This window comes from Comamonas aquatilis, from assembly GCF_965139575.1.
Classification (GTDB): Bacteria; Pseudomonadota; Gammaproteobacteria; order Burkholderiales; family Burkholderiaceae_C; genus Comamonas; species Comamonas aquatilis.
Genome location: NZ_CBCSIW010000012.1, coordinates 1 through 112,341 on the forward strand (window position 1 = coordinate 1; position 112,341 = coordinate 112,341).

The following is a 112,341-nucleotide window of genomic DNA, read 5'->3' on the forward strand; positions in this document are numbered from 1 at the left end:
GGGTGGGCTGGGGCCAGGCCAGCTCTTCCATGCCGCCGCCGATCACGCCGTCAACCAGCGGAATGCTTTCCGTCACCAGACGCATGCTGATGGAGGCCGTGTGCCAGCCGCTGGCGGCCAATCCCTGGAAGAAGGTGTTCTTGGCCGCTTCGGGGTCGAGGTGAAACACCTGGGGGTCGAACTGTTTGGCATAGGCAATGATTTGCGCTTCATCGAGCGCATAGCCGCCGCTGACAAATTTTTGCCCCACGTACAGATCATCCAGATACAGCTTCTCGCTCATGCCCGCCTCCTTGCATTGAATGCGCAGCAGTATGCATGCTGGTGGCGAAAACGGCTGTAGCGTATGCGGCATGCGGGCCGCACGGCTATGCTGGCGGCCATGATGTTCGAGTTTGAAGATTCAGAAGTGGCGCAGATTCAGCGCCAGGGCGAGGCCTTGGAGATCCGCTTTTCTGCGGCCCGTCTGGTGGAGGGCGGTAAAAGCGGGGCTGGCGAAGGCCTGTGGCAGCCCATGCTATTGATTTGCGAGCGAATAGCGATTGATGGTTCTGGGCTTGAGGCTGTTTTGGCCTCAATCGGGCGTTTGCGCTACGGCCAGCTGGAGATTCAGGGTCAACGCCTGCGCAGTCTGCCGTCTGCCTTTGAGAGCGAGGCGGCTTATGCGCTGGAGCTGGATTTTGCCAATGGCAGCGGCTGCCTGCTGCAGGGCCGGGGTCTGCGGCTGCAGCCCACCGGTCAGCAGTGCTCGGTGCAGTCATTTCAATGCGGCTAGAAGCCGCCTGGCCACGCGGCGCTGTCAGAACTCCAGATTGTCGATCAGCCGTGTGCCGCCGGCCTGGCCGTTGACGGCATGGGCGCCTATGCGGGCGGCGCCCAGCGCCACCAGCTCGCCGCTGCGGGCGTCTGCCGGGCTCAGCAAGTTGCTGCGCTGGCGCACGGTCAGGTAGTCGGGCTCCCAGCCCTTGGTACGCAGATCGGCCATGGCCTGGGCTTCCAGCTCGGCCAGATTGCCGCCTTGCCGCGCTGCGTCGGCCAGGGTCTTGAGCGCCTGGGACAGTGCCATGGCCTGCACACGCTGCTCATTGCTGAGATAGCCGTTGCGCGAGCTGAGCGCCAGGCCGCTGCCGGCGCGGGCCGTGTCGGCGCCCAGGATCTCTATGGGCAGGGCAAATTGCTGCACCATGCGGCGAATCACCATGATTTGCTGGTAATCCTTTTTGCCGAACACGGCCACGCCGCCGCCGGTGGTGGCGAACACGGCCTGGAACAGCTTCATCACCACGGTGCACACGCCGGTGAAGAAGCCGGGGCGGAAATGCCCTTCCAGAATATCGGCCAGCAGCGGGTCGGGCTGGACCTTGAAGGTTTGCGCCTCGGGGTAGAGGTCTTTCTCCTTGGGGGCAAAGACAATATCGCAGCCTTCGGCCTCCAGCTTGGCGCAGTCGGCGTCAAATGTGCGCGGGTAGCTATCAAAATCTTCGTGCGGCAGAAACTGCAAGCGGTTCACGAAGATGCTGGCCACGATCACGTCGCCATGCTGGCGCGCCAGCCGAATCAGCGATAGATGGCCTTCGTGCAGATTGCCCATGGTGGGCACAAAGGCGGGGCGACCCCGATTCGCCAGTGCGCTGCGCAGCTCGGCGATGGTTTGAACGATTTGCATGGTCTGACTCTTCAACTTTCCCAACTGATATCCGTGATGCGGCCGGTCGCATCGCATTTGACGGCAAGTATCTGGTCGCTGCCTTCGGGATCGATACGGTAGTCCAGCACCAGGGGCGCGCCCTCGCTGCTGCACCACAGGCCCATGCTGTGCAGCGTGAGAAGGCCTACAAAATCGATGGCGTCCACACTGGTCTGGCCGGCGGCCTGGGCATGGGCGATCAGGATCTGCGTGGCTTCCAGGCCCTGGGCATTTTCTTCCTGTGCCAGGTCCACATGAAAGGCGATGAAGTCGCTGTCTTCCTGCAGGTACCTGAGCAGGGCGGTGCGGGCCCGTGCATCCAGGGTGGGCAAACTGTTGAGCGTGGTGGCAAAAGCCCCCAGCAGCATGTTGTTGAGTTCCTGCTGGGGCGCGGCCCAGAGCCAGGCTTCTACCTCACGGCCGGCCAGGGGCAGATGGGCCTCCCAGACCACATCGGTGTCCTGCAGCTTGTCGGTGTTGAGCGGGCCAAAGTAGGTGTGATTGATCCGGGCCATGCGGCTCTCCTTGGCGCTTACCAGGCGTGAAGTGCGTTGTTGGGGAAGCTGCCATCCTTGACGGCTTTCACATAGGCCTCCATGGCGCCTTTGACGCTGCCTGCATCGGCCATGAAGTTGTGCACAAACTTGGCCATCTTGCCCAGGTTCACGCCCAGCATGTCGTGCAGCACCAGCACTTGACCGGCCGTGCCGTTGCCCGCGCCAATGCCTATGGTGTGGCAATGGGGCAGCTCATCTGTCAGCTGTGCGGACAGGGCGGCAGGCACCATCTCCAGCACCAGCATGGAGGCTCCGGCCTCTTGCAGCTCGCGGGCCTGGCGGCGCAGCGTCTGTGCCGAGACATCGTCCTTGCCTTGCACGCGATAGCCGCCCAGAGCGTGCACGGTTTGCGGCGTCAGCCCCAGGTGGGCGCAGACGGGAATGCCGCGCTCGACCAGAAATTCCACGGTAGGGGCAGTCCAGCCGCCGCCTTCCAGCTTGACCATATGGGCACCGGCCTGCATCAGCTCGCAGCTGCTGCGCAGGGCCTGCTCACGGCTTTCGGCGTAGCTGCCATAAGGCAGGTCGGCAATCACCCAGGCCGTGCCCTGGGCCCGATGCAGGCCGCGCGCCACGCTGGCCGTGTGATAGACCATGTCCTGCAGCGAGACGCCCACGGTGCTGTGCAGGCCCTGGCAGACCATGCCCAGAGAGTCGCCCACCAGAATGCATTCCACGCCGGCCGCATCGGCCACGGCCGCAAACGTGGCGTCATAGGCGGTGAGCATGGTGATTTTTTCACCCGCTGCGCGCATTTGTGCCAGGCGCGGCAGGCTGACGGGACGGCGCTGGGGCNAGGGGGAGGCGGGTGGAATCGTGCCGTAAGGCGTGCCGGTGGTGGCGGTCATGCGGATCTCCTAGCTTGGTTCTCGGTATTGCCCTTGGGCTTTGAATGGGGCAAATTTGCCCGCGAGTCTATGCCAAGCAATGGCCCTACGCCAAACCCAAACAGACCATGCCCCGCCGGATCGCCGGTACTATGCTTTGCAGACGATCCGGCGCAGCGGCGCCAGATGACCTATTCGCACGAGGTGTGTTCATGTTGATTGAAGCGCAGGAGCCCACATCAGAGCTGGTGGCTCATTCATCCTCAAAAGCTCCCGTGGCCTGGCAGGGCTTGCGCAATGTGAACCTGCTGGAGTCGCTATCCGATGAAAAACTGGCCGAACTGGCCACCCAATGCCACTGGCACCGGCTCGAGGCCGGTCAGGTGCTGCATGGGCCTTATCTGGATCAGCGGCTGTACATGCTGATTCACGGCGGTTTGAACGTGGGCAGCTATACGCCCGGCGGACGGGGACTGATTCTGGGTCAACTGCAGCCCGGCGTTTTTTTTGGCGGCCTGGCACCTCAAGACCCCTTGCTCTGCGTGCCGGTGACGGTGGAGGCCACGCAGCCCAGTCTGGTGGCTTCGCTGTCCAAGGCCGACCTGGAGGCGCTGATCATGAGCGAGGTGCAGGTTATGCGGGCCGTGATCGAGAGGCTCAGCGAGCTGGCTGCCACCTTGGCGCGACGGGTGGTCAACCTGGGCACGCTGTCGGTACGCGGGCGGCTGCATGCGCAGCTGCTGGAGCAGGCGGAGCGGGCGGGCATAGAGGGTGACGAGGCGCTGCTGTCGCCGGCGCCGCTGCAGCACGATCTGGCTTTGATGCTGGGCACCAGCCGCGAGGAAGTGGCGCGCGAGATGTCGCGGCTCACGCGCCTGGGCTTGCTGCAAAGAGAGGGACGTGACCTGCGCATCTGCCATGTGGACGGGCTCAGAGTGCTGCTGGAGGAGTCGCGTTGATTTTCGTATGGTGAAATGCATTTCGGAGTGAGAAAACGCACAGACCCGAAAAGCGGCGACGCGCATAGTCGAGCCATGCCACACACAGTGGCCTGAACTTGAAAGGATCACACTATGCGCACTCTCTCCGCAATCATCGCCGCTTCCCTGTTGGCTGTTTCTGGCCTGGCCATGGCGCAAGATCTGCCACAGACCGCAGCCACTTCCGGCAAGAGCCGAGCCGAAGTGCTGGCCGATCTGGAAATGTTCCAGCGCGCCGGTCTGGGCCTGCTGCCTTCGCCCGTTGGCTATGTGGAATCCGAACACACCAATGAATACCGCAAGGCCTATTCCGAGTATCAGCGCCTGCTGGCCAGCCCTGCTTACACCGCAGCCGTGGCCAAGTACGAATCGCGTTCGGCCTCGCGTCTGGCTTCCAAATAAGCTGAGGCTTTCTCTCTAGCCGTTCGAAGAGACGGCCATCTTGGTGGATGCGCGCTGCCGGAGTTTCTCCAGCGGCGCGTTTTTTTATGGCCAAAGCGCGGACAAGCCTAAGCAGTTATGCTGCCCGCATTCACCCGATTGCTCCCTCCCTGTTTTGATAGCTGCTTGCGTATATCCAATCAGGGCTTGAGGCCTGTTTGACTTGAAATCCTGCATAGACTTCTCCAATCCGCACGACCCGGCTGCACCACGGCTGCGCCAACAATTTGGCCGGCCTTTGCGCGTGCTGGCTGCCTATGCCTGCGACGAAGTGCCTGCGGTTTTGCAGGCCGTGGAGCAGGCCGCGCAGCAAGGCCTGTATTGCCTGGGCTGGCTGGCCTATGAAGCGGCCGCAGCTTTTGACCCCGCTTATGCCGGTGCCGTGCATGCGGCGCTGCCCGGACAGCCGTTGGCCTGGTTTGGCGTGCATGAGCAGGTGCAGGACTGGGAGGTTTCAGAGCCGGATCAGCGCAGCCTGCCCCCGCTGCAGTGGCTGCACAGCCCCGATCGTGCCCGCTTTGATGCCGATATCGCCCGCATTCACGCGGCAATTGCCCAAGGCGAGTGCTATCAAATCAATTACACAGCCCCTCTGATTGGCAGGCTGTGCGGGCCAGCAGGCCTGGACCGCTCGGCTGCGGCGCAAGCCTTGTTTGCGGCACTGCAGCGCGCCCAGCCCGGCGGCTATGCGGCGCTGGTCGATAGCGGCGACATGCAGGTGCTCTCTGTTTCGCCCGAACTGTTTTTTGACTGGGATGGCGAACGCATTCTGACTCGGCCCATGAAGGGTACGGCCGCCCGGGGCGATACGCCCGAGGCCGATGCTCTGCAGGCCCGCACCATGCGCGAATCGCCCAAGGAAAGGGCGGAGAACGTGATGATTGTGGATTTGCTGCGCAACGATCTGTCGCGCATTGCCGTGCCCCATAGCGTGAAAGTGCCGCGCCTGTTCCATACCGAAGCCCTGCCCAGCGTGTGGCAGATGACCAGCGACGTGGTGGCGCAGACGCGCCCCGGCACCACGCTGGCCCAGGTGTTTGGCGCCTTGTTTCCTTGCGGCTCCATTACCGGCGCACCCAAGCGCCAGGCCATGCGGCTGATTCAGGCGCTGGAGCCGCAGGCGCGCGGCGTGTACTGCGGCGCTCTGGGGCTGGTGCGCCCAGGTGCTGCGCCGGGCCGGATTCACGCCACCTTCAATGTGCCGATCCGCACGCCGGTGTTGCACGGCGATGAAATTCGCTGCGGCATAGGCAGCGGCATCACGGCCAGTGCCACGGCAGCGGCAGAATGGCAGGAGTGGCAGCACAAGCAGCGGTTTCTGGACCTGCTGGGCTGATCGTCAACATGCTCTCAAAAAGGAGCGGTGCCGCTGAAAACAGCCGGGCCGCAGCAAGCCGTGGATTTTGAAATTCTGGAAACCCTGGCCCTCAAGGACGGCCGCTGGCAAAACTGGCCTCTGCACTGGGCCCGCCTACAGATTGCGGCCCAGCATTTTCGCTATCCGTTGATGCAGATGCAGCTGGAGCACGATCTGCAGCAGCTGCAGCAAAGTCAGCCCATGGGCCACTGGCGCGTGCGTCTGGCGCTCAATGCGAGCGGCCAGATCGAGATCACCTCGCATGGGCTGCACGACAGTCTCCAGCCCGTGCAGCTGCAACTGGCCGGCAGCCCGCTTCCCAATGCGTTGGCCCACAGCGAGTGGGTGCGTTTCAAGACCTCGCGTCGTGGGCATTACGAGGCTTACCAGCCGCATGACGCTTCGGTGTTCGACACCGTGCTCTATAACGAAAACCGCGAGATCACCGAGTGCACGCGCGGCAATATCGCCATGCAGTTGGACGGTCGCTGGGTCACGCCGCCGCTGTCATGCGGTCTGCTGCCCGGCGTGGGTCGGGCGCTGGCGCTGTCCCAGGGCCGGGTGGTAGAGCAGGTGGTGAGGCTGGACGACGTGCCGCGCGTGACGGCCTGGGCCTTTGTCAACAGCTTGCGCGGCTGGCTGGAAGCAAGGCTGACGCCCTGACACGCACAAATGGTTTGCATGGTGCGATGACTCTGCCAGAATCTTCTCAACTTCCCCCACAGGAGACCACGCCATGGAAGATGACGATTTTGATGGGCTGTATCTGGACCTGATGCAGGAGTTCCTCTCGGAAGCCACGCCCGTGCAATGGCTGGCAGTGGCCTGCACCATGAACTACGACGGCAATGGCAATGGTGCGCTGGTGGACTGGATGATCAAGCAGCGCCAGCTGGAGCCGGCCGTGGCCAAGGCCTTGTACTGGTATTTGCAGCCCAGCTACTACCAGCACTATGCCGTGCAGGAGAAGGTGCCCAGCATCAACCGCAAAGGATGGGCGCGCGTGCAGGCTCTGACCGAGCGCTTTGAATCCGGCAAGCTGCCCGAACCCACCATAGGTTGGGACCCGGCCAACGATCTGGCATCGCCCACCTGCAAGTCCGAGCACCCCGGCTATGACTGGACGGCCGAGGAGGTCAAGGGCAAGGATGCGGCCTGGAGCATTCCCGCCATCATGCGCACTGCGGTACCCGGCCCGCAGCCAGATATCTATGCCTATTGCGACGAGCACGACTGGGAAGAGGGCATGCCGCCACATGTGCAGGAGGCGCTGAACGCCGCCATGAATGAAGAGCCGGATACCGACGACGAAGACTGACGGGATGGCTTTGCACGCAGGCAATGCTGGAAATCGTTGTTGAAATCCTGGGCGAGTTTTTGCTTCAAGCCATTGGTGAGGCCTTGGTCGAGCTGGGCTTGCACTCGCTGGCCGAACCTTTTCGCCGCCCGCCCAATCCCTGGCTGGCTTCTCTGGGATATGCCTTGTTTGGCGCCATCCTGGGTGGGTTGAGTCTGCTGGTTTTTTCGCAGCATTTTCCGCAGGACGGACCTGGCCGCTGGCTCAATTTGCTGCTGACGCCCGTGGCCGTGGGTGGCGTGATGGTGCTCATGGGCGTCTGGCGCAGCCGCCGTGGCGAGCAGCGCCTGCGCATCAACCGCTTTTTCTACGGTTATCTGTTGGCTCTGGCCTTTGCCCTGGTGCGTTTTGCGGCTGCGGCCTAAGAACGTGTTTACGATCTCTACGATGCCGCGTTGAGGCGCAATCGGGATGAGTTCGAAGCGATGTGGAGCAGCTTGCACCGGATGCAAGCAAGCCGCAGCGCGAAGAAATCGCCCGATTTCGCCTCAACCCTTAGGGCCAGTGCCTTTGCGGGTGGTCTGCGGTGTTGCGGTCGCTTGCAAGGCAACAGCCTTGCTGCGCACCCGCGCCTAGCATCCCATCCCGCAAAGGTACTGGCGCGGCGCCGAGGAGATCGTAAATACGTTCTGATAACGCGTCTGCAAGGAATACTCTATTGGTATCGTTTAAAGATACCGGGTAAATATAGATATCGAAATCGGACTGCAAACTTCTACTATCGCTTCACCACCACTTCTGGAGCAAGTCCGTGAACACACAGCAAACACACAGCAAGCCTTCATCCGCCTTTGTCGCTGCCTCCTGGGCCGCGCTGCTGCTGGGGATTGCTGCTTTCATTGCCGGGCTGTGGAACGCAAACATGCAGCTCAACGAAAAAGGTTTTTACTTTGCCGTGCTGGTACTGGGTCTGTATTCCGCCATTTCCTTGCAAAAATCCGTGCGTGACCGGCTGGAAGGCATACCTGTCACCGGCATTTACTTTGGCATCAGCTGGGTGGCGCTGATCATCGCCGTGCTGCTGCTGGCCACAGGTCTGTTCAATGCCACCTTGCAACTCAGCGAAAAAGGCTTTTACGGTATGGCGTTTGCACTGGGCCTGTTCGGCGCGATTGCGGTGCAGAAAAACACCCGCGATAACCTGGGCGGAGAGACTGGCGAAGAGCGCAGCGAGAAAAAGCGCGAGAGAGCAGCGGCTGCCGCCGCCCCGGATGCGGCGAAGCCGACCGAAGGCACGGGCTCAGGTTCAGGCTTCACCCGCTGAGCGAGGCCAAACCCTGAGGCCCAAGGCCTGTGATCCCCTCCAAAGACCTGCAGGCATGGCCCGCAGGTCTTTTTCATGGACGGGCGCGTTCGTCAGCCTGTGCGCGCTGCTGGGCGATGAAGCGGAAAAAGATGGCGGCCAGGCGCTCGGTCTCGGGGGCCTGTGCTGTCCAGCCTTCCAGCTGTGCCAGGGCCTGGACCGTGGCTTCAAAGCTGGAGAGCTGCCCCGGCAAATGGGCTTTGCGAATGACATAGCCCGATGCCGGTACGTCTAGCAATGCCAGGCGCGGCAACGCTTGCAGGGCAGGGTTGAGATATAGCATCTTGCGGCTTTTGCGCCAGGTACCGTCAATCACCACCAGCCGCAGCTGCCGGGGCGGGCAGGGCCAGTGCGCGGGCAAGGGGGTAGCGGGCAGCAGCTGCAGGGCCGCATCCTGCTCTGTGGTCTCTGGATACAGTAGCAGGGCCTGGCGTGGCTCTGTATCGATATCCACGCTACCAGCCCAGGGCTGGTGCAAAGCCGCTTGCAGCTCGGCGGCATCAAACTGCTCGCCCACCAGCAGACGGCTGTGGGGTAGGCTCAGCTGCAGCAAACGTCCCGTGCCCTTGGCTTCGTGGACTTCCATGGGGTGCTGCAGTATCAATACCTGTACCCCGTGCTCCACGGGCTGTGCCAGGGCGCAAATGCAGGTGCGCTGCGCGCGCTGGCATTGCGGACAGCGCGTGCGCGGCGTGGGGGTGCAGGACGGTTGACTCATGAATTGATAGCTATAAGCACTTGATGATCAATGGCTGGATGAGTTTTTGGCTTGTATTCCTCTACGGAGGACCATATCAAGCGCTATGTGATCGAGCCCATAAAAAATGCCCGCAGCCAGTGCGGGCATGTGCTCGAGGGCGGCGCTGGTTTACAGACGGCCCTTGAAGTAGGTGGCTTTGTCCATGTCGGCCACATCCACGCTCAGCTGCACCAGCATATCGCCGGGCTGGGGCACGAGGCGGCGCAGCACGGCGGCCAGGCCGTCGGACATTTCCTTTTTGGCCTGCTCGCTGCGGCCGGACATCAGTTGCAGCTGCACGTGCACGAAACCGCGGTTCTCGGGCGAGCTGCCAATGTAGAAGCTGGTCAGGCGCGCAATGCGGGATTTGACGTCGGCTTCATCGGTCACCGTGGGGTGAGCGCAGACCACGGCATTGAGTTCGCGCATCAACTCGCGCTCGTTCAGGCCGGTGAGGTTGTCGGTGTATTCAATATGCAGATGAGGCATGGTCTTGTCTTGCTCTGTGCTTTCGCGATGGAAAGCCGTTTATAGCAGCTGCGTAGGCACCTTGTGGCGCAGTTCCACCTGTTTGTTCTCATCGTTGACGAAGACCAGCTGGGGCTGGTGGCTTGCCACGTCGTTCTCGTGTACCTGGGCAAAGCTGGCAATGATGAGCAGATCGCCCACGCAGGCGCGGCGCGCTGCTGAACCGTTGACCGAAATCATGCCGCTGCCGCGCTGGCCCTTGATGGCGTAGGTCACAAAGCGCTCGCCGTTGTCGATGTTCCAGATATGAACCTGTTCGTTCTCGGCAATATTGGCAGCGTCCAGCAGGTCTTCATCAATGGCGCAAGAGCCTTCGTAATGCAGCTCGCATTGCGTGGTTTTGACGCGGTGGATCTTGGACTTGAGCAGGGTGCGGAACATGGGGTGTCTCTCTGGGGCGCTGTGCGCGTTGCTTGAATGGAGCAGGCCTGTGCTTGCGAAAAAATCACGCAAGTCTAAATGCGATCGGCAAAACCCATGTAGTTCATTAAGGGCATTGACAGCGAAATGCAGCGCAACGGCATTCCCGTTGCCGATAGCTGTAGCAGCGGTAGCCGAAGGCTTGAATGGCGGATTGCAATGTAATTGTTGCTTTTTTGTCAATTCAAGGGTTGTAACTAATGTTTCATTTGCGATTTGTTTAATGGCGTCAGTCCCAGGCGGGGCCGAGTCTTAGGGCAGGCCATCCCGTTCTGCATGGGCTTTCTCATTTCTATAAACCCAGTGAACAGCATGAAACGTACTTTTCTCGCCCTTGCCGCTCTGAGCGCCGCAGCCGGAGCCATGGCCCAATCCAGCGTTACCGTTTTTGGAGTGGCCGACGTGTCGGTGGCCCATATCTCCACCTCGACCAAGAGCGTTTCCGGTCTGGCCACCGGCGGCAATGCCAGCAGCCGTCTGGGCTTTCGCGGTGTGGAAGATCTGGGCGGCGGCCTGAAGGCCGACTTCTGGCTGGAAGGCAGCCTGAGCATGGACGATGGCACGGCCGCCGGCTTCAGCTTCGATCGCCGCTCCACCGTCAGCCTGCTGGGCAATTTTGGTGAAGTGCGCCTGGGCCGCGACAAGACGCCTGCCTACCAGAACCTGGAAAACTTCCACGCTTTTGGCGACACCGGCATGGGCGCCATCAACGGCCACAACCTGATCAGCAGCTCTGCTGCCGGTACCTCCGAAGGCTCCAACCCCAAGCGCAATTCCAACACCATCAGCTATCTGCTGCCCAAGCTGGGCGGTGTGTACGGTCAACTGACCCACAGCTTCGGCGAGAAGGCCGATGACCACAGCCTGGCCAGCTCCACCGGCTTGCGTCTGGGTTATGCCAACGGTCCGCTGAATGTGGCTGCGGCCTATGGCGTTGCACGCGGCGGTACGGCTGCCGTTGGTGTGGACTACAAGACCATGAACCTGGGTGCGTCCTACAACTTTGGTGTGGTGACACCCATGCTGCTGATTGCCTCGGATCGCGGTAATGACAAGCGAGTTGACATGTACAGCCTGGGCATGAGAATGCCTCTGGGCGTTGGCGAACTGCGCGCTGCCTACACCTGGTACAAGGACAAGAAGCAAAGCGATGCGGACTCCCAACGCCTGGCTCTGGGCTATGGCTACAAGCTGTCCAAGCGCACCGAAATCTACGCCGCCGTGGCACGCATGAGCAACGACGGCAAGGCCAGTCGCAAGCTGGGTTCCTCGCTGAGCCCCACACCCGTGGTGGGCAAGAGCCTGACCGGCTACGAAATCGGTCTGCGCCACAGCTTCTAAGCCGCCAGGCCTGAGGGGCTGCGGCAAGAGCCGCGCGCTCTCGGGTCTGATGAACTTGCCGAGTTAGGCCTCCGGGTGGGGAAGCCTTCCGACTCTTCGCAAGCTTGCCCCGCATCTGCGGGGCTTTTTTATCTGCGCAATGCTCTCAGAGCAGATCGAGCACGCAGCCGTCGCCAATGCTGTCGCGCCACACGCGCACGCGGCTGGGGGCGGGCTGCATATCGGCCAGGGCGTTGGCGATGAAGAGGCTCAGGTTTTCCAGCGTGGGCTTGCCCAGCCCGGGAATCTCATCCAGAAAATGGTGGTCCAGCTGGTCCCGCAGCAGCTCCAGGCGGGCGCGCAGATAGCCCAGGTCGATGACCATGCCGTTGTCCGGATTGCGGGGGCCGGTCACGCTGACTTCGGCGTAATAAGTATGGCCGTGAATGCGGCGGCTGCCCTCGGTTTCAATCGCGCGCTCCAGCGTATGGGCCGCATCAAAGAAAAAGCGCTGGTGAACGGTAAATTGCATATCAGTGATCTGTGGCGCTGAGCACTATCTTTGGCCTATGAAATGGACGCAGACCAAGTGAGGGATGGCCAGCACGGGCCGCCCCGCAGCGTGGGCTGCCCCAGCAAAGGCCATCGTCCCCCTTCAAGGGGGAAGGCGCGAAGCGACTCAGGGGGTGTTTCATCTGATCCCCGTGAGCTTGTGGGTTTGCAGACTGAGGCGCCAGGTCGGACGCTGCAGGCATTGTTCAATGCAGGCCTCGATATTGGCCGCCTGATTGGCATTGTCCATGGGCTGCAGAAAATAGTGGGCAAACTGGGTGCCGGCCTCAATGGCTTGCAGATCGAAGCCGGGCTGGGGCCAGACCAGCTTGATTTCCTGGCCGCTGCGCTGAATCCAGTCGGCACCGGCCTTGGGGCTGATGCACAGCCAGTCAATGCCTGGCGGGGCGGCTATCGTGCCATTGCTTTCCACGGCAATGCGAAAACCGCGCTCGTGCAGGGCGGCAATCAGCGCCTCATCCACCTGCAGCAGGGGTTCGCCGCCGGTCAGCACCACCAGGCGGTGCTGGCTGTCCGTGGCCGGCCACTGGGCCAGAATGCGTTCGGCCAGCGCCTCGGCGGTGCTGAACTTGCCGCCCAGCGTGCCGTCGGTACCCACAAAGTCGGTGTCGCAGAACTGGCAGATGGCGCTGGGGCGGTCCTGCTCGCGGCCGGTCCACAGATTGCAGCCGGCAAAGCGGCAGAACACGGCTGGCATGCCCGCCTGGCCGCCTTCTCCTTGCAAGGTGTAAAAAATTTCTTTGACGCTGTATGTCATGCCTGTGCTTTCACTGCGGGTGTGTATTTTTCATCCGCAGGTGGGCGAATGTAAGTCCTGACTGCCAGAGTCTGCTGTGCAAAGGCAAAAAGTCAGGATGAAGGGCTGGGGTATCTGTCCTAGGCGTTCTGGCTCAGACGGGCGTATAGGCCAGGCGCACGTAAATCGGTGCAAAAGCTTCGGCCTGGGTGATCTCGATCAGCGTTTCCTTGGCCAGCTCCAGCATGGCGATAAAGGTCACGACCAGCACGGTAGAGCCTTTTTCGGGGTTGAAGATGCGCTCGAACTCCACAAAGCGCTGGCCTTGCAACTGCTTCAAGATCTGGCTCATGTACTCGCGCACGGACAGCTCTTCGCGGGTGATCTTGTGGGTCTGCACCAGCTTGGCGCGTTTGAGGATGTCGCGCCAGGCCGCTTGCAGTTCGCCGATTTCCACGTCCGGAAAGCGCGGCTGCAGGCTTTGCTCAATATGCACCGTGGCCTTGAGAAAGTCGCGGCCGTACTGGGGAATTTCCTTGAGCTGCATGGCCGCCAGCTTCATCTGCTCGTACTCGAGCAGACGCCGCACCAGCTCGGCACGCGGGTCTTCGGCCTCTTCGCCACCTTCGGGCTTTTTGGGCGGCAGCAGCATGCGCGACTTGATCTCGATCAGCATGGCCGCCATCAGCAGGTATTCGGCGGCCAGCTCCAGATTGGTGCTGCGAATTTCGTCGACGTAAGCCATGTACTGGCGCGTCACATCCTGCATGGGAATGTCGAGGATGTTGAAGTTCTGCTTGCGGATCAGGTAGAGCAGCAAGTCCAGCGGGCCTTCAAAGGCTTCGAGAAAGACTTCCAGCGCATCGGGCGGGATGTACAAATCCTGCGGCAGGGCGAACAAAGGCTCGCCGTACAGACGTGCCAAAGCCACCTGATCCAGAACATCCGGATAGGTGGCGGCAAGAGCGTCTGTGCCATCGCCCAGAGGCGACGCGGGATCGGGCAAGACCTGGCTTGCGTCAGCCTGGCTCATGGCTTGCTATGCAAGCAGGAGCTTTCCGCGCTTGCTAGATAAGCGTGAGAGGCTGATTTCATCAAGATTGCTAAGCCAGGGCGCCGGGCTCAGGAGTGGTTGGTCTGGTAGACGTAGGGCTTTTGCTCCACGCGGCCGGCGCGCAGGTCTTCCCAGACTTCATGGTTCACGTCCTTGTCCCACAGCAGGGAGCGGCCTTCCACTTGCTGTTCGGCCAGCGCGGGGTTCTTGCTCTTGAGTTCGTTGAGGAAGTTGGTGGTGTCGGAACGGTAGTCGGGGCGGCGGAAGAAGGACATGTGCTTAAAACCTCTTTGGATGCGGGATTTTAGCCGTTTGGCCGCCCAAGACGGAATGGCGGCTATTCAGAACGTGTTTGCGATCTCTACGCAGCCGCGTTGAGGCGCAATCGGGATGAGTTCGAAGCGATGTGGAGCAGCTTGCACTGGGGTGCAAGCCAGCCGCAGCGCGAAGAAATCGCCCGATTTCGCCTCAACCCTTAGGGCCAGTGCCTTTGCTGGCGCCCGGCCAGGGGTGGTCTGGGGTGTTGCGGTCGCTTGCAAGGCAACAGCCTTGCTGCGCACCCGCCCCTAGCATCCCATCCCGCAAAGACGCTGGCGCGGCGCCGAGGAGATCACAGACACGTTCTTAGGTCATTCAGGCAGATCTGGGCAAAGGCCTTGCAGTCAGCGGAGGCACCGCTGTGCTGCAGCACCTGCTCCAGCACGGCGCTCAGTTGCGCAGGGCCTACGGGGTTGGGATCGCGCGCCAGCATGTCGGCGTCCACGCGGGTGGTACGGTCCAGCCAGCCAATGACCTGGGTGCTGGGTTGGCGCAGCAGCGATGCGGCCAGCGCCGGGGTGTAGCTGGCCATGGGGTGCTCTTCAATCAGGCTGCCGAACGGGCCGGGGCCGCCGTAGTCAAGCTCGGGCCAGGCCTCGACCAGGGCCAGAATGCGGGGCAGCAGCGCCTCCAGGGGCTGGGCCTGCAAGAGCTCCATATGTTCATACACGGGGTCGATGATCAGCCATTTGTCTTGCTGCAGCTGGGCAGCTTGGGCGGCATGGTGGAACTGGGCGAACAGGGAATCCAGGGAGTGGCTCATGGCAGGTGGGGAGAAAGACGGGGATGGGCAGGCCGGCTTGCATATTCGCACGAACAGCTGCCGGCAAACTGTCAGAATCCCCAGTCTGTCCGCCACTCATCTGATGCATGTCCATGAATCTTCTGACCCGTCTGGCCGCTGCGGTGGCCACCGTCGCCCTGGGGGCCTTGGCCCTGGTGGGCTGCGATGAGCAAAAAATCAAGGAGCTGGAGGAAGGCCTGTCCACCGAGGCCGATGTGCGCGCCAAGTTTGGCGAGCCCGAGCGGGTCTGGCCCGAGCAGGACGGCTCGCGCACCTTTGAGTACAACCGTCAGCCCGCCGGTGCGCGCAACTACATGATCACCATAGACGCCGATGGCAAGATGAGCGCGCTGCGCCAGGTGCTGGCCCCGCACAATTTCGCCAAGATCGTGCCAGGCATGGAGGAAAACGAGGTGCGCCGCATGTTGGGCAAGCCCGCCAAGATGATGACTTACCAGCTCAAGCAGGAAACCGAATGGGACTGGAACTACATCGATCCTCCCACGCGCGAGATGCAGTTCACCGTCACCTTCGGCTCCGACGGCCGGGTGTTGCGTACCTTGAACCGGGAGCGCCTGCCGGACGAAGCCCGCTGAGCCTGCGGTAAATGCTGCAATGCACAAAAATAATGGGCTTATAGGCGTGAGAGCAACATCGCCGAGAGGCTGATGTTCGTAAAATTCGGGTTAACACCAGTGCTACCCGCCCTGGTGTGCCCGGCCTCCATCCAGGTGTCGGGCATGCAACTTGCTGTCCTACCCCGACATGTCCACGCCGCTATCGAATTCCTCCAGCCCGCTGACTTCAGCGTCTGTTTCTCCTCAGCCCGCCTTGCGCCACGGCCGCTTTGAGGATGCGCAAGCCCTGTTCACGGGTTCGCTGTTTGTATCCATCACCATGCTGCTGTTCGCCCAGGCCGGCTTGCTGACCGGCAGCACGGCGGGTCTGGCCTTTCTGTTGCACTACGCCACGGGCTGGCCGTTCGGGGCCATCTTCTTTGCCATCAATCTGCCGTTTTACTGGTTCGCCTGGAAGCGCATGGGGGCGGAGTTCACCATTAAGACCTTTATCTCGGTGGCCATGCTGGCGCTGATGGCCGATGTGGGGCCGCGCTTCATCCACGTGGATTATCTGAACCCGCTGTTCGCCGCCGTGCTGGGCGGCCTGCTCATGGGCACGGGTTGCCTGTTTCTGGCGCGCCATCACTCCAGCCTGGGCGGTGCCACCATTGTTTCTCTGTATCTGCAAGAGCGTTACGGCATTCGCGCAGGCAAGGTGCAGATGATGATTGACTGCACGGTGGTGCTGCTGGCGCTGTGGATTGTGCCGTTCGAGCGCGTGGCCTATTCCATTCTCGGCGCGGTGGTGATGAGCCTGTTCTTGTGGATCAGCCACCGGCCCGGGCGCTATACCGGCAATTGAAGAGAAGAACTCTGTTTTTGATAGCTGCTGGTGCTTGATGAATAAGCGCTGCGAGCATATTTGATATGAAAAGCCCGCCCGGCAGATGCCGGAGCGGGCTTTTTTGAGCCTGTTCAGTTCGTTTCTAAGGCGGCTGCAGCGGGCTCTGTCAGTTCGGTCAGGTCGGCCAGCTCGCTCAGCGCGGCCAGCAACTGGGCCACGTCCTCTTGTGTGTGCGCGGCCGACAAGGCAATACGCAGCCGCGCGGTGCCCTTGGGGACGGTGGGCGGGCGAATGGCCGGTACCCACAGGCCGCGCTGGCGCAGGCCTTCCATCAAGGCCAGGGCCGCATCGTTGCTGCCTATGACCAGGGCCTGTATGGCGGTGTGCGATGGCAAAAGTCGCCAGCTGGTGCGTGCCAGCAGCGGCTCAAGACCGGCGCGCAGCTGGGCGATGCGTGCCTGCAGCCGCTCGCGCAAGACAGGTTCGTGTTCCATCAGCCGTACGCTGGCCTGCAGCGCGCGGGCCAGCAGGGCGGGTGCGGCGGTGGCAAAAATATAACTGCGGGTTTTTTGCAGCAGCCACTCGATCAGCAGATCGTGGCCGGCGACAAAAGCGCCGCTTGCACCGGCCGCCTTGCTGAGTGTGGCCATGTAGAGCACGCGCGGCGAAGCATTGGCACCTGTCAGCCCGGCGGCCGCCAGGCAGCCGCGCCCCTCGGGGCCGAGCACGCCAAAGCCGTGGGCGTCGTCCAGCAGCAGCAGGGCGTCGTAGCGCTCGCAAAGGGCCAGCAGGCCGGGAATATCGGCCACGTTGCCGTCCATGCTGAAGACAGCGTCGCTGACCACCAGCTTGCGTTGCGCGCTGCTGGCGGCCAGCAGGGCCTCGAGGGCGGCCAGATCGCCATGGGCAAAACGGTGAATCTGCGCACGCGAGAGGCGGCAGCCGTCGATCAGGCTGGCATGGTTGAGTGCATCGGAGAACAATGCATCGCCTTCGCCCACCAGCGCCGGAATGATGCTGGCATTGGTGGCAAAGCCGGCATAGAAGTACAACGCGCGGGGCAGTTGCACAAAGCGGGCCAGGTCTTGCTCCAGTTCCTCATTGGCCGTGCTGTGGCCGCTGACCATGGGCGAGCCGCCCGAGCCTACGCCAAAGTCCTGCGCACCGGTGCAGGCGGCAGCCACCAGCTCCGGGTGGGTGGCCAGGCCCAGATAGTCATTGCTGCAAAACTGCAGCATGGTCTGGCCGTCCACGCTGATGTGGGCGCCGTGCAGCGGTGCCACGGTGCGGCGTTTGCGGCGCAGCAGGCCCGCGTCGAGCGCTGCCAGCTGCTTGGGAATGTCCTGCAGCCAGAAATTAGGCGCGGTATCGGCCGCAGTCTCGGGGGCGGTGTGGGGCATGGTGGTGCTCATTGCCATTCCTTGGGCAGTGTGAATTGCGCATTGCGTGGATCGGGTTCTGCTTGCCAGGGCAGATCGGCCAGCAGCGGCGCGCCCAGCTTGCGGCGCAGCCAGTCCATGTTTTCTTCGGGCACTAGCATGTCAGGGTCGACGCGGCTGGCAATCCAGCCGGCCAGTGGCAGGCCGCTGGCACGGATGGCATTAGCCGTCAGCATGGCGTGGTTCAGGCAGCCCAGCTTGAGACCGACGACCAGCACCACCGGCAGTTGCAGGGCCACGGCCAGGTCGGCAATGCTCAGCGTCTCCGACAACGGTACCAGCCAGCCGCCCGCGCCCTCGACCACCACGGCATCGGCCTGGGCAGCCAGCTGGCGGTAAGCGTCCAGAATCGGCGCCAGCGTCACTTCAACGCCGGCCCGCTGGGCGGCGATATGGGGCGACATGGGGTCGGGCAGCAGCACCGGGTTGTCCAGCGCTGGCGGCACGGCCAGGGTGGAGGCGGCGCGCAGGGCCAGCGTGTCCTCATTGGCCCAGTGGCCCTGGCTGTCGGGCTCGGCCCCGGCGGCCACGGCCTTCATGCCGACCACGCGGCCATGGTGCTGGGCCAGGGCCTGCAGCAGGGCGCAAGAGGCCAGGGTCTTGCCCGCACCGGTGTCGGTTCCTGTGACAAAACAGCCGATCATGCAGTCACCTCTTGTGTCAGGGGCTCTGATTCTTGTAGCAACGTGGCTTCAAGTGCCTCCAGCGCCATGCGGCCCAGATGGGCGACGGCCTCGTCGTCCAGCACATAGGGCGGCATGCAGTACAGCGTGTGACCTATGGGACGCAGCAGCAGGCCGCGCTCCATGGCGGCGGCGTGGTAGCGGCGCGAAAAGTCGGGCAGGGAGCTGTCAATGTCCCAGGCCCAGATCATTCCCTGCTGGCGGGCGTGGCGCACGCGGGGGTGGGCGCTCAAGGGGGCAAAGGCGGTGCTGACGCGCTGCGCCAGCTGCCGGTTGGCGGTCAGGGCGTCCAGCTGCTCGAACAGCTCCAGCGTGGCCACGGCGGCGCGGCAGGCCAGAGGGTTGCCGGTGTAGGAGTGCGAGTGCAAAAAGCCGCGCGCCACATCGTCGTCATAGAAGGCGGCGTAGACGGTATCGGTGGTCAGCACGGCCGACAGCGGCAGCGTGCCGCCGGTCAACCCTTTGGACAGGCAGATGAAATCGGGTTGTATGCCGGCTTGCTGGTGGGCAAACAGGCTGCCGGTGCGGCCAAAGCCCACGGCAATTTCATCGACCACCAGATGCACCTCGTAGTGGTCGCACAGCAAGCGGGCCAGGCGCAGGTATTCGGCATCGTGCATGGCCATGCCGGCCGCGCACTGAACCAGCGGTTCCACGATCAGCGCGGCGGTCTGGTTGTGATGGGCTTGCAGCCATTGCTCCAGACCCTTGGCCGCGCGGCGTGCCACATCGGCTGCGGTTTCGCCGGGCAAGGCCTGGCGGGCGTCGGGGCTGGGCACGGTATCGGACAGGCGCACCAGCGGCGCATAGGCTTCGCGGAACAGCGCAATATCGGTAACGGCCAGCGCGCCCACGGTTTCGCCGTGGTAGCCGCCGGCCAGACCGACAAAACGGTTTTTGCCGCTGCGGCCCTGGTTGCGCCAGTAATGGGCGCTCATCTTCAGTGCGATTTCGGTGGCCGAAGCGCCGTCGCTGCCGTAGAAGGCATGGCCCAGGCCGGTGAGGGCGGACAGGCGCTCCGACAGCTCCACCACCGGGGCGTGGGTAAAGCCGGCCAGCATCACATGATCGAGTCGCTCCATCTGATCGGCCAGTGCCGCGCGGATATGAGGGTGGGAGTGGCCGAACAGATTGACCCACCAGGAGCTGATGCCGTCCAGATAGCGCCGGCCGTCCGTGCCGTAGAGCCAGGGGCCGCTGGCGCGCTCAATGGCAATGGGCGGCGCGCTTTCGTGGCGCTTCATCTGGGTGCAGGGGTGCCATACGGCGGCCAGGCTGCGGGCTTCTAGGGTCTGGGTCATACAGGGCTCCAAAGGCCGGCCCCGGGCATCAAGCGCAGGAGGACGGTCAGAACGGCACAAGACGGTTGAAATGCATCTATGCCTTTGCGTGGCAATCAGCGTGATCAGCTTGGAATGGCGCGCAATGCAATGGAAAAAACGCAGCAGCAGCTGTGGCCGCTGCGTGTCAGAGGGCGAAGCGGTGGCGATCACCGCTTTGCCTGGCGGGCTCAGGCGGCCGGGGCGTAGGCCTTGAGGCCCAGCTTGCGCATCAGCGTGGTGTCGGCTTCCACATCGGGGTTGCCGGTGACCAGCAGCTTGTCGCCGTAGAAAATGGAGTTGGCACCGGCCATGAAGCACAGGGTCTGCACGGCTTCGCCCAGTTGCTGGCGACCGGCCGACAGGCGCACGCGGGCCTTGGGCATGGTGATGCGGGCCACGGCAATCACGCGCACGAATTCCAGCGGGTCCACCGGGTCGCTGTCGGCCAGCGGCGTGCCGGGCACGGGCACCAGGCTGTTGATGGGCACGGACTCGGGATAGGGCTCCATATTGGCCAGCTGGGCAATCAAGCCGGCGCGGTGCACCACCTCTTCGCCCATGCCGATGATGCCGCCGCAGCACACGCTGATGCCTGCGCCGCGCACGGCCTGCAAGGTGTCCAGACGGTCCTGGTACTGGCGGGTGCTGACCACGTCCTTGTAGTACTCGGGAGCGGTGTCCAGGTTGTGGTTGTAGTAATCGAGGCCCGCTTCGCGCAGGGATTGCGCCTGATGCGGCTGCAACATGCCCAGCGTGGCGCAGGTCTGCATGCCCAGGCCTTTGACGGCACCGATCAGCTCGTTCATCTTCTCGATGTCGCGGTCCTTGGGCGCGCGCCAGGCAGCGCCCATGCAAAAGCGTGTGGCGCCAGCATCCTTGGCCGCCTGGGCGGCGCTGGTGACTTCTTCCACGCTCATCAGCTTTTCAGCCTTCACGCCGGTATCGAACTCGGCCGACTGCGGGCAGTAGCCGCAGTTTTCGGGGCAGCCGCCGGTTTTGACGGACAGCAGCGTGGCCAGCTCGATCTCGCCTGCAGGCCAGTGTTCGCGGTGAGCCGTCTGGGCGCGGTGCAGCAAGTCCATGAACGGCATGTCCAGCAGCTCCTGGATGGCATCAACCGACCAGCGGGCAGCCGGTGTGCTCTCGGCGCGGGTCACGGGCTGGTGCCAATGCATGGCCTGCGCTGCAGGCTGGGTGTTGCTGGATGTGGGTGCGCACTCTGTTTCGGCGTTGTTCATGGCAATGATTTCCCTGAGCGGTGTATGCATTGCATTGTCGGCACAAAAAAATTCTGCGAAAGCCCTCAGCCTGCAAATAAGGGGATGTCTTGGTGTTGCCTGGAGATGCTTTAACTTTGAGCGAAGTTGCGTGTAATTTGGCTATGACTTGCTGCAAGTTTGAGTAGATGGTCGTCTTCTTCGGCGACTCCGGGCTTTAGTTCGCGCTACTGCTTGGATTTGCGAGTGTTTAATATGCGTAATTGACCGAGGAAGAGCGATATTCGCGGTATGAAAGGCGATGAATTTGGATTTTGGCCAGCGGAGCTGCGGGTTTGTACTGTGCGCGGTGGTCAAAAATATTTTCTGAACCCCAGAAAACCGCAGATTAATTCCGAGCGTGAAGCTGGGATATGCCTTCTGGCCTTCGGCCAGCCATAAAAAACCCCGCATCCGGCCATGGCCGAAGCGGGGTGGGCAGGTGACAGGCGCGTGCCTTAGACCAAGGTGATGCTCTTTTGCGCGCTCACGGTCTGGCCGTTTTCATCTTTCCAGAGCATTTGCAGCTCGCCGCTTTCGCGTGCCTTGAAAGTGAATTCGATATAGGGGTTCTGGGAGATGGAGATGCCGGGCTCCCAGCTGAAGATCAGCCGCTTGCCCAGTCTGGCTTCAAAGTGGTTGACGATGTTGCGTGGGCGAACTTTGCCCGTGGCCGGGTCGGTGCGCAGACCGCTTTCCATCACATGTTCCATCTGGGCGCGAACCCGCAGCACCTCGTCCTTCTTGGGGCTGACGTTGCTGACCCAGACGCGGGGAGGTTTGGTGGTGCTCATATCGCTATCTCCGGTTTACATGCCGCAGCCGCTGGCGGCGACCGTCACGGCTTGTTTGGCCACCAGCACCTTGCCGCTTTTCATGCGGGCCATGGCGTGAATGGTCTGAGTCTGGCTCAGGCGTACGCGCACGGCGGCCTCTGCCGTGCCCGTGTCGGCCGTGAACCGCAGGCGGCAGGTCAGCGGCGAGGGGTTGAGTTCGGCCAGCACGATGATTTCCTCGCACCATTCCTCATCGGTGATGGGCAGGGTGACCTTGGCTTTGACCGGCACGGCGCTGGGGTTGTCGGCCAGCACGGCCACGTCCAGTTGCAGCCCTTCCGAGAGCGGCTTGGCACTGCCCAGAAATTGCTGCACCGTCTTTTTGAACTCCACAGGGTTGGGAGCCAGCGGGCCCACGATGGCGGTCTTGGTCGCGGTCTGTGCCAGGGCGGTGGCCGGCAGGGCCAGCACCGCGCCGGTGGCGGCAGCGCCGGCCATCAGATGGCGGCGGGTCAATGAATGGGGAAGGTGAGGGTTCAAGGCTTTGCTCATGGGTTTAGATGGCCAGGAAGTCGCTGAACTTGGATTGAATCCAGCCAAAGTCTTCCTTGACCAGATCCGAGGTGCGCACGTCCATGTCGATCTGGGTCTGTATGACCTTGCCTGTGGCATCGACTTCGTATTCGAACTTGACCGAGATTTCCTCCTGCGGGTCGCCGTTGACCATCATGTAGCAGAGGTTGTCCGGCAGCAGCGGCGTCACTTCCTTGCCGGAGACGCGCTGGGCAATGTTCTTGGCGACGATCTGGCCTATGTAGTTGGCCACGTGGCCGCTCTTGGGGTAGTGGCCGAACTGATCGGAGATGGTGCCCATCAAGTCGCCCACAAAGTACACGCGGTCGTCGCTGTTGGCGGTGAACAGGCGGGGATTCATATCGGCCCAGCCCGTGGGCTTGCCATCGGCGGTCTTGCCGATCAGGCCGGCATGCCAGACCATATCGGCGGCCTGGTGGGGCGGCATGAGGATGGCATCGTCGAATTTGAATTCGCCCGCCGCCGTCTTGATGCGCTTGTTGAAGGGGTCCACCTCCTGCACGCGTGCATTGGGCACGTGGGTGATGATGTCCGGATACAGCTCTTCAAACGCCTGCTTGTAGCCCACGCCAATCGGCGCAATCTTGGGCTTGGGGTCCAGAATCAGAATCTTGCCGGGAATCTTGCTTTTCTTGATGTGCCAGGCAATCAGGCAGGCGCGCTCATAAGGCGAAGGCGGGCAGCGGTGGGGCGGCGGCGGCAGCGTCATCACCAGCGTGCCGCCCTTGAAGTCCTTGACCTTTTGCTTGAGTGCAAACATCTCCTGATTCGGGATGTAGGCGTTGGGGAAATGCTTGCGCGTGTAGTCAATCGCGCGCTGGTCGTTGCCAAACCAGGCTTCGTAATCGTTGCGAATGCCGCCCGAGAGAATCAGGAAGTCGTACTCGATCAGGCCGTGGGCGGTGCGCACCAGCTTTTGCTCGCGCTCGAAACCCGTGACTTCGGTCTGCAGCAGCTGGTAGCCGTATTTGTTGGCCGGGCGCAGCATGTCGTGATTGACGAAATCGGTGCTCACGATGTCGATCAGCCATTTGTTGCTCATGGGGCCGGACCAGAACGTGGGGTTGCGCTCCAGCAGCACCACGTCGGAGTTGGGAATCAGCTCGCGCAGATAGCGGGCAGCCGTCATGCCGCCCCAGCCGCCACCGCAGATCACGATGCGCGGGCCTTTGCCCTGGCGCGGCAGAATGCGCGACTGCGGCGTGAGTATGGTGGGCGCCGCCTGTGCCGGCAGGCTGGCGGCGGCCGCAGCCCCCAGGGCCATGGCCGGAGGGGTGAGCAGAAAGCGGCGGCGCTGTGCGTTGGCGCTGGAAGTCTTGGTGTCTGACATGGAATCTCCTGGCGCGGCGCAGGCCGCGTCCGGTGCGTTCAATGAATAGGGCAAGCTGATCGCTGAACGCGCGGTCTGGGGCAGTTCCGGCAGGTTGCGGAAAGATCCCAAGTGGCCGTCACGCGGCACGAGCAGAGCGGTGGTGGCAACGATTCTAGAGGCCGTTACAAACAGTGTGCCTATTGCCCCAGTGCCATGCTGCGATGTAGGTTGTGACTGACAGAAACTGTGCTCAGGCGCGCGGGCTGAACTGGATGGCGGCCCAGCTACCCAGCAAGATGCCTGCCATGGCCGGCAGGCTGGCATAAGCCAGCGTGCTCAAACCGCTCAGACCCTGGCCTATGGAGCAGCCTGCAGCCAGAGCCCCGCCAAAGCCCATCAGCAGACCGCCCAGAGCACAGGCGGCCAGGCGCGACGGCTGCTCAAATCCTTCCCAGCGCGCGCTGCGCGTCAGCTGTGCGGCTGCGGCCGCACCGATGAGCACGCCCAGCGTCACAGCCGGGCCCAGGCTGAAATCACGGCCCACGGCCAGCTGCAGATACAGCAGGCTTTCCGCCAGCGGACCCACAAAGCTCAGCGAGCTGAGCTTGGCCGGATCGAAAGGATCAGGCTGCACATGGGCCGTGATCCACCAGCCCAGTGCCACCAGTCCACCGATTGCCAGTGCCGACAGCCATTGCACCGGGCTTTGCCGCAGGGCGGGGCGACGCAGTGCATAGACCAGCAAAACCAGGGCCGGCAGCAAGGCAGCCAGTGCAAACGCGGTGGCCGCAGCAACGCCCGAGGCTTGCAGTGATTGCTGCAGCGTGGCCTGAGGCAGGCTCAGCAACAGCCAAGTCTGAAGCCATTGGCGGACTGGCGCCAGAACGCCGGTCATGCTGGCTTGCGCGCCCAGCGCCAGAAAGACGATGGTCACCAGGCTGCGTAAATTGCCGCCTGCCAGCAGCACCAAGGCGCGGGCGCCGCAGCTATTGGCCAGCACCATGCCCATGCCGAACAAGGCGCCGCCTATCAGCACGCCAGGGATGGAGAGCTGGCTGCGCGCGACCTGGGCCTGGCCCAGATCCACCCAGCCCGCCAGTTGCAGCCCTTGCGAGGCCAGCAGAGCTACCGCCAGCGCCAGGGCAAAAGCCTGCAGAGCCGGTGCGCTGCCGCGCGGCTCGCCCCGGTCCAGCCCGGCAGCCTGGCGCAGGCCGCGCAACAGACAGAAACGCCCCAGGCGGGCTGCCACACCAAAGCCGCAACCCAGCAGCAATCCGGCCCAGAGCAGCGTCATGGCAAGTCCTTGGGCATCAACGGTCCCAGATGTCGGCGCTGATGGCCTGGTACCAGGCCGAGCCATAGTCGGCTTCTGCCTTGCGGAAGGCCGCATTGCCGTCGATGGGGCTGACGCCGCCGGAGTTGGCCACTTCGATCAGCTTGCCTTCCTGTGCCCTGTAGACGCCGGCCACGGAGATGCCGTAGTCATTGCCGATCAGGCTGTAGCAGGTGTTGGCATAGGCGGCCGTGGGCAGGGCCTGGCCCGTCAGTTCGGCAGCAATGGCTGCGGCTGCCACCTTGCCCTGGGTATTGGCCGCAAAGCCGGACTTGGGCATGGGGGCTGCAATGGTGGCATCGCCCAGCACATAGATGTTGGGCACCTGTCTGGATTCAAAGCTCTCGGCCTTGACGGGAACCCAGCCGCTGGCATCGGTGACGCCGGCGCGGTCGGCAATGAAACCGGCTTTCTGCGGCGGAATCACGTTCAGCACGTCGGCCTGGTGCCGGGTGCCGAACGTGGTTTCCACTTCCCGCTGTTTGGCATCCACGCGGCCCACCTTGCCGTCGTCCGACTGCTTGACCCACTCGATCATGTCGCCATACAGGGCCTTGTAGCCTTGAAGAAACAGGGCTTGTTTGGAGAACGCATCCTTGTCGTCCAGCAGCAGGATCTTGCTCTTGGGTTTGTGCTGCTTGAAATAGTGGGCCACCATGGCGGCGCGCTCGTAGGGGCCGGGCGGGCAGCGGAAGGGGTTGGCGGGAATCACCATTACAAACTTGCCGCCATCGGGCATGGCCTCCAGTTGCTTCTTGAGCAACTGGGTCTGCGCGCCGGCCTTCCAGGCATGGGGAGCCAGCTGGGCTGCGGCCTCGTCATAGCCTTCCAGCGCATTCCAGCGCATATCAATACCGGGCGACAGCACCAGCTTGTCGTAGCTCAGCGTCTGACCGTTGGAGAGCTTGACCTTGCGCGCTGCGCCGTCCACGGCCTCGGCGCTGGCTTGCACCACGTTCACGCCAGCTTTGCGCAGGCCGTCGTAGCTGTGGCCTATGCTGTCCCAGCTGCGCAAACCGGCCAGATAGAGGTTGGAGAAGGGGCAGGTATAAAAGCGCTCGGCAGGCTCGACCAGGGTCACCTTGATCTGCGGCGCAAACTGGCGCAGATAGCGTGCGGCCGTGGCGCCGCCAAAGCCGCCGCCCACCACCACCACATGGGCCGAGGCGGCCTGGGCGCGCACGATGGAGGGCAGGGTCAGAGCCGCTGCACCGGCGGCGGCGCCGCCCAGAATGTGTCGACGATTGATCTGCATCATTGAGCTTCCTTGCTGAACCACTGGGCCAGCGCCTTGATTTGTTCGTCGTCGTAGCCCTTGGCCAGACGTGTCATCACGGTTGCGTCCTTGGCCGTGCCGGCCTTGAAGGCCTGCAGGCGTTGCAGCAGATGGGCTTCGCCCACGCCGCGCAGGCTGGGAATGCCGCCGGTGGAGCGGCCGTCCGGTCCGTGGCAGTTGGCGCAGCTGGCGGCCAGCACGGCAACATCTTGGGCGCGCAGCGCAGCCGGAGCGGCAGCGACGCTGGTTGTCGCAACACAGGCCGTGATGGCAGCGCCCAAGCAGAGCGCGCGGCTTGCCGGGGCAAGAAGGTGGTTCAAGGGGTTCAAGAGCATGGAGCCTCCCGTTAAATCCACGGCTTAACGCGCAACGCGCTGCCGTGCTCATCCATCGCAGGGTGATGAAAAGCTATATCGCTTGCGCTGGCGGTCCTTGTTATGTGTGCTTTGATGGACCGCGACCCGACACAAGCCAAGCTGGTGGTGAAAGGGATTCTAGGAAGCCGTGCGCTGTCTCACCCGCCAATACCCGGGTGATGTAACAGGAAGTTCCTGGTTATTTAGTTATGCGCGCCCGCTGTGCTTGGCTTTGCCAAAAACAGCGGAAAGCTGCCCTGATTAAAGTGTCAAATGCTCTTTATTTTATAGCTTTTGATGCTTTTGAAATAAGGGATTGAAGGCGTTTTGTGTGCAGATGAGGCGCGGACGTCAGAGAAGCTCGTCAGGCAGGTATTCGATCAGCGGCTTGCCGGTGCGCGGGTTGGTGTGTACCAGGGCGCGCACGCCGTAGACCTGGGCGATGGTGTCGGCGGTCAGCACTTCGGCGGGCGTGCCCTGGGCCGCCAGCCGTCCGTTTTTCAGCAGATACAGCCGGTCGCAATAGTGGGCGGCCAGCGGCAGTTCGTGCAGGGCGGCCAGGGTGGTCAGGCCCAGACCGCGGATCAGGTTCATCAGCTCGAACTGGTGGCGCACATCCAGGTGGTTGGTAGGTTCGTCCAGCACCAAAAACGGCGCTTGCTGGGCCAGGGCGCGGGCCATGAGCACGCGCTGCTTCTCGCCGCCGGACAGGGTGCTGAACATGCGCTCGGACAGCGTATGGGCCTGCATGCGCTCCAGCGCCTGGGCCACGATGCGGAAGTCTTCGTCGCTATCGCGTGCAAACGGCGACTGGTGCGGCGTGCGCCCCATCAACACCATGTCGCGCACGCTGAGGTCGAACTCGCTGCTGCTTTCCTGGGCCAGAACGGCCATGACTCTGGCGTTGTCGCGCGCGCTGCCGCGCCAGACGTTGTGCTCGTCCAGCAGCACGCAGCCGCTGTGGGGCCGCAGCGTGCGGTAGATCATGCGCAGCAGCGTGGATTTTCCGCTGCCGTTGGGGCCTAGCAGACCCACCAGCTCTCCCTGCGCCACATGCAGGCTGATGTCCTGCACGATATGGGCGGCAGCAACCTGCCAGTGAAGGTTTTGCGCGTGCAGTGTGCTCATGGCAGCAGCCTTTGCATGCTGCTTTTGCGGCACAGCATCCAGATGAAGAAGGGGCCGCCGACCAGGGAGGTGATGACGCCCACGGGCACTTCCGCCGGTGCAAAGCTGATGCGCGACAGCACATCTACCCAGACCAGAAAAATCGCGCCCACCAGGGCCGAGACCGGCAGCACGCGCCGGTGCTCCGCACCTACCAGCATGCGCGTGATGTGCGGCACCATCAGGCCGACAAAACCTATGGGCCCGGTGAGCGCCACCAGCACGCCGGTGATCAACGAGACCAGTACGAACAGCCAGCGCCGTATGCGCGTGGTGTCCACGCCCAGCGTGGCCGAGGTTTCCTCGCCGGCGAGCAAGGCATTGAGCGCACGGGCTTGCACCAGCAGCAAAGCCATGCCCAGCAGCAGCAGGGCGGCAGGCAGGCCCAGCTCGTCCCAGCGGGTGCCGGCCAGGCTGCCCAGCGTCCAGGCCAGCACCGAGTTGGCCAGCTCGCGCTGATCGGAGGTCAGCACCATGAGGCTGGTCACGCCGCCCAGGCAGTAGGCAATGGCCACACCGCCCAGAATCAGGCGTGACGCCAGCAAACGCCCTCCGGCATGGGCCAGCACATATACCGCCACGCAGGCGGCCAGGGCGCCGCTGAAGGCGCCCATGGGCAGGGCCAGCTCGCCCGCAAAAGCCAGCGCGCCGGAGGCCAGCACCGTGACCGCGCCTACCGTGGCACCGGAGGACACGCCCAGCAGATAGGGGTCGGCCAAGGGGTTGCGCACCATGGCCTGCATGGCCACGCCCACCAGCGCCAGGCCGGCCCCGGCCAGGGCCGCCAGCAGCACGCGCGGCATGCGGATGCGCCAGACGATCTGGTGCTGGGAATGGCTCCAGGTGCCGGGCGCCATGTCCAGCCCCAGCTGCAGGCCGATTTCGTGAGCCGTGATCTGCCAGGCATGCAGCGGCGCGATGCGCACCGGGCCCAGCGTGATGGCCAGCGTCAGGCTCAGGGCCAGCAGCAGCAGCAAGGCGGCCAGCCACCAGGCCAGGTGGCGGCGCTGTAGCTGAAATGCCAGATGGTGGGAGGAATAGTGGCTCATCTCAGGCTTGTATCGGGCTCGGGAGCCGCCACTCGTTCGGGGTGCAGACTGTGGGCCAGCGTGCGCACGCCGGCCACATTGCGGGGGCCGGGGGTGGCTGCGGCAAAGTCCAGCAGCACGAAGTTGCGTTCGCGTATGGCGGTGAGGTGGGCCAGCTCGGGCTTGTTCAGCAGAAACTGCTTTTTGCCATCGGGTGTGGGTCTGTCGTTGTTCACGATGACAATCCAGTCCGGATTGCGCTCGATCACGTCCTCCCAGTTGCCCCGCGTCCAACTGCTGGGCAGGTCCGCAAAGATGTTGCGGCCGCCGGCCGCTTCGATCATGGCGTGGGGCATGGCATAGCGGCCTGCGGTGACCGGGATGTCGGTGCCGCTGTCGTAGAGGAAAACCGAGGGCTGTCTGGCCATGCCCTGCAAGGCCTGGGCGATCTGCTCCAGCTCGGCGCGCTGGCCGTTCACCAGGGCTTGTGCCTGTGCGTCGATGCGGAAAATGCGGCCCAGATGGAGCAGGTCGTCGAAAGTGTCTTGCAGCGATACGCGCTCACGCGCGACCTTGCGTATGCAGGACTCGGTCAGCACATAGCTGGCAATGCCCAGCTCCTGCAATTGCTGCGGAGTGATCTGGCCATCGCGAAAACCATAGGACCAGCCGCTGAAGACAAAGTCCGGCTGGGCATTCAGCAGGGTTTCCAGATTCATGTTCTGGTTAGACAGATCGGGCACCCGGGCCAGCTGCGCCTGCATGGCTGGCGGCAGGCGCTGGATGTCGCGCAGGCCGCCATAGCCCACCAGACGGTCGGCCAGTCCCAGTGCCAGAAACATCTCGGTAATGTTGATGCCGTGGGTGACAGCGCGCTGCGGCACGCGGTCATAGCTCACGGGCTGGCCGCAGACCGGCACCGTGACCGGGGCCACGCTGACGGCCGCCTGGTCCGGCGGCGTCTCTTGCCGCTGCGAGCAGGCCGCAAGCAAAGCGCAGGCCAGGGCCAAGCCCGTGGCGAGGGTCAGGCGAGAGGGGAATACCTTCTTCAAAAATGGAAGCTGACAGCGCATGTGTATTCTCGTTTTCAATGGGTTTTATGCATGAAGTTGAGGAATTTCATGCGCTGCTAGCTATGGCTTTTGCTACTGCGTTCAGAACGTGAATTCGGCCGTCAGATCAAGACGACGTCCCTCGCCCGGATAGGCCTGAGAAGCCCTGGCGTTCGACACCGCCGAGTAGGTATAGAGCTTGTCGCCGAGATTGCGCACCGTCAGGCGGTAGGTGCTGCCGGGCTGGGGGCGCCAGCTCAAAGCCGCATCCCAGACGGTGTAGCCGCCGCTGACGGCCGTATTGGCGTTGTCGGCAAAGCGGCTGCCCACGGCGCGCGCGCCCAGCGATGCCTGCCAGCGGCCGATGCTGCTGTGGGTGGTGTAGTGGGTCCACAGATTGGCGGTGTTGCGCGCCACGTTGCTGGGGCGATTGCCGGAGCGGTCAGCGCCGCCGGCTTCGATCAACTGGTCGTATTTGGCATCGACAAAGGCGTAATTGCCTTCCAGGCGCCAGCTGGGCGACAGGCGCAGCACCGTGCTCAGCTCCAGGCCTTGCGAATGCTGCTTGCCGCCTTGCACCGACAGCAGGCTGTTGTTCGGATCGCGGGTGATGATGTCTTTCTTCTCGATGCGGTAGGCCGCCGCCGTCCACTCGCCCAGACCTTGGCCGAACTGCTGCTTCATGCCGACTTCGATCTGGCGCGCCGTGGTCAGCTTGTAATCGCGATTGGCCAGGTTCAGCGTCAGCACATTGGTGACAGGGTCATGGCCTTGGGAGACCTGGCCGTACAAGCTGGTCTGCGCATTGAGCTTGTGCGTCAGGCCCAGGCGCCAGGCGGTGCCGCCCAAGTTCTTGCCAAACGAGCCGGTTCCGATCAGGTCGTTCCTGTTGAAGTCCGTCAGGTCGCGGCGTATGCCGGCCAGCAGCAGCCAGCGCTCGCTGAGCGTCCAGGCGTCTTCGGCGTAGAAGTCATGCGTGGTGGCTGCCGTGGTAAAGCGCGGGATCATGGCGCTGGTGTTGTCCCAGCCGTGATAGGTGGCATTCACGGGCATCGTGGTGGAGTAGTCAAAGCCGGACGAGGCATAGCCGAATTTGGCTCGGCTCACTTCCCAGCCCACAACCAGCTGGTGGGCGCCGGCCTTGAGCTTGGATTCCAGGCGGTTGCCGGCCTGCTCCAGATCGTGTGTCAGCTCGATATAGTCGCTGCGGGTGATGGTCTGGGCCGCCGGGTTGTAGCGGTAGGCCTCGATATTGCGCCAGTAGCGGTCGGCCTTGAAGTGATAGAGCTCGTTGCTCACGCTCAGCTCATCGTTGATCTGGTACTGCGCCCGGGCGCGCACGCGCTTGTCCTTGATGCGGATGGTGCTGTCGTCGGTGTTGAAGTTGCGGCCCAGCAGCTCGGGCACGATGGCGCCGTTCAAGGTGGGCGTGCCGAAGTAGCGGGCGGGCTTTTCGTCGCTGACATCGGCCAGCAGCTCCACGCGCAGCGCGGCCGTGGGTTGCCAGCGCAGCGTGCTCATCAGCTTGCCGCCGCTGGCGCGGCTCATATCGTGCTCGCCGTTGGTGTAGTGACCATAGGCGTCCACCCGGTAGCTCAGGGTCTCGCTGAGTGCGCCACCCATGCCCAGGCCCAGCTTGGCCGAACCATGCGAGCCGGCACCGAGCAGTACCTCGCGCACCGTCTCGCGCGTGGGCTGCTTGCGCACCACATTGGCCGTGGCTCCCACGGTACCCGAGCCATAGACGATGGAAGCTGGTCCCCGCAGCACTTCCACCCGCTCATAGCCCCAGCTGTTGGCGGGGTAGGGTGTGGTCGACGAGGCCACGCCCAGGCGCACGCCGTCCTCGGCAATGCCCACGGAGTTGGTGCCGGTGAAGCCGCGCGTGCTGAAGGACAGGCTGTTGTAGCTGGTGGCCGACAGCGGCGTCATGCCCACGGTGCGGCCGATGATGTCGGCCATGCGCGAGTCGCCGCGCTCCTGCCAGGTATCGCTGTTCACATGGTCCAGGCTGGCAGGAAGGTCGAGTGTGGCAATGCCGGTCCGGCTGCCGGAGGTGGAAGGCAGGGACAGACCCAGTGCGCCTTCGGGCGATGCCGTGACATGGACGGCGGGCAAGGTGATGGCGGCTTCGGACGCGGGCGTGTCGGCATCGCTGGCCAGGGCCGGTGTGGCGGACAGCGCGCTCAGGCAGGTCAGGAATGCCGCAGCAGCGATGGGATGGAGAGAAGGGGCTCTGGCTGCAAAGTCAGGGTGGTTCATGGAGGTCAACAAAGTGCTGACCATCTGCCTGCAGGTGACATGCCCAGGCCTTGCTGCAGCGCTTTTTGACCGCCGGGCAGGGAAGCAGCCACTTCTGCTCCCCGCAGACGGTCGTTGCAAATACCGCACGCCGGGGGCTTCCCCAGGGGCACGGTGCTCAACAGGCCGGTATCCGGGCTCGCAGATGGCGTGATGCCTGCCATTTCACCTTCCCAATGTCGCCGCGCACCTCGCTGGGAGGCCACGTAGGACATCAGTGGTTTGCCCCTGGGGGCGTGGAAATGGTTTATCTGCTGACCGTTGCGGGGGCAGCCAGGGATTTTCACCCTGTTCCCGTTGAACCCGTGGCCTAAGCCTGGGCACCTGTTGTCGCAATGAAGGGCTGGCAGCGGCCATGCATGGCCAGCCGGTCAACCCGCTTCAAAACGGGCGCAGTATAACGTGTTGGCCTTGTGGCTATACGCAGCTGCGCTCGCCGTCATTCAATCGGCAGGTTCGTCGTCCAGCGCGGCGTCTGCAGCCTTGCCCACGCCTTTGCCCACGATTTTGACCGTGCCAATCGCCGCATCGGCGGCCAGGCCCACAGCCCCTGCTGTGATGCTTACGGCCGTGCCCGCCACGGCCACCACGGCGCAGCCAGACAGGGATAGCAGGCATAAAAAAGCCCCTGCAAGCCATGGCCTGCAGGAGCTCGACAAAGCACGCCCCAGCGAGGAGACACCGAGCCAGAGCCTAAGGCGGCCCCGCCGCCTCGCGGCGAAGGTGTCGTCCCCCTTGGGGGAAGGCGCAAAGCGCCTCAGGGGGGATGGCATCAGTGAATCCGCATGCCGGGAGCGGCACCAGGGAAAGGTTCCAGCACATAGATGCCGGGGTTTGCCTTTTCGTCGGCATGGCTGGCGGCCAGTACCATGCCTTCGGACAGGCCGAACTTCATCTTGCGCGGGGCCAGATTGGCCACCATCACGGTCAGCTTGCCTTGCAGCTGCTCGGGGTTGTACATGCTGCTGATGCCGCTGAACACATTGCGGGTTTTGGGCTGGCCGTTCTCGTCCTTTTCGCCCACATCCAGCGTCAGTTGCAGCAGCTTGGTCGAGCCTTCCACGCTCTTGCATTCGAGAATCTTGGCAATGCGCAGATCGACTTTGGCAAAGTCGTCGATGCTGATGGTTTCGGCCAGCGGCTCGCCGCCCGGGGCGTTGGGGTCGATCACGGGTTCGGCCTTCTTGGCCGCCTTTTTCTCGGCCTTTGCCGGAGCGGCAGCAGGAGCGGCCTGACCTGCGGGAGCTTCAAACAGCGCTTCCAGCTGCTTGGGGTCGACGCGCTGCATCAAATGCTTGTACTCGCCGATCTGGTGGCCTTCTCCCAGAGGCTTGGCCACATCGCCAAAGCTTTCGGGCGGCACGATCAGGAAGTTGGACACTTCGGCGGCCACGCTGGGCAAAATGGGCTGCAGATAAATGGTCAGGATGCGGAAGGCTTCGATGCAGGTCGTGCACACATCGTGCAGGCGCGCTTCCATGCCTTCCTTCTTGGCCAGCTCCCAGGGCTTGTTGGCGTCCACATAGCTGTTGACGCGATCGCACAGCAGCATGATCTCGCGCGCGGCGCGGGCCGTGTCGCGGGCCTCGTAGGCGGCGACGATGGCTGTCTGCTGTTCGCGCAGCGCCGCCAGCAGGGTCTGGCCGTCTTCGCTGATCTGGGTCAGCTTGCCGCCAAAACGCTTGGTGAGGAAACCGGCGGCGCGCGAAGCGATGTTCACGTACTTGCCGATCAGATCGGAGTTGACGCGCAGCATGAAGTCTTCGGGGTTGAAGTCGATATCTTCGTTCTTGCCGTTGAGCTTGGCGCCCAGGTAGTAGCGTAGCCACTCGGGGTTCATTTGCAGCGACAGATACTTGAGCGGATCCAAGCCCGTACCGCGGCTCTTGCTCATCTTTTCGCCGTTGTTCACGGTCATGAAGCCGTGCACGCAGATCTTGGTCGGCGTCTTGCGGCCGCTGAACTTCAGCATGGCCGGCCAGAACAGCGTGTGGAAGGTGATGATGTCCTTGCCGATGAAGTGGTACTGCTCCAGATCGGGGTCGGCCATATAGGCGTCAAAGTTCTCGCCACGGCGGGTCAGCAATTCCTTGAGCGATGCCAGATAGCCCACGGGCGCATCCAGCCAGACATAGAAGTACTTGCCCGGCGCATCGGGAATCTCGATGCCGAAGTAAGGCGCATCGCGCGAGATGTCCCAGTCACCCAGGCCTTCGCTGGTCGTGCCATCGGGGTTGGTGCGCACGCCAAACCATTCCTTGATCTTGGCGGCCACTTCGGGCTGCACATGCTTGCCGTCCTGGGTCCACTCGGTCAGGAACTCCACGCAGCGCGGGTCCGAGAGCTTGAAGAAGAAATGCTCCGAGCTCTTGAGCACGGGCTTGGCACCCGACAGGGCCGAGAAGGGGTTGATCAGATCAGTGGGCGCATAGACCGAGCTGCAGACTTCGCAGTTGTCACCGTACTGGTCCTTGGCGTGGCAGCGCGGGCACTCGCCCTTGATGAAACGGTCGGGCAGGAACATGTTCTTTTCGGGGTCGAAGAACTGTTCGATGGTGCGGGTTTCGATGAAACCGGCGGCCTTGAGGTCGCGGTAAATCTGCTTGGACAGCTCGTGGTTTTCCGGGCTGTCGGTATTGCTCCAGTTGTCGAAGGCGATATGAAAACCGTCGAGGTACTGCTTGCGGCCGGCGGCAATGTCGGCCACGAACTGCTGGGGTGTCTTGCCGGCTTTTTCGGCGGCAATCATGATGGGCGCGCCGTGGGCATCGTCGGCACCGACGAAGTTGACCGCATTGCCCTGCATTCGCTGCGCACGCACCCAGGTGTCGGCCTGGATGTATTCCATGATGTGGCCGATGTGGAAGTTGCCGTTGGCGTACGGCAGGGCGGTGGTAACGAAGAGTTTGCGTGCGGTCATGAGGGAACAGCTTTCACAGAGAGCCTGCCATTTTAGGAGGCCTTGGCACCGGGGCGCGGCAGCGGGTCTTGGTGTGACTCGCCGGTTGGATCGATTGCTATTTAATTGATAGCTTTGGGTGCATTATGCATATGTGCTTGAGGCTTTATTTATCTGAAATCATTCAGATCCGGTTGTCGTAGAGTCTTATCGCTCTGACGGGCCTTTGTGGCGATACATGTCCTGATCGGCCAGCTTGAGCAGGCTTTGCGCATCCTGAGCATCACGCGGGTACAGGGCCTGGCCCACGGAAATGCCCACGGTCACGCTTTCGCCCTCGGGAATACCTTGCAGCTTGGTCAGCGGCTGTTCCAGCGAGGCTTGCATCTTGGCGCGCACGGCTTGCACCTGCTCCTCGTCGCTGACGCCGCGCAAAATGATGACGAACTCGTCGCCGCCCAGGCGGGCGATCACATCATCCTCGCGCAGCAATTGACGCAGGCGCAACGTGACTTCGGTCAGGGCCAGATCGCCGTTGTCGTGGCCCCAGCGGTCGTTCAGGGGCTTGAAACGGTTCAGGTCCACAAACAGCAGGGCAAACGGGGCAGCGCTGGTCTGTCCTGCGCTGGGGCGGGTGAGGGTGGCCAGAATGTGTTGCAGCGCGCTGCGGTTGCTGGCGCCGGTCAGCGGGTCGGTAAACAGGCTGTTGCGCATGCGCTGGAAGTTGTCGGCCAGCTCGCCAATTTCGTCGCGGCGTTGCAGCGCAATCGGGGTGTCGATTTCGCCCTGGCCCACGCGGCGCACGGCACGGGTGAGCGATCGCATGTCATTGGCCACCGTGCCAAAGATGCGTGTGCCTATCAGCGTGGCCACGATCAACGCGACCAGACCCAGGCCCGAACACCATGGCCATATGGCGGTAAACGCCGGCCAGAATGTCCTGGTGCGGCACGGCCACCACGGCCGTCCATTCAAGGCCGGCGCTGTCTGTCACGCGGCGATAGGCGATGCGGATCTGGTGGTGCTGGCCATCGTCGAGCAAGGCGGTGCGCGGCTGTGTTCCAGCTTCGGCGCTATGGGGCAGCGTTTTGATTTCTTCATAGACGGCCAGCGTGAGGGAGTCGCCGCTGTTGGCTGCGGTCATGCGCTCGAGCCTGCCGTCGGCTGTGGCCCGGGTGTTGGCCAGGCCCGACGCGGCAATCAGCTCCCCGCCCGGCTCCATGATGAAGGCGCGGCCGTTGGGTGTGAGTTGCAGCTGGCTGACAAAGGTATTGAGCGCGGCGAGCGATACATCGGTGGCCACCACGCCTTCGAACTGGCCTGAGGCCGACAGCACGCGCCGCGCGCGGGTGATAACTAGATCCTTGATGCCAAAGTCGATATAGACCGGAGTCCAGATAGGGGCCGGCGTCTTCTGGGCCAGCTGATACCAGGGGCGCTGGCGCGGGTCGAACAGCTTGGTTTCGGTGGATTCAAAGACAGGATGGGCGTTGATGCCGTCGAGGCGGTAGTAGCTGCGCATTTCCTCGGCATAGGTTTTCAGGCGCAACTGTGCCTGCGTGCTGTCCAGGCGCTTGAGGCCCATGCCCTGTCCGGCCTGGTTGCCGTAGTACACATAATCGTTGGGCGGGTTGTGCAGCGAGGTGGCAATCCACAGACGGGTCTGCAAGGCCTGCAGCTCGTCACGAATATCGGAGGTGGCGTGCATGCCCTGGGGAAAGGTCGCCTCCAGCACGGCGGCGGAGCCATGCATATGCCGGTCAATGGCCTGGGCAATGCGTTCGGCTTTTTCCTCCATCACCTGCTCGGACAGCGTGGCCACCGTCTGGCTGCCGGTCCAGTACCAGAGCATGCCCAGCGCCGAGGTGAGCAGGGCGATCAGAACCACAAAGGGCAGGATCAGGGAGAGCTTGAGCGAGGTCGAGCCGCGCGCTTTGGAAGGAGCAGGTGTGGGCGATGGAGTCACTGAGCGGACGGTTGGCTGGCCCTTTGAAGGGCGCGTGGAAGATGGATGCTAAAGAATATCTTACTTGCTCAAAGGGTTTTGTTACAAGTCGGTGTGCGCAGCCTGCTTCTCCCAGCCCATGAAGACGGCAATCTCGTCGCGCCGCGCCAGTGCATCCTTGCGGCCCAGGGCCAGCAGCTCGCGGGTATAGCCTTGCTCGAACAGCAGATAGCTGGCCAGGGCGCCATCGCGCTGTGTGCTGCCGTTGCCGCGCACGCCCAGCGTGTTCAGTAGCACGCGCACGGAGCGAGGCAGCTTGTCGATATGGCGCACGGCAATAGCGTCGATGGGCTGTGTCGGCGTGATGGCCAGCAGCTCCACGGGCTTCAGGCGGCTGTGTATGCGCTCGGCAGGCGAGATCAGGGCCAGCGTCTGGTTGATGCGCTCGGCACGCTCTATGTCCACGGCCAGCGTGTCCAGAAAAATGCTGGACAGTGCGTGACCCGCCACCTGGGCCAGCGAGGGATAGCTGGCGTCCGGCAAAGGCCCTTTGGGCGCGGGTTCGCGCCTGCGCCCCGCACCCACGACCAGAATTTTCTCGGCCCCCAGGTGAATGGCCGGGGCCAGCGGCGCCGTCTGGCGCATGGAGCCGTCGCCAAAGTATTCCAGGCGTCCGTCCAGGGGCAGGGCGATGGCAGGAAAGATAAAGGGCAGGGCCGAGGACGCCAGCAAATGTGCTTGGGTCAGCTGGGTCTGAACGGCTTTGCGCTGGTCGCGCACCCAGGGGTCCAGTCCATTGCCGGTTTGAAAGAAGGTGATGTGCTGCCCGCTGCTATAGCTGGAGGTGGTGACGGCCAGGGCATGCAGATGGCCGCCGGCTATCAGAGCGGGCAGGCGCTCGAAGGGCATCAGCTCGCTGGCCATCAGCGCTTGCAGCGGAGCGTTATCCAGCAGGGAGCGCGGATGCATGCGGCCCCAGCGCGCCATGGCCCAACCCAGAGAGAGCAGTGTCATCCAGCGGGCGCCGCTGCGCAGCATGCTCAGCGAATCGGCCTTGTAGATCTGCTCGGTATGCAGATTGCGCCAGACCTGCACCATCTGGCGCACCGCATGGTCGAAATGATCGCAATGGCAGGCCAGGGCCGCGGCATTGATGGCGCCGGCGGAGGTGCCTGCCAGAATGGGAAAAGGATTGGGCGCGTGTTGCTGGCCGCAGGCCCGGCGTATCTCGGCCACGGCTTCCAGCACGCCCACCTGATAGGCCGCCCTCGCCCCGCCGCCGCTGAGCAGCAGGCCCGTACGCGCTGCGGGCAGGGGTGAGGGAGCGAGCGAAGCTGAGGGGGTAAAGGACGCCGTGGCACTCATGGCGTCGAGTGTGCCCGGCTGGCTGCGGTTTGTGTGTGGCAATCTTCCCGTAGATTGTCAACAGGTCTCATCAGGCCGGCGTCCAGTGGATGGCTGCGGCCATCCAGGAAGGAGAAACGGCCGGGCTTTACTTGGCTTTGGCTAGCAGCAAGGCAATTTCAGCGGGGCCCAGCACGGCGATCTGTTGCTGCTTGGCCCAGGCGGCGGCGTTTTCGGTCAGCGGCTGCAACGTGACGTACACGGCGTGGCTGGCTTCCAGTTTTTGCTGCTGTACCTGCAATTCGCGCAGAGGCTCCAGCCCTTGATTGGCGGCTTTCCAGCGCTTGGCCTGCACCACCGTGGTCTGGCCTTTGCGCGTCAGGCGCAAGTCGGCGCCGTTCTGGTTCAGAAATTCCACGCCATAGCCCTCGGCTTGCCAGCCTGCGGCCAGGCGCTGGGAAAACTGCTTCCAGGGCAGGGCGGCGCACTCATCGAGCAATTGCTGGGCCTGGGCGGCACTGGGTGCGCGCAGCTGCTTGTAGGCGGCAATGCAGCCGACGATGAAAAACGGAAAAGCGCCCAGGGCTGCAAACGGAGCGATGTCCTTGGGGAATGCGGCAAACGAGATCAGGGCCACGGCGGCGCAGATCGCAAAGCTGATCCACCAGCGCGAGCGCATCAGGATTGCGAACAAGGAGTTTTCGGCCATCTTCAATTTCACGGGCTGTCTCTCTAAATAGCTATGGGGGGAACGCAAAAGGCCGCATTGTCACCTGTGCACAGGGGGCAGGGCAGCTTGGATAGACTATCTGCCATCCGATGAACCTCTAAAAGCAATGGCCGTTACAGAACAAGCTCTACTGACCGCGCTGTCCAGCGTGCTCGATCCGCATACAGCTAAGGACTTTGTGAGCACGCGAGCCGTGCGCAATGTGCAGATTGTGGGCGATGACGTCTCGTTTGACGTGGAAATGGGCTATCCAGCCCAAAGCCTGCAGCCTGCTTTGCGCAGTCAGCTCATCGCGGCCGCCAAGACGGCAGCTGGCGTGGGCAATGTCAGCGTCAATATCTACACCAAGGTGGCTGCTCACTCCGTTCAGCGCGGCGTGCAACTGCTGCCCGGCGTGAAGAACATCATTGCCATCTCCTCGGGCAAGGGCGGCGTGGGCAAGAGCACGACCACGGCCAATCTGGCGCTGGCGCTGGCCGCCGAAGGCGCGCGCGTGGGCATTCTGGATGCCGATATCTACGGCCCCAGCCAGCCCATGATGATGGGCGTTTCCGGCAAGCCTCCGAGCACCGACGGCAAGACCATGGAGCCGCTGGAGAACTATGGCGTGCAAGTCATGTCCATCGGTCTGCTGGTCAGCAACGACCAGGCCATGATCTGGCGCGGTCCCATGGCCACCCAGGCGCTGGAGCAGATGCTGCGCCAGACCAACTGGAAGGATCTGGACTATCTGTTCGTTGACATGCCCCCGGGCACGGGCGACATCCAGCTGACCCTGGCCCAGCGCGTGCCAATGACCGGCGCCGTGGTGGTGACCACGCCGCAGGACATCGCACTGATCGATGCCAAAAAAGGCGTGCAGATGTTCGAGAAGGTGGGCGTGCCCATCCTGGGCCTGGTGGAAAACATGGCGGCCCATGTCTGCACCAACTGCGGCCATGTGGAACATATCTTCGGCGCCGATGGTGGCAAGAAGATGGCTGCCGAGCAGAGCATCGACTATCTGGGCGCTTTGCCTTTGTCACTGCAGATCCGTCTGCAGGCCGACAGCGGCAAGCCCACCGTGGTGGCCGAGCCCGAGAGCGAAGCCGCGCAGATCTACAAAAAGGTGGCTCGCGATCTGGCGGTGAAGGTGGCGCTCAAGGCCAAGGACTTCTCCAGCAAGTTCCCCACGATCACCGTATCTCAGGGGACTTGAGTCCCCGTTCCCCCTGAGGCGCTGCGCGCCTTCCCCCTCTCTCGCTGCGCGGGAGGGGGACGACACCTTCGCTGCGGGGCGGCCCTTGCTCGGTGTCTTTGAGTTGCGCAATGCGGGTGCGCAGGGCACGATCTCTTTCCAAACTTGCCGTTTTAGGTAACGAGTCTCTATGAACCTGCTGACCTCCATGCGTTATCTGGTGGCGCTCAACGAGCACCGCCATTTCGCAAGGGCGGCGCAGGCCTGTCATATCACGCAGCCTGCACTGTCCAACGCGCTCAGAGCGCTGGAGGCAGAGTTCGACGCGGTCATCGTGCGGCGTGGCCGCGTGTTTGGCGGTCTGACGCCAGAAGGCGAGCAGGTGCTGGCCACGGCGCTGTCCATGCTCAAGGCGGAAGAGGCTTTGCGCCAGGACCTGAGTCTGGGGGCCGGTCAGCTCAAAGGCCGCTTGCGCATGGCGGCCGTGCCCACGGCCATGCCCATGCTCACCCGCTTTGCCGCGCTGCTGCGTGCGCAGCATCCAGGTATCACGCCCATGGTGCTGTCCATGAGTTCGCTGGAGATTGAAACCGGGCTGGAAGACCTGTCGCTGGACCTGGCGCTGGGCTACAGCGATCGCTTGATCGCAAGGGAGAGTGCCCGTATCACCGTCTGGCCGCAGTACCTGGAGCATTACTTTCTGCTCAGCCCAGCGACTGAAAAATCAAGTCAAAAACCTGTCAAGTGGGTGCAGGCGGCCAAGCTGCCGCTATGCCTTTTGACGCCTGACATGCACAACCGCCTGATTGTGGACCACAGCTTCAAGGCCGCGGGCTGCGAGGTTAGCGCCGCCATGGAAACCAATTCCGTGCTCAGCCTGATGATGGCCGTCAGCGACGGCGGTCTGCACAGCGTGCTGCCCGGCGCCTTGGTCGCCACCTTGCCCGAGGCTGCTGCACTGAACGTGCGCCCGCTGATAGCGCCCCAGGTGCAGACGGCGATTGCCTTTCTGACGCAGCCCCGGGAAACCGCCACCCGCGCTTTGCTGGCGGCCATGGCCTTGATGGAAACCGCACAATGGCGTGAGCAATGCATGCGCTTTGCCGGGGCGGTGCGAGACCGCACTTGATTCACCAATTGAATCAGCCCATAGCGCTAAAGAATTTGACGAGCTAAGCGGACGGGGCTGAAATGGGGCCAGAGACACAGGCGCTGCAGCGCCTGCATAAAAAGGTCGCCCCATGCCCCATGAAAAAACCGTGTCGCTGGCTCAGCTTGCGCCGCACAAGCTGACTGCCCAGCAATCCGACACCCTGAACCGCGCTCTGGAACGCTATGCCAGCGAAGCCGGTGGTCTGTTGCCCCTGCTGCATGCCGTGCAGCATGAGCTTGGCCATATTCCCTACGCCGCCGTGCCTGTCATCGCCCAGGCGCTGAATCTCTCGCGAGCCGAAGTCCATGGCGTGGTCAGCTACTACCCGCATTTTCGCGAGCAGCCCCCGGGCAAGACCCTGGTGCAGGTCTGCCGCGCCGAGGCCTGCCAGTCGCGCGGTGCCGATGCCTTGCTGGCCCATGCCGAGCAAACGCTGGGCTGCAAGTCCCATGAAACCCGCGTCGATGGCGCCGTGACGCTGGAGCCCGTGTATTGCCTGGGCCTGTGCGCGCAGTCGCCGGCCATCATGGTCAACGAGCAGCAGGTGCACGGCCATATGACGGCGGCCAGCTTCGATCAGCTGACGGCGCAGTGGTTGCAGCCGGTTATTGAAGAAAAAATGGCTGCAGCGCAGACGGATCATTCGCAAACAGCTATTAATTCGGGAGCGATTCGGGTCTATGTGCCGCGCGATGCTGCGGCGCTGGCCGTGGGGGCGGATGACGTGGCCCAGGCCTTGCTGCGCGAATGCGCGGCGCGCGGCCTGGCCATCGATCTGGTGCGCAATGGCTCGCGTGGTCTGCTGTGGCTGGAGACGCTGGTCGAGGTAGAAACCGCCAGCGGCCGCGTGGCCTACGGGCCGGTCATGGCTGCCGATGTGCCGGCTTTGCTGGATGCCGGCCTGCTGCAAGGCCAGCCGCATGCGCTATGCCATGGTTTGACCGAGCAGATTCCCTATCTGGCCCAACAGGAACGACTCACTTTTTCCCGCGTGGGGGTGATTGATCCGCTGAGCCTGGCGGACTATGCCGCCCATGGCGGCTGGCAAGGTTTGAAGGCCGCCGCCGCCATGGCTCCCGAAGCCGTGGTGCAGCAGGTACTGGATTCAGGCTTGCGCGGTCGCGGCGGTGCGGCGTTTCCGGCGGGTATCAAATGGAAGACCGTGGCTGCCGCAGCAGGTTCGCAAAAATACATTGCCTGCAATGCCGACGAAGGCGATTCGGGCACGTTTGCCGATCGTCTTCTGATGGAAGGCGACCCCTATTGCCTGATCGAAGGCATGGCGATTGCGGCACTGGCCGTGGGCGCTACCCAGGGCTATATCTATGTGCGCAGCGAGTATCCGCATGCGATTGCCACGCTCAACGAAGCCATTGACCGTGCCAGTGCTGCGGGCTGGCTGGGCCGCAATGTGGCGGGCAGCGGCAAGGCGTTCGAGCTGCAGGTGCGCAAGGGTGCGGGCAGCTATGTGTGTGGCGAGGAAACCGCCATGCTGGAGAGCATAGAGGGCAAGCGCGGCATTGTGCGCGCCAAGCCGCCGCTGCCGGCGATTGAAGGCCTGTTCGGCAAGCCCACGGTGATCAACAACGTGATCACGCTGGCTACCGTGCCGGTGATCCTGGCCAAGGGGGCAGCTTTTTACCAGGGCTATGGCATGGGCCGCTCGCGCGGCACCTTGCCGTTCCAGATTGCGGGCAATATTGCGCGCGGCGGACTGGTGGAAAAAGCCTTTGGCCTGAGCCTGCGTGCGCTGGTCGAGGATTTTGGCGGCGGCACGGTCACGGGTCGGCCCATCAAGGCGATTCAGGTGGGCGGGCCGCTGGGCAGCTATGTGGCACCTGCCGACTGGGACGATCCGCTGGACTACGAAGCCTATGCGGCCAAGGGCAATGTGGTCGGCCATGGCGGCCTGGTGGTGCATGACGATGCGGCCAATATGGCGCAGCTGGCGCGCTACGCCATGGAGTTCTGCGCGGTGGAGTCGTGTGGCAAATGCACGCCTTGCCGCATAGGCTCGACGCGTGGTGTGGAAGTCATTGACCGCATCACCAGCAACACCGGCGCCGTGCATGCCGCCAATGTGGCGCTGCTGGAAAGCCTGTGCGACACCATGGTGAACGGCAGCATGTGTGCCATGGGCGGAATGACGCCTTATCCGGTGCGCTCGGCATTGAGCCACTACCCGCAGGACTTCGGCATCAAGTCCGCACCAGCCGCCATGCCCGTCTGAGGAGAGAACACCATGTTGGAACATTTGAAGCACACCGATTTTGTGACTCCTGCCAGTCTGTCAGCAGAACTTGTCACACTGCAGATTGACGGGCGTGAAGTCACCGTGCCCAAGGGCACATCGCTGATGCGCGCCGCCGTGGATGGTGGCATCAAAGTGCCCAAGCTATGCGCCACGGATTCACTGGAGCCGTTTGGTTCCTGCCGCCTGTGTCTGGTGCAGATCGAGGGGCGCAAAGGCTATCCGGCGTCCTGCACCACGCCGGCCGAGGCGGGCATGAAGGTGAAAACGCAAAGCCCGCAACTGCAGGAGCTGCGCAAGGGCGTGATGGAGCTGTACATCTCCGACCACCCGCTGGACTGCCTGACCTGCTCATCGAACGGCGACTGCGAGCTGCAGGACATGGCCGGCGTGGTGGGCTTGCGCGAGGTGCGCTATGGCATGGACGGTGCCAACCACTTCAAGGGCGAGGCCAAGGCCGAGGTCGATACCTCCAACCCCTATTTCAACTACGACCCCAGCAAATGCATTGTCTGCAACCGCTGCGTGCGCGCCTGTGAAGAGACGCAAGGCACGTTTGCGCTGACGCTTTCGGGGCGCGGCTTTGAATCGCGCATCACGGCAGGCCAGGGCGATGACTTCATGGCCAGCGACTGCGTGAGCTGCGGCGCCTGCGTGCAGGCCTGCCCCACGGCCACCTTGCAGGAAAAGACGGTGGTGGAACTGGGTCAGTCCGAGCACAGCGAGATCACCACCTGCGCCTATTGCGGCGTGGGCTGCGGCTTCAAGGCCGAGATGAAGGGCGAGCAGGTGGTGCGCATGGTGCCGTGGAAGGACGGCAAGGCCAACGAGGGTCATGCCTGCGTCAAGGGCCGCTTTGCCTGGGGCTATGCCACGCACAAGGACCGCATCACCCAGCCCATGATTCGCGCCAAGATCAGCGACCCGTGGCGTGAAGTGAGCTGGGAAGAGGCCATCAGCCATGCGGCCAGCGAGTTCCGCCGCATACAGGCCAAGCATGGCAAGGATGCGATTGGCGGCATCACCTCCTCGCGTTGCACCAATGAGGAAACCTATCTGGTGCAAAAGCTGATCCGCGCGGCCTTCGGCAACAACAATGTGGACACCTGCGCCCGCGTCTGCCACTCGCCCACGGGCTATGGCCTGGGTCAGACCTATGGCACTTCGGCGGGAACTCAGACTTTCAAATCGGTCGAGCATTCCGATGTGATCATGGTCATAGGCGCCAACCCCACGGCGGCGCATCCGGTGTTTGGTTCGCGCATGAAAAAGCGGCTGCGCGAAGGTGCAAAACTCATCGTCATTGACCCGCGCGAGATCGAACTCGTCAACTCGCCCCATATCAAGGCCGATTACCACCTGCAGCTCAAGCCCGGTACCAATGTGGCCATGATCACCGCGCTGGCCCATGTGATCGTGACCGAAGGCTTGCTGGCCGAGCCCTACATTGATGAGCGCTGCGATGCCAAATCGTTCGCGCAATGGAAAGCCTTTGTGGCCAAGCCCGAGAATTCGCCCGAAACCATGGCCGAAGTCACCGGCGTCGCGCCCGAGCTGGTGCGCGGTGCGGCGCGCCTGTATGCACTGGGCAGTGCGGATCATCCTCAGGGCAAGCCGGTCAATGCCGCCATCTACTACGGCCTGGGCGTGACCGAGCATGCACAGGGCTCGACCATGGTCATGGGCATTGCCAATCTGGCCATGGCCACCGGCAATGTGGGCCGTGAAGGCGTGGGCGTGAACCCGCTGCGCGGGCAGAACAATGTGCAGGGCTCCTGCGATATGGGCTCGTTTCCGCACGAGCTGCCGGGCTACCGCCATATCTCGGACAGCATCACGCGCGCCCAGTTCGAAGGCGCCTGGGGCGTTTCCTTGAGCCCGGAACCCGGCCTGCGCATTCCCAATATGTTCGAGGCGGCGCTGGCCGGCAGCTTCATGGGGCTGTACTGCGAGGGCGAGGACATTGTGCAGTCCGACCCCAACACCCAGCACGTGACGGCGGCACTGGCCAATATGGAGTGCGTGGTGGTGCAGGACATCTTCCTCAACGAAACCGCCAAGTACGCCCATGTGTTTTTGCCCGGTGCCTCGTTCATGGAAAAGGACGGCACTTTCACCAATGCCGAGCGCCGCATCTCGCGCGTGACCAAGCTGATGCAGCCGCTGGCCGGCTATGCCGACTGGGAGGTGACGCAGCTGCTGTCCAATGCCTTGGGCTATGCCATGAACTATCAGCATCCGCGCGAAATCATGGCCGAGATTGCTGCGCTCACGCCATCGTTTGCCGGTGTGAGCTACGAGAAAATCGAGCGCCTGGGCAGCGTGCAATGGCCGTGCAATGACGCTACCGAAGAGGCCGGCACCGACATCATGCACAAGGAACAATTTGTGCGCGGCAAGGGCCGCTTCATCATCACCCAGTATGTGGCGACCGACGAGAAAGTCACCCAGCGCTTTCCGCTGCTGCTGACCACGGGCCGGATTCTGTCGCAGTACAACGTGGGCGCCCAGACCCGGCGCACGCCCAACAGCCAGTGGCATAGCGAAGACCGTTTGGAGATTCACCCCGTGGATGCCGAAGACCGCGGCGTGCGCGACGGCGATTGGGTAGGCATCGAAAGCCGCGCCGGCCATACCGTGCTGCGCGCCACGGTGACCGAGCGCATCCAGCCCGGCGTGGTCTATACCACCTTCCACTTCCCCGAATCGGGCGCCAACGTGATCACCACCGACAGCTCGGACTGGGCTACCAACTGCCCCGAGTACAAGGTGACGGCCGTGCAGGTGCTGCCGGTGGCACAGCCCTCAAGCTGGCAAAAAGACTATGCGCGTTTTAACGACGAGCAACTGGGCCATCTGGCGGTGGCCCAGCAAGCGCCGGAATGGGCAGGAGCCAAGTGATGCAGGCCAATAATCTGATCCATATGGCCAATCGCATTGGCGAATTTTTTGAAGCCATGCCCGAGCGGGAGGAGGCTCTGCACGGTGTTGCCGAGCATATCCAGAAATTCTGGGATCCGCGCATGCGGCGGCAACTGGCGCAGGCACTGCAGGACCCGCAAACAGCCCAAGCCTTCAGGCCGCTGGTTTATGAAGCCTTGCTACCTCTGGCTGCGGCGTTTGCCGCTGCCGGTACTGCTTGTGTGGCCAGCCAGGATGCTGAAAAGGCAGTGAATCCGCGGGGTTGAGCAGTTGCTGATTCTGACGGCAATAGATTGGTGTTCCGAGAATGAGGAGCATCAATTGTTTACTCATCAGGATGCTCTCGATGCGAGGAGAGTCCAATCAACACCCGGGTTCCTGACGGATGTGAGATCCGTTCAGCGGTCCTGGCTTTAGCCTTTGTCATGCCAAGGAAGATTCAGGCCACTTGAGAATCTGATGACGAAGATGCTGTTGACGCCAGGAGCTGGGACTTTGATCGAAATGTTTGCTGAACCAGCGCGTGAACGAGCTGCTTTCTGTAAAACCTGCCAAAGAGGCCGCGTCACTCATTGACAGCTGGGGGTTTTGCAACGCCCGTATAACAGCTGCGGTACGGACTTCGTCCAGGCTTTTTTGAAAGTTGGTGTTATTGCTTTCCAACTGACGTTGCAGCGCACGAACCGAGTAGCCAAGGGTGCTGGCGACCTGAGAAATGCTATGACGGCCATGCGGCAGCAGAGATTGAATGGCGTCTCTAACCTGTCGATCCATCGGCATGGGCGATGAGCTAATGACATGACTATCCATCAAGGCGCGAGCATGTTGCTCCATGCGATTGTCGTACTCGGGCTTGGACAGGTGCAGGTCATGGTTGCTCACCACAATCCCGTCAAAACCTGATCCAAAGACGATCTCACCCTCTATCACTTGGCGATACGTTTTCGTGCTGTGTGGAGCTACATGGGAAAAATGGGTGCTGATGGGCTTCCAGTCTTTGCCTAGCTGGTGACGACACAGACACAGCAAGGCCGTGATACCCACCTCGATGCGGTGGCGTCCTGGGTTTTCATTCTCCGAATTCAAATGCAGCTGAATGATTGACAGTTGTCCGTGTGTCACGACTTCAACCGCCAAAGTGGTACCGATCAGGTGGCTATAAGTTTTCAGTGTCTGAAGCAGTGCAGCCAGATTGGCTTGGTGCTGCAAAAGCAAGCTGAGCTTGCCAAAGTCAGAAAGTCGCCAGCAGGAACCCATAAGCACGCCAAGTGAAGCGCCGCGAGTTTGCTCAGTCGACAGGGTCAGCAGCTGTGCGTACACCTTTTCCGGCACCAGCAAATCAGGCATGTCCAGCCAGGAATGGTCGACGCCTACTTGTCGGAACATCTCAAAGGGATTAATTCCGAACTCAGGAATCACTTTCGCATATCGGCTCAGATTAATACTTCGAATACGGTGCTTCATTGAGCATTTTCCTGTTTGAAAGCGGTGGCCGGCCAGCGCCTTCAACGTGTGGATAGTGGGGCCTGCTGCTTCTATCAAATGTTCTATTGAGGAGCAAGAGTATTTGCATGAGTGGCCGACGTCCTTTGCTCGTCTTCAGGTACAGGGTGACTTCATGCAAGCGAGGGAGTCGAGCCGCTGCCTTTGATCTTGCTGTCCGTATCAGATTTTTGAGTATGCAGACAGGCTGGAGTACACCGCCGACTCAGCCGCCGGTCTCGCGCTGAGGCGCTGCTATCGGGTTCGATGAACTCTTGTATGCAATCGGCAAGCCATCGAATGACAGCAGTTGTTGGGAGTATTCCCGGTCCGTGCCGATGACATGTGGCAACAAGCATGGCTGTTTCGCCGTAGCCATTGGCCGGAGTCCGAAACTGCCCCCCAAGTGCCCGTTCAGATCGGATTTTTGTGGGGTGAAAAAAATCAAAAGCGCTACCCGCTGGAACGCCTTGATTCACCGCTGAAAGCCTGCGAAAGCCGCGCAGAGCGGTGAGTCGAATCGCATCAACTGAAACCCTTATAGGGTTTTCATTTTTGCGCACCTATGGCTAAAAAGCTGTCGTGACAAGTCAAGCCAGCAACTGCTCATCGCCTAGAAAATTTTCTCCACTGATTTGCAAGAAATGTGCTCGAGAGATCGCCTGTCGGAACAGGCCTTGCGAGGAAAAAGACCGAGCAGGCGCACCGCGATCTTGAATCAAAGCAAGCCGCAGGCGCATCCATTTCGCCATCTAAGGAGTAGGTAATGAAAGTCGAACAACTGACCTGCAGCATTGGTGCTGAAGTTTCTGACGTGAGCCTGGGTGATGCATCTCGTGACTTGGGTCTCGCCAACGAAATCAAGGCCTTGCTGCTCAAGCACAAAGTGCTGTTTTTCCGGGATCAGGACATCACACGTGCCGAGCATGTAGCCTTTGCCCGTCATTTCGGCGAGCTGGAAGATCACCCCGTAGTGGGCAGCGATCCGGAGCATCCTGGACTAGTTCAGATCTACCGCAATGAAAAGAGCGATAACTTCGAAAACAGCTTTCACACCGATGGCCAGTGGCGTGAAGCCCCGCCCATGGGCTGTGTGCTTCGTTGCATCGAATCTCCATCCGTAGGCGGTGACACCATCTGGGTCAACATGGTGGAGGCCTACAAGAAGCTGCCCGATGAGATCAAACAGAAAATCGATGGTTTGAAGGTCAAGTGCAGCATTGAGCATTCGTTTGGTGCGTCTATGCCCGAAGAAAAACGCCGGGCGCTGGCGCTTGCCAACCCCATGGTGGAGCACCCGGTGGTGCGAACCCACCCGGAAACTGGCGAAAAGATTCTCTACGCCTGTGGTTTTGCGACCCACTTTGCCAACTACCACACGCCGGACAACGTGCGTTTCGGCCAAGACAAGACGCCGGGCGCAAGCATGCTGCTCAACTACCTGACCAGCCAGGCCTCGATTCCCGAATACCAGGTGCGCTTTCGCTGGAAGCCCAACAGCGTGGCCATGTGGGACAACCGCTGCACCCAGCACTACGCCGTCCAGGACTATTGGCCAGCCCCTCGCAAGATGGAGCGTACCGCCATCATCGGTGACAAGCCTTTCTAAGCACTCAGATCGTATCAATCAACGGAGACAGATATGAAATTACAGCAGACAGGTGTGAGGAAATTCGGCAACTTCACGTGGCGCAGCTACGCCCTGGCAGTCGGCGTCGGCTGTTTGGGCTGGGCTAGCCTGGCCCAGGCGCAGGAAAGCTGGCCTAGCAAACCCATTCGCCTGGTGGTGGGGGGACCGGCTGGCGGGAGTGCCGATTCGCTGGCTCGATTGTTGGCAGAAGGTCTTCAGCAAAAATGGAGCAAGCCGGTCATCGTGGAGAACAAGCCCGGTGCCGCTGGTGTATTGGCTGTCAATGACCTGCAGGCCAACGGCAAGGATGGATACACGTTTCTAGTCATTCAGGGCGGTGTGGTCAGTGAAACTCCGCTGGCCTACAAAGTCAATTACAAGCCCTTCACGGATCTGAAGCCCCTGGCACAGCTCAGCCGTATTGGATTGGTGTTGGTGGCGAACAAGGAACTGCCTGTCTCCAATCTGCCGCAGCTGATCAGCTATGGCAAGAGCCAAGCAGAGGGCCTGAACTTTGCCTCCTACGCCACCGGCATGAGGGCGCATACCGCAGGCATGCTATTGGGCCAGCTCACTGATGTGAAGCTCAAGCATGTGGGTTACAAGGGATCGCCTCCGGGACTGACTGACCTGATGGGCGGCCATGTGCCCTTGATGTTCGATGGAGTTGCGACCTCGTTGCCTTTGATCAAGGCCGGAAAGATCAAGCCTATCGCGGTCTATTACCCAACGCGAATTGCCGAGCTGCCCAACGTTCCTACCTTCAAGGAACTTGGCTACCCACAGCTGGCACAAGCTGGTTGGTTTGGCCTGTGGTCGCGCCCCGACACACCGCCAGCCATCCAGCAAAAAATTCGCGAAGTCACCTTGGATTTTCTCAAGTTACCTGCGGCGCAGCACCGCCTCAAGGATCTGGGCATGGAGTCGGGAATCGCAGCCAGCTCGGAAGAGTTGATGGAGGACCTGAAGAAGGCCAGCGAGCAACAAGCAGTCTTGCTCAAATCCATTAACTATCAGGCGCAATAAGCAGGGGCAGGCGCGGTCTGGCATCGCTTGGTTTATCCGCGCAGCATCCAGTTTCAGCTTTTCTTTACTGAGGGGCACGAGGAATTCGTGGCCCGCAAATTAACAATCAGGAGACACCCCATGAACTTTCTCGACGGCCACCTTTTTCCCGAAAATCAGCAGCCCCTGGTCATTACGGCGGCCCCTTATGCTCCGGGCTATCTTCCGGAAGACTTCCCCGAAGATATTCCCGTCACCATGGAAGCGCAGATTCAAAAAGCCGTGGATTGCTACAACGCCGGCGCTACCGTGCTGCACCTGCATGTACGTGAGCTGGATGGCAAAGGCTCCAAGCGATTGTCCAAATTCAATGAGCTGATCGCCGGTGTGCGCAAGGCCGTGCCCGAGATGATCATTCAGGTGGGCGGCTCCATCAGTTTTGCGCCTGAAACCGAAGGTGCTGCTGCCAAATGGCTCAGTGACGATACGCGTCACATGCTGGCCGAGTTGGACCCCAAGCCCGACCAGGTAACGGTCACTGTGAACACCACGCAGATGAATGTGACCGAGCATGCAGGAGATGCAGACTACGCCGGCCTGTCGCGTGGCAACCCGGCTTACTTCAATTCCTACAAGGAAATGATCGTGCCTTCAGGCCCGGGTTGGTACGAAGAGCATATTCGCCGCCTCAGCAAGGCCGGCATCCAAAGCGCCTTCCAGTGCTACAACATCAACAGCTTTGAATCGGTGGAGCGCCTGATGCGCCGCGGCATTTACAAAGGCCCGCTGGTGATGAACTGGGTGGCACTCAGCGGCGGCATGGACAAGCCCAGCATCTACAGTCTCGCCAACATCGTGCGAGACGTACCGGACGGCGCCATGCTGACCGTGGAGAGTAACCAGCGCAATGTTCTGCCGATCAACTTGATGGGCATTGCCATGGGCCTGCATGTGCGCTGCGGCATTGAAGACGGCGTGTGGAATCAAGATCGCAGTGGCAAGGCCAGCAGCGTGTCGCAAATCGAGCAACTGGTGCGTATTGCGCGTGAGTGCAAGCGCCCCATCGCGACGGCCAAGGAAGCACGCGAGATCTGCAAAATTGGCGTCTGGTACGAGACCGCGGAGGAAACCTTGGAGGCCAATGGTTTTGCTCCCAATCGCAATGGTGGCAACCAAGGCTTCCTGCTAAAAACTGCCTAAAGAGAGTCGTCTCATTCCCGCTCAAGAGTGCCAGGGGCATTCATGTGCTGGGATGGGGTATAGACCTGGACGGCTGCTCAGGCAAGGGCAAGGCGAGTGCAGAGGGCGGATGCGGGGTAGCGTTCTCGACGAACAGGCTGTTATTTGCGAGTAGCGTCGCTCCTCACCGCCTGCAGCACGCCGGTGCAGGCATCTTCGACCAGGTCCAGCACATGCTCGAAGCCTTTGTTGCCGCCGTAATAAGGATCGGGCACCTGGCTGTCGGCAAAGGTCTGGCAGAAGTCGGTCAGGCGGTGCAGCCGTGGCAGATGCTGCGGCGGGCAGCGCTTGCGGGCGGCGGTTTCGTTGCTGCTGTCCATGACCAGCACCAGATCGAAGTCTTCAAAATCCTGGCTGCTGAGCTGGCGTGCGCGCTGCTGGCTCAGGTCGTAGCCACGGCGCATGGCATGCAGCTGGCTGCGGGCGTCGGGTTCTTCGCCTGCGTGATAGCCATGGGTGCCTGCGGAATCTACCTGCACGCGATTGGCAAGGCCGGCGTCGGCCACCATTTTTTCCAGCACGCCGTGGGCGGTGGGGCTTCTGCAGATATTGCCCATGCAGACCATGAGCACGCGCAGCGGAGCGTTGCCGCTCTTGCGGGCTAGATGACTAAGGTCAGGTGCTTGGCGATGATTTTTGCTCATGATTGAATAGCCGGTTGCGTAGGCTATTCAAGCACAAACCAACGCAAAACCCTGAGATTTCCATCTCAGGGTTGTCACTTGGCGCTTATCGAATTTGATAGTGACTTGCACATGAAAAGCCTGTGTTACAGGGCTTATTCAATTCAAAACACAGGTCGATGCTGCGCAAGCTGCTCATCAATCAGGAGCCGCCTGCGCAGAGCGCAGGACGCCGCAACCGCTTTGCCGCATCACTCCTGTAATCACTCGGCCGTGATATGAGCGCTTTTGACGATCTCGGCGTAGCGTGCCTGCTCCTTGCGCACGAACTGGCCGAAATCGGCCGCACTGTCCTTGCCGCTGGCAGCCACGGCGCCTTGCTCGGCCAGCTTGGCCTTGACTTCGGGCGAGGCCAGCACGGCATTGAGCTCCTGGTTGAGCTTGCCGATGATGGGCGCCGGCGTGCGTGCCGGGGCAAAAATGCCGGCCCAGGACACCATCTGGTAACCCTTGAGCGCCGCAGTCTCGGCTACGGTGGGAACGTTGGGCAGCTCGGGCAGGCGGGCGGCCGAGGTCACGGCCAGGGCCTTGAGCTTGCCGCTTTGAATTTGCGGCATGGCGGTCACGCTGATCAGCATGGCCAGATCCACCTGGCCGCCGACCACATCGGTCACGATCTGGCCGCCGCCGCGGTAGGGCACATGCACCAGCTTCATCTGGGCGCGATCGCTGATGCGGGCCATGGCCAGATGCAAGATGGTGCCAATGCCCGAAGTGGCATAGCTGATCTTGTCGGGCTGTTTCTGCGCCAGCGCCGTGAGTTCCTGCAGATTGTTGGCCGGCAGATTGGCGCGCGCCACCAGAATCATGGGCGCGGTGTTGACCATGGCCACGGGGGCCAGGTCCTTGAGTGCGTCATAGCGCACGGCGGCGGGGTTGACCAGTTTGGCAATGGCGATGGGGCTGTCGGCGCCCATGATGAGGTTGTAGCCGTCGGCTGCGGCATGCACGCCCTTGTTCACGCCCAGGGCGCCGCCGGCGCCGGCCACGTTGTCTATCACCACCGACTGGTGCAGGCGCTCGCCCAGCTTTTGCGCGATCAGGCGCGCTGTCACATCCACGCTGCCGCCCGCGCTAAAAGGCACGGTGAGGATGATGGGGCGGGCGGCGGGCCAGGCAGGCTCGGCTGCCTGGACGAGATTCGTGCCCAGGCCTGCAGCCATGAGCAGCGCGCTGAGGCGAAGAGTGAATTTCACGGAGCGTGTTGGAAGCATGATCAGGCCTGTGCGGTAGAGGGATGGGAGAGGTGGGTGCTGCGCAGGGTATCGAACTCAGCGCTCCACTGGCTGCGCAAAGCGCGTTTTTCACTGTCGCTGATCCAGGCCGCATCAATGCCGTTGAGCATGAAGTCCTTGAGATCGTCTATGGAGAAGCCGAAGTCGCAGACCATCTTGCTCCAGGCCCCGGTGGGGTCGATGTGGTGCAGCGTGGGGTCGTCGGTATTGGGGTGCACGCGAATGCCCATGGACGGCATGCGGCGTATCGGGTGATCCAGCGCCCAGCGCTCGGGAGAGAGCGTGCGCAGGTAATAGGAGTTGCTGGGCACGACGGTAAAGACCATGCCCATGTCAGCGCAGCGCTGGGCCAGTTCCGGGTTGTCCACCACGGTGTAGCCGTGGTCTATGCGATCGACCTTGAGCACATCGAGTGCGGTCTGCAGATTGTTCCAGGGCAGGCCGAATTCGCTGGCATGGGCCGTGGTCTTGAGGCCGCTATTTCTGGCCAGCGCATAGGCATCGACAAACATCTCGGGCGGGCGCTCGTTTTCGCGGTAATCGATGCCAATGCCGGGCACTTCGTCGTGGCGGTTGGTCAACATCCATTCCACCATTTGCACGGCGGCGGCGGCCGGTGCTTCGCGGTCGATCGAGGGCACGAGGCGGCCGCGAATGCCGCAGTCTTTTTGCGCATCGGACACGCCGGCCAGAATGGCGGCCTGCGCTGTGGCATAGCTCATGCCCGAGCACTGCACGGTGCCCGTGGGGTTCCAGAAAAACTCGGCATAGCGCACATTGTGGTCGGCAGCGTCCTGCAGGTACTCGTAGGTGATGCGCTGCAGATCGGCCGGCGATTGCAGCAGCCATTCATCCAGGGCCCGCAGCACGCGCAGCACGCCCACGGGCTTTTCGCCACGGGTATAGAAGGCCTCGATTTCCTCCAGTGCCAGCGGTGCCTTGGCGCGTTGCACCAGTTCGATAAAGGTGCTCTTGCGCACTGTGCCCAGCAGATGGCAGTGCAGCTCCATCTTGGGGATGGCGTGGACAAAGGCCGTCAGTTCGGGTGTGGCGCAGGTGGGGGCAGCATTCATGTTCGCCATGGTAGGCGGCGATGAGCTATAAATAAAATGACTTCATTTGATAGGTCTATCGATTGGATTTATGGCAAACCTGCATGCACCCAGCCTGCGCCAGTTGCGCGCCTTTCTGGCCGTGGCCGAAACTGGCAGCTTCAGCCAGGCGGCGCAAGCCCTGTCGCTGACGCAGCCGGCGGTGTCGGCCAGCATTCGCGAGCTGGAGTCTCTGCTGGGCGCCAGACTCATGGATAGAGGCCCCCACCATATGGCGCTGACCGACGCCGGGCGCACGCTGCTGCACGAGGCGCAGTGGCTGGTGGCCAGCTTTGATCGCGGCGTGGGGCAGATGCACGCCATGCTGGCCAGCGGTCAGCAGACCTTGCGCATTGCCTGCCTGCCCTCGGCCATGCATTTGCTGGCGCCGGTGCTGGCACGCTGGCAGGCGCAGAACCCGCAGGTGAAGGTGGAAGTGTCCGATCCGCTGCACGAGGAGCTGATTGCGCAGCTGCGCAGCGGTGCCGTGGATATGGGCATCACCACCGAGCTCGATACGCCTGCGCGCCTGCACACCACGGCGCTGGCCGAAGATGAGCTGGTGGTGTTGCTGCCCCCGGGCCACCGCCTGGCGCAGACCGAGGGCCCGCTGCGCTGGAAGGCTTTGCGTGGCGAGCGCCTGGTGCTGTTTGCGCGTGGCAGCACCTATGAGCTGGCCGTGGCGACCTTGCGCCAGCAGCGCATTGCCATGGGCGATGCCATGCGCATGCGCTACAGCGAATCGCTTTACAGCCTGGTGCAGGCCGGCCATGCGGTAGGCGTGATCTCGCGCCTGTACACCCAGGGCGTGGCCACGCCGGCGCTGCAGGTGCGCTCGCTGACCGCTCCCGTCATCGGTCGGCGCCTGGCGCTGATGCTCAATGGCGAGCCGGCCCAGCAGCGGGCGGTGGTGGCCCAGTGCCGCTCGTTTTTATGTGAGCAGCTATTGGCCGGGGCGTAGCCGGGCAGGGGCTGCAAGCCCGCGCCGCACCGTAAGTGCTTGTGCTGCTGTTTATCCGGTTTTGGGTGTTGCGCTATGGTCTGACCCATGCATGGATCATCTGTCTGGACTCTGGGGCTGCGCAATCTCTGGCGCGATATGCGTGCGGGCGAGCTGCGCCTGCTCATCGTGGCCGTGTTGCTGGCCGTGGCGGCGCTGACCTCGGTCGGTTTTTTTGCCGACCGCCTGCAAGCCGGTTTGCAGCGCGATGCGCGCCAGCTGCTGGGCGGCGATGTGGTGGTGGTCAGCGACAACCCGGCGCCTGCCGCCTTTGTGGAGCAGGCCAAGGCCCAGGGTTTGCAGACCGTGGCCACCAGCAGCTTTCCCACCATGGCACGGGCCGCGCAGGAGCGTGGCGGCAATATCAAGCTGGTGGCGCTCAAAAGCGTGGATCAGGGTTACCCGCTGCGCGGGCAGGTCAGTTTGAGTTCCGGACCGGGTCAGGCCGAGCAGCCGGCCCAGGGCATTCCTGCCGCCGGCACGGTCTGGGTGGATGCGCCCTTGCTGGAGGCCCTGGGCCTGAAGGTGGGCGATGCCCTGCTGCTGGGCGATGGCAGCTTCACCGTCAGCCACACTATCGTCATCGAGCCCGACAAGGGCGCGGGCTTTATGAGCTTTGCGCCGCGCGTGATGATCAACAGTGCCGACCTGCCCGCCACCCGGCTGGTGCAACCGGCCAGTCGCATCACCTACCGCCTGGCGGTGGCGGGCGACGGCAGCCGCAGCGGCGATGCTGCAGCGCAGCGCTATCTGGCCTGGGCGCAGGAGCAGGCCAAGAGCGGCAATATCCACGGCCTGCGCATAGAGTCGCTGGAGAGCGGTCGCCCCGAGATGCGCCAGACGCTGGACCGGGCCGAGAAATTTCTGAGCCTGGTGGCCTTGCTGGCCGCGCTGCTGTCGGCCGTGGCCGTGGCGCTGGCGGCACGCTCTTTTGCCAACAGCCATCTCGATGCTTCTGCCATGCTGCGCGTGCTGGGCCAAAGCCAGCGGCGCATTGCCGGTGCCTACACCGTGGAATTTGTACTCGTCGCTCTGGCTGCCAGCGCTGCCGGCGTGCTGCTGGGCTGGGCGGTACACCATGTGTTTGTCTGGTTGCTGGCCGGGCTGGTGGAGTCGGCCTTGCCCGCGGCCAGCATCTGGCCGGTGCTGTTCGGCATGGGCATGGGCCTGACCCTGCTGCTGGCCTTTGGTTTGCCGCCCGTGCTGCAGCTGGCGCAAGTGCCGCCGCTGCGCGTGATGCGCCGCGATCTGGGGGCGCTCAAGCCTGCATCGCTGCTGGTGCTGGCCGTGGGCGTTGCCGGCTTTGCGGCTTTGCTGATGGTGGTCAGCCGCGATCTGACCTTGGGGTTGATCGCCGTGGGCGGTTTTGCTGCCGCGGCCCTGGTGTTTGCGGGCCTGGCCTGGCTGGGCGTGAAACTGCTGCGCCGCGTTGTTAACGAAAGCACGGCTCCGCGCTGGCTGGTGCTGGCCACGCGCCAGATCTCGGCGCGCCCGGTCTATGCCGTGGTGCAGGTCAGCTCCCTGGCCGTGGGCCTGCTGGCCCTGGTGCTGCTGGTGCTGCTGCGCACCGATCTGATTGCCAGCTGGCGCCAGGCCACGCCGGCCAATGCACCCAATCGCTTTGTGATCAATGTGCAACCCGAGCAGGCACAGGATTTCAAGGGCGCTCTGGCCGCTGCAGGGGTGCAAAGCTATGACTGGTTTCCCATGATTCGCGGGCGGCTGATCGCCGTCAACGGCAAGGAGGTCAGCCCCGAGGACTTCAGCGAAGACCGGGCCAAGCGCCTGGTGGACCGGGAGTTCAATCTCTCCACCACACCTGCCCAGCCCGAGCACAACCAGATCGTGGCGGGGCAATGGACGCCTGGCGAGCAGGGCACGGTCAGCGTGGAAGACGGCATTGCCAAGACCCTGGGCCTGAAGCTGGGCGATACGCTGCGCTTTGACATCGGCGGCGAGCAGAACGAGGCCCGCATCACCAGCTTGCGCAAGGTGGACTGGAGCTCCATGCGCGCCAACTTCTTTGTGATCTACCCCGTGGAGCATCTGGACAACGTGGCCGTCACCTATCTGGCGGCCTACCGCGCGCCCGACGCGCCGGGTTTTGACAATGCGCTGGTCAACCGCTTTCCCAACATCACCAATGTGGACCTGACCAGCACGCTGGCCCAGGTGCAGCGCGTGATGGATCAGGTCATTCGCGCGGTGGAATTTCTGTTTGGCTTCACGCTGGCGGCAGGCCTGGTCGTGCTGTTCGCCTCCGTCACCGGCACGCGCGAGGAGAGGGCGCGTGAGTACGCCATCATGCGTGCCGTGGGTGCCAGAGCTTCGCTGCTGCAGCAGGTGCAAAGCGCCGAGCTGGCCGGCGTGGGCCTGATGGCCGGTTTTCTGGCCAGTTGTGTGGCGCTGGCCGTGGGCTGGGCGCTGGCCCGCTGGGTGTTTGATTTTGAATGGACGGTGCTGTGGTGGGTGCCGCTGGTCGGGGCGTTGGCGGGGGCCTTGCTGGCCTGGCTGGCCGGCTGGTGGGCGCTGCGCGAGGTGCTGCAGCGGCCGGTGATGAGCACCTTGCGCCAGGCTGCGGAATAGGGCTTGCTATTGAATAAATAGCTTCATGCGCTTTATCAATAAGCGGTTGAGGCTGTTTTTATTCAAAATTGTCTTGCGTCAGCGCAGGAGTTGTGCTGCAACGCACAATCCTTGGTAACCGTATTTTTTGCCTTGATCACCCATGCAGATTGAAGAAAAGCCTCCGTTTGACACCCCCTATGAATGGATAGGCGGCGAAGAGAAAGTCCAGGCCCTGGTGGCGCGCTTTTACGATCTGATGGATCTGGAGCCGGCCTACAAGGAGCTGCGCGCCGCCCATGGCAGCACGCTCGACGATGCGCGGCAAAAGCTGTGCTGGTTTCTGAGCGGCTGGCTGGGCGGACCCGACCATTACCAGGAACGCTTTGGACACCCGCGTCTGCGCATGCGCCATATGCCGTTTTCCATCGGCATCCAGGAGCGCGACCAGTGGGTGGCCTGCATGGATCAGGCCATGGCCGAGACTGGCGTGCCCGAGGCGCTGCGCACCCGCCTCAAAGCCAGCTTCATGAACACGGCCGACTGGATGCGCAACCGCGGCGCATAAGGTTCTGGCGCTTGCTTCAAAGCGTCAAATATCCTTCATGACTCTGTCAAAAGCGCTGCCGACACTGCCTGTTTACCAATAAGCAGGGTCAGTCATGCAGGATTTCGATTTGCTTGGCGCAAAGCAGCGCACAGGCGGTTTCCTCTCGGTATTGCAGCTACGCCGCCATGTGTTGACGGTCGTGGGCTGCGCCGCATTGCTGGCCGCCTGTGGCGGCAGCGATGACAGCGGCACAACACCTGTTGCCAGCGAGTCAGCGACGGCTACGCTGGCCGTGCTGGAGACCACGGACTTGCACTTCAATGTACGTAGCTATGACTATTTCAAGCTGGCCGAAGACAAGACCTATGGTTTCGAGCGCACGGCCACGCTGATCCGTGCGGCGCGCAAGGAGTTCGCCAATACGCTGTTGGTGGACAACGGCGACACCATCCAGGGCACGGCCCTGGCCGACTACGAGGCCGAGATCAAGCCCATTGCCTGCACGCAGCAATTGTCCATGTACAAGGCCATGGGCGCGCTGAGCTTCGATGCGGGCACGCTGGGCAATCACGAATTCAACTACGGCCTGCCTTTTCTCAATCAGGTGCTGGGCGGCGGTCTCGACGTGGATGGCGTGGACGCCAGCCAGAAATGCGCGGGCAATGGCTATCCGGCCGTGTTGGCCAATGTCTACAGCAGCAAGACCCGAAAGCCGCTGGTTCAGCCTTATGCCGTGCTGGAACGCACCCTGCTGGCCAAGGGCAGCGATGGCAAGGAAGTCAGGCTGCCGATCAAGATCGGCGTGATCGGCTTCACCACGCCGGGCATCATGAACTGGGACAAGCGCTATCTCGAGGGCAAGGTCTACACCGAGGGTGCGGTGGAAGCGGCCAGCAAATATGTGCCTGAGCTGCGTGCCAAGGGCGCGGATGTGGTGGTGGCGCTGCTGCATGGCGGGCTGGACGGCTCGGCCTATTCGGCCACGATGGAGAACCCCGGCCTGTATCTGTCCAAGGTGGCGGGCATCGATGCCATGGTCATGGGTCACCAGCACAGCGTGTTCCCCGATCTGTCGGCCAAGCCTGCCTACAGCCAGAGCGGTGTGGACAATGCGGCAGGCACCATCAACGGCGTGCCAGCGGTCATGGCCAGCTCCTGGGGCAAGGCTCTGGGCGTGATCCAGCTGCCGCTGCAATGGGACGGCAAGAAGTGGAGCGTGGCCAAGACCGGCAGCAAGAGCGAGCTGCGCAATATCCAGAACAAGGATGCCGCGGGCGGCACGGTGTTTGTGGACGCAGACCCGGCCGTTGCGCCGCTGATCGAGGCACAGCATCAGGCGGCCATCAGCTATGTGAAGACGCCGATTGGCAGCACGGATTTCCGCATGAGCACGCTGTTTGCCGATGTGGGCGATCCCGGTGCCATCCAGATCGTCAACCAGGCCCAGCAGGCTTATGTGGCCAATTACATCAAAGCCAATCTGGCACAGTACGCCAGCCTGCCCGTGCTGTCGGTGAGCGCACCGTTCAAATCGGGCTTCCAGGGCGGCAAGGACTTCACCGATGTGGCTGCTGGCCCGCTGGCCATCAACAACGCGGCCGACCTGTATCTGTATCCGAACACCGTGTATGCGGTGAAGGTCAACGGAGCCGACATCAAGAGCTGGCTGGAGGCTGCTGCCAAGCGCTTCAACCAGATCGACGTGAGCAAGACGGCAGAGCAGCCCTTGATCAGCAGTTTCCCGGGCTACAACTTCGACATGTTCACCACCGCCGATGTGCAGTACGAGATCGATGTGACCCAGCCCCTGGGCAGTCGCATCAAGAACCTGAGCTATCTGGGCAAGCCCATGGATACGGCGCAAGAGTTTGTGATCGCCACCAACAACTACCGCGCCACCAGCGGTGCCAGCTTTATCCCCAAGCTTGATGGCTCGTCCGCCATCTGGGCATCGCCCGACACGAACCGCGATGTGGTGATCGAGTATGTGCGCAAGAACCCGCAGATCACCAGAGCGATCAATGGCTCAGCCAAGAGCTGGCGCTTTACCAAGGTGACGACGGCCGGTCCGGTGGTGTTCAGCTCGGGTGCTGGCGCTTTGAGCGTGGCCCAGGCCGCGGGCCTGACCGGAGTGGCCGTGCTGGCGGCCGATGATGGCTCCGGCAAGGGTATGGGTAAATATCAGCTCGATCTGTCCAAATAAGTTCGGGAGCAATGTGATCGCCGCCGTGGCTGTATGGGCCACGGCGGCTTTTTTGTGACTGGCTATGATGCGAGAAATTATTCAGGGAGAAGAGGGTATGACGGCATTTATCGCCTTGGCTGTAGTGGTGGTGATCGTGATCTGGGCTGTTGCCCTCTACAACCGCTTGCGCACCAGCAAGAACGAGGTGGAGAACGCCTTCGCCCAGATCGATGTGCAGCTCAAGCGCCGCCACGACCTGATTCCCAATCTGGTGGAAGTGGCGCGCGGCTATATGCAGCACGAGGCTCAGACGCTGGAAGCCGTGACCCGCGCCCGTGGCGAGGCCGTGGGTGCGGCAGACAAGGCACGCCAGCAGCCCGGTCAGGCCCAGGCCATGGGGGCGCTGATGGCGGCCGAGCAGGCGCTGGGCGGGCAGATGGGCCGGCTGATGGCGCTGGCCGAGGCCTACCCCAGCCTCAAGGCCGATGCGCGCATGCAGCAGCTGAGCGAGGAGATTGCCAGCACCGAAAACCGCATCGGCTTTGCACGCCAGGCTTTCAACGATCAGGTGCTGGAGTTCAACAACCACTGCGGTCAGTTTCCCGATCTGATCGTGGCCCGTCTGGCGGGCTTTGTGCACATGGAGATGCTGGCCTCCACCCAGAGCGCACAGGAGCGTCTGGCTCCCCAGGTCAGGTTCTAAACCCGTGAAGTTCTGGGAGCGACAACGTCAGGCCAGGCGCAGCACGCGCTGGCTGCTGATGGCGTTTGCCCTGTGCGTGCTGGCCGTGGTGGCATCGGTGCATTTCGGCCTGATGCTGGCCTGGTGGCTGGGCACCCGGCTGTTGGGCGGCTGGGACTATCCGGCCGGTTTTGCGGCCGTCAATGTGGGGGTGACCTTGCTGCTGGTTCTGGGCGGCTGGTGGGTGGAGACCGATCAGCTGCGCAGCGGCGGGCGCAAGTTGGCGGTAAGAGTGGGTGCGCGCCAGGCCCAGCCCGGCGGCTCGCTGGCCGAGCAGCAGCTGTGCAACATCGTGGCCGAGATGTGTATTGCCGCCCGGCTTTCGCCGCCCCAGGTCACGGTGCTGGCGCGCACCCAGGCCATCAACGCTTTTGCTGCGGGCTGGGATGCCGAAGATGCCATCATCGCCGTGACCCAGGGCGCACTCGAACAACTGAGCCGCGAGGAAATGCAGGGACTGGTGGCACATGAGCTGTCCCATCTGAGCGAGGGCGATACCCGGCTCAACATGCAGCTGGCCGGCATGGTTTACGGGCTGGAGCTGATCCATAACTTCGGTCAGAGCATGCGTGAGCGTGACAGCGTTTTCACCCAGTGGTTTGGTGCCTTCATTCAGGCGGCCGGCTTTGTGGGCTGGTTCAGCGGCCAGCTTCTGAAGGCTGCGGTCTCGCGCCAGCGCGAACATCTGGCCGATGCGCGTGCCGTGCAATGGACGCGCAGCAAGGACGGCCTGGGCGGCGTGCTGCGCAAGGTCATGACACAGCGCCAGCAGGCCAGGCAGCAGTTCGGCAGCTGGCAGGCCGATGTAAGAAGCCATGTGGGTCTGGACCACCGCACGCTGCAGCACATGCTGCTGACGGAAACCCCGCACGCCAGCCGTCTGGAAGACTGGCTGGAGTCGCACCCTCCGCTGCAGGAGCGCGTGCGCCGCATCTACGGGCGCGATATGCAGGCCCTGCCTTTGCCGGTCAATACCGTGCCCCAGGGGCGGTAGTTAAGAGGTTTTTGGCCTCAATCCCAATGGCTGTAAGCGCTAGCAGCTATCAATATCGGAATGCTGCCTAGAAAAGCTGGCGTTTGCCGGGCTGCAGCAGCACGACCAGGGCGCCGGCTCCGCCTTCGGCTGGGCGGGCCTGCACAAATGCCAGCACTTCTTTTTTCTGCACCAGCCAGCGCTGGACCTTGGATTTGAGCACCGGCATGCGGCCCGGCGAGCCCAGGCCCTTGCCGTGAACAATGCGCACGCAGCGTATGCCGGTGCGGTGCGACAGGCGTATGAACTGGCCCAGCGCCTCGCGGGCTTCGTCGGAGCGCAGGCCGTGCAGATCGAGCTGGCGCTGAATGCTCCACTGCCCGCCGCGCAGCTTGCGCGTGACTTCGAGTCCTATGCCGGGGCGGCGAAAGCTCAGCTGGTCATCCACGTCCAACAAGGTGCTGACGTCGAATTCGTCGCTCATGGCCTCGCGCAGCACGTTCTGCTCGTCCAGCACCAGTTGCAGCGGCAACGGCGCCGGCGGTGGCACCTGAAAGCTCACGGCGTTGCGGGCGCGCAGCTGTTCGACCTTGCCAACGCTGAGCACGAACAGATTGCGCTCGCGCTCTTTGGCGGCGCGGGCCTGGGCCTGTGCCAGTGCCCGGGCTTCGGCATGTTCGCGGGCGAGCTTGAGCTGGCGCGAGATACCGGCCAGATCCTGCAGGGAGCGGTGGGCGTGGATCACAGCAAGCCCTCCTCGGCCATGGACAGGGCTGCGCCCGGCGCCACGATGACATGGTCAAGCACGCGCACGTCCACCAGGGCCAGAGCCGATTGCAGGGTTTGCGTCAGGGACTTGTCGGCAGCGCTGGCCTGCACGCTGCCGCTGGGATGGTTGTGGGCCAGGATGACGGCACCGGACTGGTGGTGCAGGGCGCGCAGCACCACTTCTCTGGGGTAGACCGAGGTCTGGGTCAGCGTTCCGCGAAACATCTCTTCCAGGGCCAGCAAACGGTTTTGACTATCAAGAAACAACACGGCAAATACTTCATGGGGCTTGGCGGCCAGGTGCAGCTGCAGGAACTGCTTGACGGCCTCGGGCGAGGCGAACACGTCGCGCTCGCGCAGCGGCTGGGCCGTGGCGCGGCGGGCCAGCTCCAGCACCGCCATCAGCTCGGCGCGCTTGGCAGGGCCCAGGCCTTTGACGGCCCCCAAATCCTGGTAACTGGCGGCCAGCAGTCCGGCCAGTCCGCCGGCGCCCGGTAGCCTGAGCAGCTCATCGGCCAGCTGCAGCACCGTCTTGCCGGCCATGCCGGTGCGCAAAACAATGGCCAGCAGCTCGGCATCCGACAGCGCAGCCGCGCCCCGCTGCGCGAGCTTTTCGCGCGGCTGGCAATCTGCTGGCAAGTCTTTGATCGGCATGGATTTTTGGGCGGGGCAGGGGAGGCGATGGGCGGCAATCCTTGGCACAGCTCACGGGGGCACAGAGGTTATAGGCTCGCTCTTACAATATGGGCCAGTTTATCGGGACTTTCATGACCACAAGCGCAACCCCTTCGGATCTGCCCGTCGTACAGGCTGGCTCTTTTCTCACGCTGCACTACCGCCTGGCCGGCCCGGCCGGTGATGTGATCAATACCTTCAACGACAAGCCTGCCACGCTGTCGCTGGGTGCTGGCGAGCTCTCGCCCGCCATGGAAGATCAGCTGATCGGCCTGGTTGAAGGCGCGCACACCACCTTCGAGCTGCCCGCTGGCGCGGCTTTTGGCGAGCGCAATGCCGACATGATGCAGTGGGTGGCACGCAAGCTGATGAATGAGCTGGGCGATCCGCACGAGCAGTACACCGCCGGCGATGTGGTGCAGTTCCCCACGCCAGACGGCCTGGGCAGCTATGCCGGTGCCGTGGTGCAGGTGCGCGAAGACGGCGCCGTGCTGTTTGACTTCAACCACCCGCTGGCCGGCCAGCCGGTCACGTTTGAAGTGAAGCTGATCGGAGTGCTCTGACGTGGTGGGCGCCAAGGAAATCCTGCTGGCCGAGCCGCGCGGCTTTTGCGCCGGCGTGGACCGGGCCATCGAGATCGTGGAGCGGGCGCTGGCCAAGTTCGGCGCGCCGATTTATGTGCGCCACGAGATCGTGCACAACACCTTTGTCGTCAACGATCTCAAGACCAAGGGCGCTATCTTCATTGAAGAGCTGGACGACGTGCCGCCCGGCGCCACCCTGGTGTTCAGCGCCCATGGCGTGAGCAAGGCCGTGCAGCAAGAGGCGCAGCAGCGCGGCTTCTCCATCTTTGACGCCACCTGCCCCCTGGTCACCAAGGTGCATGTGGAGGTGGCCAAGCTGGCCAAAGAGGGCTATGAGTTCCTCATGATCGGCCACAAAGGCCACCCCGAGGTGGAAGGCACCATGGGTCAGCTGTCCGAAGGCATTCACCTGGTGGAAGACGAGGCCGATGTGGCCACCGTGGCACCGCGCCAGACCGAAAAGCTGGCCGTGGTGACGCAGACCACCTTGAGCGTGGACGACGCTGCCGGCATCATGGCTGCCATCCGTGCCCGCTTTCCGCAGGTGCGCGAGCCCAAGCAGCAAGATATTTGCTACGCCACGCAAAACCGACAGGACGCCGTCAAGGTGTTGGCGCCGCAGACCGATGTGCTGATCGTGGTGGGCAGCCCCACCAGCTCCAATAGCAACCGCTTGCGCGAGCTGGCCGACCGCCTGGGCACGCCTGCCTATATGGTGGACAACGCCGGCGAGCTCAAGGAAGAGTGGTTTGTCGACGCCGCCCGCGTGGGCCTGACGGCCGGCGCTTCGGCTCCCGAGGTGCTGGTCAACGAGGTGATTGCCCGCATCAAGCAGCTGGGTGCGGTGGCTGTGCGCAAGATGGACGGCATCGAGGAGACCATCAAGTTCCCCCTGCCCAAAGGTTTGAAGATCGATGCGGCCACAGGGCTGGAGATCGAAGTGCGCAAGGCACCCGAGACCGGTCACTGAAACGCCATAACAATTTCATAGCGCCTTGCGCTGGTCTTTCATGGACTTTGAGCTGGAAACAATTCAAATCCGAGCAAAGATCGGCGCAAGGCGCTTTGTTATTCATAGCAAGAACCCATTTTTAATCTCTCGATTGCGGCAGCTGCGCCACAGACCAAGCCCTTGGCCGGGTGCCGGGTCCGGCCAGTCGCTCTAAAATCGCCCTCTATGCTCGACATTCAACTTCTCCGCAAAGACCTGGACTCGGTCGTCGCCCGACTGCTGACCCGCAAGAACCCTCAAGCCTTCCTGAATGTGGAAGTCTTCAAGGCGCTGGAATCCGAACGCAAGTCCATCCAGACGCGCACCGAGGAGCTGCAGTCCAAGCGCAACCAGCTGTCCAAGCAGATCGGCATGCTGATGGGCAAGGGCGAGAAAGACGCCGCCGAAGCCGCCAAGGCCGAAGTCGCCACCTTGAAGACCGAGCTGGAACAATCGGCCACGCGTCTGGAACAAATCCAGACCGAGCTGCAAGCCATGCTGGTCGCCGTGCCCAATCTGCCGCATGAATCCGTGCCCTTGGGTGCCGACGAAACCGGCAATGTGCAAGTGCGCAGCTGGGGCACGCCCAAGACCTTCGACTTCGAGGTCAAGGACCATGTCGATCTGGGCACGCCCCTGGGTCTGGATTTTGAAGCCGGCGTCAAGCTGACCGGCTCGCGCTTCACCGTGATGCAGGGCCAGATTGCCCGCCTGCACCGCGCTCTGGCCCAGTTCATGGTCGATCTGCAGACCGAAGAGCATGGCTATACCGAATGCTATGTGCCTTATATCGTCAACAGCGATTCGCTCAAGGGCACGGGCCAGTTGCCCAAGTTTGAAGGCGATCTGTTTGCGGCCAACAAGGGCGGTCAGGATGCCGAACCGGTGCCCGATACCGCGGCGCTGTATCTGATCCCCACTTCCGAAGTGCCGCTGACCAATCTGGTGCGCGACGAAGTGCTGGCCGAAGACCGCCTGCCCATCAAGCTCACGGCGCACAGCCCCTGCTTCCGCTCCGAAGCCGGCTCCGCAGGCCGCGACACACGTGGTCTGATCCGCCAGCACCAGTTCGACAAGGTCGAGATGGTGCAGATCGTGCATCCCGAAAAGAGCTACGAAGCGCTGGAAGAAATGACGGGTCACGCCGAGGCCGTGCTGCAAAAGCTGGGCTTGCCTTACCGCGTGATGAGCCTGTGCACGGGCGATATGGGCTTTGGCGCGGCTAAGACCTATGACCTGGAAGTGTGGCTGCCTGCGCAAGACACTTTCCGTGAAATCAGCTCGGTCAGCAACTGCGAAGCCTTCCAGGCCCGCCGCATGCAGGCCCGCTTCAAGAATGCCCTGGGTAAGAACGAACTGGTACACACCCTGAATGGTTCCGGCTTGGCCGTAGGCCGCACGCTGGTGGCTGTTTTGGAGAATTACCAGAACGCCGACGGCTCCATCACCGTGCCCGAAGCTTTGGTTTCCTATATGGGCGGCAAAACTTTGCTGAAAGCCTGATTTTTTAGGCTATAATTTCAGCTTCGACACAGGAGAGGTGGCAGAGTGGTCGAATGTACCTGACTCGAAATCAGGCGTAGTAGCAATACTACCGTGGGTTCGAATCCCACCCTCTCCGCCATATACGCCGTTTGCCATAGGCTCTCGGTTATAGCAAGGAAACCCGCTCACGCGGGTTTTTTTGTTTCTGCTCTCAAGTCATGAAAAAAGGCCCAAACCAGATGGTTGGGCCTTTTTGTTTGTCTGCCTTGTTTGCGTTGCGGCTCAGGGTTTGAAGGCGATGGCCAGCAGCACAAAGGCGGCCATCCAGGCGGTTTCCACGAGCAGCAGCAGAAACGGGCGCCAGCCCGCTTGTGCCAGCTGTTTGAACGAGGTCTTCATGCCCAGGGCTGCAATGGCCAGCACCAGACAGTTTTTGGACATATCGGTCAGCTGCAGCTGCAGCATGGCCGGTACCCAGCCCAGCGAGTTGACGCAGACCAGCGCCACGAACACCCACAAAAACCAGGGCACCAGCGGCGGCTTTTTGCCCGAGTGCTGCTCTTGCGCGGCTTCGCGCTGCTTTTTGAACAGAGCGGAGACCACGACCACAACCACGGCCAGCATGGAGACGCGAAACAGCTTGACGATGGTGGCGTAGTCACCCGTGGTCTGGTCGATGGTGTAGCCGGCACCCACCACCTGGGCCACGTCATGAATGCTGCCGCCGATGAAAAGACCGGCCATTTCGGGCGGCAGCCCCAGGGCGCGGGCAATCAGCGGGTACAGGACCATGGCGACGGTAGAGAGCACCGTCACCGTGACCACGACCATGAGGGTGAAGCGGTCGCTGTTCTTGTCGCGGGGCAGAACGGCCGAGATGGCCAGCGCTGCCGAGGCACCACAGATGGCCACTGCGCCGCCGGACAGAACGCCTTGCGGCCGTGTCATGCCCAGGCGCCTGCCGAGAAAGTAGCCGCAAAAAATGGTCGTCAGCACGGCGGCGATGACGATCAGGGCCGTGCTCCATCCAAGGCCGGCAATCTGGGTGGCCGTGATGCGAGCTCCCAGCAGACCCACGCCCAGGCGCAGCACGGCGCGCGCGCAAAACTCGATGCCGGGCTTGGTTTTGGCGTCCTGGCTCAGAAAGTGAAAAGCCACGCCAAAGAACAGCGCATACAGCAGCTGCGGCCCGCCATGCAAGGTGGAGACAAAGGTCGCTGCCAGGGCAATCACGCCGGAGAGCGCGATGCCTGGCAAAAGCCCCAGATGCTGAAGCGCGCGCGGCGCTGGCTCCATCCGGGGTAGTGGGGCGCTGGCAGGGGCGTTGGCTTGTCCCATCACGACTCCTTACCGGCCCGGGGCGCGGGACTGGCAAGCACGGCCAGCGCACAGGAGGCAATGCGGCTGGCCACGGAGTCGGAGCGGCTGGTCAGCACAATCGGTACGCGCATGCCGAGCACCAGACCTGCGCACTCGGCATTGGCCATGTAGACCAGCTGCTTGTAAATCATGTTGCCGGCTTCGAGGCTGGGAACCAGCAGCACGTCGGGCCGTCCTGCGACGTCCGAGACAATGCCTTTGTTGTGAGCCGAATGCAGCGAGATGGCGTTGTCATAGGCCAGCGGGCCGTCAAAAATGCCTCCCGTGATCTGACCGCGGTCTGCCATCTTGCACAGGGCGGCGGCGTCAATGGTGCCGGGAATGGCAGGGTTGACGGTTTCCACTGCCGAGAGCACGGCCACGCGGGGGCGGTCTATGCCTATGGCATGGGCCAGGTTCACTGCGTTCTGTGCGATGTCCCGCTTGTCCATCAGGCTGGGGAAGATGTTGACCACGCAGTCCGTCATCAGCAAAGGTCGGTCGTAGCCGGGGATGTCCATGACGAAGACATGACTGGCGCGGCAGTTGCCGCGCAGGCCTGCTTCGCGTGCCACGGCAGCGCCCAACAGATCGTCGCTGTGCAGGCTGCCTTTCATCAAGGCACTGGCCAGACCGTCGCGGCACAGGGCTGCTGCCTGTGCGGCGGCTGCCCGCGCATCGTCGGCGGTGGCATGAATTTCTGCGCCGGACAAATCCAGTCTGGCGGCTTTGGCTGCGGCTTCAATACGATCTTGCGGGCCGACCAGCAGAGGCTTGATCAGACCGGTGTCGGCTGCCTGCATGGCGGCTTGTAGAGAGCCAGCATCGCAGGGATAGGCCACGGCCACGGTGATGGGGCCTTTGGCTAGCGCGCGCTCTTGCAGTTGCTGAAGGTGGGGACGGGGCGTGGCAGTGGTCTCGGCGGCTGCCACGGCGAGGGAGGTGATGGATGCCATGGAGGTTCCTGTCGAAAGTCAGAAAAAAACCCCACGAAGTCGGACTCCGTGGGGTTGCCTGGTTTAGACGTAGTCTTTGTACTTTTCCAGCAAGCGCACGGGCTTGGCCAAAGCGTCGCGGCGGAACGGATCGCCCAGTTCGCGGGTGCACATGATTTCGATCACGCAGGTCTTGCCTTCCTTCATCTGCATGTCGATGGCTTTTTGCAGTGCCGGGCCCACGTCCTCGATGTTGTCCACCACGATGCCTTCGGCACCCATGGCCTTGGCGATGTCGGAGAAGCTTTCGCTTTCCAGCTCGCCGGCCACAAAGCGGCGGTTATAGAAGTCCACCTGGTTCTTCTTTTCCGCACCCCACTGGCGGTTGTGGAACACCACGGCAGTGACGGGAATGTCGTGGCGCACGGCGGTCATGATTTCCATCATGCTCATGCCCCAGGCGCCGTCGCCGGCGTAGGCAATGGCTGGACGCTCGGGGGCTGCGCACTTGGCACCGATGATGGTGGGCAGGGCGTAGCCGCAGTTGCCAAAGCTCATGGGAGCGAAGAAGCTGCGTGGCTCGTCGAAGCGCAGATAGCTGTTGGCCACCGAGTTGATGTTGCCGATGTCGGTAGACACCATGGCGCGTGCCGGCATGGCTTTTTCCAGCTCACGCAGCACTTGGCGGGGGTGCAGATAGGTACCACCGGTAGGTGTGCGCTCATTCTTGGCCTCTTCAATCATGTCCAGGCTGTAAGGGTCGCGCTCGTGGGTCCACTCGTCGAGTTCCTTTTCCCAGGCATGCTTTTCGGATGCAATGGTGTCGGCACGTGCGGCCTTGGTTGCGTCGCAGTTCAGCGTCACATTCGCCAGGCGCTTGGTTAGCTCTGCAGCCACGGCCTTGGCATCGCCATTGATGCCCACGGAGATCTTCTTGACCAGGCCCAGATTGGTGTGGTCGGCTTCGACCTGGATGATCTTGGCCGTCTTGGGCCAGTAGTCCATGCCGTGCTGGGGCAGGGTGCCGAAGGGACCCATGCGCGAGCCCAGTGCAATCACCACGTCGGCCTGAGCGATCAGCTTCATGGCTGCCTTGGAGCCCTGGTAGCCCAGAGGGCCGGCCCACAGCGGATGCTTGGCGGGGAAGGCGTCATTACGCAGATAGCCGGTTGCCACGGGAGCGCCCAGACGTTCGGCCAGTTGCTGTGCTTCCTGCACGGCATCGCCCATCACCACGCCGCCACCGGCCAGGATCACGGGGAACTTGGCGGTCTTGAGCAGTTCCACGGCAGCCTGCAGGCTTTGCTCGCCGCCATGGCCGCGGTCCACACGCATGGGCTTGGGAATCTCGCACTCGATTTCGCCGTAGAAATAGTCACGGGGAATGTTCAGCTGGGTGGGGCCCATTTCGGACATGGCGCGGTCAAACACGCGGCCCGTGAACTCGGCCATGCGCTTGGGGTTGCAGACATGACCTTGGTACTTGGTGAACTCCTGAAACATGGGCAGCTGATTGGCTTCCTGGAAGCCGCCCAGACCCATGCCCATGGTGCCGGTTTCGGGCGTCACGATCACGACCGGGCTGTGCGCCCAGAACGCTGCGGCAATGCCGGTAACGCAGTTGCTGATGCCGGGGCCGTTCTGGCCGATCACCACGCCATGGCGACCGGAGACGCGGGCATAGCCGTCGGCCATGTGGGCTGCACCTTGCTCGTGCACCACGGGGATGAGGCGAATGCCTGCAGGAGCAAAGATGTCCATGGCGTCCATGAAGGCCGAGCCCATGATGCCGAACATCTCGCTGACGCCATTGGCGACACAGGTCTCCACGAATGCTTCAGAAGGGGTCATCTTTTGAACGCCTTCAACCACCTTACGATTGTCAGTAGCAGCCATCTTTGTCTCCTTTGAAAATTTGGAACTTATCGTTTCGAAAAAAGAAATCGCGATGCCAGTTTAGGGCATTTTTTTGTCGAAGTGCAAATAAATTTCTTTTTTCGGAATAAATTGACTCGAAAAATGGAAATTACTATGATCGATGACGATATGAAGAACAGCGAAGAAACCAACTCGGCTCGCCTTGACGGAGACACGCCCAACCTGCGTTTGTTTGCGTTGCTGGAAGCCGTTGCCCAGAAAAACGTGCCATTCACCCTGCAAGCCATGGTGGAAGAGACGGGTCTGCCCAAGCCGACCATGCACCGCATGCTTTCCCAGCTGGAAAGCGCAGGCATCTTGCAAAGGGATGGCAATGGACGTCACTACGGCACGGGTCAGCGCCTGATGCGTCTGGCGGAAAGCGTGTTGCTCAACAACACCACGCATGGCGCGCGGCATGCGGTGCTGACCCAGCTGGTGCACGAGCTGGGCGAGAGCTGCAACATCACCGCTTTCTCGGGCAGCGAGGTCTTGTATCTGGACCGTGTGGAGACGCCGGCCCCGCTGCGCTTTTATCTGCACCCGGGCTCGCGCGTACCGGCGCACTGCTCGGCCACGGGCAAGCTGTTCCTGAGTCAGATGGCGCCGGCGCAGCGCCGCAGGCTGTTGTCCAACGTGCCGTTGGAAGCCTTCACCGGCAACACCTTGACGACTTTCGAGGCCCTGGAGCAGGAGCTCGAGCAGGTGCGCGAACAGGGCTATGCGTTTGACAACGAAGAGTTTCTGCCGGGGTTGCTGTGCCTGGGCGTGCTGGTGCCGGCACCCAATGGCAGCTCCAACATGGGGCTGGCCGTGCAGGCACCCATCATGCGTTTTTCCAAGGAGAAAGCCCTGTCCTTTCTCCCCAAGCTGCAGGCGGCCGTCGCGGCGATCGCCCGCATCAATGATGAAATTTCACCGGAAGCCGACGATGACTGACCTGAGCTTGCTGCAGCCTACCCGTACCGTGAGCGTGCGTGATGTTTTTGGCATTGATACGGACATGAGCGTGCCTGCTTTCGCAGAGCGAACCGAGCATGTTCCGGCCATTGACAAAGCCTACCGCTTGAACCCGCAAGTGACGCAAGCCATTTTGGCGGGCTTCGCGCACAACCGGCGCGTAGTGATACAGGGCCTGCACGGCACAGGAAAATCCACGCACATAGAGCAGGTGGCTGCCCGGCTGAACTGGCCTTGCGTACGGGTGAATCTGGACGGCCATATCAGCCGTCTGGATCTGGTGGGCAAGGACACCATCGTGCTGCAGGAAGGCAAGCAGGTGACGCAGTTTCAGGAGGGCATTCTTCCCTGGTCCTTGCAGCGGCCCGTGGCCATTGTGTTTGATGAGTACGATGCGGGCCGGCCGGACGTGATGTTCGTCATCCAGCGTGTGCTGGAGCGCGAAGGCCGCTTCACCATGCTCGATCAAAAGCGGGTGATCCAGCCCCATCCGTATTTCCGCCTGTTTGCGACCATGAACACCCTGGGCCAGGGCAATCTCAATGGGCTCTATCACGGCACGCAACTGCTCAACCATGCACAGCTCGATCGCTGGAATCTGGTGACCAGCTTGAACTATCTGGAGCCTGCCGAAGAGGCCGCCATTGTGCTGGCCCGTGTGCCGGAGATGGATACGCCGCAGGGGCGCAAGCGGGTGGACGCCATGGTGGCGCTGGCCGGCCTGACGCGCAGGGGTTTCTCAGTGGGAGATCTGTCCTTGCTGATGTCGCCACGTTCGGTGATTACCTGGGCCGAGAACATTTCCATCTTCAACGATCTGAAACTGGCGTTCGAGCTGTCTTTCCTCAACAAATGCGAGCCTGCCGAGCGCGCCATCGTGACCGAATATTTTCAGCGCTGTTTTGGCCAGGAACTGGCGCGGACCGAGGAGCCTGCTCTGGCGTTCCTGCATGAGCACTGAAACGCCAATCTCTGCTTCGCAGTCCCAGATGGAAGCCTGGGGCGGAGCCATGCTGCGCGCCATGACGGGTGACGATTCGCTGCAATGGAGCGGGCAAACGCTTTATCGCGGCACCAATCCCTTGCCTCAGCTTGCGGCCCACCACAGCGATGTGCCGCTGCTTCAGACGGATCAACGTGGTTTGCTGGACAGCATGGGTTTGCGCCTGCATTTGAGCGACGGGGCCTTGCACCAACAGCATTTGCCCAAGGATCCGGTAGAGCGCATGGTGTTCGAGCTGCTGGAGCAGTTGCGGGTCGAGAGTCTAGTGCCCGAGGCCTGGCCCGGGGCGCGCGAGAATATGCGCCAGCGCTTTTTGCACTGGTGCCAGGCCTTTATGGATTCCGGTTTGACGGAAAGCAGCCTGGGCATCTTGCTGTTCACGGTGGCCATCACGGCCTGGAGCCGGCTGACAGGTCATGAAATACCGGAGAGCATGGGTGATCTGGTGGAGTCCACCCGCCTGTCCATGGCCACGCAACTGGGGTCGCAATGGGTTCAGTTGCGGCGCCTGCGGGAGCAGCAGCGGCAGTTTGTCGTGCCAGCCTTGGCGGTCAGCCGTTGGGTAGGACAAGCCGTGCGCGCGGCGCAGGAAGAGGCACCTCGTGGTGCCGGCGGCCCCAAGCGTCGCAGCAATTTCGCCTTGCCGCTGCATTTTGAATCTCAGAGCCTGGATGAGCTGCCTATGGCTCAAAGCGGCGACAGCCGGGCCTGGGCCAGTACGGCGCAAAGCTACCGGGTTTTAACGCGCGAATTTGACCGGGAGGTCGCTGCCAGTGAATTGATACGCGCGGTGCAGCTGGCGCAATTTCGAGAACAGATGGATGAGGAACTGGCCCGCTCCGGCTTGCAGCATGCAGGACGGCTGGCGCGCTATCTGCAGCAGCGCCTGGCAACGTCGCAGCGCGACGGCTGGAAGTTTGCGCAGGAAGAAGGCTATCTGGATGGCAACCGCCTGTCCCAGCTGGTCACGGATCCCCAGCAGCGGGCCATTTTCAAAGACGAAATGCAGCGCCCGCTCAACGAGACGGCCGTCACCATTCTCATGGACTGCTCAGGCTCGATGAAAGCGTACGCCAAGCCCCTGTCCTTGCTGCTGGATGTGCTGGGTCGGGCTCTGGAGATGGCCGGTGTGGCGGTGGAGATACTGGGATTTTCCTCTCAGGCTTGGAATGGAGGCCGAGCGCGCAAGCAGTGGCAGCGCGCCGGACGGCCGGAATTTCCGGGTCGCCTCAATGAGCGCCTGCACATTGTCTTCAAAGATGGTGCCAAGCCCTGGCGTCATGGCCGCCATGGTGTGGCCGCCCTGCGCAAACCCGATATCTTTCGCGAAGGCATTGATGGTGAAGCGGTGGAGTGGGCCTGCCAGCGGCTGATGACGCGCTCCACAAGGCGGCGCATTTTGCTGGTGATCTCGGATGGTTGCCCCATGGACACGGCAACGCATCAGTGCAACGACGAGCACTATCTGGATCAGCACCTGAGGCAAGTGCTGGCCGCGCAAGAGCGCATGGGGGACGTGAAGGTTTGCGCCTTGGGTGTCGGCCTGGACCTGGGCGTGTTCTACCGTCAACGGCTGGCCATCGATCTGCATCAGGACATAAACGAGGCTTTGCTGTACTCGGTGGCCGAGTTGCTGTGCCAACGATGAAAGAGATGGATAGGGCTATCCATCTCTCTAGCTAAGCCGGCTGACGGCTGACCAGCCTCTTGAAATCAAGCCATCAAAGCGAGAAAGCGCACTATCTGGACCAAATCTGCTTGTGAAACCGCCCCCGGCAGATGCACTGGCGGGGGCGGTTTACACATGGCGCAAGCAGCGAGCTTACATGCGTCCCTTCCATGGAACCAGACGCTTTTCTACCCAGCGCATGAACAGGTCAAAAACATAGGCAATCACTCCGATGACGATGATGCCCATGATCACGATGTCGGTGCGCAGGAAGTTCGAGGCGTTCAGCACCATCTGACCCAGGCCCACGTTTGCCGCCACCATTTCAGCAGCCACCAGCGTCGTCCAGCCAAAGCCGATGGCGATGCGCATGCCCACCAGAATGTCCGGCAGGGCGGCCGGCAGGATCACGTGGCGGATCACTTGCAAGTAGCTTGCGCCCATCGAATACGCGGCATTGATTTGCTCCTGTGCCGCGCTGCGCATGCCCGAGCGCGCCGCCAGAGCCAGGGGGGCGAAGCAGCTCAGGAAGATCAACAGAATCTTCGGTGTTTCATCGATGCCGAACCAGATGATGATCAGCGGCAGATAAGCCAGCGGCGGCAGCGGGCGGTAGAACTCGATGGGTGGATCGAAGATGCCGCGTGCGACGCGTGACATGCCCATCGCAATGCCCAGCGGCACGGCAATGATGAAGGCCAGCCAGAAGGCCACAGTCACGCGCAACAGACTGGCGGAGAAGTGCTGCCACAGCGGTTTGTCGTTGGCCTGTCCGGTCAGATATTCATAGAACTGCTGGAAAACCGCCTGTGGACTGGGCAGGAACAAGGGTTTGACCCAGCCGAGATTGGTGGCCGCGAACCACAGTGCCAGCAGCACGATCACGGTGACTATGCTGATGCCCACGCTGGAGCCTTCGCCAGGGACCTTGAAGCGGCTGGTTTTCACCGGTCCCGATGCCAGTGCCGTCGGTGCTTTGGGTTGCGCGCGCGCTGTCGTGGGGGGCAGATGGTTCATTTGGACTGCTTCAGACATTTGCAGGCTCCCTATGGTGGATCAGACTCAGAACTTCTTCGCGCATCCGGATGAAGTCAGGGCGCGACTTGACGGCACGGGCATCGCCGGTGCGCAGAAATTCATGACAGAACGGCATGTCGTCGTAGACATGCGAGATGCGCCCGGGGCTGGGGCTCATGACGATCAGGCGGCTGGCCAGAAACAGGGCCTCTTCCACCGAGTGGGTGATGAAGAACACCATCTTGTTGGTGGCCTTCCATACCCGCAGCAAAATTTCCTGGACCTGCTCGCGCGTGAAAGCGTCGAGTGCGCCCATGGGTTCATCCATCAGCAACAGAGCGGGGTCGTTGGCCAGCGCACGGGCAATGCCCACGCGTTGCTGCATACCGCCAGACAGTTCATACACGGCGCGCTGGGCGTATTTCTCCAAACCGACCAGGCCCAATTTTTCCTGCGCGATCTGCGTGCGTTTTTTCAGGTCCATGCCGCGCATGCGCAAGCCCAGTGCGACGTTGTCGATCACATTGAGCCATGGCATCAGCGCATGTTTTTGAAACACCACGCCTTGATTGGCGCCCGGACCTTGGATGGGTTTTCCGTCCAGCAGGATCTGGCCGCTGGAAGGCGCCAGAAATCCGGCCATGCAGTTGAGCAGAGTTGTCTTGCCGCAGCCTGAGGCGCCGAGGGCCACCACAAAGTCGCCTTCATGCATGGTCAGGTTCACGGGAGCCAGTGCTTGCAAATGCCCGCCCTTGACCTCGTAATTGACGGTCAGGTCGCGTATATCCAGAGTCGGCATGAGATTGCCTTCCAAAGAGAAGTAAAGCAGGAATTCACGACGGTGTGATTACCTTTGCCGGCCGTCGTGAGCGGGTTCGGGCAATTAGCGGCCTAGCGCCTTTTTGACATAGCTGTTGGTCACGAACACGGCATAGTCGGGCTTGATTTCCTGAATTCGTCCTTGCGATTTCAGAAAGGTTGCGGTGTTGGTCATGGCCTTGGCGGCACCGCCTTCCAGCCATTGCGCGCTGAGCTGCTCTTCTGCACTGGGGAAGCGGTACAGCGCCATGGCCGCAGGCACGTCCTTGGGGTCGGCTTTGCTCCATTTGGCAATGGCCTTGATTTCGGGCGACTCGGGCGTCCATTTGGCCAGGTTGTCACGTACCTGGGCGCTGGCCCGATTCAGAGCCTTGGCGAAGGCCACCATGAACTGGGGATTTTCCTGAGCGAACTTGGTGCTGACGGCAATGCCTTCGAAGGTAGGGTAGCCCATCTGCGCAATGCTGCCGGAGGTGGCAATCACCTTGCCCTTTTGCTTGACCTTGGCCAGTACCGGATCCCAGACAAAAGTGCCGTCGATATCGCCGCGCTCCCAGGCTGCCGCAATCTCTGGCGGGCGCATGTTCATGATGTTGACCTTGCGCGCATCCACGCCTTCTTTTCCAAGGGCTGCGATCAGCTGGTAGTGCGCGGTGGAGACGAATGGCACGCCGATGCGCTTGCCTTCCATGCTTTTGAAGTTGCTAATGCCGCCGCCATCGCGTGCCACCAACGCTTCCGCGCTGGCAATGTCTGCTGAGATCCATAGCAGCTTGATGTCCTGTCCCTGGCTAGCCGCTGCCGTGAGTGGGCTGGAGCCTACCTCTCCCATCTGCACATCGCCCGAGGCCATGGCCCGGATCACATCGCCGCCGCCCGAGAACATGCGCCAGTTGATCTTGTAGCCCGTTTCCTTCTCCACTTCGCCGGATTCCATGACCAGACGCAGAGGCACCAACATGTCCTGGTTGGCGAAGGTCACTGTCTTTTGTTGTGCAAGCACGGGACCGGCCAAAGCCAGTGCTGTCATTGCAATACCTGCTTTCAGCACCAATCGTTTCTGCATTCTCATTTTCAATTTCTCCATTTTTAGAACGAAATCCGTTGAGTATCCCGACCGAAAAATTCCGTGTTGCCGCCACTCTTGCTGTCTTGTTTTCGTATTTCCTTTTTGGGGCTTGAACCGTTTGAAAGCTGCTCGTGAACTGCAAAAGGCTTTCTCAGCGGATCGTAGTGAGCAACGCTGTTCAGCCAGTAGGGCCAGTTGATGTCAATCGTTAGGTCCAGTGCCTGCAGGCACGGTGTTTGGTTGAAGAAACGTGGGCTCAATGCTCCTGCATCCAGCACGTCTGTACGCCGCAAAGCCTTATGCGGCGCGGTTTCTGCAGAAACATGAGCTGTTCCGGTATTTGCTTTTTTGGATGTTTTCATGGACTTAGGTGTATTCACTGATCTGGATGGACGCGTTGAAGAACTGCGTGCTTTTGGGGCATTGCTGCCCTGAACGCGTCGCAATATGCGTGCCAGAGATACGCTTTTGAGTGCGCTTGAAACATCGAATCCATAGCCAGAAGAGCCAATAGCATTGGAGGGGCAAAAAAAGAGCACCTTCCTTTCGGAAAGTGCTCTTGATTTGCGCAGAGCCGAGTTGCGATGGCCGGGATCAGTTCTTTTCGTCGTGCATGTGATACCAGTGGTAGAGGAAGCGCTGTCCCATGCGGCGAAATGGTGCAAACGCCTCTGAGCGCACTGTGTTGAACACGTTTGGATATTCGAGTGGCGAGTTGTAGATCGGCAGCTCAAAAGCCTTGAGGTTCTTGCCCGCAATACGCTGGGCCATGCGACGACCTGCGTGCGCGGAGAAAGACACACCGTTGCCGCCGTAGCCGACCGCATAGAAGATGCTTTCCTTGGGGTCGGGCTGGGTGATGCGCGGCATCATGTCGTGGCTTACGTCAACCCAGCCCCACCAGGAGTAATCTACCTGAATGCCCTTGAGTGCCGGGAATTTGTGATGCAGGCCTTCGACCAGTTTGGCCATGTGGATCGGATTGGGTGCGTCCGCTCCCGTGATGGCACTGCGACTGCCGATCTGCACGCGGTTGTCAGGCAATTTGCGGTAGTAAAAGCGCAGGGTGCGGGTGTCGGTGATGACTTGCGTGGTTTTGAAACTGGTGGCTGCCAACTCTTCTTCCGTCAGCGGTCGGGTGACCAGCGAGTTCGAAAGAATCGGCATGATCTTCGAGTTTAAATTGCGGTGCAGACCGTTGCTGGTGTAGCCACCGGTGGCAAAGCCGACGGCGCGCGCCTTGACGGTGCCGCCCGGAGTTTTGAGGTAGTGCACGCCGTTGCGTGTTTCCATGCCGATGACGGGACTGGCCGGGTGTACTTTCACGCCCAGTTCACGGGCCTTGCGCAGATAGCCGAAGGCCAGCTTGAGCGGGTGAACGCCGATGCCGTCGGGCTCATGCATGGCACCACGGCAATCGGCATCATCGACGTAATCGCGGCGGACTTCGTCAACGCTGAGCATGCGGGCGTCATAGCCGAAGACATCGCGCATGACGCGGGTCTCGTTGCGCAGGAAATCCATTTTTCTGTCGCGGTGGGCAATGTACAAATGCCCGCCCGGCTGCGGCTCGCATTCAGGGAATTCCGCAACCAGCTGCTTGAAGGTGTCAAAGCCTTCGCGGATCTCGGCGTCCAGCTTCAGGGCCACGTCCTTGCCCCAGCGTTCAACCCACTGTGAGCGGTAGAGACGACCGCTGGCATTCTGACCCTGGCCGCCGTTGCGGCTGGTGCAGCCCCAGGCAGTCTGGTTGGCATCGAGAACGACGGCGCGAATGCCGTGCTCGCGGGCCAGAAAGAGGGCGGTGGACAAGCCCGTGAAGCCGGAGCCCACGATGACCACATCGGCCTCGATATCCTGGCAGATAGGGCCGTCATCTTCGGGAGGGCGGCCTGCTGTTCCCACCCAGTAGGTCGGTGCATAGTCGGTTCCGTGCCCTGGATTGGGGGCAACCAGAGGGTCGTACTGCGGATCGTAGGGGCGCAGGAGGCTGGGGCGAATGTCCTCGGCTTTCATGGCGGTTGTCTCCTTGTGTGGCAGCGCTTGAAGCGTCGCTTTATAGCTATGGAATTGAGGGAAGCAAAGCCAGTGCAGATGCCGTTGCAGGCCACTGCATGGAGTGATGAACGCAGCATAGCCAGCCCTTTGCGCAGTTTGTTAGGGCCACGGAACAGGTTTTGATGGAGCCAGAAGTGCGTGCTCTGTCATCTGGACCTAACGATTGGTAGGAACTGGTTCTAACGAGTCTGTGCGGCGGCTGCCTACCATGGGTCATCGATGATTCGATGACGCAGCGCTACACCCCAAGAAGTGCCGCCCTCAGATCCACCATCAGGAGACTCCATTGACTTTCCCCCAGCCTCAACCCGATGCCCAGTTTCTGGCGCACTTTGCCGACGCCTGGAATCGACACGATATCGATGCGCTGATGAGTTTCATGGCCGATGAATGCGAGTTCCATGCTGTGGCTGGCCCCGATTTGATGGGACGCAGCTTTGTGGGGCGAGATGCGGTACGCGAAGGATTTCAAATGGCCTGGCAGGCCTTTCCCGATGCCGCCTGGGTCGATGGCGAGCATTTTGTGCAAGGCGAACGCGGCGTCTCGGAGTGCACCTTCAAAGGAACCAAAGCCGACGGTCAGCGTGTGGAAGCGCGCATGGTCGATGTCTTCACTTTCCGCGACGGCAAGATTGCCATCAAGAACGCTTTCCGCAAGGACCGGCCGGCGATCGCTGCAAGCTGATCACGGAGCAGCCGCAGGCCGCAGCAGTCGGGAATCACGCGACTGGTATCGGCCCGAATGATGGCTGGGTTGCGGCCGATTTGCGGCAGCAGAAGCAGCCTCCGGTGCACCAGGTGCGAGAGAGTTGAAAGCCGGCCGTGCGCTGGCTTTGCCGCAAGCCTGCGCACCGCTTTGGGAGCTGGCAAAGCAATACACATCGAAGTGAGCGCGGTGCCTGTGGCAGCTGCGCGGCTCTGTGCATGCTGCCAGTTTCATCCATGGTCCCTAGATCACACTCATATGCTGTGAAAGAAAACGGTAGCCATGGCTGCGCCCTCGTGATATTCGCCGCGTGATGGCTTGCATGGTGTGCAGTCCCCTGGCCAATGCATGAACACTGAAAAACCATGTGCCAAGCCCCGATTGTTTTCCTCACAACCTGCGCAAGCACCCGGCTGCGGGCACTGATTTTCTGAGCGCGTTCGTCTGCGATGACCGCGCTGAGCGTATTGACTTGCTCCTATCGTTTTCACCTAAATGGCGACGAAGAAGCGGCCTTGGAAAATGCCCATACTCGGCTCGAAAAGATGGTGCGAAAGGCGTTTGTTCTCGCAGGAGAAGCAGCCTTTTCTCAAGCCATCTTCCCGCAGATTTTTTGCATGCGCTCACTGTGCTGCGCTGTGCATGGTCTGGCCTTGGACTTAACGATAGAGCCAGACTGGTTCTACGAAATATGGCCCGTGCTACCTACCATGGCTTATCGGAATTTCAGGCATTTTTCGATCAGAAGGTGTCGCACTTTCAGTCGCAGGCACCCATGACATTGAACCAATCTGGAGAGTACATGAGCACTAAAGAATCCCAACCCGATGCCCAGTTTCTGGCACGTTTCTCTGATGCATGGAATCGTCACGACATCGAAGCACTGATGGGTTTCATGGCCGATGAGTGCGAGTTTCACGCCATTGCCGGACCGGACCTGATGGGGCGCAGCTTTGTGGGACGTGATGCCGTGCGTGACGGCTTTCAACTGGCCTGGCAGGCATTCCCCGATGCGGCCTGGGTCGATGGCGAGCATTTTGTGCAAGGCGAACGTGGCGTTTCGGAGAGCACCTTCAAAGGTACCAAGGCCGATGGCCTGCGCGTAGAGGCTCGCATGGTCGATGTGTTCACCTTCCGCGACGGCAAGATTGCCGTCAAGAACGCTTATCGCAAGGATCGTCCGCCAGTGGCGCTCGCCAGCGCCTAAGTCAAGGCATGGTGCCGCGCACTTCTGTGCAACAGCAAATTGCGCGGCATGCAGAGGTTTCAGCAGATATTTTCAAGCACCATAACTGAACGACCACGGCAACAAGCTGCATGAGCGGCAGGGCTGAATTACACACACAAAGCCGTGGCGTCTGACATGTTGATGTCAGCAAGACAGGAGACAAAAAATGATTGGAAATCAGCGTTCATCGTCTGATGGGTTGTCACACGGCCTCAAACAGCGGCACATGACCATGATTGCCCTGGGGGGCGTCATCGGAGCAGGGCTTTTCGTTGGCAGCGGCGTGGTCATCAAGTCTGCAGGGCCTGCAGCCATCATCTCATTCCTGATCACCGGACTGCTGGTGGTTCTGGTCATGCGCATGCTTGGCGAGATGGCTTGCTCCATGACGGGCGGTTCTTTTTATGAGTACGCCCGCGAAGCCTGGATCGACCGACCTGCCGTGGGGCAGCTGGCGGGCTTTCTGACAGGCTGGATGTACTGGTACTTCTGGGTCATCGTGGTGGCGCTGGAAGCCGTGGCAGGGGCCGAGCTGGTGCGATACTGGCTGCCCGATGTGCCGACCTGGAGCATCAGCCTGATCCTGCTGATCATGATGACGCTGACCAATCTGGTCTCGGTCAAATCCTTTGGCGAGTGCGAGTTCTGGCTGGCCTCCATCAAGGTGGCCGCCATTGTGGTGTTTCTGTTCATTGCCGGCGTCTACGTGCTGGGATTGACGCCGGGAAGCAATGGCATGCATATCGCCAACCTGAGCAATAACGGTGGCTTCATGCCCAACGGCATTGTTCCGGTGCTCACCGGTGCGGTGGCCGCCACGGGCTTTTACTTTGGTGCGGAAATCGTGACGATTGCTGCTGCTGAAACGGCAGAGCCTCAGAAGGCCGTGGCTAAGGCAACCAGCTCGGTCATTTTGCGCGTGCTGGTTTTCTACGTAGGCTCGGTATTGCTGGTGGCCTGCCTGGTGCCATGGAGCTCTGCAGGCATGTCCACGCCTTATGTGAGTGCCTTGGAAGCAATGGGTGTGCCGGCTGCAGCCCAGATCATGAATGCCGTGGTGTTGACGGCCGTGCTGTCGGCTCTGAACTCCGGCCTCTATGCCTCCTCGCGCATGCTGTTTGCGTTGACCCGCCGTGGCGACGCACCCAAGGTGCTGGCCCGGGTCAGTCGCAACGGCGTGCCGGTCTACGCGATTCTGGTCGCCACCTTGTTTGGCTATGGCGCCATCGTGATGTCGTACATCTCGCCCGACAAGGTGTTCGCTTTCCTGGTGAACTCCTACGGCACCGTGGCCATCTTTGTCTACATCCTGATTGCCATCTCACAACTGCGTCTGCGCTATCGTCTGGAGAGTGAGGCACCGCATTTGCTCAAGGTGCGCATGTGGTGCTTCCCCTACCTGACCTGGCTGGCCATTGCAGGCATGGTGTCCATCGTGGTGGCCATGGGCTTTATCCCCGAGCAGCGCATGCCGCTGGCACTGGGTGTGGCCAGCTTGTGCATTCTGTTGCTGGCCTATGGCGTGCGCCAGGTCCTGCGCCGCGGCGTGGCGCACGATGGCTTGCTGGGCGACCTGGCACCGCCGAAGCTGCGTAAGAACTGAGGGCTTGAATCCCAAAGCAAAAGGCCCCAGACCTTGAGTCCAGGGCCTTTTTACTTACATGCTGTGCATTGCGTCGGCCAACGCCTTGATGCCTTGGGCGATCTTGTGGGTGGGGATGGATTGGTAACCCAGGCGTATGAAGTTGCCCGTGTTTCTGGTGGCCGTGAAGAACACATCACCGGGCTCGATCAGCACGCCATGCTCGGCAGCCTGAAGCGCCAGGGTCTGAGCGGGTATATGGTCTGGCAACTGCACCCAACATGAGCCACCGCCGCGCACCGGCGTGATGCGGCATTCGGGCAGATGCAGAGCCATCGCTGCCGTCAATTCGGCATGGCGCTCTTTTTGGGCCTGACCCAGGCGGCGCAGCTGGGCTTCGTAGTGGCCCAGCGAGATGAACATGGCCAGTGTTCTCTGGATGAAGGTCGAAGGGTGGCGGATCATGAGGCGACGCAGAGCGCGCAGCTCCTTGATCAGCTCAGGCGGCGCCACGATATAGCCCACGCGCAGGCCCGGGGCCATGCTCTTGGAGAGGCTGCCTATATAGATCACGCGGTTGCTGCGATCCAGACTTTTGAGCGCCGGTATGGGCTGCTCATCAAAGCTGCTTTCGCTTTCGTAGTCGTCTTCGATGATGATGAGGTCATGCTTTTGCGCGACGTCCAGCAAGGCTTCGCGCCGCTCCAGCGGCATGGTGACGCCGGTGGGGCACTGGTGGCTGGGCGTGACGTAGAGATACTCCAGCTTGCGCATGGCATTCACGATGGGCAAGCCATCGCCGTCTACGGGAATGGGAATGACTTGCGAGGTGCGGCTGCTGAAGATATTGCGCGCATCAGGGTAGCAGGGGTCTTCAATGCCGATGGACGAGCCTTCGCGCATGAGCAAATCAGCCACCATGTACAGCGCATGCTGGGCGCCAACGGTGATGATGATTTCATCGGGTGAAGCCCAGACGCCGCGGCGCGGCAAGATCTTGGTCTGCACCTGCTGGATCAGGCTGTCGTCATCGCGGGTGATGTGATCCGGCGCCCACATGTGAATGTCCACCACACCCAGAGCCTTGAGGCAGCACTCTCGCCATGCAGCGATGGGAAACAGTTCCTTGTCGAACTGACCGTAGAGGAAGGGGTAGGGAAAGCGCTGCCAATCGTCTTCCTTTACGATGCTGCGCTGCCGGCTGGGCCGCAGCCACAAGCGGCGGGACCAGTCCGTATTCGCTTGGGGATCGGCATTTTTGCCGGCTGGTGTGTTGCGCTCGGCTCCGTAAGTGCGGCCTTGCAGCACATCGGGGTGAATGAAGTGGCCTTTTCTCTCGCGGCTCAGCAGGAAGGCTTCTTCGGTCAGTTGCTGGTAGGCCATGACCACGGTGATACGGCCCACGCCCAGGTGCTTGGCCAGCTCCCTGCTGGAGGGTATGGGTTCGCCCGGCGCCAGAACGCCGGTCAGGATGGCATCCACCAGCATCTCGCGGATCTGGCCTTGCAAGCCTAGGGCCGGTCTGGCGCTGCGGCGGAACAGTTGCTCCCACATGGCGACCGAGGGCGGTATCCGGGAGGGAGCTTGTTGGATATCTGTTGTCATTTATTGTTGTGCATTCGCTGTCTCAGCGCATGCGGGGCATGGTCTGAGTTGTCTCTTGGCGCACGGCACGGTACTCATGGAGCGAGTCTTGATTGTGCTGCTGCCTTGCTGATCGGCCACTGCGGGCTGGTCAGCTCTGCCAATATAGGACAGAGTTGATGTGCGTTCAGCAAGTGCGGCTTTCTTGGCTAGAAGCAGGTGCAACCGGCCACTCACTCGGTTTTTGAAGACGCAGACTTGGGACTGTAGGAGCGCTGAGAACCCGGAGCTCTTTGCGCCTCTTTTTCATTTTCTTGTGTATTTTCTTCCTGGGTCGAATTTTGTGTATATAATTCGAGTCTTGGCGGCTGTAGCTCAGCTGGATAGAGTACTTGGCTACGAACCAAGGGGTCGTGGGTTCGATTCCTGCCAGCCGCACCAAACGCATACCCTCAGAACTGAAAGGTTCTGAGGGTTTTTCGTTTCTGCAGTCTCCAATTGAAGAGCCTTGGTTTGCATGTCTGCTGAAGCTGGATTTACTTCTTAGTCTTCTAAAATTTTTTGTCTATTGGAAGAAATGCTGAGTTTCTTCAAAACGGGCTTCAAAAGCGCGTTACAATAGTGGCTTAGCGGCTGTAGCTCAGCTGGATAGAGTACTTGGCTACGAACCAAGGGGTCGTGGGTTCGATTCCTGCCAGCCGCACCAAACGACAAGCCTCAGAACTGAAAAGTTCTGAGGCTTTTTCGTTCCTGCCTGCTTGGGTGCCGCCATCGCGGTTCTGTGTGAAGATTGCCCCATGAGCAAGGCATTTACCAAAGAATCAGACGGCGACGAAGACGACGAGGTCGGCGCGCTGCCGCCGTTGCCCGCAGGCGGCAAGAACTACATCACGCCCGCAGGCTATCAAAGCCTCAAGACCGAGCTGCTGGATCTGATCGACAACGAGCGGCCCAAGATCGTGGAAATCGTGCACTGGGCTGCCAGCAATGGCGATCGCTCCGAAAACGGCGACTATCTGTACGGCAAAAAGCGTCTGCGCGAAATTGACAGACGCATCCGCTTTCTGACCAAGCGCATGGAAATTGCCGAAGTCGTGAACCCCGCCGTGCATGCGGGCAGCGATCAGGTCTATTTCGGTGCGACCGTGACTTATGTGGATGATGAAGGCGTGGAGCGCACCATCACCATCATGGGTATTGACGAGGCCGACAGCGCCCAGAACCAGGTCAGCTGGATTGCGCCGGTTTCCCGAGCCTTGCTCAAGGCGCGGGTGGGCGATGAGGTGGCCTTGCCCACGCCTGCCGGTGTGCGCATGCTGGAAATCCTGGAAGTGAGCTATCCAGCGTCTTCCGACTAGAGTTGAACCGTACAAAACAAAGCGCCGCCCGAGTTCAAGCCCATGCGGCGCTTTCATTTGAGGAGCTGCTAGCGCTAATTATTCAAAGGTATCAGCATTGTTCGTGTGTGATATCTATGAATATCAAGCGCAGACAGCTATTGTTTTTGCTGTCGTGTATGTATCAGTTGGCGGACTGAAGACGCTGCAGCAACTCCAGCGTGGGATAGCCATCGGCAACCAGGCCCTGGGCTTGCTGGAAGCGGCGCAGACCGGCGCGAGTGGCTGGGCCCATGACGCCGTCGGCAGCGCCGGCAGAAAAGCCGCGAGCATTGAGTGCGGTTTGCAGCGCTAATGTCTGATCGCGCGAAAGCGCGGCCAGATCGCGCGGCCAGTCGGCCTGCACGCCGCCGTTGCCAGCCAGTTGCTGAGACAGCAGGCCCACTCCCAGTGCATAGTTGACCGAGTTGTTGTAGCGCAGGATGGCCTTGAAGTTGCTGCCCACCATAAAGCTGGGGCCGCGCGCACCTGCGGGCGCAATGATGCTGGCGCCCGCCATGCTGGGCAGGGCCTGACCATTCATGCTTTGTACGCCTTCGGCGGCCCAGTCGCTGCTGTTCTGGCGAGTCGACATATCTGCGCGGGCGTAATCGAAGCCGGCGGGCAGGCGCACTTCTACAGCCCAGGGCTCGTTGCTGTTCCAGCCCGAATGGGCCAGATAGTTGGCGGTGGAGGCTGCCACATCGGCCATGGAGCCCCAGATGTCCCGGCGGCCGTCGCCATCGGCATCCACGGCATACTGCAAAAACACGGAAGGCAGAAACTGGGTGTGGCCCATGGCGCCGGCCCAGGAGCCCAGCATGTGTGCGGCGTCGATGTCGCCCTTGTCTATGATGCGCAGCGCGGCGATCAGCTCTTTTTGTGCCCATTCTGCCCGCCGGCCTTCAAAGGCCAGGGTGGCTAGTGCATCCACCGTGGAGAAGTTGCCGAAGTTGCTACCGTAGTTGCTCTCCATGCCCCAGATGGCAGCAACCACTGGTGCGGGAACACCGTAGCGCTTGGCGGCGGCTTGCAGGGGGGCGGCATATTCCTGCAGCTTGGTGCGGCCGTTCTTGATGCGCAGCGCAGAGACCGCGCTGTCTAGGTATTGCCAGGGCGTGCGGGTGAATTCGGGCTGTGCACGATCGAGTCCGACGATGCTGGGCCGTAGCTTTGCCTGGGCCAACACCGCGTTGACCGTGGCCTGGCTGATGCCTGCAGCAAGCGCTTGGGGCAGAAACTGAGCTTTCCAGCGCTCAAAGTCCTGGGCCCGCAGGCGAGGCTCATCGGTTGGCGAAGTGCTTGCCGCTGACGCTGTGCTCTCGGTCGGTGTAGCGGCCGACGAGGTGCTGGCTGTGCTGGAAGGGGTTGGAGTGGCTTGGGGCTCAGGTCTGCTGGCGCAGCCCGCCAACACAGTAGCTGCCACGGCAGCCGCCAGTGCCAATGAGCGGGTGGAGAAAAGCTGGGGCGGAAAAGCGAGTTGGGGCATGCAAACATTGTCGCCCGCGCGCTGCCTGCCCATGGCTTCGGGCCTGTGGGATGAGGCCGATCAGTCGCAGAAAATTGTAAAAAAGCCGCTTTGGCTGGCAAAGCGGCTTGTGGCGGAGGGGGAACCGCAGTGTTCAGGCAATGATGCGAGAGGCCCGGAGCACGGAGTGCACGCGGCGCAAATTGCGCAGCGCATTTTCCACCTGCTGCGCGTTATTGACCGCAATCACAAAGCACAGGTCGGTGGTGCCCATGGCGGCTTCGTCGGTCATTTCCACGCGGACGATGTCGGCTTCAGCGTTGGACAGTTCTGCCGCCACGCGGGCCAGCACGCCTTTGTTGTTCTGCACCGTCACCACAATGCCCGACTCAAACAGGCGGGTGACATCATCGGCCCAGTCCACCGTAATGAAGCGCTCGGCATCCTTTTCGCGCAGCTTGATGACGTTGTGGCACTGGGCATGGTGAACGATCAGGCCCTGGCCGCCCAGATAGCCAAGAATGGGATCACCGGGTACGGGGCGACAGCAGTGTGAGTAATGGACCGTGCTGCTCTCGTCGCCGTTGAGGGTGACGGCGCCCTGGAAGGGGCGGTTGCTGGTGTTGAAGCGCTCTTGCGTGATCAGCAAGGCATCGGGGCGCACGCCTTGCTTGGTCATTGCGGTGGTCATGCGCGCCGCAACCAGCGAGGCAATGCGGCGGCCCATGCCAATGTCCACCATCAGATCGGCGGGGGTGCGGTTGCCGGTGATGCGCAGGATTTCATCCCAGACTGCGCGGTTGGCATCGTCCTGGAGCGGGATGGCATCAATGCCCTCGGCACGCAGCGCCTGCGCCAGCAGGGTTTCGCCCAGCTGGCCGGCTTCCGTCTGGGCTGCGTTCTTGAGATAGGAGCGAATCTTGGAGCGGGCGCGGCCCGTCTTCACAAAGCCCAGCCAGGCCGGATTGGGCGTGGCCGTCTCGGAGGTGATGATCTGAACCACATCGCCGCTCTTGAGCTCGGTACGCAGCGGCACTTCCTCATCATTGATTTTGGCCGCCGTGGTGCGGTTGCCGATCTTGCTGTGAATGGCGTAGGCAAAGTCCACCACGGTGGCGCCACGCGGCATGGCCATGATCTCGCTCTTGGGCGTGAACACGTAGACGGCGTCGGGAAACAGATCGACCTTGACGTGGTCCCAGAACTCGGAGGCATCGCGCGTCTCGTTCTGGATATCCAGCAGCGATTGCAGCCATTGGGTGCTCAGCTGTTCGGAGTCGCTGCCCTTTTGGGCCTTGTACAGCCAGTGGGCTGCCACGCCAGCTTCCGCCACGATATTCATCTCTTCCGTGCGGATCTGGAACTCTATGTTCACGCTGGAGGGGCCGACCAGCGTGGTGTGCAGCGACTGGTAGCCATTGCTCTTGGCAATGGCGATGTAGTCCTTGAAACGCCCCGGCATGGGCTTGTATTTCTGGTGCAGCACGCCCAGGGCGGTGTAGCAGTCCAGTGTCTGCGGCACGATGATGCGAAAGCCGTAGATATCGGTGACTTTGGCAAAGCTCAGCTGGCTTTTGAGCATGCGCTGGTACAAGGAGTACAGCGTGCTTTCGCGGCCAATCAGGCGTACATGCATGCCGCGACGGGCAAATTCCGCATTGACTTCTTCCTGCACGCGTTGCACCAGGTCGCGGCGACGGGTGCGCGAGCGGTTGATTGCTTTCTCCAGCGTGGCGTAGCGCCAGGGATGAAGATGCTTGAACGCCAGATCCTGCAGTTCGCGGTAGGTCTGATTCAGCCCCAGGCGATGGGCAATCGGGGCGTAGATTTCCAGCGTTTCAGACGAGATACGGCCCCACTTGGCGCGTGGCATATCGCCCATGGTGCGCATATTGTGGGAGCGGTCAGCCAGTTTGATGAGGATGACACGCACATCGCGGGCCATGGCCAGCAGCATTTTTCTGAAAGACTCGGCCTGGTTTTCCTCGCGGGTATTGAACTGCAGCTTGTCCAGCTTGGTCAGTCCATCGACCAGCTCGGCCACATCCTCGCCAAAGCGCTCTTCCAGATCGGCCTTGGTGACGCCGCAGTCTTCCATGGCGTCATGCAGCAGTGCTGCCATGAGGGCTGGGGCATCGAGCTTCCAGTTGGCGCAGATGCTGGTGACTGCAATTGGATGGGTGATGTAGGGGTCGCCGCTGCTGCGCCACTGATCGCTGTGAGCCTTGTCGGCGAACAGATAGGCTTGGTGAACTCGGTTCGCGCTGTCCAGATCCAGATAACCCAATTGCTCCATCAAGCCCGCAAATGCAGCAGCGGACACGCTGGCAGCTTGCTCAGCAGACATGCGCTGAGGCTTGGCCTGTGCCGGGGTAGGAGGAGCAGTGATCGAGTTCTGGGCCGCTGTCATATGCCTTAAATGTAGCGTGCAAGCGGTGAGTGCAAACTTGCAGGCACAAAAAAGCACCGTCAAGCGGTGCTTTATTGTGCGCTGTGGTGCTGCAATGCAACAACTTAGCCTGGTACCTTCTTCAACATTTCCACGCCGACCTTGCCTTCGGCAATTTCGCGCAGAGCAGTAACGCCAGCTTTGTTCTTCGTCTCAATCTTGGGCGTGTGGCCTTGATTGAGCATGCGGGCGCGATAGGTCGCGGCCAAAACGAGCTGAAAGCGATTGGGGATTTTCTCCAGGCAATCTTCTACAGTGATGCGTGCCATCAAGTTCTCCGGGTACGGTCAGTTGGATTCAGGGATATTGAGCGACTCGAAGGTGTCGGCGCGTACACGCCGCTGGGCCGCATATTTGAGGCGCTGGGCGTGAATAATCGCCTTCAGATCAAAGAGAGCGGCCTCAAACAGTTCGTTGATTATAACGAAGTCGAATTTTGCGACCTGAGCCATCTCCTGCTCTGCATTTTTCAGGCGCAGCTCGATGACTTCAGGAGCGTCCTCGCCACGGTTTTCCAGGCGAGCGCGCAGTTCATCCCAGCTGGGGGGAAGGATGAAAATCAAAATGGCATTGGGGAAGGCCTGCTTGACCTGCAAAGCGCCTTGGAAGTCGATTTCCAGCAGCACGTCAGTGCCGTCCTTGATACGTTCTTCCAGAGACTTCTTGGCAGTGCCATAGCGGCGCCCGTGCACATTGGCCCATTCCACGAAGGCGCCATTGGCCACCATGGTGTCGAACTCCGAGTCGGGCACGAAATAGTATTCGCGGCCGTGTTTCTCCTGGCCACGCGGCGGGCGCGTGGTGTGGGAGACCGAAGGGTAGACGCGGGCGTCGAATTCGCGCAGAGCGCGCACGAGCGATGATTTGCCGGCACCGCTGGGTGCCGACACGACAAATAGATTTCCGGGATGGTCCATGACTTTTTGCGTAGGGTGGTGGTTACGCAGAGGTAATTGGGCTTATTCGATGTTTTGCACTTGCTCGCGCATTTGCTCGATCAGCACTTTCATGTCCACGCTGATGCGGGTCAACTCCAGTGTGGCGGACTTGGAGCCAAGGGTATTGGCTTCGCGGTGCAGCTCCTGGATCAGGAAATCCAGGCGCTTGCCTATGTCTCCGCCCTTTTTGAGCAGGCGCTCGATCTCGTCCAGGTGCGAACCCAGACGGGTCACTTCCTCTGCCACGTCGATGCGGATGGCAAAGGCGGTGGCTTCGGTCAGTGCACGGTCTTGAGCGACTTCCGGCGATGCCGTACCTTCGCTCAGCGCCATGGCTTCCTTCCAGCGCTCCAGAAACTTCTGGCGCTGCTGCTCGACAAGCAGGGGTACCAGAGGCGTGGCGGTTTTGGCCAGTTCGCGCAGCTGCTTGATGCGATCGAGCAGCATGACGGCCAGGCGTTCGCCTTCGCGTGCCCGGGCGGCAAGCAACTCGGTCACGGCTTGCTCGGCCAGGGCCGGAGCGATCTCGCTCCAGTCGTTGGCGGGGCCGCTGCTGCCGGAGCACAGACGCAAAGCGTCGGCGACGGAAAGCTCGCGGGCCTTGGGCAACCAGGCCTGGATGGAATCCTGCAGGTTGACCAGGCGTTGCAGCTGGGTCGCCGAAGGAGTGGAGAGGGCTTGGTTGTCGTTGCTGTCTATGGCGGCACGAACCTCGACCTTGCCGCGCTTGAGGCGCGCGGTCAGCAGGCTGCGCAGCGCCGGTTCAAGGGCGCGAAGTTCGTCGGGCAGGCGGAAGGACAAATCCAGGAAGCGGCTGTTGACCGCGCGGATCTCAAGGCCGAGGCGGCTGCTGGCCTGTGGCACTTGACCACCCTCAACGGAGGCGCCGTGCTGGGCACTGGCGTATCCGGTCATGCTGTAAACTGGCATTGGACTTTTGATGGATGCTTGCAATTGCACGATTATCCGGGTTTCGCATCATCCTTGAGGTTTACCGGTAAAAAATGTCTACAAAGATCAAGCCAGCGCCTTTGCCGTCTGGCAGCACAATTGGCGGCTACCGGGTGGTGCGCAGGCTGTCCTCGGGGGGATTCGGCATTGTTTACCTGGCTCTTGATGTCGAGGGCAATCAGGTCGCAATCAAGGAATACCTGCCAGCTTCGCTAGCTACCCGTGCCCCGGGCGAGCTGCAGCCGATAGTGGCCCCTGAAAAACTGTCGCTATACCGCCTCGGGCTCAAGAGCTTTTTCGAGGAAGGGCGCTCGCTCGCCCAGATTTCACATGCCTCCGTGGTGAGCGTGTTGAATTTTTTTCGCGAAAACGAAACCGTCTACATGGTGATGAACTACCTGGAGGGGGCCACCCTGCAGGACTTTATCGTCACGGCCAGAGAGCTCAAGACGGAAAAGGTGTTTCGCGAGTCCACCATCCGTTCGCTGTTCGACGAGGTGTTGCGCGGGCTGCGCATTGTGCACCAGCACAAGATGCTGCATCTGGACATCAAGCCGGCCAATATCTTCATCACCCCGGATGACAAAGCCGTCTTGATCGACTTTGGCGCGGCGCGCGAAGTGCTGTCCAAGGAAGGCAACTTCATCCGTCCCATGTATACCCCCGGCTTTGCTGCGCCCGAGATGTATCGGCGCGACACCACCCTGGGGCCCTGGACGGATATCTATGCCATCGGCGCCTGCATCTACGCCTGCATGCAGGGCATACCGCCCAATGAAGCGCCGCAGCGCCAGGAGAAAGACCGGCTGTCGATGGCTTTCGGCAAGCTGCGCGGTGTCTATTCCGACAACCTCATCGAGGTGGTGGAGTGGTGCATGGCCATGGACCCGCTGTCGCGCCCCCAGTCCGTGTTCACGCTGCAAAAAGAGCTGAGCCGAGAAGGCGAGCGCCGTTTCACCAAGCTCAGCGTGGCCGAGCGCATGCGCCTGCAGCTGGATACCTTGGTGCACGACGCCAAGAAAAACATACAAAAGATCAGTGGCTCCGGCGCCTTGCCGGGGGCTGACGCCAATGGGCGCAAACCATGAAGTTCTCGGTATTCGAGCTCAGCCGCCGTGGCGGACGTGTCATCAATGAAGATCGCATGGGCTACAGCTACACGCGGGATGCCGCGCTGTTTGTGCTGGCCGATGGCATGGGCGGCCACCCCGAAGGGGAGGTCGCGGCCCAGATAGCGCTGCAGGTGGTGTCGGTGCATTTTCAGAAAAAAGCCCGGCCCGGTCTGGACGACCCGCGGGCTTTTCTGGAGGAGGCGCTTTTGCAGGCCCATCGCCAGATACTGCGTTACGCCAGCGGCAAGAGCATGGTAGATACGCCGCGCACCACGCTGGTGGCTGCCGTGGTGCAAGATGGTGTGGCGACCTGGATTCACTGCGGCGACTCCCGTCTGTACTGGGTGCGCGGCAGCGAGTTGCTGGAGCGCACGCGTGATCATTCCTATTCCGAGATGCGCGAAGTGTCCAGCCTGGTCAACCAGGCCAACCGCAACGTGCTCTTCACCTGCCTGGGTTCGCCCTCCAAGCCGATTTATGACCTGAGCGATTCCAGGCCGCTGGAGCAGGGCGATCAGCTGTTGCTGTGCTCGGACGGCTTGTGGAGCAGCGTGCAGACGCACGAGATGCTGCAGTGTCTGGCAAAGCAGCCGGTGGCCAAGTCCGTGCCGGCGCTGGTGGAGGCTGCGCTGCGCCGTGCCGGTGATTCCAGCGACAATGTCACCGTTCTTGCCATGGAGTGGGAAACGCCCAGTGTCAGTGAGCCCTCGTCTGTCTCCACCCAGGAGATTGATGTGTCGGGTTTTGAATCCACGATACAGATGGGGCCGCTCGATGCGTGCGAGGATGAGCTCAATGACGAGGCCATTGAACGCTCAATCGCCGAGATCAATGAAGCCATTCGCCGTTCTGCAGAGCGGCAAAAAGTCAGATCCTGAGTCGCAGACTCGCTGCCCGCAGCCTGTCATCGCTCGCCAGTGCTGCCGGTGCGCAGACTGTGATCTGCTATTTAATTTATAGCTATATGCGCACTCTTTAATTGGGCTTGCGTGAATTTTTATCATGAAAATTGTATTGGCCTCCAATAATCGCGGCAAGCTGGCCGAACTCCAGGCCATGTTTGCTCCCCTGGGTGTGGAACTGATTTGCCAGGGCGACCTGTTTGAAGGCGAAGCGCCCGAGCCCTACGGCACCTTTGTGGAAAACGCCTTGTCCAAGGCGCGTTTTGCCGCCGAGCACACCGGTCTGCCCGCGATTGCGGACGATGCTGGCCTGTGCGTGGAGCATTTCGGCGGATTGCCCGGCGTGGATACCGCTTACTACTGCACGCAGTTCGGTTACGAGAAAAGCGACGACAACAATGTGCTGGCGATTCTGGAGCAGCTGCAAGGCGTGGAGAACCGCCGCGCGGCCATGGTCAGCACGCTGGTCGCTGTGCGTTCGCCCAAGGATCCCGAGCCTCTGATCGCCGTGGGCCGCGTGCAAGGCCTGATCACCACCGAGCGCCGTGGTAGCCAGGGTTTTGGCTTTGATCCCGTGATGTACCTGCCTGAAGTGGGCATGACGTTTGCCGAGATGAGCCCCGAGGTCAAGCATGCGCACAGCCATCGCGGCCGCTCTTCGCAGAAAATGCTGGCCATGGTGCGAGAGCGCTGGTTATAAATTAGTCCCCCTGAGCCGCTTTGCGGCTTCCCCCTCTCTCTTCGGGAGGGGGACGATGCCCTCGCTGCGGGGCGGCCCTTGCTTGGCATCTCTGGCTTGGGGCGTGCCAGTTTGTGCTGCATCGGTTCTGTCGAGAACTATTCCCCATGATTCCTATACAGCCCCACACCACTGATGCCGCTGAAGTCGCCGTTCAGCGCGATATTCAGCATTACATGCGCCCCGGCACGCTGCAGCTGGGCAGTTTGCCGCCGCTGTCGCTGTATGTGCACCTGCCCTGGTGCCTGAAAAAATGCCCGTATTGCGATTTCAACTCTCATGAGCATCGCAAGGGCGGCGCGGCGGCCTTGCCAGAGGATCGCTATATCGACGCCCTGATGGCCGACCTGGAAAGCGCGCTGCCGCTGATCTGGGGGCGCACGGTGCACAGCGTGTTCATGGGCGGCGGCACGCCCAGCCTGTTTTCACCCGAAAGCATAGACAAGCTGATTGCCGGTTTGCGGGCCAGGCTGCGTATGGAGCCCGATTGCGAAATCACCATGGAGGCCAACCCCGGCACCTTTGAGAAAGACCGCTTCAAGGCTTTCCGTGCTGCGGGGGTGAGCCGCCTGTCCATCGGTGTGCAAAGCTTTGATGACCGATTTCTGCAGTCGGTAGGCCGGGTGCATGACGCGGCCCAGGCTCAGGCTGCGGTGCGCGAGGCTGCCGACAATTTCGAGACCTTCAACATCGATCTGATGTATGCGCTGCCCGGCCAGTCGCTGGCGGATCTGCAGCGCGATGTGGATACCGCGCTCTCGTTTGCGCCGCCGCACCTGTCCATCTACCACCTGACCATCGAGCCCAACACCTACTTTGCCAAGTATCCACCCGTGGTGCCCGAGGACGATACGGCCTACGACATGCTGGATCTGATCACCGCCAGCACCGGCGCAGCGGGCATGCAGCGCTATGAGGTCTCGGCCTATGCCAAGCCGGGTCACCAGTGCTTTCACAACCGCAATTACTGGCAGTTTGGCGACTACCTGGGCATTGGCGCCGGCGCACACAGCAAGCTCAGCTTTGCCCACCGCATAGCTCGCCAGGTGCGTTTTCGTGACCCGAGCCGCTATATGGACATGGCGCTGGCCGGCACGCCGCTGGCCCAGGACAGCGAGGTTAAGCGCGCAGATCTGCCGTTTGAATACATGCTCAATGCCTTGCGCCTGCGCGAAGGCTTTGCCCTGCAGACCTTTATGGAGCGCACCGGCCTGCCCATGTCCTCCATTGCCAAGGGATTGGACGCGGCGCATGCCAAGGGCTTGATCACCCGCGATCTGGGGCGTGTCGTGCCCACCGAGCGCGGCTTTGACTTCCTCAATGACCTGCAGGAGCTGTTTCTGGCGACGTGAGTCATATCGGCAGAATCCAAAAAAAAAGGACGCGTGATGCGTCCTTTTTTGATGGGTGCTTGCGCTCTTTAACCGCAGCGCAGGGCGATGATCTTGCCGGCCTCATTGGTGATGACGTTGAGCCGCTCCTGGTTGTATTCCATGGTGGCGGGCTGGTTCTCGCGCAGCACGCGCACCATGTAGGAGCCCGATTTCTTGCGGGCTGTTTCCAGGGTGGAGGCTGCCGTGTTGTGGCCGACGAACGATTGCACAGCCTGCGCGTTGCAGATCTGCGTGGGGCGTGGTGCGGGCGTGGACGTCGTATTGCCGACAGGGCCGCCGGTGCCGGCGCAGGCGGACAGCAGCAGGGCAAGGCTGAGCGTGCCTATCGTGCCAAGGCTCAGGCGGGAGGATGGGGTATTTGCAGCGGGCATGGTGAGGGCATCGTCGTTGTTCTGCGCACACCATAGCGCGACTGAGCACCGCTATCGGCTTGCTTAGGGTAAGCAGGTTAAGCAAAGTGCAAGCTCTTGCAAATAATTTGCTATTAATATAAGAGCTTGAAACGTTTATTTAGAAATGGTTTGATGCCTATTCGTGCTGAAAAACACTGGTTTGCAGCTTCAGGGGCTTGAGCTTGCGAACCGCTCTTTCAGCCCGCTTCTGGCTGTTGAACGGGCCTGAGCGAATGCGGCTGACATCGCCTTTGTTGCTGGGCAAGATCTGAACCAGGGCCGGCAGCTTGGATTTCTCCAGCAAGGCCAGGGCCTGGCCCGCTTCTTCCGGATCTGAGAATGTGCCCACATTCACGTAAAAGCGGCCGGGTTCAAGCCCTGTGTTTTCGCTGGCGGCACTGGGAGTCGGCTCGGCGGCCGGGGGCTCCGCGGGCAATACCTCCTCGCTTGGCTCTGCGGGTGTCGCTGGCACCTCGGGAATGACGGGCGCAGCAGGGATTTCTGGCTGGGCGACCGGTGGCGGCGGGGCGATGGCGGGTGTGGGTGTTGTCGCAGGGCTGCTCATGGGCTGTGGCAGCAGTGCCAGGCCTGCTCCGGCAGCTGCAGCCAGCGGCAAGGCCAGTACCAGCAGGGCCAGAGCTTGCTGTCTTGGTGTGATGGCCTGCGCCGCCAGTTGGGCGTGGGCCTGGGCCACGGTGGCGCTGCTGCTCACGGCCTCCAGGGTCTGGGCACGCACTTTGCGCCAGTACCAGCTATTGCCCATCAAGCCCGGAACAGCCATGGCCAGCAGCCACAGTGCGCCGGCCAGGCCATAGCCCATGGTGGCCGGCATCAAGGGGCGCAAGCCCCAGAGCCACAGGGCCGCCGTGGCCAGCACGGCCAGCAGATACCAGGCTGCCTGGCGCCATAGGCCGCGCAGGCTGCACCAGGCCAGGGTGAAGCAGGCGGCGGCCATGTTCCAGCTGGGCAGGCCCCGGTTCAGCGCATCAAAGCGTTGAAACTGGCGCAGATAGTAGTCGGCCGAGTGTTTGCCCAGGCGGCTGGCATAGAGGCGGGGTAGCAAGCCGGTCTCTGCCGCTGCCGGTTCCGGCTGCGTGTCATCGCCCAGCTGGCTGCGGTTCAACTCGTTTTGCATGGAGTAAGCCGCCGCCGCAAATGCGCCGGCCACCGAGGCCGGCAGGCGGCTGTTGCCATGAGGAGGGGCGGCGGCATCGGCCGGAGCCAGTGCGGGGGCTGAAGATGGGTCCGAGGCGGCAAACATGCCGCAATTGTGGCATGCAGATATCTCCGCAGGTATTGCGGCAAGCCTTGAAAAAACCGGTGTTGCGCCGTTTCTTTCAAGGCTTGAAGGCCGTCAGGCCTGGCGCGCAGGCAGCACGGTGGCGCGGCATTCGCCAAAGCCTATGCGGGCGGCACCGGGCTTTTCGCACCAGCCGGTAAAGACCACCGCATCGCCGTCCAGCAAAAAAGTGCGGGTTTCGCCATTGGGCAGGGTCAGCGGCTTTTTGCCGCCTTCGGTGATTTCCAGCAGCGCGCCGGCTTCGGACGTGGTGGGGCCGGAGAGCGTGCCCGTGCCCAGCAGATCGCCGGGCTGCAGATCGCAGCCGTTGACGCTGTGGTGGGCCATCAGCTGGGCCATGGTCCAGTAGGCGTGGCGGTAGCTGGTCTGGGTGATCTGGGCGGCTGGCTGGCCGGCTGCACGCATCTGGGGCGTCTGAATGGCGACGGTGAGCTGCACATCGAGCGCGCCCTGTTCGCGGTTGGCCTGCGAGCTCAGATAGGGCAGGGGCTGGGGGTCTTCGGCCGGGCGGGTGAAGGCCGTGCGATAGGGGGCCAGCGCTTCCAGCGTCACGATCCAGGGCGAGATGCTGGTGGCGAAGTTCTTGGACAGAAACGGGCCCAGCGGCTGGTATTCCCAGGCCTGCACGTCGCGGGCCGACCAGTCGTTGAGCAGGCACAGGCCGAAGATGTGGTTCTCGGCCGCTTCAATGGCAATGGCATCGCCCCAGTGGTTGCCCTGGCCGGTGTAAATGCCCATCTCCAGCTCATAGTCGAGACGGTTGCAGGGTTTGAGCACGGGATCGACGTCGGGAGCCTTGAGCTGGCCGTTGGGACGGTGAAAATCCACGCCCGAGATGCGGATGCTGGAGGCGCGGCCGTGGTAGCCGATAGGCACCCACTTGTAGTTTTCCATCAGCGGATTGGTGGGGCGAAACAGCTTGCCCACATTGGTGGCGTGATGGACCGAGGTGTAGAAGTCGGTGTAATCACCGATCCTGGCAGGCACGGTGTATTCAACTTCCGACTGGGGCACCAGGCAGGCCTGCAGAGCGGCTTGCTGGGCAGAGCCCAGGCGCAGGCCGCGCGACAGAGCCAGACGCAGGGCCGAACACTGGGCGGGGCTCATGGCCATCAATGCGTTGAGCTGGGCTTGCGCTGCGGCCTCGACCTGGGTTTGCACTTCGGCACCCAGAGCCTGGGCATCGCGCACGGCGGCCATGTCCAGCACCTGATCGCCAATTGCGACGCCGCCACGGAAGGCTTCGTTCTTGCCGCTGCGGCGGAATACGGCAAACGGCAGGTTTTGAATGGAAAAGTCGCTGCTGCCGGTGTTGGCAGATGCCACCCAGCTTTGCAGGGCGGGGTCATGGGTTTCGTTCAAAGCCATTGTTGTCTCCTAGGATTGATATGCGTGAAATCGGCCTGAAGCGCTTGTTGCATATGCGCTTTAAGCTATTGATTTGATTGTTGTTGTCGTTCAGGCGGCGGCAAAGCCTCCGTCCATGTTCCAGTGGGCGCCGCGTACCTGGGCTGCGTTGTCGCTGGCCAAGTAGCTGGCCAGCGAGGCCACCTGCTCCACCGTCACAAAAGCCTGTGAGGGTTGCTTGGTTCCCAACAGCCGGCTGGAGGCGGTGTCGGCGTCCAGCACCTCGCGCCGGGCCAGGGCATCGATTTGCGCCTGCACCATCGGGGTCAGCACCCAGCCGGGGCAGATCGCATTGCAGGTCACCGGCGTGGTGGCCAGCTCCAGGGCTACGGACTTGGTCAGACCGATCAGCCCATGTTTGGTGGCTACATAGGCGGGCTTGCGCGCCACGCCCACCAGGCCGCTGACCGAGGCTACGTTGATGATGCGACCCCAGCCCTTGGCCAGCATGGCCGGCGCGCAGGCCTGAATGCTGTGAAACGGCGCCGAGAGATTGACGGCCAGCATGGCGTTCCATTGCGCTGGCGGAAACTGCAGCACCGATTCCACGTGCTGCATGCCGGCGTTGTTGACCAGAATGTCCACGCTGCCCAGCTCGGCGGCAATGCGCGCCGCCAGCGGAGCAATGGCCTCGCCCTGGCTCAGCTCCAATGCGTAGTAGCGGGCGGGCACGCCCAGGGCTTGCAGCTCGGCCAGCAAAGTATCGGTTTTCTCGTCTGCGGCCGAGCGGCCGTGCAGGGCAATGGCGGCGCCGTCGCTGGCCAGCTGCTGCGCGATGGCCCAGCCAATGCCGCTGGTGGAGCCGGTGACCCAGGCCACGCGGCCGGTGTGGGGACGGTCGTTCATTTGAGCAAGTCCATTTCCATGTGCACGTACTCGCTGATGAAGCGCACCTTGGCCCAGTAGATGATCAGCCCCTGCGGATTGCAGGCCCAGCGCAGCGCCTGCATCAGCGGCGTGCCCAGCTGCACGCTCAGATGCTGGGCAATCAGCTCATCGGCCGGGGCCACGCTCAGGTGCTGGCGTGCCGTGGCAATGCGCGAGGGATGGCTGCCCAGGGCCTGGGCCAGCGTGGCGTGCTGGAGCTGGGGATGGATCTGGGCGTAAAGCGTTTGCTCCAGGTACAGCTCGGAGAGGCAGAAGCGATCCTCGCCATGTGTGTGTACGCGCAGCAGATGTACATAGGCGGGGGCCATCTCGCCGGGCAGCGGGAAACCGGACGGAATCGGCGGCACGGAATCCTTGATGGTGCGCAGCGTGGTCTGCTGAATCTGCTCGCCAAAGGCGACCAGTTCCTTCCAGCTGGTGGGCAGCAGAAAGGACGGCGGCTTGTAAGGCTGGCCCATCACCCGGGTGCCGCCGCGTTTGCGCGTTTCCAGCAAGCCTTCATCGACCAGTGCATGCACGGCCATGCGAACCGTGGTGCGCGAGACCTTGTGCAAATCCTCCAGCTCCTCCACCGTGGGAATGCTTTGGCCCACACCCCATTCGCCGGTCGTGATCTTGTTGCGAAACAGACGTGCCAGCTGCAAATACAGCTTGTCGCGAGTCTGGGCGCTTGCAACGGGGGGCGTGGGCTGTGGCATAGGCAGAGCGAGGATGAAGTGGATGAATAAATAAAGTGCTTAAAAAGATACTTTATTTTCGCATGACTACAAGGCCTTCCCGCACGCAGGGGACTTCGTGGCAAAGATTAAAGGCCAGTCTGGCTGCATCAATTGACAAATGTCACCATTTTCAGGGTCGCAAAGAATTCTAAACTCTACGTTTTTGATAGCTAAGTATGTAATCTGCACGTGCAGCAACATGCTTTTTCAGTGGCGATATGCGCCCGAGGAGTTGGGGTTTTCATGCAGCAGCAGTACGCGTGGCAGTTTTTCCGCGCCGGTGAGGTGGATCAGGTCGTCATCCGCAACGGGCAGGACATTGCCCATCTGGGTGAGCTGGATCAGAAGTTGTGGGTGGCGCTGGCTTGCCCTACCCGGGGCATTGAGTTCGACAGCGCCACGCTGGACTTGATTGACGAGAGCAAGGACGGTCGCATCCGCCCGCCCGAACTGGTGGCTGCTTGCGAGTGGGCCGTGGCCCGCGTGCGCGATCCGCAGGTGCTGGCCGATGGGGGCGACGTGCTGCAGCTGTCCAGCATCAACGACCAGACCGAAGAAGGCGTCTTGCTGCTGGCCGAGGCCAGGCGTGTGCTGGCGCTGGCGGGCTGCCCCGAGGCCACTTCGCTGACGCTGGCCCAGGTGCAGCAGCGCCTGGCTTCATTGCAGGCGCTGCGTTTCAATGGCGATGGCGTGATCTCGGCCGCCACGGCAGACGGTGACGAAGCGCTGGCGGCATTGATTGCCCGTATTCAGGACAGCTATGGCGCCGTCGAGGGTTGTGATGGCGTACCCGGTATTGATCGCAGCAAGGTCGAGGCTTTTTTTGCCGATGTGCAGGCCTTGCAAGCCTGGTTTGCGCTGGCTGCCGAACTGGGATGCCAGTTGCAGCCTCGCGCGCTGGCGCTGGCGGCGGCCGAGGCCGTCAACGCCGTACAGGCCAAGGTGGACGATTTTTTTGCCCGTACCCGCCTGGTGGAGTTCGACGCCAATGCCCTGGCAGCGCTGAACCCCACGTCAGAAGGCTATGCAGCCCTGGGTGCCCAGGTACTGAGCAGCAGCTCTGCAGGATTGGCAGCGCTTCCGCTGGCCGCTGTGAGCGGCGAGCGCAGCCTGCCGCTGGTGCATGGCGTGAACCCCGCCTGGGCGACTGCCTTGCAGACCTTGCGCGAGCAGGCCGTGGCCCCGGTGTTTGGCCATGCGCTGAGCGCGCTGACCGAGGCGCAGTGGGAAGAACTCAAGGCCACGCTGGCCCATTGCCAGCAATGGCTGGCATCTTGCCCGGCCACGCCGCTGGGCACCTTGGCGGAAGCCGAAATCCATGCGCTGCTCCATGGCGGGCTGCAAGCGGCCGTGACGGAGCTGCTTGACCATGATGATGCCGAGAAAGAGCACAGCCTGCAGGCCGTCGCGCTGGAAAAGCTGATTCGCCTGCAGCGCGATCTGCTGCCGCTGCTCAACAACTTTGTCTCCTTCTCCAGCTTTTACCGCCGTGAGGGGGCTGCATTTCAGGCCGGCACCTTGTTCCTGGATGGCCGCAGCTGCGATTTGACGGTGGAAGTGGCCGACGCCGCTTCCCACTCGGTGCTGGCCGCCATGGCCAAGACCTATCTGGCTTACTGCGAATGCAAGCGTGCAGGGGTGAAGAAAACCATAGTTGCCGCTTTTACGGCCGGCGATGTGGACTTTCTGTTTGTGGGGCGCAACGGCGTGTTCTACGACCGTGCGGGCAATGACTGGGATGCCACCATCATCAAGCTCATTGACAACCCGACCAGCATTGGTCAGGCCTTTTTCTCGCCCTACAAGAAGTTTGTGCGCATGATCGAGGAGCAGGTGGCCAAGCACGCTGCCGCCAAGAACGATGTCGTCAACGCCGGCCTCAGCAACAACGCAGCCAAGCTGGTGACGGCGCCCAAGGATCTTGCTCCGCCCCCGCGCAAAACCGATGTCGGTACGGTGGCCGCCATTGGCGTGGCTTTGGGCTCTTTGAGCGCCGTGATCGTCGGGATTTTTGGCAAATTCATCGAGCTAGGCCCTTGGATTCCCGTCGCCATTCTGGGCATGATTTTGGCCATTTCCGGGCCCAGCATGCTGATCGCCTGGCTCAAGCTGCGCCAGCGCAGCCTGGGGCCGATTCTGGATGCCAGCGGCTGGGCCATAAACGGCCGCATGAACATCAATCTGGGCCTGGGCCGCAGCCTGTCGCAAACGGCCAAGGTGCCGGGCAATGCCAAGCGCAACTATGCAGATCCCTATGCAGACACCCATGGCCTGCGCAACGCTTTGTGCGTGCTGGGTCTGGTCGTGATGGTGGCTCTGCTGGCCTGGCGCATGCATTGGCTGGACGGCATGCTTTCGCCAAACTGGCCGCACGTGCCGGCCAAGGTGCAGGAATCGGCCGCGCCAGTTCAGGCTGCAGGCCAATAGGGGCGATAGCGCTCCTGCAGCGGAGTCGGCGGATAGTCGCAGGCTCCGCTTTTTGCACTGGCCCCAGCGGCCGGAGCCCGCAGTGTTACGACGCGGCGCTTGGAGCCGGCAGCACCTTGGCGGGATTGAGCAAGTTCTTCGGATCCAGCGCCTGCTTGATCTGCCACATCAACTCCAGCTCCACAGGTGTCTTGCACAGCAGCAGGTTGTCGCGCTTGGCCACGCCTATGCCGTGCTCGGCCGAGATGGAGCCATTTTGCTGGTGCGCCAGTCCGTCCACCGCCCGCGAGACGGATACATAGTGTTCTGACAGGAACTGCGCAGCAGAAGCATGCTTGGGGCGCAAGGGGTTGAAGTGCACGTTGCCATCGCCCATATGCCCGTAGATCACCATGCGTGCGTCGGGTGCCATCTCCAGCACCTGGGCCGATGCTTGCGCGATGAAGTCCGCCACCTTGGACAAAGGAATGGAGATATCGCATTTGATGCTGCCGCCCTCGCGCGTCTGGGCGTCTGAAATCTCCTCGCGCAACCGCCAGAAGGCCTGGGCATCGGCGATGCTGGCCGCGACGGCTGCGTCGTTGATCAGGCCTCCAGCCATGCCTTCCTCGAGGATGCGCATCAGCGTGGCATCCAGAGTCTGGGCATCGCCACCCGAGCTCAACTCGATCAGCACCATCCAGTCGTGCGCTTCGGGCAGGGGGGCGCTCCACTGCGGCATGGATTCCAGCACCAGGCTTAGCGCCGGGCCTGAAATCAGCTCAAAAGCCGTGACCGCCTGGCCGGCAATGCGCTTGGCCTCGGTCAGCAGCTGAACTGCCGCATGCGGGTCTTTCACGGCGACCCATGCCACCGCCGTGGCGCTGGGCAGCGGCATCAGCTTGAGCACGGCGGCAGTGATGATGCCCAGCGTGCCTTCGGAGCCAATGAACAGTTGCTTGAGGTCGTAGCCGGTGTTGTCCTTGCGCAGGCCGCGCAGCGAGGAGTAGATGCGTCCATCTGGCAGCACGGCCTCGATGCCCAGGGTCAGGTCGCGCATATTGCCGTAGCGCAGCACGGCCGTACCGCCGGCATTGGTCGAAAGATTGCCGCCGATCTGGCAAGAACCTTCGGAGCCTATGCGCAGTGGAAACAGGCGGCCGGCGGCTTCGGCAGCGGCGCGTGCGGCCTGCAGCGTGACGCCGGCCTGCAGCGTCATGGTGTCGTTGACGCTATCGATCTCCTGCACCTGATTCATGCGGCGCAGATTGAGCACCACGGCATCACCTGCGGCGTCGGGCACGGCCCCGCCCATGAGGGAGGTGTTGCCACCTTGCGGTACGACGGGGATGTGGTTGCGGGAGCATAGCGCCAGCACTTCGCTGACCTGCTCGGTGGTGGCCGGCAGCACCACCGCCAGGGCCTTGCCGTGATAGAGCTTGCGGTAGTCGGTGGTGAAAGGCTGCATGTCGGCCGAGGCATCGAGGCAGGCCTTTTCACCGACGATGGCGCGCAGACTTTCGAGGAGTTGTGTGGGGGAGATCTTGGAAACTTCAGTCATGTTCAGTAGGCTCCGCGTGCTTCGGCGGAAATTGCCGGTGCGGCCGGCTTGCCCAGAAAATCGGCAGCCAGTCGGCGGGCGGCATTGGCGTAGAGCAGCAAGTCGACGCCGACTGCGACAAAGGTGCAGCCGAGTTCAAGGTAGCGTCTGGCCAGCGTGGGGTCCGAGGTGAGCGTGCCGGCCGCTTTGCCTGAGGCCTTGATGGTGCGCATCGCCGCTTCGATGGCGGCCTGCACCTCGGGATGGCCGGGGCGTCCGCGATAGCCCATGGACGCGGCCAGATCGGCCGGGCCAATGAAGACGCCGTCCACGCCGTCGACCGCGCAGATCGCTTCCAGATTGGCCAGCGCCGCTACCGTCTCTACCTGTACCAGAAGACAGACTTCCTCGTCGGCGACATCGAGATAGTCGCTGCGCGCGCTCCATTGCGAGGCGCGGCCAACCGCGCTGCCCACGCCCCGAATGCCCAGCGGCGGATAACGTGTGGCCGACACCAGGCGCTGGGCCTGCTCTGCGGTATCGACCATGGGCACCAGCAGGGTCTTGGCGCCTATGTCCAGCAACTGCTTGATCAGTGCTGTGTCGCCGTGGAGCACGCGTACCACAGGCTGTGTCTTGTGAGCTGCCACGGCCTGCAGTGCGGCCAGGGTGGAGCGAAAGTCATTGGGTGCGTGTTCGCCGTCAATCAGCAACCAGTCGAAACCCGTGCTGGCGCTGACTTCGGCCATGTAGGGATCCGCCATGGAAAGCCAGAGGCCGACCTGAGGCTGCTGAACGGCCAGTGCGGCCTTGAAGGGGTTGTTTGCGGGCATGTGATCGCTTGGTGGAGGTGAAGGTCGGGCGCAAAAGCGCCTCAGGCGACCCGGTGGAGGGCGGGCAGTGCGGTGTGGGTCAGATGGTCCACGATGTTGCGCGCAGTCATGGTGGCGACCTGCAGGCCTGCATCGCGCGTCACGCCGGCCACATGAGGGGTGAGCAGCACCTGGGCCAGTGCTGCCAGTGGGTGGGTGGCGGGCAGGGGCTCGGTATCGAAGGTGTCCAGGCCGGCGCCGCCGAGCTGGCCGCTGCGCAACGCGTCTATGAGTGCGGCCTCGTCCACGACGGGACCGCGCGCGGTGTTGATGAGCAGGCTGCCTCGCGGCAGCAGGGCCAGCTCGCGTGCGCCGATCAGGCCCCGGCTGCGTTCGGTCAGCGGGCAGTGCAGGCTCAGGATGTCGAGTTGGGGCAGCAGGCGGTGCAGCTCGGCCTCGGTGGCAAAGCCGTCGGCCTGGCCCTGAGGCCGCAGCACCAGCACTCTGGCGCCCAGGGCGCTGGCCAGCTGCGCAGTCGCGCGGCCTATGCTGCCGTAGCCGACGATGCCCACCGTCGCGCCGCGGAAGTCGCGGCCCTGCCAGGTGCTGCCGGCCCATTCGCCGGCGCGCACCATGCGGTCCAGCTGCGGCAGCTGGCGCGTGAGCGCCAGCATCAGGGCCAGGGCATGCTCGGCCACTGCGCCGGCATTGGCACCGGGTGCCACGGCCACGGCAATGCCGTGTGCGCGCGCCGCTTCCAGGTCCACGCTGTCCACGCCGGCGCCGTTCTTGGCCACGATGCGCAGCGCCGGCGACGCTGTCAGCACACGGTCGGTGATGGGGGCAGAGCCGCGCAGCACGATGGCCTGCGCGCCGGTCTCGGCCAGGCGCGCGGCCAGTGCGTCTTCGCTGAGGCTGCCGGGCAGAAAATGCAACTGGCCGCCGGCCTGCTGGATGATGCGCTGCGCAGGCTCGGCCCAGTGCGACGCGGTGACTAGAACGTGGAAGTGTGGGGACATGGGGGCGGAGCTCAGTCGATGCGAATGCCTGCCGATTGGATCACCTTGCCGTAGCGGCTCCATTCGTCGGTGGTGAAGCTGGCCAGCTCCTGGGGCGAGCCGGGCCGGGTGCGCACGCCGAGCAAGGCGAACTTTTCTTGCACCTCGGGCAGCTTGAGCACCTGGGTGAGCGAGGTGTTCAGGCGCGTCAGCACTTCCTTGCTGGTCTTGGCCGGGGCGTACAGCGCATACCAGGCGTTGACCTCGAAGCCCGGGTAGCCGGCCTCGGCGAAGGTGGGCACATTCTGGAGTTCGGGCAGTCGCGATGCCGAGGCTACGGCCAGGGCGCGCACCTTGCCGCTCTTGAGCAGCGGCGAGGCGCTGGTCAAGGTGTCCAGGATCATGTCCAGGCGCCCGCCCATCAGGTCCATGGTGTGGGCGTTGCCGCCTTTGTAGGGCACATGATTGATCTGCAGCTGGGCGCGCTGCTTGAACAGCTCGGCGGCCAGGTGCAAGGGCGATCCGTTGCCGGAGGAACCGTAGTTGAGCTGGCCCGGCTGCTTGCGTGCCGCTTCCACCAGGGACTTGAGGTTGGTGTAGGGCGAGTCCTGGGCCACGACCAGGATCATGGGCACCACGCCGATCATGCCTATGGGCGCGAAGTCGGCCACCGCGTCGTAGCCGGGGCGGGCGTACAGGTGGGGGCTGACGGCATGGCTGGCCAGCGAGCCCAGCACCAGGGTATAGCCGTCGGCCTGGGCCTTGGCTGCTGTCGCGGTGCCGATGGTCGTGCCCGCGCCGGGCCGGTTGTCTATGACCACGGGTTGTTTGAGGTCCTCGCCCATCTTCAGGCCGATGAGGCGCGCTACCGCATCGTTGGCGCCTCCGGCGGGGTAGGGTACGAGCAGGGTGACCGGCTTGGCGGGGTAGGCGTTTTGGGCATGGGCCAGCGGCGCGGCCAGCGGGCAAGCCAGGGCTGCGGCGCACAGTAGCAGGCCACGGCGGCTGAAGCGGGAAGAGGTGGAAGAATTCATGGTGCTTGTCTCCTGTTGTGATTGCTCTTACGGCATGGGGCAGTACCCCGGGTGCGCAGGGCCCCGCTCCATGCTGCGGGCCCTGCGTTGATCTCAGTGCTTGGCTGTGGTCTTGGCTTCCCCTTTGCATCCAGGTGAGGGTGGGCGCACGGGCCGCCGGCTTCAGGCGTCCAGCCCGCCCTGGCAGACGTATTTGGTGTGCAGATAGTCGTCCAGGCCATGGGTGGAGCCCTCACGGCCGTAGCCCGAATCCTTGACGCCACCAAAGGGTGCGGCCTCGGCGGCCAGCGCGCCTTCGTTGATGCCGACAATGCCGGTTTCCAGTGCATCGGCCAGGCGCCAGATACGGCGTGTGTCGTTGGAATAGAAATAGGCGGCGAGTCCGAATGGGGTGTCGTTGGCCTGGGCGATGACTTCGGCTTCGTCGGAAAAACGTGTCAGCGGTGCAATCGGGCCGAAGGTTTCTTCGCTGGCGCAGGCCATGCTGGCGTCTGCGCCCGTCAGCACGGTGGGGGCGAAGTAGTTGGCGCCGAGCGCAGGCAGGCGCGTGCCGCCGGTGAGCACGGCAGCACCGCGCGCCACGGCATCTTGCACATGGCGTTCGATCTTCTCGACGGCGCGCGCATTGATCATGGGGCCAATTTGCGAGGCAGGATCGCTGGCCGGGCCGACCTGCAGCGCGGAAACTCTGGCCACCAGCAGTGCGGCAAAGCGATCGTGCACGGCCTCGTGCACAAACACGCGGTTAGGGCAGACGCAGGTCTGACCGCCGTTGCGGAACTTGGCAGCCATCAGACCTTCGACGGCTGCTTCGAGGTCGGCATCTTCGAACACGATGAAGGGTGCATTGCCGCCAAGCTCCAGAGAAAGCTTCTTGAGCGTGTCGGCCGAGCGGCGTGCCAGGTGCTTGCCTACAGGCGTCGAACCGGTAAACGTGATTTTTCGCACGCGTGCGTCGTCAAGCCAGACATCGACCACTTCCGGCGTGTGCTCTCGCGATGCCGTCACGATGTTCAGCACTCCGGGGGGCACGCCGGCCTCTTGCGCCAGAGCGACCAGTGCCAGCGAAGTCAAAGGCGTGTCCTCGGCGGGTTTGCAGACCACGGTGCAGCCAGCGGCCAGCGCCGGCGCGATCTTGCGCGCAATCATGGCCGCTGGAAAATTCCAGGGCGTGATGGCGGCGACCACGCCCACCGGCTCTTTGAGCGCGAACATGCGCCGCCCCGGGACCGGCGCAGGAATCACTTCGCCGTTGGCGCGTGTGGCCTCCTCGGCAAACCACTCGATGTAGCTGGCCGCATAGCTGACTTCGCCGCGTCCTTCGGCCAGGGGCTTGCCCTGCTCGCGCGAGATCAGTCGGCCCAGGTCTTCCTGATGTGCGAGCACCAGATCGTTCCAGCGCTTGAGAATCTGTGCGCGCTGCTTGGCCGGTGTCTTGCGCCATGCGGGAAAGGCGGCATGGGCGGCATCGACGGCGGAGCGTGCGACGGCGGCGTCGGCGTCGGGAATGGAGGTGATTACGGCACCGGTGGCCGGATCGGTGACATCGAAACTGGGGCCGACTTCGGGACGCTGCCATTGGCCGGCGATGAAATGGGTGCTGCGTTGCAGGTTGGGGCGCGAAAGAGTCAAAGGCATGGCGTGGGGGAAATTAAGAATGTGGGGTGGGCGAACAATCAACTCACAATGCCCAGGTGCCAGGGCACGAACTCGTGGTCGCCGAGGCCCAGCAGCTCGCTCTTGGTCGGTTCGCCCGAGGCGTGCCACAGAATCTGTTCGAAGATGCGCTGGCCCAGTTCGGGCACGGATAGTTCGCCGTCAATGACCACGCCGCAGTTGATGTCCATGTCGTCTTCCAGGCGGCGGAACATCGGCGTGTTGCTGGCCAGCTTGATGGTCGGCGCGGGCTTGCTGCCGAACATGGAGCCGCGCCCGGTGGTAAAGCAGATCAGCTGGGCTCCGCTGGCAATCTGGCCCGTTGCTGCCACGGGGTCGTAGCCTGGCGAGTCCATGAAGACAAAGCCGGGCTCTTTGATTGGCTCGGCATATTCGTACACGGCACGCAGCGGCGTGGTCCCGCCTTTCATGGCCGAACCCAGCGATTTCTCGAAAATATTGGCCAGGCCGCCGGCCTGGTTGCCGTGGCCGACCACGCCGTTGAACTGGGCGTTCTGGCCCGCTGCATAGTGCTCCCACCAGGCCAGGCGGTCGAGCAGCTTTTGCCCCACTTCCGGGGTGGCTGCGCGGCGCGTGAGCATGAACTCCACGCCATGGATCTCGGGTGTCTCGGACAGAATAGCCGTGCCGCCGTGGCGCACCAGTAAATCCATCGCAGCGCCGAGTGCGGGGTTGGCGGTAATGCCCGAGAACCCGTCGGAGCCACCGCATTCGAGTCCGATTTTCAAGTGCTGGGCGCTGACGCGCGTGCGCTGTGCGGCATTGGCCTCGGGCAGCATTTCCTCGATGGCGCGGATGCCGGCCTCTATGGTCTGGCGCGTGCCTCCGACTTCCTGCATTACCAGCGTGCGCAGCAGTCGACCGGAATCGAGACCCTGAGAGTCGAGTAGCGCATCGACCTGGTTGCGCTCGCAGCCCAGGCCCACGATGAGCACGCCGGCCAGGTTGGGGTGGCGTGCATAGCCGGCCAGTGTGCGGCGCAGCAGGTCGAAATGCTCGCTGGGGGACGACATGCCGCAGCCGCTGGACTGCGCAAAGGCCGCCACGCCGTCCACATTGGGAAAGGCCGCCAGGCGTTCGGGCGTGAAGTGCGCTGCGATGCGCTTGATCACGGTGGCCGAACAGTTGACCGACGACAGAATGCCGATGAAGTTGCGCGTGCCGATGCCGCCACCGGGCCGCTCGAAGCCCATGAAGGTCGCGCGCTGTGCCTCGGGCACAAAGTCCACCGGGCGCACGTCCTGGCAAAAGGCCGGATCGCGGTAGCTGTCCACCAGGGAGAGGTTGTGACTGTGCACATAGTCGCCGGCTTGCAGGTCGCGCGCGGCTACGCCGATCATGGTGTCGTACTTCAACACGCGTTCGCCGGCCGCAATGGCCCGCGCTGCGATCTTGTGGCCGGCAGGAATCTGCGCCCTGGCGCGCACGCCGAATTCGGCAATCACTTCGCCCAGGGCAATGGCGGTCTTGGCAACGAGAACATTGTCGTTCGGGTGCAGACGAAGCAGGGAGCTGTGGTTCATATATAGGAAAGCGGCAAGCGGATGGGACAGGGCAATGGCCGGGGGATCAGCCCTTGGCCATCAGCTCTTTGAGGCTGAGCTTGCGGATCAGCTCGGTCTCTTGCTGGTAGACGGCCTGTATGTATTTGCGGTAGTCAGGCCCGTCCTGGTACATGACGGGCGCGTCGATGCTCTCGGCCACCTTGCGGAACTCTTCGCTGTTGACGGCCGTGCGGAAGGCGTCGCGCAGGCGTTTTTCGATGACGGCAGGCAAGCCCTTGGGCGCACCGATGCCGTTGGGCGCTTCCACCACCACGTCAAAACCCAGTTCCTTGAGCGTGGGCGTGTCCTTGAAGCGCGGCGTGCGTGCCTCACCCCAGGTGGCCAGCAGGCGCATCTTGCCGGCTTCGACATGGGGTGCCCAGGAGGAGCTGTCGGCCAGCAGATCGACCTGGCCGCCCAGCACGTCCTGCAAGGCCGCCGAGCCGCCCTTGTAGGCGATGGCGTTGAAGCGCACACCGGCCGCCTGTGCGAACTGCTCCATCCCCACATGGGTGGCGCCGCCGATGCCGGCATGCGCATAGGTGATGACGCCGGGCTGGGCCTTGGCCTTGGCGATCACGTCGCGCAGAGACTTGAACGGGGAGTTCGCTGGCACGGCAATGCCGAAAGTCTGACCCGAAGTCCGGGCCAGGTAGGTGAAGTCCTTGAGCGGATCGAGCTGTACCGTGCCCAGCTGAGAGAAACGGGTCACCGAAATCGGTATCTGGCCGATGGTGTAGCCGTCCGGGCGTGCGGAAGACAGGGCTTTGGAGCCGATCATGCCGGAGGCCCCGGCGCGGTTGTC

At 62.2% G+C, this 112,341-nt stretch carries 104 protein-coding genes, 3 tRNA genes and 1 riboswitch (1 of these 108 only partly in view); of the genes, 43 read left to right on the plus strand and 64 right to left on the minus strand.

Translation table 11 applies throughout. The features are described from left to right. Nucleotides 1-283, minus strand: a 283-nt coding sequence (locus ACNAZA_RS14225; protein WP_415797211.1) for a MaoC/PaaZ C-terminal domain-containing protein, incomplete at its 3' end; no start/stop codon positions are given. Nucleotides 284-382: 99 nt separating this feature from the next. On the opposite strand from ACNAZA_RS14225, the gene ACNAZA_RS14230 reads away from it, so the two are divergent. Further along, nucleotides 383-775 carry a hypothetical protein gene (locus ACNAZA_RS14230; protein WP_415797212.1) on the plus strand — a complete coding sequence of 131 codons (393 nt, stop codon included), beginning with the start codon at nt 383-385 and terminating at the stop codon, nt 773-775. Nucleotides 776-799: 24 nt separating this feature from the next. On the opposite strand, the gene panC is transcribed toward ACNAZA_RS14230, so the two are convergent. From panC to panB, 3 genes are all read right to left on the minus strand, one after another. Continuing rightward, nucleotides 800-1,666, minus strand: a complete 867-nt coding sequence (panC, locus tag ACNAZA_RS14235) for a pantoate--beta-alanine ligase (RefSeq protein ID WP_415797213.1) — start codon at nt 1,664-1,666, stop codon at nt 800-802. A gap of 11 nt (nt 1,667-1,677) precedes the next feature. Further along, nucleotides 1,678-2,202, minus strand: coding sequence for a DUF2004 domain-containing protein (locus tag ACNAZA_RS14240; RefSeq protein ID WP_415797214.1), 525 nt, complete (start codon nt 2,200-2,202; stop codon nt 1,678-1,680). 17 nt (nt 2,203-2,219) lie between these two features. Continuing rightward, nucleotides 2,220-3,039, minus strand: an 820-nt coding sequence (gene panB / locus ACNAZA_RS14245) for a 3-methyl-2-oxobutanoate hydroxymethyltransferase (protein WP_415797215.1), incomplete at its 5' end; no start/stop codon positions are given. Between the two features lie 244 nt (nt 3,040-3,283). Between panB and ACNAZA_RS14250 the strand changes: the two genes are divergently transcribed. The 7 genes from ACNAZA_RS14250 to yiaA all read left to right on the plus strand — a co-directional run bounded on the left by ACNAZA_RS14250 (nt 3,284) and on the right by yiaA (nt 8,470). Next, the gene (locus ACNAZA_RS14250; RefSeq protein WP_415797216.1) at nt 3,284-4,030 is read left to right on the plus strand and encodes a Crp/Fnr family transcriptional regulator; all 747 of its coding nucleotides are present in this window, start codon (nt 3,284-3,286) and stop codon (nt 4,028-4,030) included. A 114-nt stretch (nt 4,031-4,144) separates the two neighbouring features. After that, nucleotides 4,145-4,453 carry a DUF4148 domain-containing protein gene (locus tag ACNAZA_RS14255; RefSeq protein ID WP_415797217.1) on the plus strand — a complete coding sequence of 103 codons (309 nt, stop codon included), beginning with the start codon at nt 4,145-4,147 and terminating at the stop codon, nt 4,451-4,453. 202 nt (nt 4,454-4,655) lie between these two features. Beyond that, nucleotides 4,656-5,828, plus strand: coding sequence for a chorismate-binding protein (locus ACNAZA_RS14260; protein ID WP_415797218.1), 1,173 nt, complete (start codon nt 4,656-4,658; stop codon nt 5,826-5,828). 27 nt (nt 5,829-5,855) lie between these two features. Then, nucleotides 5,856-6,512, plus strand: a complete 657-nt coding sequence (locus ACNAZA_RS14265; RefSeq protein WP_415797219.1) for an aminotransferase class IV — start codon at nt 5,856-5,858, stop codon at nt 6,510-6,512. A gap of 73 nt (nt 6,513-6,585) precedes the next feature. Further along, on the plus strand, nt 6,586-7,167 hold the full coding sequence (locus ACNAZA_RS14270; protein ID WP_415797220.1) for a DUF4274 domain-containing protein: 582 nt from the start codon (nt 6,586-6,588) through the stop codon (nt 7,165-7,167). A 23-nt stretch (nt 7,168-7,190) separates the two neighbouring features. Further along, nucleotides 7,191-7,571, plus strand: coding sequence for a hypothetical protein (locus tag ACNAZA_RS14275; protein WP_415797221.1), 381 nt, complete (start codon nt 7,191-7,193; stop codon nt 7,569-7,571). A gap of 386 nt (nt 7,572-7,957) precedes the next feature. Beyond that, on the plus strand, nt 7,958-8,470 hold the full coding sequence (yiaA, locus tag ACNAZA_RS14280; RefSeq protein WP_415797222.1) for an inner membrane protein YiaA: 513 nt from the start codon (nt 7,958-7,960) through the stop codon (nt 8,468-8,470). 73 nt (nt 8,471-8,543) lie between these two features. Here the strand turns inward: yiaA and ACNAZA_RS14285 are convergent, their stop codons facing one another. From ACNAZA_RS14285 to panD, 3 genes are all read right to left on the minus strand, one after another. Then, complete coding sequence (locus ACNAZA_RS14285; protein ID WP_415797223.1) at nt 8,544-9,227, minus strand: tRNA-uridine aminocarboxypropyltransferase; 684 nt, start codon at nt 9,225-9,227, stop codon at nt 8,544-8,546. 150 nt (nt 9,228-9,377) lie between these two features. After that, a complete protein-coding gene (locus ACNAZA_RS14290) occupies nt 9,378-9,737 on the minus strand; it encodes a 5-carboxymethyl-2-hydroxymuconate Delta-isomerase (RefSeq protein ID WP_120971347.1) in 360 nt (119 codons plus the stop codon). 39 nt (nt 9,738-9,776) lie between these two features. Continuing rightward, complete coding sequence (gene panD / locus ACNAZA_RS14295) at nt 9,777-10,157, minus strand: aspartate 1-decarboxylase (RefSeq protein ID WP_120971346.1); 381 nt, start codon at nt 10,155-10,157, stop codon at nt 9,777-9,779. A 351-nt stretch (nt 10,158-10,508) separates the two neighbouring features. Here panD and ACNAZA_RS14300 point away from each other — a divergent pair, with 351 nt between their 5' ends. Further along, a complete protein-coding gene (locus ACNAZA_RS14300; RefSeq protein ID WP_415797224.1) occupies nt 10,509-11,537 on the plus strand; it encodes a porin in 1,029 nt (342 codons plus the stop codon). Nucleotides 11,538-11,682: 145 nt separating this feature from the next. Here ACNAZA_RS14300 and ACNAZA_RS14305 read toward each other — a convergent pair whose 3' ends face one another. From ACNAZA_RS14305 to ACNAZA_RS14325, 5 genes are all read right to left on the minus strand, one after another. Continuing rightward, nucleotides 11,683-12,048, minus strand: coding sequence for a 6-pyruvoyl trahydropterin synthase family protein (locus ACNAZA_RS14305; RefSeq protein WP_415797225.1), 366 nt, complete (start codon nt 12,046-12,048; stop codon nt 11,683-11,685). A gap of 159 nt (nt 12,049-12,207) precedes the next feature. Then, a complete protein-coding gene (gene queE, locus ACNAZA_RS14310; protein WP_120971343.1) occupies nt 12,208-12,846 on the minus strand; it encodes a 7-carboxy-7-deazaguanine synthase in 639 nt (212 codons plus the stop codon). A gap of 133 nt (nt 12,847-12,979) precedes the next feature. After that, nucleotides 12,980-13,858: a segregation and condensation protein A gene (locus ACNAZA_RS14315; RefSeq protein ID WP_415797226.1), complete on the minus strand. Its 879-nt coding sequence runs from the start codon at nt 13,856-13,858 to the stop codon at nt 12,980-12,982. An 89-nt stretch (nt 13,859-13,947) separates the two neighbouring features. Beyond that, nucleotides 13,948-14,154 (minus strand): DUF3460 family protein, encoded by a 207-nt coding sequence (locus ACNAZA_RS14320; protein ID WP_120971341.1) that lies wholly within the window; start codon nt 14,152-14,154, stop codon nt 13,948-13,950. Nucleotides 14,155-14,489: 335 nt separating this feature from the next. Next, entirely contained in the window at nt 14,490-14,960 is a 471-nt protein-coding gene (locus ACNAZA_RS14325) for a hypothetical protein (protein WP_415797227.1), read from the minus strand. 113 nt (nt 14,961-15,073) lie between these two features. Here ACNAZA_RS14325 and ACNAZA_RS14330 point away from each other — a divergent pair, with 113 nt between their 5' ends. Then, complete coding sequence (locus ACNAZA_RS14330; protein WP_415797228.1) at nt 15,074-15,577, plus strand: outer membrane protein assembly factor BamE; 504 nt, start codon at nt 15,074-15,076, stop codon at nt 15,575-15,577. 169 nt (nt 15,578-15,746) lie between these two features. Next, a complete protein-coding gene (locus ACNAZA_RS14335) occupies nt 15,747-16,403 on the plus strand; it encodes a YitT family protein (RefSeq protein ID WP_415797306.1) in 657 nt (218 codons plus the stop codon). A 113-nt stretch (nt 16,404-16,516) separates the two neighbouring features. Here ACNAZA_RS14335 and bioF read toward each other — a convergent pair whose 3' ends face one another. The 20 genes from bioF to ACNAZA_RS14435 all read right to left on the minus strand — a co-directional run bounded on the left by bioF (nt 16,517) and on the right by ACNAZA_RS14435 (nt 39,177). After that, nucleotides 16,517-17,797, minus strand: coding sequence for an 8-amino-7-oxononanoate synthase (bioF, locus tag ACNAZA_RS14340; protein WP_415797229.1), 1,281 nt, complete (start codon nt 17,795-17,797; stop codon nt 16,517-16,519). After that, nucleotides 17,794-18,468, minus strand: coding sequence for a dethiobiotin synthase (bioD, locus tag ACNAZA_RS14345; protein ID WP_415797230.1), 675 nt, complete (start codon nt 18,466-18,468; stop codon nt 17,794-17,796). The genes bioF and bioD overlap by 4 nt, the downstream gene beginning before the upstream one ends. Further along, a complete protein-coding gene (gene bioA / locus ACNAZA_RS14350; protein ID WP_415797231.1) occupies nt 18,465-19,808 on the minus strand; it encodes an adenosylmethionine--8-amino-7-oxononanoate transaminase in 1,344 nt (447 codons plus the stop codon). Before bioA ends, bioD begins: the two co-directional genes overlap by 4 nt. Nucleotides 19,809-20,017: 209 nt before the next feature. Further along, nucleotides 20,018-21,004 carry a biotin synthase BioB gene (gene bioB, locus ACNAZA_RS14355; protein ID WP_415797307.1) on the minus strand — a complete coding sequence of 329 codons (987 nt, stop codon included), beginning with the start codon at nt 21,002-21,004 and terminating at the stop codon, nt 20,018-20,020. 539 nt (nt 21,005-21,543) lie between these two features. Beyond that, nucleotides 21,544-21,879 (minus strand): thiosulfate oxidation carrier complex protein SoxZ, encoded by a 336-nt coding sequence (soxZ, locus tag ACNAZA_RS14360; RefSeq protein ID WP_415797232.1) that lies wholly within the window; start codon nt 21,877-21,879, stop codon nt 21,544-21,546. Between the two features lie 15 nt (nt 21,880-21,894). Next, nucleotides 21,895-22,413, minus strand: a complete 519-nt coding sequence (locus ACNAZA_RS14365; protein WP_415797233.1) for a thiosulfate oxidation carrier protein SoxY — start codon at nt 22,411-22,413, stop codon at nt 21,895-21,897. Between the two features lie 4 nt (nt 22,414-22,417). After that, complete coding sequence (locus ACNAZA_RS14370) at nt 22,418-23,785, minus strand: FAD-dependent oxidoreductase (protein ID WP_415797234.1); 1,368 nt, start codon at nt 23,783-23,785, stop codon at nt 22,418-22,420. A gap of 232 nt (nt 23,786-24,017) precedes the next feature. Further along, nucleotides 24,018-25,061, minus strand: a complete 1,044-nt coding sequence (locus ACNAZA_RS14375; RefSeq protein ID WP_415797235.1) for a YeeE/YedE family protein — start codon at nt 25,059-25,061, stop codon at nt 24,018-24,020. A 16-nt stretch (nt 25,062-25,077) separates the two neighbouring features. After that, nucleotides 25,078-26,355 carry an FCSD flavin-binding domain-containing protein gene (locus ACNAZA_RS14380; RefSeq protein ID WP_415797308.1) on the minus strand — a complete coding sequence of 426 codons (1,278 nt, stop codon included), beginning with the start codon at nt 26,353-26,355 and terminating at the stop codon, nt 25,078-25,080. Next, entirely contained in the window at nt 26,355-26,711 is a 357-nt protein-coding gene (locus ACNAZA_RS14385; RefSeq protein ID WP_415797236.1) for a c-type cytochrome, read from the minus strand. The genes ACNAZA_RS14380 and ACNAZA_RS14385 overlap by 1 nt, the downstream gene beginning before the upstream one ends. 372 nt (nt 26,712-27,083) lie before the next feature. Then, nucleotides 27,084-27,860, minus strand: coding sequence for an ABC transporter ATP-binding protein (locus ACNAZA_RS14390; protein WP_415797237.1), 777 nt, complete (start codon nt 27,858-27,860; stop codon nt 27,084-27,086). After that, a complete protein-coding gene (locus ACNAZA_RS14395) occupies nt 27,857-28,948 on the minus strand; it encodes a FecCD family ABC transporter permease (RefSeq protein WP_415797238.1) in 1,092 nt (363 codons plus the stop codon). Before ACNAZA_RS14395 ends, ACNAZA_RS14390 begins: the two co-directional genes overlap by 4 nt. After that, the gene (locus ACNAZA_RS14400; RefSeq protein WP_415797239.1) at nt 28,945-30,000 is read right to left on the minus strand and encodes an ABC transporter substrate-binding protein; all 1,056 of its coding nucleotides are present in this window, start codon (nt 29,998-30,000) and stop codon (nt 28,945-28,947) included. Before ACNAZA_RS14400 ends, ACNAZA_RS14395 begins: the two co-directional genes overlap by 4 nt. A gap of 81 nt (nt 30,001-30,081) precedes the next feature. Next, nucleotides 30,082-32,241: a TonB-dependent receptor gene (locus ACNAZA_RS14405; protein WP_415797240.1), complete on the minus strand. Its 2,160-nt coding sequence runs from the start codon at nt 32,239-32,241 to the stop codon at nt 30,082-30,084. 146 nt (nt 32,242-32,387) lie between these two features. Then, a riboswitch (cobalamin riboswitch) is annotated at nt 32,388-32,623 on the minus strand. Nucleotides 32,624-32,723: 100 nt separating this feature from the next. Beyond that, nucleotides 32,724-32,939, minus strand: coding sequence for a hypothetical protein (locus ACNAZA_RS14410; RefSeq protein ID WP_415797241.1), 216 nt, complete (start codon nt 32,937-32,939; stop codon nt 32,724-32,726). A gap of 113 nt (nt 32,940-33,052) precedes the next feature. Further along, entirely contained in the window at nt 33,053-35,200 is a 2,148-nt protein-coding gene (metG, locus tag ACNAZA_RS14415) for a methionine--tRNA ligase (protein WP_415797242.1), read from the minus strand. A 186-nt stretch (nt 35,201-35,386) separates the two neighbouring features. Continuing rightward, on the minus strand, nt 35,387-36,052 hold the full coding sequence (locus ACNAZA_RS14420; RefSeq protein WP_415797243.1) for a GGDEF domain-containing protein: 666 nt from the start codon (nt 36,050-36,052) through the stop codon (nt 35,387-35,389). Then, entirely contained in the window at nt 36,006-37,145 is a 1,140-nt protein-coding gene (locus ACNAZA_RS14425; RefSeq protein WP_415797244.1) for a cache domain-containing protein, read from the minus strand. Before ACNAZA_RS14425 ends, ACNAZA_RS14420 begins: the two co-directional genes overlap by 47 nt. An 81-nt stretch (nt 37,146-37,226) precedes the next feature. Continuing rightward, nucleotides 37,227-38,489 carry a patatin-like phospholipase family protein gene (locus ACNAZA_RS14430; protein WP_415797309.1) on the minus strand — a complete coding sequence of 421 codons (1,263 nt, stop codon included), beginning with the start codon at nt 38,487-38,489 and terminating at the stop codon, nt 37,227-37,229. Between the two features lie 127 nt (nt 38,490-38,616). Beyond that, complete coding sequence (locus ACNAZA_RS14435; RefSeq protein ID WP_415797310.1) at nt 38,617-39,177, minus strand: restriction endonuclease; 561 nt, start codon at nt 39,175-39,177, stop codon at nt 38,617-38,619. A 127-nt stretch (nt 39,178-39,304) separates the two neighbouring features. Between ACNAZA_RS14435 and apbC the strand changes: the two genes are divergently transcribed. The 5 genes from apbC (at nt 39,305) to ACNAZA_RS14460 (ending at nt 46,967) form a co-directional block, all read left to right on the plus strand. Continuing rightward, nucleotides 39,305-40,396, plus strand: a complete 1,092-nt coding sequence (gene apbC, locus ACNAZA_RS14440; RefSeq protein ID WP_415797245.1) for an iron-sulfur cluster carrier protein ApbC — start codon at nt 39,305-39,307, stop codon at nt 40,394-40,396. A 169-nt stretch (nt 40,397-40,565) separates the two neighbouring features. Next, nucleotides 40,566-41,504 (plus strand): LysR family transcriptional regulator, encoded by a 939-nt coding sequence (locus ACNAZA_RS14445; protein WP_415797246.1) that lies wholly within the window; start codon nt 40,566-40,568, stop codon nt 41,502-41,504. 112 nt (nt 41,505-41,616) lie between these two features. Further along, the gene (locus ACNAZA_RS14450; protein ID WP_415797247.1) at nt 41,617-43,758 is read left to right on the plus strand and encodes a formate dehydrogenase subunit gamma; all 2,142 of its coding nucleotides are present in this window, start codon (nt 41,617-41,619) and stop codon (nt 43,756-43,758) included. A 12-nt stretch (nt 43,759-43,770) separates the two neighbouring features. Continuing rightward, the gene (gene fdhF / locus ACNAZA_RS14455) at nt 43,771-46,680 is read left to right on the plus strand and encodes a formate dehydrogenase subunit alpha (RefSeq protein WP_415797248.1); all 2,910 of its coding nucleotides are present in this window, start codon (nt 43,771-43,773) and stop codon (nt 46,678-46,680) included. Next, nucleotides 46,680-46,967 carry a formate dehydrogenase subunit delta gene (locus tag ACNAZA_RS14460; protein WP_415797249.1) on the plus strand — a complete coding sequence of 96 codons (288 nt, stop codon included), beginning with the start codon at nt 46,680-46,682 and terminating at the stop codon, nt 46,965-46,967. Before fdhF ends, ACNAZA_RS14460 begins: the two co-directional genes overlap by 1 nt. Before the next feature lie 157 nt (nt 46,968-47,124). On the opposite strand, the gene ACNAZA_RS14465 is transcribed toward ACNAZA_RS14460, so the two are convergent. After that, on the minus strand, nt 47,125-48,165 hold the full coding sequence (locus ACNAZA_RS14465) for an AraC family transcriptional regulator (RefSeq protein ID WP_415797250.1): 1,041 nt from the start codon (nt 48,163-48,165) through the stop codon (nt 47,125-47,127). A 784-nt stretch (nt 48,166-48,949) separates the two neighbouring features. Here ACNAZA_RS14465 and ACNAZA_RS14470 point away from each other — a divergent pair. The 3 genes from ACNAZA_RS14470 (at nt 48,950) to ACNAZA_RS14480 (ending at nt 52,018) form a co-directional block, all read left to right on the plus strand. Next, a complete protein-coding gene (locus ACNAZA_RS14470) occupies nt 48,950-49,792 on the plus strand; it encodes a TauD/TfdA dioxygenase family protein (RefSeq protein WP_415797251.1) in 843 nt (280 codons plus the stop codon). Nucleotides 49,793-49,825: 33 nt separating this feature from the next. Continuing rightward, nucleotides 49,826-50,839: a Bug family tripartite tricarboxylate transporter substrate binding protein gene (locus ACNAZA_RS14475; RefSeq protein ID WP_415797252.1), complete on the plus strand. Its 1,014-nt coding sequence runs from the start codon at nt 49,826-49,828 to the stop codon at nt 50,837-50,839. 120 nt (nt 50,840-50,959) lie between these two features. After that, nucleotides 50,960-52,018 (plus strand): beta-keto acid cleavage family enzyme, encoded by a 1,059-nt coding sequence (locus tag ACNAZA_RS14480; protein WP_415797253.1) that lies wholly within the window; start codon nt 50,960-50,962, stop codon nt 52,016-52,018. Between the two features lie 140 nt (nt 52,019-52,158). Here ACNAZA_RS14480 and ACNAZA_RS14485 read toward each other — a convergent pair whose 3' ends face one another. From ACNAZA_RS14485 to ACNAZA_RS14495, 3 genes are all read right to left on the minus strand, one after another. After that, nucleotides 52,159-52,623, minus strand: coding sequence for a low molecular weight protein-tyrosine-phosphatase (locus tag ACNAZA_RS14485; RefSeq protein WP_415797311.1), 465 nt, complete (start codon nt 52,621-52,623; stop codon nt 52,159-52,161). Between the two features lie 320 nt (nt 52,624-52,943). Further along, nucleotides 52,944-53,936 carry a Bug family tripartite tricarboxylate transporter substrate binding protein gene (locus tag ACNAZA_RS14490; RefSeq protein WP_415797254.1) on the minus strand — a complete coding sequence of 331 codons (993 nt, stop codon included), beginning with the start codon at nt 53,934-53,936 and terminating at the stop codon, nt 52,944-52,946. Between the two features lie 20 nt (nt 53,937-53,956). Continuing rightward, the gene (locus ACNAZA_RS14495; protein WP_415797255.1) at nt 53,957-55,048 is read right to left on the minus strand and encodes an adenosine deaminase family protein; all 1,092 of its coding nucleotides are present in this window, start codon (nt 55,046-55,048) and stop codon (nt 53,957-53,959) included. Nucleotides 55,049-55,118: 70 nt separating this feature from the next. Here ACNAZA_RS14495 and ACNAZA_RS14500 point away from each other — a divergent pair, with 70 nt between their 5' ends. From ACNAZA_RS14500 to ACNAZA_RS14525, 6 genes are all read left to right on the plus strand, one after another. Beyond that, on the plus strand, nt 55,119-56,027 hold the full coding sequence (locus ACNAZA_RS14500) for a LysR family transcriptional regulator (RefSeq protein WP_415797256.1): 909 nt from the start codon (nt 55,119-55,121) through the stop codon (nt 56,025-56,027). An 87-nt stretch (nt 56,028-56,114) separates the two neighbouring features. Continuing rightward, a complete protein-coding gene (locus ACNAZA_RS14505; protein WP_415797257.1) occupies nt 56,115-58,652 on the plus strand; it encodes an ABC transporter permease in 2,538 nt (845 codons plus the stop codon). A gap of 142 nt (nt 58,653-58,794) precedes the next feature. Beyond that, nucleotides 58,795-59,199, plus strand: coding sequence for a group II truncated hemoglobin (locus ACNAZA_RS14510; RefSeq protein ID WP_415797258.1), 405 nt, complete (start codon nt 58,795-58,797; stop codon nt 59,197-59,199). Between the two features lie 94 nt (nt 59,200-59,293). Then, a complete protein-coding gene (locus ACNAZA_RS14515; RefSeq protein ID WP_415797259.1) occupies nt 59,294-61,384 on the plus strand; it encodes a bifunctional 2',3'-cyclic-nucleotide 2'-phosphodiesterase/3'-nucleotidase in 2,091 nt (696 codons plus the stop codon). Nucleotides 61,385-61,481: 97 nt separating this feature from the next. After that, nucleotides 61,482-62,069 (plus strand): LemA family protein, encoded by a 588-nt coding sequence (locus ACNAZA_RS14520; protein ID WP_415797260.1) that lies wholly within the window; start codon nt 61,482-61,484, stop codon nt 62,067-62,069. Between the two features lie 4 nt (nt 62,070-62,073). Next, nucleotides 62,074-63,102 (plus strand): M48 family metalloprotease, encoded by a 1,029-nt coding sequence (locus ACNAZA_RS14525; RefSeq protein ID WP_415797261.1) that lies wholly within the window; start codon nt 62,074-62,076, stop codon nt 63,100-63,102. A 67-nt stretch (nt 63,103-63,169) separates the two neighbouring features. Here the strand turns inward: ACNAZA_RS14525 and ACNAZA_RS14530 are convergent, their stop codons facing one another. Together ACNAZA_RS14530 and radC are read right to left on the minus strand one after the other, a co-directional pair. Continuing rightward, nucleotides 63,170-63,826 carry a Smr/MutS family protein gene (locus ACNAZA_RS14530; RefSeq protein ID WP_120971307.1) on the minus strand — a complete coding sequence of 219 codons (657 nt, stop codon included), beginning with the start codon at nt 63,824-63,826 and terminating at the stop codon, nt 63,170-63,172. Beyond that, nucleotides 63,823-64,503, minus strand: coding sequence for a RadC family protein (gene radC, locus ACNAZA_RS14535; protein ID WP_120971306.1), 681 nt, complete (start codon nt 64,501-64,503; stop codon nt 63,823-63,825). The genes ACNAZA_RS14530 and radC overlap by 4 nt, the downstream gene beginning before the upstream one ends. A 113-nt stretch (nt 64,504-64,616) precedes the next feature. Here radC and ACNAZA_RS14540 point away from each other — a divergent pair, with 113 nt between their 5' ends. From ACNAZA_RS14540 to ACNAZA_RS14555, 4 genes are all read left to right on the plus strand, one after another. After that, nucleotides 64,617-65,087: an FKBP-type peptidyl-prolyl cis-trans isomerase gene (locus ACNAZA_RS14540; protein WP_120971858.1), complete on the plus strand. Its 471-nt coding sequence runs from the start codon at nt 64,617-64,619 to the stop codon at nt 65,085-65,087. A gap of 1 nt (nt 65,088) precedes the next feature. Beyond that, nucleotides 65,089-66,078 carry a 4-hydroxy-3-methylbut-2-enyl diphosphate reductase gene (gene ispH / locus ACNAZA_RS14545; protein ID WP_415797262.1) on the plus strand — a complete coding sequence of 330 codons (990 nt, stop codon included), beginning with the start codon at nt 65,089-65,091 and terminating at the stop codon, nt 66,076-66,078. A 207-nt stretch (nt 66,079-66,285) separates the two neighbouring features. Beyond that, nucleotides 66,286-67,602 carry a serine--tRNA ligase gene (gene serS, locus ACNAZA_RS14550; protein WP_415797263.1) on the plus strand — a complete coding sequence of 439 codons (1,317 nt, stop codon included), beginning with the start codon at nt 66,286-66,288 and terminating at the stop codon, nt 67,600-67,602. Nucleotides 67,603-67,633: 31 nt separating this feature from the next. Further along, nucleotides 67,634-67,723, plus strand: a tRNA-Ser gene (locus ACNAZA_RS14555). 143 nt (nt 67,724-67,866) lie between these two features. On the opposite strand, the gene ACNAZA_RS14560 is transcribed toward ACNAZA_RS14555, so the two are convergent. The 3 genes from ACNAZA_RS14560 to xsc all read right to left on the minus strand — a co-directional run bounded on the left by ACNAZA_RS14560 (nt 67,867) and on the right by xsc (nt 71,774). Further along, nucleotides 67,867-68,922 carry a YeiH family protein gene (locus ACNAZA_RS14560; RefSeq protein ID WP_415797264.1) on the minus strand — a complete coding sequence of 352 codons (1,056 nt, stop codon included), beginning with the start codon at nt 68,920-68,922 and terminating at the stop codon, nt 67,867-67,869. Then, nucleotides 68,922-69,899 (minus strand): bifunctional enoyl-CoA hydratase/phosphate acetyltransferase, encoded by a 978-nt coding sequence (locus ACNAZA_RS14565; protein ID WP_415797265.1) that lies wholly within the window; start codon nt 69,897-69,899, stop codon nt 68,922-68,924. Before ACNAZA_RS14565 ends, ACNAZA_RS14560 begins: the two co-directional genes overlap by 1 nt. A 63-nt stretch (nt 69,900-69,962) precedes the next feature. Beyond that, on the minus strand, nt 69,963-71,774 hold the full coding sequence (xsc, locus tag ACNAZA_RS14570; protein ID WP_415797266.1) for a sulfoacetaldehyde acetyltransferase: 1,812 nt from the start codon (nt 71,772-71,774) through the stop codon (nt 69,963-69,965). A gap of 135 nt (nt 71,775-71,909) precedes the next feature. On the opposite strand from xsc, the gene ACNAZA_RS14575 reads away from it, so the two are divergent. From ACNAZA_RS14575 to ACNAZA_RS14585, 3 genes are read left to right on the plus strand one after another with little or no spacing between them, the layout of a single operon-like run. Continuing rightward, complete coding sequence (locus ACNAZA_RS14575) at nt 71,910-72,734, plus strand: IclR family transcriptional regulator (protein WP_415797267.1); 825 nt, start codon at nt 71,910-71,912, stop codon at nt 72,732-72,734. Next, nucleotides 72,727-73,716, plus strand: a complete 990-nt coding sequence (locus ACNAZA_RS14580) for an AAA family ATPase (protein WP_415797268.1) — start codon at nt 72,727-72,729, stop codon at nt 73,714-73,716. Before ACNAZA_RS14575 ends, ACNAZA_RS14580 begins: the two co-directional genes overlap by 8 nt. Continuing rightward, nucleotides 73,706-75,406 (plus strand): cobaltochelatase CobT-related protein, encoded by a 1,701-nt coding sequence (locus ACNAZA_RS14585; protein ID WP_415797269.1) that lies wholly within the window; start codon nt 73,706-73,708, stop codon nt 75,404-75,406. The genes ACNAZA_RS14580 and ACNAZA_RS14585 overlap by 11 nt, the downstream gene beginning before the upstream one ends. Before the next feature lie 174 nt (nt 75,407-75,580). Here ACNAZA_RS14585 and ACNAZA_RS14590 read toward each other — a convergent pair whose 3' ends face one another. From ACNAZA_RS14590 to ACNAZA_RS14610, 5 genes are all read right to left on the minus strand, one after another. Further along, a complete protein-coding gene (locus ACNAZA_RS14590) occupies nt 75,581-76,462 on the minus strand; it encodes an ABC transporter permease subunit (RefSeq protein ID WP_415797270.1) in 882 nt (293 codons plus the stop codon). Then, nucleotides 76,455-77,243: a taurine ABC transporter ATP-binding protein gene (locus tag ACNAZA_RS14595; RefSeq protein ID WP_120971297.1), complete on the minus strand. Its 789-nt coding sequence runs from the start codon at nt 77,241-77,243 to the stop codon at nt 76,455-76,457. The genes ACNAZA_RS14590 and ACNAZA_RS14595 overlap by 8 nt, the downstream gene beginning before the upstream one ends. A gap of 84 nt (nt 77,244-77,327) precedes the next feature. Next, nucleotides 77,328-78,335 (minus strand): taurine ABC transporter substrate-binding protein, encoded by a 1,008-nt coding sequence (gene tauA / locus ACNAZA_RS14600; RefSeq protein ID WP_415797271.1) that lies wholly within the window; start codon nt 78,333-78,335, stop codon nt 77,328-77,330. Between the two features lie 17 nt (nt 78,336-78,352). After that, nucleotides 78,353-78,694: a hypothetical protein gene (locus tag ACNAZA_RS14605; protein WP_415797272.1), complete on the minus strand. Its 342-nt coding sequence runs from the start codon at nt 78,692-78,694 to the stop codon at nt 78,353-78,355. 232 nt (nt 78,695-78,926) lie between these two features. Further along, nucleotides 78,927-80,348, minus strand: a complete 1,422-nt coding sequence (locus ACNAZA_RS14610) for an NAD(P)/FAD-dependent oxidoreductase (protein ID WP_415797273.1) — start codon at nt 80,346-80,348, stop codon at nt 78,927-78,929. A 328-nt stretch (nt 80,349-80,676) separates the two neighbouring features. Between ACNAZA_RS14610 and ACNAZA_RS14615 the strand changes: the two genes are divergently transcribed. The 3 genes from ACNAZA_RS14615 (at nt 80,677) to ACNAZA_RS14625 (ending at nt 83,927) form a co-directional block, all read left to right on the plus strand. Continuing rightward, on the plus strand, nt 80,677-81,075 hold the full coding sequence (locus ACNAZA_RS14615; protein ID WP_415797274.1) for a nuclear transport factor 2 family protein: 399 nt from the start codon (nt 80,677-80,679) through the stop codon (nt 81,073-81,075). Between the two features lie 823 nt (nt 81,076-81,898). After that, nucleotides 81,899-82,303: a nuclear transport factor 2 family protein gene (locus ACNAZA_RS14620; RefSeq protein ID WP_415797275.1), complete on the plus strand. Its 405-nt coding sequence runs from the start codon at nt 81,899-81,901 to the stop codon at nt 82,301-82,303. Between the two features lie 187 nt (nt 82,304-82,490). Further along, entirely contained in the window at nt 82,491-83,927 is a 1,437-nt protein-coding gene (locus ACNAZA_RS14625; protein ID WP_415797276.1) for an amino acid permease, read from the plus strand. A 54-nt stretch (nt 83,928-83,981) separates the two neighbouring features. Here the strand turns inward: ACNAZA_RS14625 and pdxR are convergent, their stop codons facing one another. Continuing rightward, nucleotides 83,982-85,511, minus strand: coding sequence for a MocR-like pyridoxine biosynthesis transcription factor PdxR (pdxR, locus tag ACNAZA_RS14630; protein ID WP_415797277.1), 1,530 nt, complete (start codon nt 85,509-85,511; stop codon nt 83,982-83,984). Between the two features lie 343 nt (nt 85,512-85,854). Here pdxR and ACNAZA_RS14635 point away from each other — a divergent pair. The 3 genes from ACNAZA_RS14635 (at nt 85,855) to greB (ending at nt 86,848) form a co-directional block, all read left to right on the plus strand. Next, nucleotides 85,855-85,931, plus strand: a tRNA-Arg gene (locus ACNAZA_RS14635). Between the two features lie 188 nt (nt 85,932-86,119). Next, nucleotides 86,120-86,196, plus strand: a tRNA-Arg gene (locus ACNAZA_RS14640). Between the two features lie 91 nt (nt 86,197-86,287). Further along, the gene (greB, locus tag ACNAZA_RS14645) at nt 86,288-86,848 is read left to right on the plus strand and encodes a transcription elongation factor GreB (protein ID WP_415797278.1); all 561 of its coding nucleotides are present in this window, start codon (nt 86,288-86,290) and stop codon (nt 86,846-86,848) included. Between the two features lie 163 nt (nt 86,849-87,011). Here greB and ACNAZA_RS14650 read toward each other — a convergent pair whose 3' ends face one another. The 5 genes from ACNAZA_RS14650 to ACNAZA_RS14670 all read right to left on the minus strand — a co-directional run bounded on the left by ACNAZA_RS14650 (nt 87,012) and on the right by ACNAZA_RS14670 (nt 92,636). Next, complete coding sequence (locus ACNAZA_RS14650) at nt 87,012-88,355, minus strand: lytic murein transglycosylase (protein ID WP_415797279.1); 1,344 nt, start codon at nt 88,353-88,355, stop codon at nt 87,012-87,014. Between the two features lie 133 nt (nt 88,356-88,488). Further along, nucleotides 88,489-90,744 carry a RelA/SpoT family protein gene (locus ACNAZA_RS14655; protein ID WP_120971289.1) on the minus strand — a complete coding sequence of 752 codons (2,256 nt, stop codon included), beginning with the start codon at nt 90,742-90,744 and terminating at the stop codon, nt 88,489-88,491. Nucleotides 90,745-90,848: 104 nt separating this feature from the next. Further along, nucleotides 90,849-91,052, minus strand: a complete 204-nt coding sequence (rpoZ, locus tag ACNAZA_RS14660; protein ID WP_120971288.1) for a DNA-directed RNA polymerase subunit omega — start codon at nt 91,050-91,052, stop codon at nt 90,849-90,851. A gap of 18 nt (nt 91,053-91,070) precedes the next feature. Beyond that, nucleotides 91,071-91,700, minus strand: a complete 630-nt coding sequence (gene gmk, locus ACNAZA_RS14665; protein ID WP_415797280.1) for a guanylate kinase — start codon at nt 91,698-91,700, stop codon at nt 91,071-91,073. 42 nt (nt 91,701-91,742) lie between these two features. After that, a complete protein-coding gene (locus ACNAZA_RS14670) occupies nt 91,743-92,636 on the minus strand; it encodes a YicC/YloC family endoribonuclease (protein WP_415797312.1) in 894 nt (297 codons plus the stop codon). Nucleotides 92,637-92,725: 89 nt separating this feature from the next. Between ACNAZA_RS14670 and ACNAZA_RS14675 the strand changes: the two genes are divergently transcribed. From ACNAZA_RS14675 to hemW, 4 genes are all read left to right on the plus strand, one after another. Further along, entirely contained in the window at nt 92,726-93,760 is a 1,035-nt protein-coding gene (locus ACNAZA_RS14675) for a serine/threonine protein kinase (protein ID WP_415797281.1), read from the plus strand. Further along, entirely contained in the window at nt 93,757-94,662 is a 906-nt protein-coding gene (locus tag ACNAZA_RS14680; protein WP_415797282.1) for a PP2C family protein-serine/threonine phosphatase, read from the plus strand. The genes ACNAZA_RS14675 and ACNAZA_RS14680 overlap by 4 nt, the downstream gene beginning before the upstream one ends. 124 nt (nt 94,663-94,786) lie before the next feature. Continuing rightward, nucleotides 94,787-95,386, plus strand: a complete 600-nt coding sequence (gene rdgB / locus ACNAZA_RS14685; RefSeq protein ID WP_415797283.1) for an RdgB/HAM1 family non-canonical purine NTP pyrophosphatase — start codon at nt 94,787-94,789, stop codon at nt 95,384-95,386. Between the two features lie 146 nt (nt 95,387-95,532). Further along, nucleotides 95,533-96,777 carry a radical SAM family heme chaperone HemW gene (gene hemW, locus ACNAZA_RS14690; RefSeq protein ID WP_415797284.1) on the plus strand — a complete coding sequence of 415 codons (1,245 nt, stop codon included), beginning with the start codon at nt 95,533-95,535 and terminating at the stop codon, nt 96,775-96,777. 68 nt (nt 96,778-96,845) lie between these two features. On the opposite strand, the gene ACNAZA_RS14695 is transcribed toward hemW, so the two are convergent. The 5 genes from ACNAZA_RS14695 to ACNAZA_RS14715 all read right to left on the minus strand — a co-directional run bounded on the left by ACNAZA_RS14695 (nt 96,846) and on the right by ACNAZA_RS14715 (nt 101,504). Next, complete coding sequence (locus tag ACNAZA_RS14695) at nt 96,846-97,190, minus strand: I78 family peptidase inhibitor (protein ID WP_415797285.1); 345 nt, start codon at nt 97,188-97,190, stop codon at nt 96,846-96,848. A 157-nt stretch (nt 97,191-97,347) separates the two neighbouring features. Further along, nucleotides 97,348-98,472, minus strand: coding sequence for an SPOR domain-containing protein (locus ACNAZA_RS14700; protein WP_415797286.1), 1,125 nt, complete (start codon nt 98,470-98,472; stop codon nt 97,348-97,350). A 93-nt stretch (nt 98,473-98,565) separates the two neighbouring features. Continuing rightward, nucleotides 98,566-99,879: a fumarylacetoacetase gene (fahA, locus tag ACNAZA_RS14705; RefSeq protein ID WP_415797287.1), complete on the minus strand. Its 1,314-nt coding sequence runs from the start codon at nt 99,877-99,879 to the stop codon at nt 98,566-98,568. 90 nt (nt 99,880-99,969) lie between these two features. After that, entirely contained in the window at nt 99,970-100,764 is a 795-nt protein-coding gene (locus ACNAZA_RS14710; protein ID WP_415797288.1) for a 3-hydroxybutyrate dehydrogenase, read from the minus strand. Further along, complete coding sequence (locus ACNAZA_RS14715) at nt 100,761-101,504, minus strand: GntR family transcriptional regulator (RefSeq protein ID WP_415797289.1); 744 nt, start codon at nt 101,502-101,504, stop codon at nt 100,761-100,763. The genes ACNAZA_RS14710 and ACNAZA_RS14715 overlap by 4 nt, the downstream gene beginning before the upstream one ends. A 264-nt stretch (nt 101,505-101,768) precedes the next feature. Between ACNAZA_RS14715 and ACNAZA_RS14720 the strand changes: the two genes are divergently transcribed. Further along, nucleotides 101,769-103,952, plus strand: a complete 2,184-nt coding sequence (locus ACNAZA_RS14720) for a hypothetical protein (protein ID WP_415797290.1) — start codon at nt 101,769-101,771, stop codon at nt 103,950-103,952. Nucleotides 103,953-104,037: 85 nt separating this feature from the next. Here the strand turns inward: ACNAZA_RS14720 and ACNAZA_RS14725 are convergent, their stop codons facing one another. The 7 genes from ACNAZA_RS14725 to ACNAZA_RS14755 all read right to left on the minus strand — a co-directional run. Next, a complete protein-coding gene (locus tag ACNAZA_RS14725; RefSeq protein WP_415797291.1) occupies nt 104,038-105,492 on the minus strand; it encodes an FAD-binding oxidoreductase in 1,455 nt (484 codons plus the stop codon). A 2-nt stretch (nt 105,493-105,494) separates the two neighbouring features. Continuing rightward, complete coding sequence (hpaI, locus tag ACNAZA_RS14730; protein WP_120971274.1) at nt 105,495-106,304, minus strand: 4-hydroxy-2-oxoheptanedioate aldolase; 810 nt, start codon at nt 106,302-106,304, stop codon at nt 105,495-105,497. Between the two features lie 41 nt (nt 106,305-106,345). Beyond that, entirely contained in the window at nt 106,346-107,302 is a 957-nt protein-coding gene (locus tag ACNAZA_RS14735; protein WP_415797292.1) for a hydroxyacid dehydrogenase, read from the minus strand. An 11-nt stretch (nt 107,303-107,313) separates the two neighbouring features. After that, entirely contained in the window at nt 107,314-108,315 is a 1,002-nt protein-coding gene (locus tag ACNAZA_RS14740; RefSeq protein ID WP_120971272.1) for a Bug family tripartite tricarboxylate transporter substrate binding protein, read from the minus strand. Between the two features lie 162 nt (nt 108,316-108,477). Then, the gene (locus ACNAZA_RS14745) at nt 108,478-109,953 is read right to left on the minus strand and encodes an NAD-dependent succinate-semialdehyde dehydrogenase (RefSeq protein ID WP_415797293.1); all 1,476 of its coding nucleotides are present in this window, start codon (nt 109,951-109,953) and stop codon (nt 108,478-108,480) included. A 38-nt stretch (nt 109,954-109,991) separates the two neighbouring features. Beyond that, nucleotides 109,992-111,515, minus strand: a complete 1,524-nt coding sequence (locus ACNAZA_RS14750) for a UxaA family hydrolase (RefSeq protein WP_415797294.1) — start codon at nt 111,513-111,515, stop codon at nt 109,992-109,994. Between the two features lie 46 nt (nt 111,516-111,561). Continuing rightward, nucleotides 111,562-112,341 carry the 3' portion of a Bug family tripartite tricarboxylate transporter substrate binding protein gene (locus ACNAZA_RS14755; RefSeq protein WP_415797295.1) on the minus strand. The gene runs 216 nt beyond the window's last position, so only the last 780 of its 996 coding nucleotides appear in the window; the start codon falls outside the window, past its right edge; the stop codon is at nt 111,562-111,564.

Excerpts from the sequence above, each read along its gene's own strand:
- ACNAZA_RS14230 (WP_415797212.1), top strand. The coding sequence starts at position 383 with ATGATGTTCGAGTTTGAAGATTCAGAAGTGGCGCAGATTCAGCGCCAG.
- panC (WP_415797213.1), bottom strand. The coding sequence starts at position 1,666 with ATGCAAATCGTTCAAACCATCGCCGAGCTGCGCAGCGCACTGGCGAAT.
- ACNAZA_RS14240 (WP_415797214.1), bottom strand. The coding sequence starts at position 2,202 with ATGGCCCGGATCAATCACACCTACTTTGGCCCGCTCAACACCGACAAG.
- ACNAZA_RS14250 (WP_415797216.1), top strand. The coding sequence starts at position 3,284 with ATGTTGATTGAAGCGCAGGAGCCCACATCAGAGCTGGTGGCTCATTCA.
- ACNAZA_RS14255 (WP_415797217.1), top strand. The coding sequence starts at position 4,145 with ATGCGCACTCTCTCCGCAATCATCGCCGCTTCCCTGTTGGCTGTTTCT.
- ACNAZA_RS14270 (WP_415797220.1), top strand. The coding sequence starts at position 6,586 with ATGGAAGATGACGATTTTGATGGGCTGTATCTGGACCTGATGCAGGAG.
- ACNAZA_RS14275 (WP_415797221.1), top strand. The coding sequence starts at position 7,191 with ATGCTGGAAATCGTTGTTGAAATCCTGGGCGAGTTTTTGCTTCAAGCC.
- ACNAZA_RS14285 (WP_415797223.1), bottom strand. The coding sequence starts at position 9,227 with ATGAGTCAACCGTCCTGCACCCCCACGCCGCGCACGCGCTGTCCGCAA.
- ACNAZA_RS14290 (WP_120971347.1), bottom strand. The coding sequence starts at position 9,737 with ATGCCTCATCTGCATATTGAATACACCGACAACCTCACCGGCCTGAAC.
- panD (WP_120971346.1), bottom strand. The coding sequence starts at position 10,157 with ATGTTCCGCACCCTGCTCAAGTCCAAGATCCACCGCGTCAAAACCACG.
- ACNAZA_RS14300 (WP_415797224.1), top strand. The coding sequence starts at position 10,509 with ATGAAACGTACTTTTCTCGCCCTTGCCGCTCTGAGCGCCGCAGCCGGA.
- ACNAZA_RS14305 (WP_415797225.1), bottom strand. The coding sequence starts at position 12,048 with ATGCAATTTACCGTTCACCAGCGCTTTTTCTTTGATGCGGCCCATACG.
- queE (WP_120971343.1), bottom strand. The coding sequence starts at position 12,846 with ATGACATACAGCGTCAAAGAAATTTTTTACACCTTGCAAGGAGAAGGC.
- ACNAZA_RS14315 (WP_415797226.1), bottom strand. The coding sequence starts at position 13,858 with ATGAGCCAGGCTGACGCAAGCCAGGTCTTGCCCGATCCCGCGTCGCCT.
- ACNAZA_RS14320 (WP_120971341.1), bottom strand. The coding sequence starts at position 14,154 with ATGTCCTTCTTCCGCCGCCCCGACTACCGTTCCGACACCACCAACTTC.
- ACNAZA_RS14325 (WP_415797227.1), bottom strand. The coding sequence starts at position 14,960 with ATGAGCCACTCCCTGGATTCCCTGTTCGCCCAGTTCCACCATGCCGCC.
- ACNAZA_RS14330 (WP_415797228.1), top strand. The coding sequence starts at position 15,074 with ATGAATCTTCTGACCCGTCTGGCCGCTGCGGTGGCCACCGTCGCCCTG.
- ACNAZA_RS14335 (WP_415797306.1), top strand. The coding sequence starts at position 15,747 with ATGTCCACGCCGCTATCGAATTCCTCCAGCCCGCTGACTTCAGCGTCT.
- bioF (WP_415797229.1), bottom strand. The coding sequence starts at position 17,797 with ATGAGCACCACCATGCCCCACACCGCCCCCGAGACTGCGGCCGATACC.
- bioD (WP_415797230.1), bottom strand. The coding sequence starts at position 18,468 with ATGATCGGCTGTTTTGTCACAGGAACCGACACCGGTGCGGGCAAGACC.
- bioA (WP_415797231.1), bottom strand. The coding sequence starts at position 19,808 with ATGACCCAGACCCTAGAAGCCCGCAGCCTGGCCGCCGTATGGCACCCC.
- bioB (WP_415797307.1), bottom strand. The coding sequence starts at position 21,004 with ATGCATTGGCACCAGCCCGTGACCCGCGCCGAGAGCACACCGGCTGCC.
- soxZ (WP_415797232.1), bottom strand. The coding sequence starts at position 21,879 with ATGAGCACCACCAAACCTCCCCGCGTCTGGGTCAGCAACGTCAGCCCC.
- ACNAZA_RS14365 (WP_415797233.1), bottom strand. The coding sequence starts at position 22,413 with ATGAGCAAAGCCTTGAACCCTCACCTTCCCCATTCATTGACCCGCCGC.
- ACNAZA_RS14370 (WP_415797234.1), bottom strand. The coding sequence starts at position 23,785 with ATGTCAGACACCAAGACTTCCAGCGCCAACGCACAGCGCCGCCGCTTT.
- ACNAZA_RS14375 (WP_415797235.1), bottom strand. The coding sequence starts at position 25,061 with ATGACGCTGCTCTGGGCCGGATTGCTGCTGGGTTGCGGCTTTGGTGTG.
- ACNAZA_RS14380 (WP_415797308.1), bottom strand. The coding sequence starts at position 26,355 with ATGCAGATCAATCGTCGACACATTCTGGGCGGCGCCGCCGCCGGTGCA.
- ACNAZA_RS14385 (WP_415797236.1), bottom strand. The coding sequence starts at position 26,711 with ATGCTCTTGAACCCCTTGAACCACCTTCTTGCCCCGGCAAGCCGCGCG.
- ACNAZA_RS14390 (WP_415797237.1), bottom strand. The coding sequence starts at position 27,860 with ATGAGCACACTGCACGCGCAAAACCTTCACTGGCAGGTTGCTGCCGCC.
- ACNAZA_RS14395 (WP_415797238.1), bottom strand. The coding sequence starts at position 28,948 with ATGAGCCACTATTCCTCCCACCATCTGGCATTTCAGCTACAGCGCCGC.
- ACNAZA_RS14400 (WP_415797239.1), bottom strand. The coding sequence starts at position 30,000 with ATGCGCTGTCAGCTTCCATTTTTGAAGAAGGTATTCCCCTCTCGCCTG.
- ACNAZA_RS14405 (WP_415797240.1), bottom strand. The coding sequence starts at position 32,241 with ATGAACCACCCTGACTTTGCAGCCAGAGCCCCTTCTCTCCATCCCATC.
- metG (WP_415797242.1), bottom strand. The coding sequence starts at position 35,200 with ATGACCGCACGCAAACTCTTCGTTACCACCGCCCTGCCGTACGCCAAC.
- ACNAZA_RS14430 (WP_415797309.1), bottom strand. The coding sequence starts at position 38,489 with ATGAGTGCCACGGCGTCCTTTACCCCCTCAGCTTCGCTCGCTCCCTCA.
- ACNAZA_RS14435 (WP_415797310.1), bottom strand. The coding sequence starts at position 39,177 with ATGGCCGAAAACTCCTTGTTCGCAATCCTGATGCGCTCGCGCTGGTGG.
- apbC (WP_415797245.1), top strand. The coding sequence starts at position 39,305 with ATGGCCGTTACAGAACAAGCTCTACTGACCGCGCTGTCCAGCGTGCTC.
- ACNAZA_RS14445 (WP_415797246.1), top strand. The coding sequence starts at position 40,566 with ATGAACCTGCTGACCTCCATGCGTTATCTGGTGGCGCTCAACGAGCAC.
- ACNAZA_RS14450 (WP_415797247.1), top strand. The coding sequence starts at position 41,617 with ATGCCCCATGAAAAAACCGTGTCGCTGGCTCAGCTTGCGCCGCACAAG.
- fdhF (WP_415797248.1), top strand. The coding sequence starts at position 43,771 with ATGTTGGAACATTTGAAGCACACCGATTTTGTGACTCCTGCCAGTCTG.
- ACNAZA_RS14460 (WP_415797249.1), top strand. The coding sequence starts at position 46,680 with ATGCAGGCCAATAATCTGATCCATATGGCCAATCGCATTGGCGAATTT.
- ACNAZA_RS14465 (WP_415797250.1), bottom strand. The coding sequence starts at position 48,165 with ATGAAGCACCGTATTCGAAGTATTAATCTGAGCCGATATGCGAAAGTG.
- ACNAZA_RS14470 (WP_415797251.1), top strand. The coding sequence starts at position 48,950 with ATGAAAGTCGAACAACTGACCTGCAGCATTGGTGCTGAAGTTTCTGAC.
- ACNAZA_RS14475 (WP_415797252.1), top strand. The coding sequence starts at position 49,826 with ATGAAATTACAGCAGACAGGTGTGAGGAAATTCGGCAACTTCACGTGG.
- ACNAZA_RS14480 (WP_415797253.1), top strand. The coding sequence starts at position 50,960 with ATGAACTTTCTCGACGGCCACCTTTTTCCCGAAAATCAGCAGCCCCTG.
- ACNAZA_RS14485 (WP_415797311.1), bottom strand. The coding sequence starts at position 52,623 with ATGGTCTGCATGGGCAATATCTGCAGAAGCCCCACCGCCCACGGCGTG.
- ACNAZA_RS14495 (WP_415797255.1), bottom strand. The coding sequence starts at position 55,048 with ATGAATGCTGCCCCCACCTGCGCCACACCCGAACTGACGGCCTTTGTC.
- ACNAZA_RS14500 (WP_415797256.1), top strand. The coding sequence starts at position 55,119 with ATGGCAAACCTGCATGCACCCAGCCTGCGCCAGTTGCGCGCCTTTCTG.
- ACNAZA_RS14505 (WP_415797257.1), top strand. The coding sequence starts at position 56,115 with ATGCATGGATCATCTGTCTGGACTCTGGGGCTGCGCAATCTCTGGCGC.
- ACNAZA_RS14510 (WP_415797258.1), top strand. The coding sequence starts at position 58,795 with ATGCAGATTGAAGAAAAGCCTCCGTTTGACACCCCCTATGAATGGATA.
- ACNAZA_RS14515 (WP_415797259.1), top strand. The coding sequence starts at position 59,294 with ATGCAGGATTTCGATTTGCTTGGCGCAAAGCAGCGCACAGGCGGTTTC.
- ACNAZA_RS14520 (WP_415797260.1), top strand. The coding sequence starts at position 61,482 with ATGACGGCATTTATCGCCTTGGCTGTAGTGGTGGTGATCGTGATCTGG.
- radC (WP_120971306.1), bottom strand. The coding sequence starts at position 64,503 with ATGCCGATCAAAGACTTGCCAGCAGATTGCCAGCCGCGCGAAAAGCTC.
- ACNAZA_RS14540 (WP_120971858.1), top strand. The coding sequence starts at position 64,617 with ATGACCACAAGCGCAACCCCTTCGGATCTGCCCGTCGTACAGGCTGGC.
- serS (WP_415797263.1), top strand. The coding sequence starts at position 66,286 with ATGCTCGACATTCAACTTCTCCGCAAAGACCTGGACTCGGTCGTCGCC.
- ACNAZA_RS14560 (WP_415797264.1), bottom strand. The coding sequence starts at position 68,922 with ATGGGACAAGCCAACGCCCCTGCCAGCGCCCCACTACCCCGGATGGAG.
- ACNAZA_RS14565 (WP_415797265.1), bottom strand. The coding sequence starts at position 69,899 with ATGGCATCCATCACCTCCCTCGCCGTGGCAGCCGCCGAGACCACTGCC.
- xsc (WP_415797266.1), bottom strand. The coding sequence starts at position 71,774 with ATGGCTGCTACTGACAATCGTAAGGTGGTTGAAGGCGTTCAAAAGATG.
- ACNAZA_RS14575 (WP_415797267.1), top strand. The coding sequence starts at position 71,910 with ATGATCGATGACGATATGAAGAACAGCGAAGAAACCAACTCGGCTCGC.
- ACNAZA_RS14580 (WP_415797268.1), top strand. The coding sequence starts at position 72,727 with ATGACTGACCTGAGCTTGCTGCAGCCTACCCGTACCGTGAGCGTGCGT.
- ACNAZA_RS14585 (WP_415797269.1), top strand. The coding sequence starts at position 73,706 with ATGAGCACTGAAACGCCAATCTCTGCTTCGCAGTCCCAGATGGAAGCC.
- ACNAZA_RS14590 (WP_415797270.1), bottom strand. The coding sequence starts at position 76,462 with ATGTCTGAAGCAGTCCAAATGAACCATCTGCCCCCCACGACAGCGCGC.
- ACNAZA_RS14595 (WP_120971297.1), bottom strand. The coding sequence starts at position 77,243 with ATGCCGACTCTGGATATACGCGACCTGACCGTCAATTACGAGGTCAAG.
- tauA (WP_415797271.1), bottom strand. The coding sequence starts at position 78,335 with ATGAGAATGCAGAAACGATTGGTGCTGAAAGCAGGTATTGCAATGACA.
- ACNAZA_RS14605 (WP_415797272.1), bottom strand. The coding sequence starts at position 78,694 with ATGAAAACATCCAAAAAAGCAAATACCGGAACAGCTCATGTTTCTGCA.
- ACNAZA_RS14610 (WP_415797273.1), bottom strand. The coding sequence starts at position 80,348 with ATGAAAGCCGAGGACATTCGCCCCAGCCTCCTGCGCCCCTACGATCCG.
- ACNAZA_RS14620 (WP_415797275.1), top strand. The coding sequence starts at position 81,899 with ATGAGCACTAAAGAATCCCAACCCGATGCCCAGTTTCTGGCACGTTTC.
- ACNAZA_RS14625 (WP_415797276.1), top strand. The coding sequence starts at position 82,491 with ATGATTGGAAATCAGCGTTCATCGTCTGATGGGTTGTCACACGGCCTC.
- pdxR (WP_415797277.1), bottom strand. The coding sequence starts at position 85,511 with ATGACAACAGATATCCAACAAGCTCCCTCCCGGATACCGCCCTCGGTC.
- greB (WP_415797278.1), top strand. The coding sequence starts at position 86,288 with ATGAGCAAGGCATTTACCAAAGAATCAGACGGCGACGAAGACGACGAG.
- ACNAZA_RS14650 (WP_415797279.1), bottom strand. The coding sequence starts at position 88,355 with ATGCCCCAACTCGCTTTTCCGCCCCAGCTTTTCTCCACCCGCTCATTG.
- ACNAZA_RS14655 (WP_120971289.1), bottom strand. The coding sequence starts at position 90,744 with ATGACAGCGGCCCAGAACTCGATCACTGCTCCTCCTACCCCGGCACAG.
- rpoZ (WP_120971288.1), bottom strand. The coding sequence starts at position 91,052 with ATGGCACGCATCACTGTAGAAGATTGCCTGGAGAAAATCCCCAATCGC.
- gmk (WP_415797280.1), bottom strand. The coding sequence starts at position 91,700 with ATGGACCATCCCGGAAATCTATTTGTCGTGTCGGCACCCAGCGGTGCC.
- ACNAZA_RS14670 (WP_415797312.1), bottom strand. The coding sequence starts at position 92,636 with ATGACCGGATACGCCAGTGCCCAGCACGGCGCCTCCGTTGAGGGTGGT.
- ACNAZA_RS14675 (WP_415797281.1), top strand. The coding sequence starts at position 92,726 with ATGTCTACAAAGATCAAGCCAGCGCCTTTGCCGTCTGGCAGCACAATT.
- ACNAZA_RS14680 (WP_415797282.1), top strand. The coding sequence starts at position 93,757 with ATGAAGTTCTCGGTATTCGAGCTCAGCCGCCGTGGCGGACGTGTCATC.
- rdgB (WP_415797283.1), top strand. The coding sequence starts at position 94,787 with ATGAAAATTGTATTGGCCTCCAATAATCGCGGCAAGCTGGCCGAACTC.
- hemW (WP_415797284.1), top strand. The coding sequence starts at position 95,533 with ATGATTCCTATACAGCCCCACACCACTGATGCCGCTGAAGTCGCCGTT.
- ACNAZA_RS14695 (WP_415797285.1), bottom strand. The coding sequence starts at position 97,190 with ATGCCCGCTGCAAATACCCCATCCTCCCGCCTGAGCCTTGGCACGATA.
- ACNAZA_RS14700 (WP_415797286.1), bottom strand. The coding sequence starts at position 98,472 with ATGTTTGCCGCCTCGGACCCATCTTCAGCCCCCGCACTGGCTCCGGCC.
- fahA (WP_415797287.1), bottom strand. The coding sequence starts at position 99,879 with ATGGCTTTGAACGAAACCCATGACCCCGCCCTGCAAAGCTGGGTGGCA.
- ACNAZA_RS14710 (WP_415797288.1), bottom strand. The coding sequence starts at position 100,764 with ATGAACGACCGTCCCCACACCGGCCGCGTGGCCTGGGTCACCGGCTCC.
- ACNAZA_RS14715 (WP_415797289.1), bottom strand. The coding sequence starts at position 101,504 with ATGCCACAGCCCACGCCCCCCGTTGCAAGCGCCCAGACTCGCGACAAG.
- ACNAZA_RS14720 (WP_415797290.1), top strand. The coding sequence starts at position 101,769 with ATGCAGCAGCAGTACGCGTGGCAGTTTTTCCGCGCCGGTGAGGTGGAT.
- ACNAZA_RS14725 (WP_415797291.1), bottom strand. The coding sequence starts at position 105,492 with ATGACTGAAGTTTCCAAGATCTCCCCCACACAACTCCTCGAAAGTCTG.
- hpaI (WP_120971274.1), bottom strand. The coding sequence starts at position 106,304 with ATGCCCGCAAACAACCCCTTCAAGGCCGCACTGGCCGTTCAGCAGCCT.
- ACNAZA_RS14735 (WP_415797292.1), bottom strand. The coding sequence starts at position 107,302 with ATGTCCCCACACTTCCACGTTCTAGTCACCGCGTCGCACTGGGCCGAG.
- ACNAZA_RS14740 (WP_120971272.1), bottom strand. The coding sequence starts at position 108,315 with ATGAATTCTTCCACCTCTTCCCGCTTCAGCCGCCGTGGCCTGCTACTG.
- ACNAZA_RS14745 (WP_415797293.1), bottom strand. The coding sequence starts at position 109,953 with ATGCCTTTGACTCTTTCGCGCCCCAACCTGCAACGCAGCACCCATTTC.
- ACNAZA_RS14750 (WP_415797294.1), bottom strand. The coding sequence starts at position 111,515 with ATGAACCACAGCTCCCTGCTTCGTCTGCACCCGAACGACAATGTTCTC.